Source organism: Pseudophaeobacter sp. EL27 (assembly GCF_900313025.1).
GTDB lineage: Bacteria > Pseudomonadota > Alphaproteobacteria > Rhodobacterales > Rhodobacteraceae > Pseudophaeobacter.
On the sequence record NZ_OMPQ01000016.1, the window covers coordinates 1 to 95842 of the forward strand.

A 95842-nucleotide genomic window follows, 5' to 3' on the forward strand; every position below is an offset into this window, starting at 1 on the left:
CGTCAGACCCTCTACGTCGTCTTGCGACTTCGCAGAGCCCTGTGTTTTTAATAAACAGTCGCCACCCCCTGGTTTGTGCCCCCGGATTCCACTTGCGTAGGACCCGGGCCTCCTTCTCGCGAACTTACGGAGGTATTTTGCCGAGTTCCTTCAACATCGTTCTCTCAAGCGCCTTGGTATTCTCTACCAGTCCACCTGTGTCGGTTTAGGGTACGATCTTATAGAGGGGCTATTTCCAGGAACCTCTCAGCAGCCCATTCAATCCAATAAGGATGAACTACCTTCGAGATCCGTCACCACCTCATGGCCCAGGAATATTAACCTGGTTCCCATCGACTACGCCTTTCGGCCTCGCCTTAGGGGTCGGCTTACCCTGCTCAGATTAGCTTTAAGCAGGAACCCTTGGACTTTCGGCGAGAGTGTCTCTCACACTCTTTGTCGCTACTCATGTCATCATTCTCGCTAGTGATCTCTCCACGGGATCGCTCACGCGCCCGCTTCATCGAAAGCTCCGTGTCTCCAATCCTACCGAAGTAGGTAAGGAGACATGGAACTATGTCACACTACGCTCTGCTACCATGCACTATGTGCATCCTCAGCTTCGGCTCATGGCTTGAGCCCCGTTACATCTTCGCCGCAGGACGTCTTAATTAGACCAGTGAGCTGTTACGCTATCTTTAAAAGATGGCTGCTTCTAAGCCAACTTCCTGGTTGTTTTGGACATCCCACCTGCTTTCCCACTTAGCCATGAATTAGGGGCCTTAGCTGGAGGTCAGGGTTGTTTCCCTCTCCACTACGGACGTTAGCATCCGCAGTGTGTCTGCCGTATAGTACTCCCGGGTATTCGGAGTTTGGTTAGGATCAGTAAGACGGTGAGTCCCCATTACCCATCCAGTGCTCTACCCCCCGGGGTATTCGTACGACGCTCTACCTAAATAGATTTCGCAGAGAACCAGCTATCTCCGAGTTTGATTGGCCTTTCACCCCTAGGCACAGCTCATCCCGATCTTTTTCAACAGATGTGGGTTCGGTCCTCCAGTGCATGTTACTGCACCTTCAACCTGGCCATGCCTAGATCACTCGGTTTCGGGTCTGATCCCACGAACTCATTCGCCCTATTAAGACTCGCTTTCGCTGCGCCTACACCTAACGGTTTAAGCTTGCTCGTGAGACCAAGTCGATGACCCATTATACAAAAGGTACGCTGTCAGGCCGCAAGGGCCCTCCAACTGATTGTAGGCGTTCGGTTTCAGGTACTGTTTCACTCCCCTCGTCGGGGTGCTTTTCACCTTTCCCTCACGGTACTGGTTCACTATCGGTCAGTAAGGAGTACTTAGCCTTCGAAGGTGGTCCTCCGATCTTCAGACAGAATTTCACGTGTTCCGCCCTACTTAATACGTCCCATCATGTTTCGAATACGGGGCTATCACCCGCTATGGCCATGCTTCCCAACATGTTCTTCTCACACTCAAGGCTCGGCTGGTCCCCGTTCGCTCGCCGCTACTAGGGGAGTATCAATTGATTTCCTTTCCTCCGGGTACTTAGATGTTTCAGTTCCCCGGGTTTGCTCTTTTAAACCTATGTATTCAGTCTAAAAGTACCTGGTTCAGCAAGATATAAGCAGCTAGATCGCTATTATATCAAACTGTCAGGTGGGTTGCCCCATTCAGAAATTCATGGATCAAAGCTTATTCTCAGCTCCCCATGACTTATCGCAGAGTATCACGTCTTTCATCGCCTCTTACTGCCAAGGCATTCACCAAACGCCCTTCTCGCGCTTGATCTGATCCAGAAATAGATAGCCTAAACCATCAGGATCCAGCCGCTGGTAAGTAGCCGGACCACAATCTCTGAACCAAAAAGCATACTTTCCCGCGCTTCCTTCGATACGGTCTGTGATGTCGGTCGCAGACCCGAAGAAAGCACAATTGGCTCTAAAACCTTTTCGGAATTAGAACCGGGTTAGTGTACTTGACTTGGACAACTCTGTCGTTTCAAACCGGCAGACCCATGGACGTCCGAGGAAACAGACGTGTTCATAGGCTCGCTTCATACACCCGAAGGCATAATCAGCTCCAATCTGAGATCATCCCCACACTCGGGGCGATCAACAGTGTTGTTGATTGTTTCTCTCTTTACGATATCAATTCGTCCAATTGGACGGTTAAGAACTGCGCACAGTGCTTAACGATCTAATTGCGTGTAATGGTGGAGCCTAGGAGGATCGAACTCCTGACCTCCTGAATGCAAATCAGGCGCTCTCCCAGCTGAGCTAAGGCCCCATCTTAATCCCGAAGGATGAGTGGTGGGTCGAGGAGGACTTGAACCTCCGACCTCACGCTTATCAGGCGTGCGCTCTAACCACCTGAGCTACCGACCCGGTTTTCGATTTACGAAAGCAAATCAAAACCCGTGTGCGACAGGGTATTGCAAAGCAATGCCCGAGAGCAGCACTCAGTGGTTATGTCACCAGGCAGCGCCAGATAACGGCTGCTGCCGCGACTTGTCTGAAGAGATATGAGGACGGCTCGGTCCAAAGGACATCCTGTGGATGTCCCGATGTTGAACAGTTTTGATTACTGTTCATTGCTAAGTGTATCACGAGGAAGAACAAGTTCTTCTTGCTAGATACATCCTTAGAAAGGAGGTGATCCAGCCGCAGGTTCCCCTACGGCTACCTTGTTACGACTTCACCCCAGTCGCTGAACCCACCGTGGTCCGCTGCCTCAAAAGTTAGCGCACGGCCTTCGGGTAGATCCAACTCCCATGGTGTGACGGGCGGTGTGTACAAGGCCCGGGAACGTATTCACCGCGTCATGCTGTTACGCGATTACTAGCGATTCCGACTTCATGGGGTCGAGTTGCAGACCCCAATCCGAACTGAGACATCTTTTAGGGATTAACCCATTGATGATGCCATTGTAGCACGTGTGTAGCCCAACCCGTAAGGGCCATGAGGACTTGACGTCATCCACACCTTCCTCCCGCTTATCACGGGCAGTTTCCCTAGAGTGCCCAGCCGAACTGCTGGCAACTAAGGATGTGGGTTGCGCTCGTTGCCGGACTTAACCGAACATCTCACGACACGAGCTGACGACAGCCATGCAGCACCTGTCACTTGGTCTCTTGCGAGAAAGCTAGATCTCTCTAGCGGTCCAAGGATGTCAAGGGTTGGTAAGGTTCTGCGCGTTGCTTCGAATTAAACCACATGCTCCACCGCTTGTGCGGGCCCCCGTCAATTCCTTTGAGTTTTAATCTTGCGACCGTACTCCCCAGGCGGAATGCTTAATCCGTTAGGTGTGACACCAACAAGCATGCTTGCTGACGTCTGGCATTCATCGTTTACGGTGTGGACTACCAGGGTATCTAATCCTGTTTGCTCCCCACACTTTCGCACCTCAGCGTCAGTATCGAGCCAGTGAGCCGCCTTCGCCACTGGTGTTCCTCCGAATATCTACGAATTTCACCTCTACACTCGGAATTCCACTCACCTCTCTCGAACTCAAGACCAGGAGTTTACAAGGCAGTTCCAGGGTTGAGCCCTGGGATTTCACCCTATACTTTCTGATCCGCCTACGTGCGCTTTACGCCCAGTAATTCCGAACAACGCTAACCCCCTCCGTATTACCGCGGCTGCTGGCACGGAGTTAGCCGGGGTTTCTTTACCAGATACTGTCATTATCATCTCTGGCGAAAGAGCTTTACGACCCTAAGGCCTTCATCACTCACGCGGCATGGCTGGATCAGGCTTGCGCCCATTGTCCAAGATTCCCCACTGCTGCCTCCCGTAGGAGTCTGGGCCGTGTCTCAGTCCCAGTGTTGCTGATCATCCTCTAAAACCAGCTATAGATCGTAGACTTGGTAGGCCGTTACCCCACCAACTATCTAATCTAACGCGGGCCGATCCTTCTCCGATAAATCTTTCCCCCGAAGGGCGTATAAGGTATTACTCTCCGTTTCCAGAGGCTATTCCTTAGAGAAGGGCACGTTCCCACGCGTTACTAACCCGTCCGCCGCTCACTCCGAAGAGTGCGCTCGACTTGCATGTGTTAAGCCTGCCGCCAGCGTTCGTTCTGAGCCAGGATCAAACTCTCAAGTTGAAAGCGTCTCGCGACGCTATCCTTGACGTTCGAACCTCTGCACATCTCCAATACTCAGGACCGCTTTTGGGGGCAGATCCCTATGTCCACCCGGCTAAGGATTGGACACGTATCGGAAGTCATCTGTTTGATTGTGCTTCAGTTTACCAAAGTAAACAAAAGTCCGTTCAAACAGTGAAGCTGACACTCTATCATCGCGCTACCGCTTCGCTACTTGAGCGCCGCAGTATTACTAAGAGCGTTGATATACAGACGTTGATCCATCGAAACGAACCAAACCGCCCACATATCTCTTCAGTTATCATCAATGTCAAAGAGCAACACCAAAAGGCCAAAAACAAGACCACTACGCCAATTCCTTAGCGCAACCGCCTCACATCATGCCATCAGATGCCCCAGTCTCTCCTGAGCGTCCAACCGTCTTTCCGATCCGTCAGCACTGTCTTCCCAGTGTGTCAGCAGCGTCTCCGCCGCCCACCGTGCCGCGTCGCCGCTGCCGGTAGAGGGGGTTCTAAGTATAACCCCGGGAACCCGCAAGCCAAAAACCAGTCAAATTCCACTTTTCTGTTAAAGAAATACGATAAGTGAACAAAATCAACGCTCTAACAGGAAACAAAGTCACCTCAACTGACCCTTTTTACAGCACCCCCTCATCCAAAATGGCGCCAATTCCACGAGTCACCAACTCAAACCCAACTTACCCACAGACTTAATCACAGACTCACAACAAGGAATCAAAAACCAAAACCCAAATCCACACGACTCAAAGCGAAAGTGCACAGGCCCGACCCTCGTGCACAGCCTGCGCCGCCAAACGAGGAGCATTCGCATCCCCAATCAATTGTGGCGCCACTCCCAGAGACAGAAGCTCATCGCGCAGGGACATCTCGGCCTGGTTCACGGTCGCCATGACCAGATCAGAGGCCATGATCTGGTCGCGGACGCCTGTCAAAAGAGAGAGCACTTCAGCCCCCTGCCCGCCCCAGTGGGCAATTACAGCATCGGTGATGAACCGTACCCCTGCAGTGGCCAGCGCCTTACGCAGGGCAAAGTCCGTGGAGGAGCGCTGCAGCTCCTTACCGACCAGAGCATCCGGCGTCACCAAGGTCACCTGATACCCGGCCTCGGCCAAATACCAAGCCGTGCCGCAGCCACGCCAATTGCCGCCTTCGTCCAGAACAACCACATGATTGCCCAGTTTGGCGCGGTTTGAGAGCACGTCCTCGGCTGACCAGACATGACCATGCGCGAGGCCTGGCAATTCGGACAGATGAGGCAGGGCTTTTTGGAAGCCCGTTTCCGGCGGCAACGAGCCAGTGGCCAGCACCACCTCGTCGGCGCCCTGGGCCTGAATGTCCTCAGCGTCCATGTAGCTGTTGAACATAACCTCAACGCCCAGCTGGTCGAGTTGTCGCTCATACCAGTCTATCAGATCGGTGATCTGGGCGCGACGCGGTTGCAAGCCGGCAAGGCGAAACTGGCCGCCAAGTACAGGGCTGGCCTCCGCCAGGGTCACACGGTGGCCGCGCTCAGCTGCAACCCGGGCAGCCTCCAACCCTGCGGGGCCGCCGCCGACCACCAGAACCTGTTTGGGCGCTGTTGCCGGAGAAAAGCGATCACCACCCCAATCGGCCTCTCGGCCAACCGAGGGGTTCACCAGGCAGGAGATCGAGTAGTCCCGCCCGCGCCGCCCCCAGCACTGCTGATTACAGGAGAGGCAGCCACGAATGTCAGCGCTGCGATCCTCTGCCGCCTTGTTGGTCAGATGCGGGTCGGCAATTTGCCCGCGCACGATGGAGACCAGATCTGCCTGCCCTGCCCCAAGCAGAGTATTGGCGTTATCAGGTGTGCGAACATGGCTTTCGGCGATCACCAGCGCCTTGCGGGTGACAGGCTTCAGGACCTCGGCAAGGTCAGCCCCCAGCATCTCGGCCTCCTGGAAACTGGGGATGAGCCGGGAGAAATCAAAGTAGGAGCCGGAGCCGACCGTGACATAGTCCATCAGCCCCTGTGCATCATGCAGCGCGACAATGTCTTTCATACTCTCGCGGCTGAGCGCCACCTCGACGCCGGGCTCATCATTCACTGCAAGCCCGATGATGAAGTCCTCCCCGCAGGCGCGGCGAATGCGGGAGAGGATCTCGCGCGAGAACCGGGTGCGGTTCTCCAGCGATCCGCCCCATTTGTCGTCACGGGTGTTGGAGAATGGCGTCCAGAACTGATCCAGCAGGCAATGATAGGCGGCCCAGACTTCGACTCCGTCAAAGCCCGCCTGCTGACAACGGCGCGCCGCCTGTACAAACCCCTCAATCACCTCTTCGATCTCGGCCTCGGACATGGCGTGGCTGCCGTCGCTGTCATGATAGCTGGGCCCGCCCGAGGGCGACCAGGCAGCATGCCAGGAATTGTCCTGATCCCCGTGCGCGCCTACATGGTAGAGCTGTTGGATCATCACCGCCCCGGCTTTTTGGCAGGGCTCCACCAGTTTGCGGAAATGTGGAATTACCACATCAGAGGAATGCAGGAAATTGCCACGGGTCAGCACCGCAGAGGCATGCACCGGCATCGGCTCCACCACGATCATCGCGGCACCACCCAAAGCGCGTTCCAGATAATAGGCAGCGTGAGCAGCCCCCGGCAGGCCACCCCTGGCCATATTGGTGGTATGAGCGCCAAAAACCACACGGTTGCGCAGGTTTTTGTGCCGCAGAGGGAGGGGTTGAAACAGATGAGGGTAGGCTTGCATCGTCAACTCTCCAAAGCGTCCAGGCCGGCGGCAAGGTCCGTGCCCAAGCCTGCCCCTTCCATATGTTGGCGCAGTCGTTGGTTATAGCCACCCGGAGTGTTCAGGGCTGCGATCAGATCAGCAGCTGGGCCACCCGCCAGAGAGCTGGAAATCAACATCCGCAGGAAGGCCTCCCCCTGCGCCGGGTCCGAAACACGCGCGCTCAGCCAATTGCCTGCATCCAATGTCAGCTGCGCCACCGGTGACAGGACCGCCTGGGCACAGAGGTATGCGTCCAGCTCGCCGGCATCACGCAGCATGAACAGGGTGTTTTGTGGCGCAAAGATCCGGTCCAGCAGATCGCCATCTCCAAGCGCCATAATGGCGGAACCTCCCTGAGCGATGCCGGGAAAGGGCATCATCACCGCGGAAGCATGGGCTGGGGCGACCAGATCCGCGACCTCGTCGAGACCTGCACCTGCCATAAAGGAGACCACGCGCAGATCCCGCGGGAAGGGCAACGCCTCTAAGATGGCAGGTGCCGCCTCCAACATCAGGCCGAGGAAAACCACGTCGCTATGATCCAGGATCTCTTGCAGCTCAGCGATTTGCACCTCCGGAATGTCAGATGCAAGGGCATCAGCCCGCGCCTTGCTGCGGGCGCTGATGCGGATCTCATGGCCGCGCCCGGCCAGCCCCTGCACGACTGCAGAGGCGATGGTGCCGGTTCCGATAAAGCCGAGGCGCATATCAGATGTCCTTCAGCAGGCGCAGGGCATCATAGATGGCAGCATGGGTATTGCGCGCCGAAACCGCATCGCCAATGCGAAACAGCTGGAAGGCCCCTTCGGGATTGGTGTTGATTGCCTGCGGACGGCCCTCGATCAGGGCGCCTTGATCCACTTCGCCCCGGTTTGAAGACAGCTCTTTGAGATCAAAATACAGCTCATCCAGCGGCAGGGTGCCATAGTTGACCACCACCTGATCATACTGTGCCTCAGATGTGTGACTGCTGTAGTCAGTGCCAATGGTGGCCGTCAGCTGGTTGCCACTCGGCGCGACCGAGAGCAGGCGGCGGGTGACGGTAAAAGTCACATCCTTGTCCTGCAACGCGCGCATATAGGGCACCAGATTCATCGCCATGATATCCGGGGCAAAGCTGCGGTCCGGTGTCATCACTTCAACCTTGGCGCCGGCATTGGCCGCGACTTCCGCTGCCATAACGCCGGGGTGATCGCCGCTTTCGTCGTAGATCAGCACATTTGCCCCCGGCTTCACATCGCCCGAAATAATGTCCCAACTGGTCACCACATTGGCCGCCTCTTCAGAGGTTTCATGCAGCATGGTATTGGGCATGCCGCCAGTGGCCACGATCACCACATCCGGATCCAGCGCCGTGACATCTGCCGCCTCGGCCCAGCTGTTGAAGCGGAACTCCACATCACGTGCCGCACATTGCGCCATGCGCCAATCGATGATCGAGATCATCTCGGCGCGGCGCGGGTTCTGGACCGTCAGGCGGATCTGCCCACCTGGATCGGCAGCGGCTTCAAACACGGTCACCGCATGGCCACGTTCTGCTGCGACCCGCGCTGCCTCCAACCCGGCAGGGCCGGCCCCGATGACCACAACTTTCTTCTTTTGCTCTGCTAGCGGGATATCATGCGGCATGGTCATTTCACGCCCGGTTGCCGGGTTATGAATGCACAGGGCCTCACCGGCCTGATAGATCCGATCCAGACAATAGGTGGCGCCAACACAGGGGCGAATGTCATCCTCGCGCCCCTCGATGATTTTGCGCACCACATGCGGATCCGCCATATGCGCCCGCGTCATGCCCACCATATCAACCAACCCGGCCGAGACCGCATGGCGCGCGGTGGCCACATCCGGGATCTTTGAGCCGTGAAAAATCGGCAAACCAATCGACGCCTGCACCTCGCCGGCAGCATGGAGATGCGGCGCACCGCGCATCCCCTGCACCGGGATCATGTCTGTCATGGCCGGATCAGTATGGATGCGGCCCCTGTTGATGTTAAGGAAATCAACCTGACCTGTCCCCTCCAGTATCCGGGCGATGTCCAACCCCATTTCCGGGGTAATTCCCCCCTCCTGCACCTCATCCGGTGCAAAGCGGACACCGACGATAAAATCGTCACCCACCCGCGCTCGCACCGAGGCAATGATGTCGGTGGTCAGTCGCATGCGGCTTTCCAGATGCTCGCGCCCATAGGGCCCGTCCAGATCATTGGTCAGCGGCGAGATGAACTGGTCCAGCAAATGACCGTGGGTCATGATCTCGACCCCATCCATGCCGCCCTCTTTCATTCGCTCCGCCGCATCGGCAAAATCCGAGATCACCCGAGTGATATCCCAGTCCTCGGCCAGTTTTGGAAAGGCGTGGTGGGCCGGCTCGCGGTGCCGTGTGGCCGAGATCGCCGGCAGCCAGTCGCCCTTGTTCCAATGGGTACGGCGTCCCAGATGGGTCAGCTGGATCATCACCGCCGCGCCATGTTCATGCACCTGATCGGTCATATTGCGGATCCAAGGTACCACCTCGTCCTTATAGGCGAGGATATTATTGAACACCGGTGGGCTGTTGCGCGACACCGCCGCCGAACCCGCCGTCATGGTCAGCGCCACGCCAGCCTTGGCCCGTTCCGCATGATAGGCGGCATAGCGCTGTTTTGGCATACCATCTTCGGGATAGGCCGGTTCATGGCTAGTGGTCATGATCCGATTGCGCAGGGTCAGATGCTTCAGTTTATAGGGCTGCAGAAGGGGATCGTTGGACATCGGGTTTTCTTTCCTGGGAAAAGGCCTTGGGGTTCTTAGTCGGGATCACCATCAGTGAAGCGGCACCCGGCGGCTAAGTACAGCCCCCGGATGTCAATTCCTGTGATTAGTACCAGGCGTCTGGCATTGCGGTTTTGGTCTTGGTGATGAACTCCTGCAGCGCCTCATCGGTGCCGGGATCCATGTAGGGGGCTTGATAGCTGGCAAGCTGGGCCTTCCAGCGGCTATTGGCGCGGGTGGCGGCATCAATGCCGCCCTGCTCATCCCAGGTTTCCCAGGGCTGATGATCATCCAGGGCGCTGTCCCAATAGGCGCTTTGATAATGGCGCAGGGTGTGTTGGGTGGCAAAGAGATGCTGCCCTGGCCCGCCTTCCGCCAGCGCCTCAAATCCCAATGTGTCCTCGTTGACGTCAAAGCCTTTGAGGTAGGAGTGCAAAGCGCCACAGAGATCCGCATCCAGCATGAATTTCTCGTAGGACATCGACAGCAGCCCGTCGAGAAACCCTGCGGAGTGCAGGATGAAATTGGCGCCACATTGCACCGCTGACATCATCGACATCATCGCCTGCTGCATCGCCTGTGCATCCGGCAGTTTTGAAGTCGAGAAATTGCCGGCACAGCGCAGCGGCAGCTTCAGCCGACGCGCCAATTGCCCCATGGCAAGCGAGCCAAGTGCAGGTTCCGGCGTGCCAAAAGTGGGCGAGCCTGTACGCAGCGACATTGAGCTGATGAAAGAGCCCAGCACCGCAGGAGATCCCGGGCGCACCAACTGGGTAATCGCGCAGGAGACCATGCTTTCCGCCAGACATTGCGCCACTGATCCCGCAATGGTGAGCGGCGAAACGGCGCCGCCCAGCAGGAAGGGCAGATGGATCGAACCCTGCCCGGCCGCCGCATAGGCCCGGATACCCTGGGTCGTCACCCCATCCAGCACCATCGGCGAGGTGGTGTTGAAGTTCCCCATGATCACGCAGTTCTGGTCAACAAAATCGGCACCAAACAGAATGCGGCACATCTCGATACTGTCTTCGGCCCGTTCCGGCGCGGTAATCGAACCAAGGAAGGCGCGATCAGAATAGCGCATATGGGCATAGACCATATCCAGGTGACGTTTGTTCACCGCAATATCCGTGGGCTCGCAGATGGTGCCGCCCGAGTGGTGCAAATTGGGGCTCATCTGCGCCAGTTTCACGAAGTTCTCAAAATCCGCGATAGTTCCGTAGCGGCGCCCCTTGTCGAGATCCATCACAAAGGGAGAGCCATATGAGGGGGCAAAGACCATGGCGTCGCCACCAATCTCAACCGTATTGGCAGGATTGCGCGCCACCTGGGTAAAGCGTTCTGGTGCCGTGGACAGAATCTGGCGGATCATGCCCGGCGCAAACTTCAGGTTCCAGCTGTCGGCGGTCAGATCGGTGACCTTTGCTCCGGCAGCGCGAAACAGCTCCACCACCTCCGGGTCTTCGCGAAACTCGATGCCGATCTCTGCCATGATCCGCTCTGCGGTGGTCTCGATCCGATTCAGGCTTTCCTCGGACAGGATATCGTAGGTCGGGATATTGCGAGTGATGAAGGCCGTCTTCAAATGCGCATTCTGACCCGGCTCAGCACTGCGACCCTCACCGCGGCGGGATCGGCGTCCCCGTGTTTTCAACTGCACTTCACTCATGTCATTGGCCTCCCCGGGGAAAATCCTTCTCGACACATATGTCAATCAAACAATCACACCCGTCAACTCCATTGCGACAGCGGGATGTCGGTGTTAGGACATTGGCATGAATATTCAGGACCCTTCCCGCCCGCCGACCTCAGAAGAGGCCTGGCTGACAGCCGCCTATGAGGAGCTGACAAACACTGGCGTAGAGGCGGTGAAAATCATGACGCTTGCCAAGCGGCTCGGAGTCTCACGCACCAGTTTCTACTGGCACTTCAAAGATCGCGACGCGCTGCTGGAAGCGATGATCCGTCATTGGGAAGACAAGAACACCGGCAATCTGGTTGCCCGCACCGAGGCCTATGCTGCCAATATTTCGGAGGCGATTTTCAACCTGTTTGACTGCTGGCTGGATGCGGAGCTGTTTGATTCGGCCCTGGATCTGGCGATCCGCAATTGGGCCCGCAACGACGCCGCGCTGCAACTGCGCCTGGACCGGGCAGATGCGCGCCGCGAGGCGGCGATGGCTGCGATGCTGGAACGGTTTGGCTATAGCAAAGACACCGCCCTGGTGCGGGCCCGGACCATGATCTACACCCAGATCGGCTATATCTCGATGCAGATCCAACAGCCCGAGGACCGACGTTTGGCGCGTATGCCCGACTATATCGAAGTCTTCACCGGTCAACGCCCGGAACAGGTGGATATCGATCGCTTTATGGCACGTCACCAAACTCGAGAGACAGCAGTTACAACTGAGTGAAGTCATCCCGACGCCCACGAAAGTACCGCTTCAGAGCCGCCTTCAGGGCGCGAACCTTGGCGGATTGCAGCAGGTCCTGATGGCTTAGCACCCAGATCGGCGCGTAGTCCTGCGGCTCCAGACCCGGCAAGACCTGCAACTCTGGGTCACTGCGCCCCAGATAGACCGGCATGCGCACCAGCCCCATACCCGCCTTGGCCGCTGCGATCAGCGATGTCATATCGTCAAACCGCGCCGTAATGCGATAGTTCGGGTAAAGCGCCAAAGCCGCTTTGGGCGGGGCATCATGGCCACTGTAAATCACCCAGTCCAGAACTGCCCGTGGATCCGCAGCAGCCTGAGCAATGATGTCAGGCAGCGCAACACAGGTGGTTTTTTGATCTGCCAGATGCAACCCGACCAGACTATCTCCCGGAGATTTGCTGATACGGATGGCCAGATCCGCCTCGCGGCGGGTCAGATCCAGCACCTCGTTGGTGGCGCGGACGGTCAATTCGATCTCGGGGTTCTGCCGGCAGAACTCAGCCAGAAAAGGCGCCAGATGGGATTGGATCAAAAGCTGCGGCGCCGTCAGCACCAGCGGACCGGCAAGCCCCTGGTCTCGGCCTGACAGGCTGCGGAGTGCGGCCTGCTCCTGCTGCTCCATCCGGGCCGCTGCCCTGGCAAGCTCTTTGGCTTCCGGACTCGCCAGATAGCCTTCGGGGCGACGTTCAAACAGGGCCCGTCCCAGCATATCCTCCGCCCGCTGCACCCGGCGCGACACGGTGGTGTAGCTCACCGAAAGCGCCTGAGCCGCCCCAGCCAGCGTTCCGGCCCGCACCAGGGCCAGGATTGTGCGCATGTCATCCCAATTGATCTGCATACATGCAATTTCGCACGGCCCGCACACGAATGCATGTGTTTTCTAATGGACGGCCGATCACCATCTGTTGCGCATCACAAGAAAGGACAAAAGATGGCTTATGTATATGTGAACCTGGTGTTGGAAGACCCCGATAAGATGGCGGCCTACCGCGAAAAAGCGGGCGCTGCGCTGCAAAAACACGGCGCCAAACCCCTGGTTTCGACGCCGAACCAGACCGTGATCGAGGGCAGTCGCGATGAAACCGGCATTGGGGTAATCTTGCAGTTCCCTGACGTGGAGGCCGCCAAGGCCTGGATCAATGACCCCGAGCTGCAAGAGACTCACGCCCTACGTCGTGCCGCTGGCAAATCGGCGATCACCCTGCTGGCCTAGTATCGTTAGTCGGAAAAAGAAAAGGAGGCGGCATCCTGTAGATGTCGCCTCCTTTAGATTATTATGGTCAGAAGGCTACTCTGCGGCCATCTGGCTATCGGCCTTCTCGACTTTGACGGCAGCAAATTTGAACTCTGGGATTTTCCCGTAAGGATCCAGCGCCGGGTTGGTCAGGATATTGGCTGCAGCTTCGACATAGGCGAAGGGGACAAAGACCATATCTTCGGCGATCGCGCGATCCGCACGGGCCATGATCTCGATTGAGCCACGTCGGGTCGACAGACGCACCATCTCGCCCGGCTCGACGCCCATTGCCCGCAGGGTCTTGGGGTGCATTGAGCAGTTTGCCTCGGGTTCAACCGCATCCAAGACCAACGACCGCCGTGTCATTGACCCGGTGTGCCAGTGCTCCAACTGACGGCCCGTGGTCATGATCATCGGATATTCCGCATCCGGTGCCTCATCCGGGGCGATCACACTTGCCGGGGTGAACCGGGCACGCCCCTCGGCCCGTGGGAAGCCATCGCCGAACACGATCGCCTGACCGGGATCGGTCTCGTGCAGCGACGGATAGGTGATGGTTTCGGTTTCCAGACGATCCCAGGTGATGTTATTCAACGACTTCATGTTGAGCTTCATCTCGGCAAAGACCTCAGAGACATCCTTGTAGTCCCAGGGCAGGCCGATGCGCTGTGCCAGCTCGACAGTGACCTGCCAATCTTCGCGCGCCTCGCCGGGAGGGGCGACAGCAGGACGGACCCGCTGAACCTGACGGTTGGTATTGGAAACTGTGCCGTTCTTTTCATAAAGCGCAGAGGCCGGCAGGATGATATCGGCAAAGTTCGCCGTTTCCGTCAAGAAGATATCCTGCACGATCATCAGATCCAGCTTGGCAAAGGCTTCGCGGGCGTGGTCAGCATCGGGGTCGGACATCGCCGGGTTTTCACCCTGGATATACATGCCCTTGATGTTGCCCGCATAGGCCTGATCGACGATCTCGGTGACGGTGAGGCCCTTCTCGTTAGAGAAGTCACCACCGCCCCAGACATCCACAAAGGACCGACGCACATCGTCCGAGGTCACTGTCTGATAGTCAGGCAGGAACATCGGCACCAGACCGGCATCCGAAGCGCCCTGGACGTTGTTCTGACCGCGCAGCGGGTGCAGACCAGCGCCGGGTTTGCCGACATTACCAGTCATCAGCGCCAGGCTGATCAGACAGCGCGAGTTATCCGTACCGTGAATGTGTTGTGACACCCCCATGCCCCAGAAGATCAGGCCGGCATTTGCCTTAGCAAAGAGACGCGCAACACGGCGCAGCTGCTCAGGCTCGATGCCGCAGATCTCGGACATCTTTTCAGGGGTAAAGTCCTTCAGATGCGCCTTCTCTGCTTCCCAGTTCTCGGTGCGCAGCTTGATGTATTCGGCGTCATAAAGCTCTTCTTCGACGATCACATGCATGATCGCGTTCAACATCGAGACATCGGCGCCGGGGCGGAACTGCAGCATTTCGGTCGCGTAGCGACGCATGCCAACACCGCGCGGATCCATCACGATCAGCTTGCCACCACGTTTGGTGAACTGCTTGAAATAGGTCGCCGCAACCGGGTGGTTCTCGATCGGGTTGGAACCGATGATGATCGCCACATCAGCGTTTTCGATCTCGTTGAAGGTCGCGGTCACTGCCCCAGAGCCTACGTTTTCGATCAGTGCCGTCACCGATGAAGCGTGACACAGACGAGTACAGTGGTCGACGTTATTGTGTTTGAACCCCTGACGAATGAACTTCTGGAAGAGATAGGCCTCTTCATTGGTGCATTTAGCCGAACCAAAACCAGCAACCGAACGTGGATCTTCGTCGCGCAGCTTTTTCAGACCATTGCCCGCCAGTTCCATCGCCTCTTCCCAGGTCGCCTCGCGGAAGTGGGTGGCCAGATCGCCGGGATCAACGTTCAGCCCTTTGGCTGGGGCGTCATCACGACGGATCAGTGGTTTGGTCAGGCGGTGGGGGTGGTGGATGTAGTCAAACCCGAAGCGGCCTTTGACACAAAGACGGCCCTCATTGGCGGGGCCATTGATGCCCTCGACATGTTTGACCTTGCCGTCCTTGACCTTGAGGCTGACCTTGCAGCCCACACCGCAGAAGGGGCAGACGCTTTCGGTCTCGGAATCATAGTCCTTCAGATCGCCAACACCTTGATCGTCCAGCACAGCAGCAGGCATCAAGGCGCCAGTTGGGCAGGCCTGCACACATTCACCACACGCAACACAGGAGGACGCACCCATGTCATCAGCGATATCAAACACCGGATAGGCATCGTGACCACGACCGGCCATGCCGATCACGTCATTGACCTGAACTTCACGGCAGGCCCGCACGCAAAGCCCACAGGAGATGCAGGCGTCCAGGTTGACGGACATCGCCACATGGCTGTCATCGAGCAGCGGAATACGGCCCTCTTCTAGCTTGGGGAAACGCGACTCTGAAACCCCGTTCAGCTCCGCCATATCCCACAGATGCGAGGACTTATCATGCGCCTCTTCCTGTTTGGGCTGGTCCGCAACCAGCAGTTCCATCACCATTTTGCGCGCGTTCTCGGCACGGGCGTTGTTGGTCACGACCACCATGCCCTCGCTGGGTTCGCGAATGCAGGAGGCCGCCAGGGTGCGCTCGCCTTCGATCTCGACCATGCAGGCGCGGCAGTTGCCATCGGGGCGATAACCCGGCTGTGGCTTGTGGCACAGATGCGGGATCTTGAGGCCCCGACCATTGGCGACTTCCCAGATGGTCAGTCCTGCCTCGGCAGTGACGGTTTCGCCATCAAGGGTAAAGGTTACTTCAGTGCTCATGGCTCACACCTCATCCGGGAAATGTTTGATGGTCAGACGGATCGGGTTTGGCGCCGCCTGCCCCAGACCACAGATTGATGTGTCAATCATGGCGGCACTCAGCTCTTCCAGCAGATCCTGGTCCCACTTTTTCTCACCCATCAGCTTGACGGCTTTCTCGCAGCCAACCCGGCAAGGGGTACACTGACCACAGCTCTCGTCCTCAAAGAAGCGCAGCATGTTGAGCGCCGCATCACGAGCAGAGTCCTGATCCGACAGAACCACCACAGCCGCGGAACCGATAAAGGTGCCATGCGGTTGCAGCGTGTCAAAATCCAAAGGCACGTCATGCATCGAGGCAGGCAGCAGACCCGAAGACGGGCCACCGGGCTGGTAGGCCTTGAAGCTGTGACCTTCCAACATACCACCGCAGGCCTCGATGATGTCGGTGATGGTGGAGCCGGCAGGCAACAGATGCACACCGGGATTGTTGACGCGACCAGACACGGAATAACTGCGCAGGCCTTTACGGCCGTTTTTCTCAACCGAGTTCAGGCATTCAGGGCCTTCGCGGTTGATCTTGCAGACCCAATACAGCGTCTCAACGTTATGCACCAATGTCGGGCGGCCAAAGATACCCACCTGCGCCACAAAAGGCGGACGGTGACGCGGCTCGCCACGTTTGCCCTCGATGGATTCAATCATCGCGCTTTCTTCACCGCAGATATAGGCGCCGGCGCCGCGACGCAGGTCGATATAGCCAGGCTCAACAATGCCCGCCTGTTCCAGCGCAGTGATCTCAGTGGCGAGGATCTTCAGCACGGCGGGGTATTCGTCGCGCATGTAGATGAAGCATTTTTCAGCCTCAACCGCCCAGGCCGCCATCAGCATACCTTCAAGGAAGATATGTGGGGTACGCTCCAGGTAGTAGCGGTCCTTGAAGGTGCCGGGCTCACCTTCATCTCCGTTGACAGCGAGATATCGCGTGCCTTCATTGGCGCGTACAAAACCCCATTTGGTGCCAGAGGGGAAGCCAGCGCCACCAAGGCCGCGCAGACCGGCCTCTTTGATCTTGGCCTGTACCGCTTCCCAGTCGCCACCCACACGCAGATCTTTCAGAACGGCATAGCCACCCTCGGCCTCGTAGGCTGCAAAGGTCTCATAGTCGGGGACATGGGCATGGGTATCATCAGCTGCAATCGCCGCTTCGACCTTTTCGACCGTGGCGTGGTCAATGTGGTTGTGGCCGATCTCCAGCACCGGAGCGGTATCGCAACGGCCCATGCAGGGCGCGCGCAGCACACGCACTTGTGAAGCATCCAGCCCGTCTTCCAGCGCCTTTTGCAACTGCTCAGCACCAGCCAACTCGCAGGACAGGGAATCACAAACCCGGATAGTCAGCGCCGGTGGCGGCGTGTCATCTTCTCTGACCACATCAAAATGGGCGTAGAATGACGCGACCTCAAAGATCTCAGCCTGGCCCGTGCGCATCTCTTCGGCCAGAGCACGAATATGCGCGGCACTCAGATGGCCATAGGCATCCTGAATCAGATGCAGGAATTCAATCAGCATATCCCGATTGCGGGGCTGATCACCGATAAGTGCCAGAACCTCGCTATGCGCCTGATCGTCCAGCTGACGGCCTTTGGGGGTTTTACGCCCCTTGCCTTTGCCGGATTTCCAGACGCCCTTGCTATTGTCCAATGGTGCCACGCTGACCTCCAAAATTTCGCACGTGCCTTTTCTCGGCTCATGTCATCAGGAAATCATATCGTCAAATCGTTTATTCGGAATGCGCAATAACGAAAACTTATTGCACAAAGGCGGCAACTACCCGCCTTAATGAGGCAACTGTGGTCAGTTCAGGGTTACGTTGCAGGCAGGCGAGACAGATTGGACGGGCCTGCGATTCCATTTCTCCGGCGCTCACCAGGTTAAGTGCGCGGGTTCCCGCGATCTCCCCCAGGGCATCGGCCAGGGCGCGCGGCAGGATAGTCGCAACCGCCCCTTCGCGCGCCATAATGATTGCCGACATAAAGCCGCTGGATTCGGACATCACTTCGGGTTTGAGCTCCAGACCCGCAAAAATACGGTCCAGAATACGCCGGTTCTGCATCCCCGGCTCCAGCAGGCTGAGCGGTAGATCGGCAGCCCCCTGCCAGCTGATGCTATCTTTAAGATGTGCCACCATGGCCTCAGGCGCCAGCAGCACATAGCTTTCTTCATAGAGATCGGTAATCGTCACCAATCCCGGCGGGACACTGTCGCTATAGGTTACGCCGGCATCGATAGTCCCATCGAGAATACGCTGCTGGATCGCCATGGAGGTGGTCACATCAATATGTACCAATATGCGCGGATGGGCCTCGTGCAGGCGGTTCACAACCTGGGCTGCAAACGCTGTTGCTGTCGGCACCACCCCCATCATCAGTGTTCCGGTGACTTCCCCACGCGAGGCTGCCACCTCCTGCTCCAGCGCTTTAGCATCATCCAAAATGCCACGCGCACGGCGCACGATCATCTCGCCCTCGCCGGTCAACCCCTGAAACCGGTTGCCGCGCCTGACAATGGAGACACCCAGTTTTTCCTCGAGGTTGCGAATGCGCATTGAGAAGGCCGGCTGCGACATTCCGCAATCCTTGGCCGCCTTGGCAAAATGCTGATGCCGGGCAAGGGCCGTCAACAATTGGAGATCTCTGAGCTCTATCATTTGGCGACCATAGGGCGGAGAGCAAACAAGAGGCAATCAACGTGATGCAACTTCCTCGTTAGGTCACAGAGGTTCAGAGCGATTCTACTCCAAAAGGGTGGATCTCTTGAATTGATTCAATCTGTAGTTGTCACCTGTCACATCCGATCTACGAGTTTTTGCCCACGGAGCACCCTAGTTACAGACAAATGTCTCTAATTTCTGTGCGAATCCCGCACCTTACTCAACGCTGCAGGAAAAAGAAATCTACCTTCCATACATAGAAAAATTACTTTTTATCAGAAGCTTAATGGCAGGCTTCACATCTGAATTTGCAACAACCACCTGTTGAGAACGGCACCCCAGCCCCCGGGGCTCCCCCACCTCGGCCCCGTCCTGATTTTCGCAACTTGGGCCGGTTAAGATCTCGGTAAACCTCACCCCATAGGCTTTGATGGCCTGTTTTTAACGGGCCGATCTAAACGACCAGAAATGTGCAGCCATTGAGTTGCAGTTTAATTTCCATCGGCAGCCCTGCCCCTCGGCAGTGATGCCGTAGCCCTGAAGTAGAAGACCTGAACCCAAAAGCAGCCCTGTGCTCCCAAGCTATGAAAGAACACAAATGAAAGCTCGCATTCCCTCGATTCCCCTATTCAAAGGCATGTCAGTCTTCATGAAGTGCTGCTTGCTGATTGCTGCAACCACCCTGGTTGTGGCTGGCTCTCTGACGCTCAGAAGTGACATGACGTTTGAAGCTGCCGTTGAAAAAGGCGTTCAGACCCTCGGTAATGGCGTCACAATCACCGTGGCAGCCCGAAGTGGCGGCTCAATTCGCTTTGGTGACGCAAATCGCCTCTCGGCCGACATCTCCAAGATTCTGGAACTCTCCGAAGGGCGCGCCCTCTTTGGTGTTGCAGTGAACAGCAAAGGCAAAGTGGTCGCCTCCGCCGGGGAAGCCAGTGAAGCGGATATCGAAGCACTTACCCAATTGGGCTCAACCTCTGCTGAATCTGGCCTGTTGGAAACCAGCCCAGACGGCTACTTCATTGCCGCACCTGCAATGGCTGGTGCCAATGCAGACGTACTTGTTGGCTCGATTGCCATGATCTGGTCCCCCGAACGCGCCTTTGCCGAAGCAGCACCAGGCCTGATGATGACGCATATCTTTGCAGGCGCCGCCTTTGTCATTATGTGCCTGCTGTCCGTCATCGCCCTGCGCAGAATTCTGTCACGGCCGCTGAAAACCGTTGGTGAATCCATCGATGTGATCGCAGATGGTGACTATACGCAGCCCGTACCCCTGGTAGATCGTCGCGACGAAATGGGCGCAATTGCCCGCACCATCGACCATCTGAAAACCCAGCTGACTGCCGCTCAAGCCGTAGAAGACGAACGCAAGAAAGCACAAGAAGCCCAAAAACAAGTGGTCGAACGCCTGAACCGCGCGCTGCAGAGCATGTCCGAAGGCGATCTGACACAGGTGATCAATACCCCCTTCAAGGGCGAATACGAAAGCCTGCGCACCAACTACAACACCACACTGAACACTCTGGTTGGGATCATGAATGCGGTTGTGGAAAGCACCACACGGATCCGCGCCAATGCAGAAGAGATCAGCCAGTCCTCCAACGACCTGTCACAACGGACCGAAAGCCAGGCGGCGACCCTGGAAGAAACCGCTGCCGCAATGGAGCAGCTTACCGTGAGCGTGAAATCCGCAGCAGATGGCGCCAAACAGGTGGAAGTCATCGTGGAGCAAGCCCAAAGCGGCGCCAAGCAAAGCGGCCAGGTGGTGACCGATGCGGTCAATGCCATGTCTGAGATCGAGACCTCTTCAAACCAGATTTCGCAAATCATCTCGGTGATTGACGACATCGCCTTTCAGACCAATCTTCTGGCGCTCAACGCCGGGGTCGAGGCCGCCCGTGCAGGCGAAGCGGGACGTGGCTTTGCCGTGGTCGCTTCCGAAGTTCGGGCCTTGGCCCAGCGGTCTTCCGATGCGGCACAGGAAATCAAGCAACTGATCTCCGAAAGCTCGCAGCACGTGGCCAAAGGTGTGGATCTGGTCGACAAAGCCGGCAGCGAGTTGGAAAGCATCATCAGCCGCGTTGGAACCATCTCCAATCATGTGGCCGAAATTGCCCTGGGCGCCAGTGAACAATCCACCACTCTGCTTGAGATCAACACCGGCGTCTCGCAACTGGATCACGTGACCCAGCACAATGCCGCCATGGTTGAAGAAAGCACTGCAGCCAGCCAGGTTCTGCGCAACGATGCAAGCGAACTGGCCAATCAGGTTGCTGTCTTCAAGACTGGTGAAGACCAGGGTGGCTTAGCAGCGCCCGCATCTTCTCCGGCGCCTGCCCCGGCGGCTCATGCCGAGTTCCATGAACCTGAAGACGACTTCTTTGCCGACGAGCCCAGCTCATCCGCCCTTCCAAAGGCTGTCGGCTGGGACGACTTCTAAACCGCTCCATAGGACCACTGCTTCAGAACCGCGCTGCCATAGGGTGGCGCGGTTTTGCGTTTGAACCACAGACAGGCAAGGCTTCAAATTGAAGTGATCCTGCGCAACTGCTCTGGAATGTCTGGCGCGCGCTACATATCTAGATCATGGAATAACGCCCCGCATAGACCACCGGATGCGCGGGTATCGTATAACGGTGCCAAGAATTGATCCTCTGGTGCCGCACAAAAGGATCTCTCCGCATGAGCACCAAAGACCCATCCCCCCTACGTATCGACGTGGTTTCTGACGTTATGTGCCCCTGGTGCATCATCGGCTATCGCCAGCTCGCCACAGCCCTGGAGGCCACTGAAACGGCCTATGAGCTACACTGGCACCCTTTTGAGCTGAATCCCGAGATGCCAGCCGAGGGGCAAAACCTGCGCGAACACATCATCGAGAAATACGGCGCCACCCCAGAGCAATCAGAACAGAACCGCGCACAGATGACCAAACTGGGCACAGATCTGGGCTTTGACTTCCGGTTTGACCCCGAAATGCGCATGCACAACACCTTTGACGCCCATCAATTGCTACACTGGGCCGAGACCCAGAACCGCAAGCATGAGCTGAAGCAGGCGCTTTTCTCGGCCCATTTCACCCACCACCGCGATCTGTCAGATACCACCGTTCTGGCAGATATTGCCGCTGAGATCGGATTGGACCGGGACGAGGCTCTCGCGGTTTTGCAGGACCAGCGCTTTGCCGGCCCGGTGCGGGAAGTTCAAGGCTTTTGGCGCAGCCAGGGCATTCAGGGCGTACCCGCAGTGATCTTTGATCAGAAACATCTGGTCAGCGGCGCGCAAGGCATAGAGAATTTCACCAGTATTCTGGGGCAGCTGGCAGAGATGCGTCAGGCCTGACCTGACAGCCCATCAAACTTTTGTGGCGCGCCTGGCAATCTGGCGCGCCTATTTGCGGTCGATGTCTGGCTGATCGGACATATCGACCAGCCAATGGCGGACCTGCTCCACCGCCTTGCCGCGCTTCTTGCGCGGCTCTGTCAGCAGATAAAACCCCTTATCCCCCTCAAGGACCTGATCTGTGACCTGCAAGAGTGTCCCGGCCTCCAGATCCCGCGCCACAAGGAACCGGGGCACCAGGGCAACCCCCTGACCAGAAATGGCTGCATCAATGGCCAGTGCGACCTGGTTAAGCCGCAGCCCTCGCCCGCTCTGTTCTTCGACCCCAATCTGTGCCAGAAACTGCGGCCACAAATCATGACCATCGTGCAGCTTGGACAGCTTTGCCAAAGCCGACGCCGATAGCGGCAAAGTCCCCGCAGCAGTCAAATTCGGCGAGGCCACCGCAATCACCTCCTGCCGAAACAGGCAGACCGCCTCCAGTGCGGCGCCAAAGGGAGGCGCCCCCTGCCGGATCGCCAGATTGATCCCTTCGCTATGAAAGCTGGAGAGCTTCTCCGTGGCCATGATCCTCAGATCGATCTCAGGATGACGCTCGGAAAAACTGGGGAGATTGGGGATCAGCCATTTTGCCGCAAAGGCCGGCGTGACGCTGATCAGCACTTTCTCCGGCTCTGGACGCAGCACCCCTGTGGCCGCGCGCAGCCCGTCAAAGCTGGTCGCCACCGCTGCATGGTAGCCACGGCCTGCACTGGTAAAGGCCAGCCCCTTGGCATGGCGCTCAAACAGCGGCATGCCCAAATGCGCCTCCAGCAGGCGCACCTGCTGCGCCACCGCACCCTGCGTTAGCCCCATCTCCTGGGCCGCCAGGCGAAAGTTCAAATATCGTCCCGCGACCTCAAAGGCCCGCAGCGCATTCAAAGGAGGGAGTGCTTCCATAAGCCGATAATATTTCTCCTGCCATTGAAGATCAATTCTGAATCGGAACCAACCATATAGGCGGGTAAAGTGAAATCAGCAAAAGATGGAGATCAAAATGTCTGTAGAAAAAGTAGCACTTATCACTGCAGGTGGCAGCGGCATGGGCGCCGATGCAGCCCGTCGCCTTGCTGCGGATGGGTTCAAGGTTGGCATTCTGTCCTCTTCGGGCAAGGGCAAAGCTTTGGGGGAAGAATTGGGCGGCTTTGGCATCACAGGCTCCAACCTCGACCCTGCAGCCCTGAAGGAGCTGGTGGATGGCGCCATGTCCCGCTGGGGGCGCATCGATGTCTTGGTGAATTCCGCAGGACACGGCCCCAAAGGCCCGGTGCTGGAAATCTCGGACGACGACTGGCACATGGGTATGGAGGTCTACCTGATGAATGTGATCCGCCCGACCCGGCTGGTGGCGCCAATCATGCAGGCCCAGGGCGGCGGCACCATCCTCAACATCTCAACCTTTGCCGCCTTTGAACCCGACCCGCTGTTCCCCACCTCCGCAATTTTCCGCGCCGGGCTGGCCGGGTTCACCAAACTCTTTGCCGATAAATACGGGGCCGAGAACCTGCGCATGAACAACATTCTGCCCGGCTTTATCGACAGCCTGCCCGAGACCGAAGACCGCAAGGCACGCATTCCGATGGGCCGTTATGGCCGCACCGAAGAGGTCTCCTCGTTGATCTCCTGGCTGGCCTCGGAGCAGGGAGGATACATGACCGCACAGAACCTGCGAGTGGATGGTGGCTTGACCCGCTCGGTCTGAATCCGTCTGACAACAGCCGCATCGATCTGGCGCGGTCCCACATGTTGGGCGGGACGGGGTGCTGTCCCGCCCTGCCCTTCGGGTGACGGGGCCTGCGTGTCGCACCCATTGGCACCAAGTTCCGCTTGTCCTCTCCCTAAGTTTCCTCAAAACTCACCCTATATTTTACAGGAGGATTTTGTGATGAAACTGGCAAAAACGCTCGCTGGAGCCGTTGCGGCACTCGCCCTTTCCGCTCCCTTGGCTGTGGCCGATGAATTGCTCGCCGATTACGTGGCCTTTATCGGGCGCGATGATCTGTACAACTCCAAAGGGGCGCGACTCAGCGAGCCATGGCAGATCCTGCGCCAGGATCGGGCGAATTTCCATCGTTTTGGCATTTCGCAGCCCGGCGATGAATGGGACCCCATTTTCAAGGATATGGGCAACCGTGCGATTATGGAGCGCATGGTGCAACGCGGAAACATCGAAGGATCCGCCGGACGTGGTATCGTGCAAGGCGGAGTCATGGTGCGGGTCAAGGTCTATGACAACGGCAGCCGCGACTATGTGCGTGTCACCGTCACCCGCTAGGGCTTTAGCTCCGGCGTCTGAAGCGCCACCAGTAGTAGATCAAGGCAGGCACCTCCCGCAGCCAGGATTTTATAACCCTGAACGCAGAAGTGCCGCTTTGGACTGGGCAGGACGCCTGAGCCAGAAACCCCAAATGGCGCGCCACCAGCAAGGCGCGCCATTTGTGGTAGCGATCTGTCACGATAACTATGAAAGGCTGCTCCAGCTTTGCCAGCAGCGGCTGGATATTTGCAAGGTTTTCATGAGTGGTGTGGGATTTATCCTCCAGCAGAATCGCCCCCGCAGGCACCCCGGCCTCACGGCAAATCTGCTGCATGACCTCTGCCTCGCTGGGAGGATGTTGCCCCAGCCCGCCGCAACAGATCACATGGCTGACTCTGCCCTGACGAAACAGTTCCGCCGCATGCAGGCTGCGCCGCCTCAGCGTCGGTGAGGGCTGCCCCCCTGGCCAGACAGCTGCCCCCAAAACAACGGCAACGCTCACCCGCCAAACTTCTTTTGCGACTTGCCCCGGTATGCCCGCGTACCCGCCTTGCCCGCGCTGGAGCGACCCCGCGATTTCACTGCCGCCTCAGAGGCTTTTTCCACTGCATATTGCCGCGCCATCGGATCGTCCGAGACTGCCAGATCCACCGCTTCCAAGCGCTTGACCTCATCACGCAGACGGGCGGCCTCTTCGAACTCCAGGTTCTCGGCTGCCTTGCGCATCTCGTCGCGCAGCCCGTTCAGATGGGCCTCCAGATTGGCCCCATGCATCGGTTTGTCGATATTGGCGGTGACGCGGTTCATATCCACATCGCCTTGATAAAGCCCGGCCAGAACATCCTCGACGTTCTTTTTCACCGTGGCGGGTGTAATGTCATGCTCCAGGTTATAGGCGATCTGTTTCTCACGGCGCCGGTTGGTTTCCCCCAAGGCGCGCTCCATCGAGCCGGTGATCTTGTCAGCATACATGATCACCCGGCCCTCGGCATTCCGCGCGGCGCGGCCAATGGTCTGCACCAATGACGTCTCCGAGCGCAGGAAGCCCTCTTTATCGGCGTCCAGAATGGCCACCAACCCGCATTCGGGGATATCCAGACCCTCGCGCAGCAAGTTGATGCCAATCAGCACATCAAAGGCACCAAGGCGCAGGTCGCGCAGGATCTCGATCCGTTCCAGCGTGTCGATGTCCGAGTGCATATAGCGCACCTTGATGCCCTGTTCGTGCAGGTATTCGGTCAGATCCTCCGCCATACGTTTGGTCAGCGTGGTAACCAGCGTACGCATGCCGTTTTCAGTGACTTTGCGCACCTCATCCAGCAGATCATCCACCTGCATTTTGACCGGGCGGATCTCGATCTCGGGCTCCAGCAGGCCTGTGGGGCGGATCACCTGTTCGGTGAACACACCGCCCGCCTGATCCATCTCCCAGGCGGCAGGGGTTGCCGAAACAAAGACCGATTGCGGCCGCATGGCATCCCATTCCTCGAATTTGAGCGGCCGGTTGTCCATACAGGAGGGCAGACGGAAACCATGTTCTGCCAGGGTCGATTTGCGCCGAAAGTCACCTTTGTACATGCCGCCAATCTGCGGCACCGAGACATGGCTTTCATCGGCAAAGACAATGGCATTGTCGGGGATGAATTCAAACAGGGTTGGCGGCGGCTCGCCGGGGCCGCGCCCGGTCAGATAGCGTGAATAGTTCTCGATGCCGTTGCAATGGCCGGTGGCCTCCAGCATCTCGATATCAAAGTTGCAACGCTGCTCCAAGCGCTGCGCCTCCAGCAGTTTACCCTCGCCATTGAATTGATCCAGGCGCCGCTTCAGCTCCTGCTTGATCGAGATAACCGCCTGATTGAGTGTCGGTTTTGGCGTCACATAGTGAGAGTTTGCATAGACCCGGATCTGCTCAAAAGCGCCGGTGCGCTCACCTGTCAGCGGGTCAAACTCGGTGATGGCTTCCAGTTCCTCGCCAAAGAAGGACAGCTTCCAAGCGCGATCTTCCAAGTGGGCCGGAAAGATCTCCAGCGTGTCACCGCGTACCCGAAACGAGCCACGCTGAAAGGCCTGATCGTTGCGCTTGTACTGCTGCGCCACCAGATCCGCCATCACCTGACGCTGGTCGTATTCTTCGCCGACTTTCAAATCCTGGGTCATCGCCGAATAGGTCTCAACAGACCCAATACCGTAAATACAGCTCACCGAGGCGATGATAATCACATCGTCACGTTCCAGCAGAGCCCGCGTCGCCGAGTGGCGCATCCGGTCGATCTGCTCGTTGATCTGGCTTTCCTTCTCGATGAAGGTATCCGAGCGCGCCACATAGGCCTCTGGCTGGTAATAGTCATAGAAGGAGACAAAATACTCGACCGCATTGTCCGGAAAGAAGCCTTTGAACTCCCCATAGAGCTGCGCGGCCAGGGTCTTGTTTGGCGCCAGAATAATCGCCGGACGCTGGGTTTCGGCAATCACCTTGGCCATGGTGAATGTCTTGCCGGTGCCGGTGGCGCCCAACAGCACCTGATTGCGCTCCCCTTCCTTCACGCCCGCGCTCAGTTCCGCAATTGCCGTGGGCTGATCGCCAGCTGGCGAAAACTCCGTATGCATGACAAATTCCTTGCCGCCCTCCAGCTTAGGGCGCTGCACGGCGTCGCGCTCAACCATGTGCTCAGACTGCTGTTCTGGCATCTTGGCGGCGGATTTGTCTGAATGGGCGTAGGGCATCCGGCTCTCCTGTGAGTCGTGCTGATTTTGGTCTGTTTTTGTTCTTGTTCAAGGGGCATTCGACGCAATTCTTGGACCCGGCCTGTTGCAGTGCTGCAAAACCTGTTGAATACGCCGGATTTGTCACCTTGTGGCAAAGGGCTATTCAGCGCATATATGACCCAAGTCGAGTCACGAGGAGAGCCCCCATGCGAGCGCGGATTTACCGGCCAGCCCGAAACGCCATGACATCCGGAATGGCCAAGACCCGAAAATGGGTTCTGGACTATGCGCAGGCAAGCGCTCGTGAAGTTGATCCTCTGATGGGCTGGACCTCCTCTTCCGATACCCAAAGTCAGGTGCGTCTGCGGTTTGACAGCAAAGAGGCAGCGCTGGAATATGCGCAGGACCATGGTATCGAGGCCGAAGTGGTCGAGCCAAAGGCGCGCAAGGCCAATATCCGCAATGGTGGCTATGGTGAAAACTTCGCCACCAACCGCCGCGTGCCCTGGACCCATTGAACCAAGTCTCTGCGATAGAGATCCGCCGCGCTGACCCCACCTGCCCCTCAGTCGCGCCGCTGATTGAGGGCAATCAAAGCCACGGCGCCGCCGAAACTGCTGCGGAAAGCGATCATACCTTTGGGGCTGCGGAGCTCGCCCAAAAGGATGTGCGTTTTTATGCGGCTTACCGGACAGGTAACTCTTCACAAGATGTCCCTTTGGGCTGCGGCGCTATCAAAACGCTGAGTGATGGCAGCGCCGAAGTAAAATCCGTGTTTGTCAGCGAGCAGGCGCGCGGTCAGGGCCTCGCCCGGCATCTGATGGATCATCTCGCCAACACGGCCAGAGCAGATGGTTTTACTGCCCTGGTGCTGGAAACCGGGTCACCGCTTTGCCCCGGCTATGACGCAGCCCGCGCTCTTTATGAGCGCCTCGGCTATAGCTATTGCGCCCCTTTTGATGGTTACAAAGAAGATCCGCTGAGCGTCTTCATGCGACTCCCGCTGACATCCGCCTCTTGACCGCCATAGGGTGCTCGCTGACCGCAGCGCCCTCTCCACTTGGATCTGTCACTTTCGTGCCGCCGCTAATGCTTGTTTAAGCCGTCTTCCGCTTGAAAGACAGGACTTTCCCAGACCAGTGCTGAGTGACGGCAGCGCGGATTGTAGACGCCGTTGATATACTCAAAGATCGCCATTTCAGCTTGCCATCTCGTTTCCCGTGACCGCCGCCCGGTCCGTTCGACCTTGATGACCTTGATGACCTTGATGAACCTGTCGACGGCAACGTTTCCGCAACAACTCACTTTGCCGCACATGGATGCTTTGACCCCATGTTGACACAGGGTTTCCCGGTAGCCATGAATGCAGCATTGTGACCCGCGATAGCCATCTTCGATGCCCGCATTGCAAGATCGCGCTTCTATAGCCGCTGCAGCATTGGTGATCTCAAACTGGAAAGGATCAAGATCAACAACTTCCGAGAAGCGGACATACCGTAGTTTTTGGAATTAACACTACGACTTATGTAGCGATTGAGGCGCGAACCTGGATCCCTGAAGCCTGTATTTATATGCGTTATCTATTAGTTAAATGAAACGATCAGAACACGTTCTCTCAAGGAGAAACGGCGCATAGACTTTGGATGTGCAACGAAGCACGTGACATCTTCAAGCATTGTAGCTGAACATTCGTTCTTCTGTGTATGCTCGTGTCAAAATCGACCCCTCTTAAATTCGGATGTTTTGCCTGCTTCTTGAATAAGGGAGGACGTCCAAGTGAATAAAGTTCTGAAAGCCAGCTCCATCGCGATTGCCGCTGCCCTTGCAGCTGGCGGAGTCAGCGCCGAAGTTAAGATCGGCGCGATTTTTGACCTAACTGGCGGGTTGAAAATTTACGGTATACAGCAAGGGAATGCGCTGGAACTTGCAGTTGAGAACATCAATGCGGCTGGTGGCGTGCTCGGCCAGGAGATCGAGATCGTCAGTTATGACTCCCAGTCAGAGCTGAGCAAATATACTCAATACGCCAATACGGCCGTACTGCGGGACGGCATTTCCGCCATGTTTGCAGGTCTGACCAGCTCATCGCGCGAAGCTATTCGGCCGATCTTTCGAAAAGCCAATATCCCCTACTTTTATTCGTCTCTCTACGGAATGTCATAAAACAATCTCCAACAAAAACTTTGTCCCTTTCTACCACGTCTAGCAACGAGAGAGAACATGACAAATCACCTCGGGCGGCAGGTCATTTCAGGTAAATCGGCCAAAACCCGCTACCCAAATTTCAAAAATGGAGAGATTTACATCCCTGCAACAATCCGCCCCTCGCCTCTGGCGCTAAGGGATTCGCCCCCCCTACCTCGGCTTAAGGTTCTGTTCTTGAGGCGGATCTGTTTAAGTTTTCTCGGCTTGGTTGAAACTTTGACTACGCAAATACCATGCCGCGGCAGCGGGCAAGAGAAACACCCGCCTTCGTCAAAGGCCACCCCAAGCCACCGTGATCAGATGAAAGGGTCATAGGCCCATTGCAACAGTGCCTGCCGCTGACGTGGACGGCACAGGATATCTCCGGGATAGCAATTGGCACGGATCTGACCTGCATGTCGGGCAAACCCACGCCACCGTTTTATCTGGATTTGATCCACTTCGACCAGACGGCGCCCCAGGTAATAGCGGCAATACCACTGAAACCATCCCCGCGGGTCAGGCCCGTAGATCCAGCCCTTTTCTTGCCAATGGCCCAAGGGTTGGCGGCTTTTGATGCCAAAATAGTTCTTCGTCACATCAGCGGTATCTGACAGTTTGGCCTCGGAAAACCAATGGCTCGGAAACTCTCGACGACAGTCGTTGAGGTATTTGCCTTCAAAGACCCCCAGCGCCAACATCTCTGATGGCGTATAAAACGGGGTGAAGCTGACATCGAAGTCTGCCCCCTCATTCGCCGTCAAACGATAGCTGTAGCCCTGCTGCATCCGGTCCGAGACATCAATCAACCTATCGCCCATCTCCGTCACTCCTCAAATGCCCCCGGCTCCAACTCTTGCCAAAAGGCGATGATCGCGCTGGCATTTAATGCCGATCGCCAGCCATGGGCGCGAAAGTTCTCACGCTCCAGATCATCTTCAAGACCGGCCATGAACAACTGTCGATCCGCATCCCGTTGGGTGGGGTTTCGTCGCGAAACCAGCTCCTCCACCAAATCGAGCTGCCGCGCCCGCCCTACCCTCTCAGCCTGACGCGCCGCGTAATCCGCCTCCTCTTTGGCACGATCAAGATTTCGCAACCGTGCCGCCTCAATCGCCTCGGGGCTGGGTTCCGCTTTCGCTGCGGGTTTCTGCGGTTGATAGTCATCCCGCAAAGCCGCTGACAGATAGCCAACCGAACTTTTGACCTGGGCCTGTTCTTCCATCAGCGACAGTTTTTGCTTCACATAGTCCTCGCCGTGTTCGGTGATCCATTGCCGCGCCAGGCGGTCAGAGACCCCCTGCCCCCGCAGCGCCTTATAAGTGGCCAGGTTGCGCATCCCGTCACTGTCATCAATTTGGAACATCGCCATCTGCGGATTGGATTTGATCAGGAATCGGATCTCGGTGACCGCCCTGCCCTTTTTCTGAAACTCCGGTGTGATGATGATGTCGGAACTCTTGTTCACCTCTGCCACCGCAGGTTTGATGATCTTGGCGTTCAGGTGCTTGAAGCTTTCATAATAGCTGGAGCCATCAACGCCCATCAACTTGCGAAAGGTCTCAAGACTCCACCACCCGGTCGAACGGGTGCGCACAAATCGGTAGCAATTCTCATAGAGCGCCAGCCCATGGCCTGAACTGAAATTGCGTTGGATGTGAACATTGATCAATGCGTAGATTTTGGGATCATGCAGCTTCTGCGCCAAGGCCGGTGAATAGGCATATTCGCAAACACCGTTCTTCAGCTTGGCAAAGGACAACAGGGAGGAGACCCCCCATTCCTGTCGCCCCTTTTCATCCAGCATATCCCATTCCGCCACGGTTTCCGCCAAGGCCCGCAGACTGGCGCGCAGAGTGTCAAAATCATTGGAATTGTAGCCAACGATCGTTGCAAGTGTGCGCGCGTCTATCGTGTGGCTCTGCGCGGTGGTCAGTGCGTCATAGGCATTGAGCAGCAGCACATTGGACAGCTTGCGCTGCAACAGGCTGAGCTTGCCGCTGATATGAATCGCCGCCACATTCTTTTTTACCGTTTCGCGCCGCAACGCGCCGGATAGGGAATCCATGTCGATCTGGGAATCACTCATGCCATTTGCCCGCTCGATTTTTTTGACATCATGTCATATAAGGTACCCAACGATCAATCGCTGTTAGGTTCCTGAACAAATTCCCAAAGGTACCCGTATACAGGAGAGGCTTGGAAAAATCATATCCACCGCGGATCAAGGCGCGACTCGCAGGTCTCAGAGTTTCGCCATATAGGACCAATCAACTCTGGCCCGCAACTGAGTCAGTTTAGGGCCTAACATGCCACTGAAGAGCCTAATATAGGCTCTAGCGCCATCCTGAGAATCGGTTCCCTTAATCCCGAAACAGGCACCCCTAAAACCCGCTTCTTGGTGCCCTGAAACCCGTATATTGGTACCTTTCATCCTGCTTTCCGGCACCCATCATCATCTAACTAGATGAAATTAAATCGTTTATCTGAAGCAAATACTTTAAATATACTAAAATACCTAAACCTATGTTGTGCCTAAGATTCTGATTTCATAGGGTTTCGTCGCGAAACTTGCCGAATTTGTTACGATTCAACAAATGCCAACTATCCATCCTGGAATGATTGCAAGATGTCCGCTAGTTTGCCAGACATACGCCAAACAGGCATACATGATATGAGGCAACGATATGAGCAAACCCACCTCACCTCCCCTGCCCCCCTATCTCAATCTGGACCCCAAGGCCGCCGCTAAGAAGCTGCCCGATCCTATAGGGACTGCGCGTTTTGCCAAGGCGGCAGCCTTTTGTGCAAAGGGACGGGAAGATCTTGCGCGGCGTGGCTATGCGCCGGATGGACAGAAACGGCTTCGCAAGTTTTCCACTTGGGAGATCACCAAGTACCTGATCCCCGTTGCACCCGCCCATTTGCGACGTGTTCTAAAAGCCAACCCTGATCTGCCTCAAGGCGAAGGCGAAGGGGGTTCAAAGTGGTTTACTCTGGAAGAGGTCCTCGCTCTACGGCAACACTTTGACAGCGAGGGAGTCAGCACCAAGGAATATGTCCCCTACCGACCAAAGGGTCTACCAGCCAAAGTGGTCTCGGTGGCCAATTTCAAAGGCGGCGTCGGCAAGACCTCGACGGCGGCACATCTGGCCATGTCGGCGGCGCTAGATGGTTACAAGGTACTGGTGATTGATCTCGACAGCCAGGGCTCGATGACCTCGATCATGGGGGGGAAGGTTGCGGATGAATGGCAGACCGTTTTCCCATTGGTGGCGAAAGATTACGCCAAGGCGGTGACGGCTGAGAACCAGGTTCGCGCAGCTGCTGGCCAGCCAGAGATCCCCCTTGATGAAACACTGCAAGAGGCGCTGAAGACAACACCAGAAGACGTCATTCAGAAAACCCACTGGCCCAATATCGATATCATCGGGGCGCAGCTCAATCTCTACTGGGCAGAGTTTCAGATCCCGGTTTGGCGCATGGGGCTGCGTAGCTGGCCGTTGTGGGACGGGCTGACCAACTTTCTGGAGGATGAGAACATCCTCGATCAATATGATGTGGTCTTTCTCGATACCCCCCCGGCGCTTGGCTATCTGACCATCAATGCGCTGGCTGCCGCCGATATTCTTTTGGTGCCTTTGGGGGCATCCTATTTGGAATTCGACTCTACAGGGCGCTTTTTTGACATGCTCTACACCACTTTCGCCTCCATTGAGGATGGTGAAAACGCTGCACAGCGCGCGGCGGGTTTACCGGAAATCAAGTTTGAATGGGATGTAGTGCGGGCCATCGTCACGCGGTTTGACGCCAGCCAGCAGACCGATATGGCCAATGTGATCCAGGCCTATTTTGGCGATTTCATGAACGCCTATCGGCAGGACTATACCGCCTTGGTTGGCCAGGCCGGCGAGCAGGTCAATGGCATCTATGAAGCCGATTACCGCGACTTCAACCGCGACACCTATGTGCGGGGGCGGGAGACCTTTGATCGCACCTATGCGGAATTCAAGGAACTACTGATCGGCTGCTGGTGGCGCGACGCAAATATGGGAGATGAAGACAATGGCTAAACGCAGAAGATTGATCGCCCCGGATGTCAGCGCGCTCGAGGAGCTGGAGGAAGGTTTCGCCGCGAAACCCTCGGCCAATCCGTTTGAGACCAAATCAGTGGTTCCGCCCATCGCTCAGGTCGCGGGTGAGACGGCCAGCCTGAACAGTATGACGGGGGTAACGGATCGCGTGGCTTTGGCCCGTGATCAGGGTGACGCTGCCCGCTGGCGTGAAGCCGAGCAGGACGGCCTGGTTGTTCAGATGCTGGCAATTGCTGATATCGATCAGGACTTCATCCGCCGCGACCGTCTGATTGAGGACGCCGAGGCCATGGCGGAGTTGCAGGCCTCGATCACGCAGAACGGGCTACGCGCGCCCATTGAGGTTGCCAGGACGGACGCGGGCTACGGGTTGATTTCGGGCTTTCGCCGCCTGCAAGCCTACCGCGCGTTGGTGGCTGAGTCAGAAAGCTTTGCTCAGATCCCTGCCTTTGTGCGCGAGGCTGGTGCGGGTCAGGCGGCCTATGTCTCGATGGTTGAAGAAAACGAGGTGCGCGCCAACCTGAGCCATTATGAGCGTGGCCGTATCGCAGTATTGGCCGCAGGGCAGGGGGTTTTTCCCACGGTTGAAGCTGCGGTTGATGCGCTTTTTGGAGCGGCCTCCAAGGCCAAACGCTCCAAAGTACGCAGCTTTGCCAAGGTGCACGAAGCCCTGGGGGATTTGCTTCAGTTTCCGACCGGGCTGACCGAGAAAGCCGGGCTGGCGCTGGCAACGGCGCTCCGCGATGGTTATCAAGGTCAGCTGCGTGAGGCTCTCGCCGGGGCCACGCCGGAGGATGCCAAATCAGAATGGGGCCTGCTGCAAAAAGCAGTGATGGGGGCCAGCACCGTCACGCGTGACAAATCACGTGGGGGACGCCCGCAGGAGATCACCCGAATTGCGAGCCGGGATCTGCCCAAGGGTGGCGCATTGAGCGCCGAAGTGTCCTCAGATGGACTGCGGATCGAGCTGAAGGGCAGGGTGATCAATGCTGATACTGCTGAGCAGATCCTGAAGATGATCGCCCGCCAAATCGGTTAAGCCCTTGGGCCGGGGCTGCTATTTCTGGTAGTAGTCCCGGAACCAGGTGACAAAACGGTCAATTCCATCGCGGAAATTTGTCTGTGGCTGATAGCCGGTCAATTTCTTCAACAGTGTTGCATCGGCCCAGGTGGCGGGCACATCGCCGATCTGCATCTCCATGTAGTTGCGGATCGCTTTCTTGCCGATGCTTGTTTCAATTGCGTCTATGAAATCCAGCAGGCGGACTTTCTCTGAATTGCCGATATTGACCACTCGGTAAGGCGCAACAGGGGAGAGGCTGTCGCCTTCCTCGATCTCATCCTTGCTCGCGGGGCGCTCAGGCACCACGCCGATCAGCAGGCGGATGCCGCGCACCAGATCATCGACATAGGTGAAATCGCGATACATCTCACCATGGTTATAGATATCGATGGGGCGCTCTTCCAGGATGGCATCGGCAAATTTGTAAAAGGCCAGGTCCGGGCGGCCCCAGGGGCCATAAACGGTAAAGAACCGGAACATGGTTGTCGGCAGATCCCAGAGATGCGCGTAGGAATGGCCCATGCTCTCGTTTGCCTTTTTGCTGGCGGCATAGATGGTGAGTGGCGCATCGGTGCGGTCCAGCTCGGTAAAGGGCATCACATCATTGCCGCCATAGACAGAGGAGGAAGAGGCCATCAGCAGGTGTTCGACCTTCAAACGCTTAGCAGCCTCCATCACATTGAAGGTGCCCATCACATTTGTTTCCAGATATGATCTAGGATTTTCAAGGCTGTAGCGCACACCAGCCTGACCCGCGAGATGGATGATCACCTCGGGTGCAAATGCGTCGGCCATAGCGTCAAAGGCCTGCGTATCCTCCAGCATGGCTTCGGTGGCGGTGAAATTGCCATGCTGCAACAGCATGGCGTGGCGGCGCTGTTTCAGGGCGACATCGTAGTATTCGGTCATGCCGTCAAAGCCATGTACACGAAAACCCTCATCCAGCAGCAGTTTTGCGAGGTGAAAGCCGATGAATCCGGCACTGCCGGTAACCAGAACGCGTTTCATGTGATGTCTTTGTCCTGCGTTCGTGATGCCAAAGGGGGTCTTTGGGGCATCAAGGCCTGACAGCCAGTCTGGGCTGCCCTATTGATATTTGCGTCCCTATAGCATGGCTTGAAACCCTGCGCGAGGGGGCAGGTATGGCTGATCACGCTACTTTGAAGTCAATGATTTTATTGAACTATCTGGAAAACAGAGAGCCTCTTTGCCATTGCTCTCCTGCCACCGACCGATCGAGCGGCGGGTTTTGAAGCCCACCAGCCCATCGGCGCCGCCAACATCATGACCAAGTGCTTCCAGCCCACGCTGCATGGCGGCCACGTCTGAACGGTAGAGCTTGTCCAATCCCTGCCAGGGCGCGGTGAAATCACCAACGCCATATTGGATACGGTCGCCGACATGGCCGACAAACAATGCGTAGAGATCGCTTTTGTTGTAATCTTTCAGCACGTAGAAATTGGGGGTGACGATAAAGGCGGGTCCATATCGCCCGGCGGGCATCATCAAAAACCCCTGCCCCCCACGTTCTGCTGCTGGAAAGGGACGCCCAGAGACGCGGGTAATGCCCAAGGCTTCCCAGTCTGCAATACTGCGGCCCTGATCCGGGCCTTCCAGGCTGCAGGAAACCGCGGCGGGCACCACAACCTCAAAGCCCCAGTCACGTCCTTTTTGCCAACCATGTTCGGCGAGGAAATGCCCGATGGACATCAATGTGTCGGCTTCTGATCCCCAGATATCCGCGCGATCGTCGCCATTGCCATCAACCGCATATTTCAGGAAATTGCTTGGCATGAATTGGGGTTGCCCCAGGGCACCGGCCCAGCTGCTTTTCATGGTTGCGGCTTTGACATGACCCGCCTGGGCAATTTGTAGCGCGGCAATCAACTCGTCACCGAAGTAATCCGCGCGGGTGCTCATAAATGCCTTGGTGCCCAGCACCCGGAACACATTATGCGGGATTTTGGCGCGACCATGGGCACTTTCCCGCCCCCAGATTGCAATTGCGATACGTCCCGGAACACCGGTTTTTGCTTCAACACGGGCCAGGGTGCTGGCATGGCGTTGCAGCATCTTGCGGCCCATGGTGGCCGCCCCGTCCAGCCCGCCACGATTGAAGTACTTAGCGGGCACACCAAACTCCGCCTGGCGTTGCTGTCTTGGTACCTGAGGTGCCGTGCCGGGGGGCACCAGATCGGGTAGGTCCCAGTTCAGTGTCACGCCGGAAAAGGCAGCTTTGAAGGTCTTGCGGGTCACTCCTGCAGATTTTGCATCGGGCCAGATCTCCTGTTGTAGCCAGTCCTGAAACTGGCGCTCGACCTTGACGCGGTTCAGGGCCGAAGCGGGCAGGGGCAGCAGCCATAGCGCAGCTAGCAGAACGAGAAAACGAGTGAACATGAGGCGGGCTCCGGCGGGCAAAGGGATGCTGTGTGGTCAGCCTAGCGGGGTTTGTCGGAAATGCCAGTCAAGGCTCGGCGGGTTTCAGCGCGATGGGGCCGCAGCAAAGGAGATGACAAAGCAGGCGCCGCGCTTGCTGGGGTGCAATGAGATGTCGCCGCCATGGACGCTGAGCATATTTCGCAGGATGGTGAGGCCCATGCCCGTGCCACCCTTGGCGCGTTTGGTGGTGAAAAACGGATCAAAAATCTGCGCAGCATTCCCGGGGGAGATGCCTGGGCCATCGTCTGAAACCCGTAGCTCTAGCCCAGTGGGCTGCAACCGCGCGGTAATGTCGACTCGTTGCGCGCCTTGATCACGGGCATTGTTCAATAGATGGGCCAGGATGATTTTCAGCCCGCTTTCCCCGATAGGGAACAGCAAATCGGTGCCGGAAAGAGACAGACCCAAATCGGCAAACTCCTGGCGCAGCCAGTTGCTGAGGGCGTCAATCTTGCTGCTGCCCTGATGGCTCATCTCGCGGGCGCGGGCGACCTCGCGCAGGGCCGTGAGCTGTTCTTCGATCTGCCGTGCCGCCCCATCAATCTGGGTGAGCAGTTTCTGGTCGTCAGCGGACAGGGCGCCGCCATCCTCTATTAGTTCAGCTGCGGCACGAATGGCGGAGACCGGGGTCTTGATCTCGTGGCTGACATGGTCGGTAAAGCTGCGGATGGTCATTTCCCGGTTGCGCAGATGTTCGGCCATATCGACGACGTTCCGCGCCATATTGTGCAATTCGACCGTTCCGGATTGTTCAGGTGGGTCAATGGTTTGACCCGGATGACTGCGCGTTTGGGCCGCATAGGCGTTGAGGGCGCGAATGGGCGAGAGCAGTAGCCGTACCAGCAGCCAGCCCAAAAAGGAGGTCGCCAGAAGGATCAATGTGCCCAGCAAAAGAGCGGCGTTGCGAAAACCAATTTCCGGACCCAGATAGCGCAGGGCCACCAGCCCGATCAGTGACAGGATCAGGGTGCCTGCCAAGCCCCCACCAAGCACCAGCGCCAGCGTTGGGCGCCATTTTTGAACCAGCTGCGCCCGCATCAGGTCACCGCCCTGAGACGAATCCCAACGGCATGCACGGTTTCAATCAAATCATGGCCGCCAGCCCGCTCCAGCTTGGCGCGCAGATTGCGCAGATGGCTGTCCAGGGTTCGGTCCGAGACCTGACTGCCCGCCCCCCAGATCTGGGTGATCAGCTCGGCCCGGCTGCGAATGCGGGCGGGATCTTGCAGCAGCAGGGTCAGGATGCCCTGTTCACGGGCGGTCAGTGCGATTTCTTGGCCATTGATCTGGCAACGATGCGCCAGCGGATCGAGGCTAAGGGCGCCGTGGCGCAACGCGCTCGGGACATGTGTTTTTTGACTGCGTTTCAGGATGGTACGGATGCGGGCCACCAGCTCACGCGGGCTAAAGGGCTTGGTGACATAGTCATCAGCGCCCAGCTCCAACCCCAGTATGCAGTCAACCTCATCGTCGCGGGCGGTGAGAAACAGGATCGGCACCTCTGATCGTTGTCGGATGCGGCGGCAGACCTCAAACCCGTCCAGTTCCGGCAGGCCAATGTCCAGCACGATGAAATCCGGTGCCTCGCGGCTGGCGTGCAGCAGCGCCTCCTGGCCGTCGGCTGCGGTGACCACCTGCCAGTCTGCGCGCTCCAGGGCGATGCGCACTAGGTCGCGCAGGCGGGGATCGTCATCGACCAATAGGATCTTCATCGCTCTTTGCCTTACCTGTATCTGTGCCGTCAAAATCCAACCCAGCATAAGAACTTACCCGCCAGGAGCGAAAGCCCCATTCGCGCCAGTTTCTTTGATCTTCCGCGCGTTGCCAGCAGAAGGCATAATCGGGAGGGATTGCGAAATCGGCATCTGCACGCTGTGCCGCTTGGATACCGCTTGCTGCATTTGGCCCAAGGGTGCAGAGGTAATACCAATCGGGCGATTGGGCAGAGTTCATGCTGAGGTTCTGGGCTGCTATCACACTGGCAAAATTGACAAAGGCACAGAGGTAGAGCACCCCAAGCCCCAAGCTGGTACAGCGCAGCAGCAGCCAGCGATTGGAGCGCGCCTTGAGGATCTGCCATGCGGTCTGCAGCAATCCTGCCACCACCAGGCCAATCCAGATCATTGCGTAAAGCCGGAGATAGGTGAGGCCAAAGCTGGCGACATAGAGATCAAGCCGCAGAACCGAGGTGAGGCCGAGCAGGGCGTTCTGACCGAGCCAGAGCATCATCAGGGGCTTGAGGCTGGCATGGCTGCTCAGATAGGGGCGCGCCGCAAGGGCAAATCCTCCGGCCAACATGGCAGTCGCCAGCAATGGATAGGCTCCACGATGGGCATATCTCGCCAGCGTCATGCCTTCGGGCAGTTCAGCCCCGCCAATCAGGATGGAGAGGTCCATCAGGCTCTGCACCCCGAGGATCAGGTTGAACATCACCAGGGCCCGCAAAACCGACCCGGCATTGAGACCAAAGCTCAGTCTTTTTTGGTTCTGCGGTGTTGTTGTTTTGGCTTGGGGTGATTTTTGGATCCGAGTCGGCACAAGAAAGGGCCAGATCATCAGCGCGGTGCCGCCCCAGAACAGCACACGCTGCAGCAGGACCATGAGATCCAGATCAAAACTCAGGATATCCACAAGGCTTTGCTCCAGTAGCGGATTGGCTTGCAGCAGCAGGGTGATCAGCACCAGCGCACCACCCAAGGGAAAGCTCCAATTGCGGAAATGTTTCGACAGGGAGGAGGGACGCTTATCGGTTTTCTGCGGGGTTTCAGACTTGGGCACGGACGGTTTTGGGAACAGAGTTTGCAGGAATTTACGCAGGCCAGTGAGGGGCAGGGCGCGCAACAGGTGCAAGGCTGCAGCGGGTAGGGCGGCGAAGTGATCTTTGACCGGCAGATGAACCCAGGCAACCGCCACAATCAAGCCAAAGAGCTGAAATCCCAAGGATAGAGCCTGATACTGCTCGATCACCGGCAGGCTGGTCAGCAGCAAGAGCAGCAAAGCAGGTTTGATCTGGCGCTTGTCAGGGGTATTCAGCAGAGCCGCAGCTCCAAACAGTGCCCAGCTGAACAGGGCGACAGATAAACCCGGCACATAGCCCCAGAACAGCCAGTCCGCCAGGGCGACCAGAACCACCAGCGCCAGCAGCGCGCCACTTCCCTTGCGGCTCAGATCGGCCCAATTGCGCTGGGGCAAAGGTTTGTCTGCAGGCAGCTCATCTGCGCTGTCACAAGAGAGCCACCAGCCATCCTGCGCAAGAGAGGCGGGCACGCCGCGAACCGTATAGTCACCTGTCATCTTCTGTTCCTCGTTTTTCGTTTTCTTTGAAAGGACAAGGCGAGGAATGCCACAGAGGCCGCGCAGCGCTTGCGCAAGAGATGTGCAGGAATTGTGCAGAAAGCCCTGGCGTATTCGGCGGGGAGGCGCCCACAGGGATGTCGCATAGATTGCAAGCGGGGAGAGATGCGCTAGGGTAAAAGAAAACAGCGAGCAGAAATCATGAGTTTTTCAAAGAGTAAGACGACCCAAGTTTCCAGACGGTGCTTTAGCCTGGGGTTTGCCGCCTTTGGGCTGGTGGCCTGCGGCAATGTCACCTCGGCCAATCAGCGCGTCAGTTCGGGGGGGAGCCCTGTGGCCAAACCCGGGCTGCCAGCGGATCTGCGGCCCACCCCCAACGCGGGCTATGACAAATGGGTCGAAGGGTTTTACACCCGCGCTCAGGCCAAGGGCATATCAGAGGCCACTCTGCGGGTAGGGTTTCGCAATGCCGGCTACCTGCCCGGAGTGGTGAAACGCGATCGCAACCAGACCGAATTCAAGCGCACACTTGAGGACTATCTGTCGATTGCCGTCTCCGATGAGCGGGTCAGCAAGGGGCGCGCTGCTTATCAGCGACATCAGAAAACCCTGCTGGCATTAGAGGCAAAATACGGCGTGAATGCCTCGATCATTGCGGCGATCTGGGGGCTGGAGAGCTTTTACGGCGAACGCCGCGGTGATGTGCCGGTGGTCTCGGCCACCTCGACCCTGGCCTATGACGGGCGGCGCGGGGCGTTTTTTGAAAAACAGCTGATTGCAGCGCTGAAAATCCTGCAAAACGGCGATATCACGGCCAATAAGATGACCGGCAGCTGGGCTGGGGCCATGGGCCATACTCAGTTTATCCCGACGTCCTATCAGGCCTTTGCGGTGGATTTCACCGGTGACGGGCGGCGCGATATCTGGTCTGAGGATCCAACGGATGCACTGGCCTCTACCGCCGCCTATCTGGCGCGCAATGGCTGGACGCGCGGGCAAAGCTGGGGGCGTGAGGTGACTGGCGCTGCGGCTGCGGGTGCGTTGCAGCCCCAAGCCGGTGGGCCGAGCTTTGCTGTTACTGGGAACTTCAGGGCAATCAAACGCTACAATAATTCAGATGCCTATGCGATTGGAGTCGGCCATCTGGCCGATCGCATCGCGGGTGGTCCACCTCTGCGTGGGAAGTTCCCGCCAGATGCCAATGGGTTGACCAAGGATGACCGGGTCGCATTGCAAAAGCGCCTGACGGCCAAGGGTTTTGATACGGGTGGTGCCGATGGGGTCCTGGGACCAAAGAGCCAGGCGGCCATCAGTGCCTATCAGGCCAGTATTGGTCAGCCTGCAACCGGCACGCCTTCGATAGAGCTGTTGCGCGCCCTGAAATAGCGGCAAATGCTTGAGGTGAGCGGGTCCGCTCACCTCAGATCCAACTTCCTAACATCCATGATCAACCTGCCCACTGTCAGGATACAGGGGGCGGTTTGGATCTGATTCTCCGATGGTTGCTCTGCCTTTGCAGGCTAGGGTTGTTTTGGGGTTGCCGGGCGGTAAAAATCGTCACGTAATTTCACTATAGCGGTATAAATTCCACATATTGAAATTACGATATCCTTACGTTATACCCGACGAGACAGCGCCTCGGTGCCGTGCAGCGACGGCGGAGCAAATCTCTGAACCACAAAAGAGGCAAGGCGCTGAGTTTCAGTAGGATTCATAGGGAGGGGACCTGCGTGCAGACCCGAATTCACGACACCTTACGCGCGGCCGTTGCCGCAAAACCGAATGCTCTGGCGATGATCGACTATGCGGATGGGAAATTCACCTGGTCCGATCTAGCTGATGCCACCGCCGAAGCAAAGGAGGTTTTGCTGGGGCAGGGGGTCAAACCCGGGGATCGGGTGGTCATGGTGTTTGAAAACTGCCTGGCCGTCTGCGCATTTGTTCTTGCCATCAGTGAACTGGATGCGATCTCGGTGCCGCTGAATGCACGGCTGACCCATGCGGAGCTGGATCGGCTGATCACCCATAGCGACCCAAGTGTTGTGGTGTTTTGCAATGATGCCTCGGATACTGCTGTCATTCACGGCAAGGCCTTTTCGGCCAAACCAGCCATGGGGCGTTATGGCACCGTTGGTCTGTTCCAGCGTAAGGGCAGCCAGCCCGAGCCCTGTTTTGAAGACGGCGCTGAACAGGTGGCACTGCTGCTCTATACCTCGGGGACAACCGGCGTGCCAAAGGCGGCGATGTTGACTCACCACAACCTGCTCTGTGCCGCTGCGGCCTCGGCCAAGGTGCGTGGCATGCAGGATGACGACATGACCTATCTGGCCCTGCCGCTGTCGCATATCTTTGGCTTTGTCACCTTCCTGTCGATCTGCGGTGCCCAAGGGTCGATGCGGCTGGAGGCGCGTTTTTCGGTTGAGCGGTTGTATAAGGCGCTGCAAACGGATGTGACCCTGCTGCCGGCCGTACCGCAGATGCATGCACTTTTGTTTCACTACGCGCGCGCGCAGAAAAAACCGCGGTATGATGCGGGGCTGTTGCGCTTTGTCTCCTCTGGCGGTGCTCCACTGGACCCCACCTGGAAGCGCGAGGCCGAGGCCTTTTACGGCATTCCGCTGCAAAACGGCTATGGGCTGACCGAAGGAACCGCCGGGGTCTGTGCCACTGCCAGCCCCTTGGGCGATCCGGATGTAAGCGTCGGCCATCCCATGCAGGACAGTACCTTCCGGCTGGATTTTGAGGCCGAAGGTGCCACGCCCACTGAGGGAATCGGTGAAATCCTGGTGGGGGGGCCGCAGATCATGAAGGGCTATTTCCGTGATCCCGAGCAAAGCGCCAAGGTGCTGACCGAAGACGGATTTTTCCGTACCGGGGATCTGGGCTGTTTTGACGACGAAGGGCGCCTGCATATTGCCGGACGCTCAAAAGAGCTGATCATCCGCTCCGGGTTCAATGTCTACCCGGTCGAGGTCGAAGGCGCGCTGACCGACCACCCGGAGGTCATCATGGCAGGGGTTGTTGGTAGGCAGGTTGCTGGCAATGAAGAGGTCCTGGCCTTTGTCAAAGTTGCCGCTGACTGCACCCTGAGCGAGGCCGATCTCTCGGCCTTTGTGAAGGACAGACTGGCGCCCTACAAGCGGCCCACCCGGATCATTCTGGCGCAGGAGTTACCTGCGGCCCCAACGGGAAAAATCCTCAAGGCCAAACTGATCAGCAGCTTTGCGGAGGAGCTGAATGGAGAAACCGTTAGCTGAACGTAAATTCTACTATACGGAATGACATTCTGTATGCTAGCCATTTGGAAACGTAATCTCGGGGAGGAGATTTTGACTATGAGTTTTGTGAAAACCACATTGGGTGCGGCGGCTGTTGCCCTGTCTTTTGGCACCGTTGCTGCGGCGCAGACCACCATCTTTTATGGCCATAGCGGCCCGGCGCGTGGCACGGTTCCGGCTGCACTGAAATGGTTTGACGGCCGCATCGGTGAACTGTCCGAAGGGGATCTGAAGCTCGACGTGCAATGGGGCGGCGCCCTGTTCAAAGCTTCGGCCTCGGTGCAGTCGATCGGCGATGGCGTGGCCGATGCCGGGTCGATCATCTCGGCCTATTTCCAGAAAGAAATGGCGGCTTATTCCCTGGCGGATCTGCCGCTGGGCGGTCCCAACCCCTGGGTTGGTCTGCGTGCAACCGATCATCTGATGCGCACAATGCCCGAAATCACCGAAAATCTGGCTCGCCAGAATCTGGTCTATATCGGCACCTTCACCGCCTCTGATGTGAATGTGGCCTGCAAGGGCGCCGAGATCAATTCGATCAAGGACATTGCGGGCATGAAGGTGCGCGGTGCCGGCGTCTATGGCAAGGTCTTTGGTGAGCTGGGTGCGACCATGGTCAATCTGAGTGTCTATGAGGCCTATCAGGGTCTAGATACCGGGTTGATCGATTGTACCCAGGGCTATTCCTACATCATCCCGGCGCTGAAATGGCACGAGGTCATCGACAGCTACACTGTGCTGAACTGGGGTCAGATCGGCGGCTATGGCATGTTCATGAACAAGCAAAGCTATGACGCGCTGAGTGAGGCGCAGAAAGAGGTTCTGACTCAGGCCGGGACTGAGCTGGCGGATAAATTTGCCCAGATCGTGATCGGGGCCAATGCCAAGGCGCTGAACGCGATGCGCGAGGGTCAGTATGAGCGTCCGGTCAAGGTGATCGAAGTCTCCGCTGAAGAACAGGCTGAGCTGAATGCAGCCACTGAGCCCTTCCTGGCGGATTGGAAAGAAAACGCGGCCAGCGTTGGTCTGAACCCGGATGCGATGATCGAAGTCTATACCCAGGCGGTTGCGGATTACACCGCAGAGTTTGAGGCCGAGGGCTACCCCTGGGAGCGCAACTAAGCGGCGCTACTGATCTGAGACACCGGGGCAGGGGAGAGATTGCCCCGGTGTCGCATTAATCCAATACTTGCAGGGAGGGGGCGAGATGCTGGACCGGATCGAAAGACTTTGCATCGACGTGGCAACGGCCTCGATCATTTTGCTGGCGCTGATGATCTTTGCCGATGTGATTGCGCTTAATCTGTTCAATTCTTCAGTGCCCGATGCGGTGATCATCGTGCGCGAGCTGATGGTGCTGGCGATCATCATGCCTTTGGCTGCGGCCACCACCCAGCGGGCGCATATTTCGGTGGAGTTTCTCACCAATATGCTGCCAACCCGAGTGGTCAATCACTTTGTCATCTTTGGCACCCTGTTTGGGATCTTTGCCCTCAGCCCGCTGATCTATTCGGGCGGCAAGGAGCTGATGCATCAGATCAATACGGGCAGTGCCTTTTACGGTGATCTCAACCTGCCGCAATGGCCGGGTAGGTTGGCCTTTGTCATTGGCATTTCGCTGTGCTGGCTGCGGTTGGTGGTCATGGCCCTTGGGGATATCGCCACTGTCCTGCGCGGTGGCACCATCGAGACCTCACCACATTAAGGGCATGCGCCCTTTCTCAAGAATACTTCAATTTCGGGAATAGACTTCATGGATCCGGCAACGATTGGAATTCTGGCCTTTGGCCTGATGCTGGTACTCTTAGCGATGCGGGTGCCAATTGCCTTTGCGCTGATTGGCGTGGCAACTCTGGCGGCCTTTACCATCTTTGCCTTCAGAACCGGCACTTTCATGCCCGAACGGGCCATTCGGGCGACTTCGTCACTGGTGTTTTCGAACTCCTTTGATCTGGTGCACAGCTTTGATCTGTCGATGATCCCGCTGTTTGTGGCGCTTGGCAATATCGCCTACCGGGCCGGGATCACCACCGCTGTCTACAACTCGGCCAAGGTCTGGCTGGTGCGTCAGCGCGGTGGCTTGGCCGTGGCCTCGGTCATGGGATGTGGCGGGTTTTCCGCAATCACCGGGTCAAGCCTTGCCTGTGCTTCGACCATGGGAAAGATCTGCACGCCGGAAATGCTGCGACTGGGTTATGATCCGCGTCTGGCGACGGCCAGCGTGGCCGCAGGTGGCACATTGGGGTCGCTGATCCCGCCCAGCATTCTGTTCATCATCTATGCCATTTTCACCGAAACCTCAGTCAGCAAGCTGTTTTTGGCCGGTGTTCTGCCGGGGCTTTTGACCCTGGCGGGCTTTGTGCTGGTGATCTGGGTTTGGATTAGGGTCAATCCCAAACTGGTCCCCGAACAGGGCACCGCCGCCAACTGGGCCGAGAAGATGGCCGCCGTGCGTGAAGCCTGGCCGGCAGTTCTGATTTTTGTGATCATCGTGGTGGGCATCTATGGCGGCTTTTTCACCGCTACGGCGGCGGCGGCGGTCAGCGTGGTTGTCACCACCCTGATCGGCTTTGCCCAGAAACGCCTGACCCTGCAGGGCCTCTGGGAGGCGGTGCGCGAAACCTGTGTGCAGACCTCGGCGATCTTTGTGGTGGCGGCTGGCGCCAAGATCTTCGTTGCGGCGATTGCCCTGACTGGCATGGCGCCGGCACTGGTGCAATCGGTGGCGGATGCGCAGCTCTCGCCCATGGTGCTTCTGATCTGTATCTGTGCCGTCTATCTGATGCTGGGCATGTTTCTGGACCCCATCGGGATCATGGTTCTGACCCTGCCCCTGGTGGTGCCGCTGGTGGAATCCTATGGCATGAACCTGATCTGGTTTGGCGTTGTGGTGGTGAAGCTGCTGGAGATCGGGTTGATCACCCCGCCAGTTGGGTTGAACGTCTTTGTTCTGTCCAATGTGGTTGGCAAGGCGGCGCCAATTGGCACGGTTTTTGCCGGCATCTGGCGGTTCTTATGCGTTGATGTGGTGGTTTTGGCGCTGATTGTGGGCTTTCCGTCGATTTCCCTGCTGCTGTCGATGACGGCGAGATGAACGGGCTTTTTCATCCGTGGGAAATTCTATAAGTTGGAATTTCCTACCACAAAGGAACATGAGGCGATGCCAGATCTGAAAGACGACAAGCGATTTGCCAATACTCTGGCCCGTGGTCTCAACGTGCTGCGTGCTTTTGGCCCTAATGACGATGGGCTTGGGAATCTGGAGATTTCAGAACGCACTGGCCTGCCACGTTCCACTGTGTCGCGGCTGACCTTTACCCTGTGTGCCCTGGGCTATCTGACCCATGGCCATCACCATGACAAATACAGGCTGGGACCTGCGGCGCTGGCGCTTGGTAATATTGCCGGGGCCTCCTTTGGCTTTGTGGAAACCGCCGGACCGATCATGCAGAAGCTGGCGGATGCCACCAAGACGCTGATTGGCGTGGCGATCCAGGACGATGGCAAGATGCTGATCGTCAAAACCTGGCGGCCACGCAATTCGACCACCACCTGGCTCAACGTTGGCTATCGCATGCCGATGTTGCAGTCTTCTTCGGGTGCGGCCTTTCTGGGGGCCTTGGGGCGCAGTGAACTCGAGAAACTGACACAGGCCATGTCACCAGAGGATCAGGCTGAACATGCCGAGTTTGGAGGCAAAGCGCAGTCCAGCCTGCTGAGTGATGGCTATGCCTTTGTGCGTGGAGAGCAGCGGTTCAACGCGACCATAAACGCCATTGCCACGCCCTATCGCCCGTCAGAATTTGGCGAGCCGGTGGCTTTCCTCAGCGGTGCGCGCAAAGCGGATCTGGCGGATGAGCAGATTACCGAGAGTGTTGGTCCGGCGCTGGTGACGGCGGTGCAGGAGCTGCTGCATATCACAGGGCGCCGGTTTCCCATCATGCTCGAGGACTGATCAAGTTTTCTGCCCTCCCGCCCCTGAGGGCAAAAGGGCGGGGGCTCACTAGCCGACAATCATCTGTTTCAGTTGCAGCGCTTCGTATTCCAGTGCGTTCAGGCGATAGTTCACCACATCACCAATGGTCAGCATGCCGCAAAGCTTACCGTCATCAACCACGGGCATGTGGCGAAAACGCCCCTCGTTCATGCGGCGCAGGACTGTGACTAGGGGATCGCTGGGGGCGCAGGTCTCAACTTTGCTGGTCATGTTCTCACCCACCGTCTGTGGCAGGGTTTGCCCCGGCGTTTCCGCCAGTTTCCGCACGATATCGCGCTCTGACAGAATGCCTTCCAATGCGCCACTTTCCCCGGTGACAAGCAGCGCCCCGATGCGGCGATCCCGCAGGACGGTGACAGCGGTGCTGAGCGTGTCACTGGAAGAAATCGTATAGGTGGTGCCGCCCTTTTTGCTGATCAGCTGTTCGACCGTTGCCTGCTCCTGCGAGAGATTGCTCTGGGTGGATTGGCTCTGAGTGGTCTTTTTGGTCTGATCCCCTCGGCTGGGGGCCTGATAAGAACTTGGCATGTTGAAATGCTCCCTGTTGTTGGAGGCCTGTGGTTGTCTAATGGTCCTGTGCTGTGTCATTCAGTTTAGACAACGAAGTGCCTTAGGGTAGCTTAGACGACAAAATGCCTTAGGGGGAATAGCTTGCTTGCCTCGCAGATCACACTGACGCCGCTAATTGCTACGATTTTGATTTTTCTGGCGGTTCTGGCGGGCAATCGCTATCGCCGGGTCTGGAAGGCCGAGGGGCCGCGTTGGCAGCTCTGGCTCTTTGGCCTGATTGCGGCGGCCTCCCTGCTGACTCTAGCCTTTGTACCGATGCAGGGGCTTTAGGGAAACAGAGGCCCGCTTTTGTCCAAGGGGCCTTTGCTGGTTTTGGACGTGTTGACGCCTAGGCGTCTGCGCTGATTACAAATAGCTTGCGCATATGTTCGTGAATGGTCCATTCGCCGACCCAGCCCTGTGGTAAAACCAGCAGATCACCGGGACCGATTTCACGGGTGTTGGATCCGTCCACATTGCTGACTGATGCACGACCCGAGATGATATGGCAGTATTCACCCGCCGCGGTGCGGTCGGCGGTGAAACGTCCCGGGGTGCATTCCCATACCCCAATCGAGGTGCCGCCGCCCGGCGCTTGCCACAAAACTGTAGCTGCCTCGGTCTGGCCCTCGGTGAGGGTGGTGGGCTTTGGCTTGAATTCCCCAACGGGAGTGCCTGCCAGGTCTTTGAAACTGTCGAGTGAGATCATGGGGGTCTTTCTTTTGTCTTGTGAGTGGAGGAGTTAGCGGCTGCGCGCTGCCTGGCGCAGTTCAAACTGGTCTTGCCAGCGGTACCAAGTGACGGCGGCGGGCAGGAACCAGGGATTGCCGCGATAAAAGGGTCGGGTCGGGAACTTCAACCCGTCCAGCGCGGTTGCGCCTTCGCTGAGGCCGAGGATCTTTTGTCCGACCCGCATGCCAAAATAGCTTGCCAGGGACACGCCGGTACCGCAGTAACCGGTGGAGTAATACATGCCTTGGTGCATGCCCACATGGGGCAGCTCGTCAAAGGTATAACCGACCTGGCCCGTCCAGGAATGCGAGATGCCATAGTCGCGCAGCTGCGGGAAAATCCGGCACATATCCTTATGCAGCTTGGGGCCGCTGACGGAAGGGTCGGTTTCCTTTGCAGACACCCGCCCCCCAAACAGCACGCGGCTGCGATCGGGGGAGGGGCGGAAGTAATAGACAACCTTGCAGGTGTCATTGACGATTCTGTCAGTTGGAAACAGCTCATCCATCAGGGTGGATGGAATGGGGTCAGTGGCGATTACATAGCTGCCGATGGGGATGATGCGCCGTTGCAGCCAGGGCGACAGCGGGCCGCTATAGCCACCAGTTGCAATCATCACATCGCGCGCCCGCACCAGACCTTTGGCGGTGCGCAGGACAAAACCGCTTGAATCTTTGCTGACCTCTTGAACGGGGCAGTTCCCGGTGACATGCACCCCTGCCTCAATCGCGCGCTGCAGCAGGGCGCGGTGGTATTTTGCCGGATCAAGCGAGGCATGATGCGGAAAGACCATGCCACCAAAATAGGTGTCCGAGCCCAGCTCGGTATGTTGCTGCTGGCGAGGAACAGCATAGGCTTCGGCGCCTTCGGTCTGGTTCAGAACATCGGCAGAGCGTTGCAGCGCGTCAAAATGTTTGGGGCTATGGGCCGCGTGATAGCGGCCGCAGCGGGCAAAATTGCAATCTAGACCTTCGGTCTGGATGAATTCATCAATCCAATTCAGCGCATCTATGCCTTCTTGGCGAATGGCGCGGGCCTTTGCGGCACCATAGCGGGCGGTCAGCTTCTCCAGATTGGGCTTGATGCTGGTGCTGATCTGGCCGCCGTTTTTGGTGCTGCAGCCCCAGCCAGGATCGCCCGCATCCAAAACCATCGTGCTTCGTCCTGCCCTTGCAGTGACCAGCGCGGCGTTCAATCCGGTGTAGCCCGACCCCACAATGGCCACATCCACCTGAGGCAAGGGGTCAGACGGTGTATCAGGCGCCAAAGGCAGCCCCTCAAACCAATAGACCTCACGGCTGTCTTGTGGGCTGGGTGAGGCTGAGCGGTGGTTTGTCGTCATTTGGGCTGATCCTGGGGCTCGTCTGAATTCCATAAGACCCGGGCGATTTTGTGGCCGGGTCGCGAGGAAGAGACGAGAGAAGCTGGGGTGTTTCTAGCCCCGTTGCGACACCGAGCCAGAAAAATCCCGGGTCGGCCTAGTTTATTGACCCAGAATAGAAAAAGGCGACCCCTGGAGCCGCCTCAACAAAAACCGGATAGGGCAAAACCTGTTGTCAGGTGTCGGCGCGCATGTCTGCTTCCATCTGTTCGACCATTTTGCGGGCCCGCTTGCACTGCAGCTTGTCGCGCAGGGGGCTGTCGGGGTCGATGTCCTTGCTGCAGACCACACATTTGTCAGCGCCGGAAATGGCATTCAGCCCACCGCAGCTGCCCTTGATGGTCTTGCCCATCAGCAAAACGCCCAGCGACATGCCCAGCATGACAAGTGCCAAAAGCCCAAAGGTAAGAAGGAAGGTGGCCATAGGGTCTGCCCTTATTGCTTTGCTTGCAGCGTGGAAAACTGCGAGCTGGTGGTGGTTACAAAGCCTGTTGCACCGGAATCGGGGCTGCGTGCAATGAACAAAACCGCGAGACCCTCGGATTCGGCGATCTTAAGCCCACGTTCTTGCCCCAGGGCGAGCAGCGCCGTGGCCCAGCCATCGGCCATCATGGCATTCTCTGCCAGTACCGTAACCGAAGCCGTACCATGGGTGATTGGGCGGCCAGTGACGCCGTCGATGATATGCGAATAGCGGATGCCATCCTGTTCAAAATAGTTGCGGTAATCCCCCGAGGTCGCCATGCCCAAACCAGAGACATCGACAATTTCCTCAATCGTCTGACTGGCGGCATCGGGGCGTTCAATCCCAATGCGCCAGGCTTCGCCCTTGGGGTTCAAACCTGCGGTGACCAGATCGCCACCGATTTCGACCATGTAATCACCCACCCCGGCCTGAGCTAGAACTGCAGCAACCTGATCGACTCCGTAGCCCTTGGCGATGGCGGCCAGATAGACTGAGGTCTCCGGTAGGCTCTTTGTCAGGCTGCGCGGCTCTGAGTTCAAAACCAGCACTTTACCCTGGCCCACAACCTTGAGCGCAGCGGCAATGGCTTCATCCGTGGGAACCGGGCTGTCGGGGGTGCGGGCGCCAAAGCCCCAGATTTCGATGAGGGGGCCGAGGGTCACATCAAACAGGCCCTCGCTCTTTTGGTGGATCTCGTTTGCGGCTGCCACAACACTGGCCAATTCGGGTGAGATCGCGATCGGGTCGGTGGTGGGGGCAGAGTTGAACTGTGAGATCTCGGAGTTTGGATCCCAGTTCGACATCTGGCCGTTCACTTTTGCCAATGTGGCAGTGATTGCCGCTTGCAGCGCATCCGATGACAGATCCGCCGTTTTGTCGATAGCCACGATGTTATATGTCGTGCCCATGGTCTCGCCGCTGAACTTCAGCGTGACGGGATCTGATTTGCAGGCTGCCAAGAAAAACATCAAAGCGACAAGAAAGAGACGTGCCATTTGTTCACCTACCCTTGAAACGCCCTTGTATTGTACGCTATTCGCGGCCCTGTCAATCAAGGGCGGATTCAGTCGGAAATAGCACGGTCACGGGCTTTTTCGCATTTCCCTGTGGGAAAATGGCCCGGATCAGACTATTTGCAGGCCGAATCCGAACAACGGCCCAGACATGTTGGTTCTGACCAACAGCAGAAGAAGAAGAGATAGAGTTGCGGCATTACAAGCTACGAAAAGGACTCGAGCTTCCGGTTGCGGGCGCCCCCGCGCAGGAAATTCACGATGGTCCCGCAGTCAGGACCGTTGCCTTGCTGGGCAGCGACTACCTGGGTTTGAAACCCCGTCTTGCGGTGCAGGAAGGCGATGTCATCGCCGCCGGCGCCCCGGTCTTTGCCCATAAGGACACACCCGATGTCCAGGTGGTCTCGCCGGTGTCCGGTCGCGTCAAGGCGGTGAACCGTGGTGCCCGCCGGGTGCTGGTCAGTGTTGAGATCGAAGTGGACGCTGCTGCGGCAGAGCCGGTCGATTTCTCCTCGGTGGGTGATATCACCACCGCAGAAGGTCTGGCCGAGCGTCTTTGTGCGGCGGGTCTTTGGACCTCGTTCCGTACCCGTCCCTATTCCAAGGTGCCCGCATCTGATACGCGCCCTGCCGCGATCTATGTGACGGCGATGGACTCTGAGCCCCTGTCGGCGGATGCCAGCGTCGTCATCAACGCGGCGGCGGATGATTTTGCGGCGGGCCTCAAGGCCATCGCGGGTCTGAGCGAGGGTAAGACCTATCTTTGCCAGTCTGGCGACGCCTCCATCCCCAGCGCTGAGGGTGTTGAGGTTGCGAGCTTTGACGGGCCGCATCCTGCTGGTCTTGCTGGCACCCATATGCATTTCATCGAGCCACCCACCGCGACAAAGACGGTCTGGAGCATTGGCTATCAGGATGTGATCGCCATTGGTCGCCTGCTGACAACTGGCGTGATCAATGCGGAACGCATTGTTGCTCTGTCGGGTCCGCTGGTTGGTCAACCGCGCTTGATCCGCACACTTGCAGGCGCTTCGATGGCTGAACTGACCGCAAATGAGACCGACACCTCGGTTCCGGCGCGGATGATTTCCGGTTCGATCCTGTCGGGTCGCGCAGGTGAGGGCGCCGATGGCTACCTGGGCCGCTACGCGCGTCAGATCACTGTGATCGAAGAAGACAAGAAACAGATCCCACTGGGCTGGATCCGTCCCATGGGCAACAAATATGCAGTGCAGCCAGTGCTTGGCTCGCTGTTCTCCAAAAAGCTCCATGCGCTGACATCGAACCTCAACGGAGGCCGTCGTGCCATGGTGCCGACAGGCACTTTTGAGGAGCTGATGCCGCAGGACTTTCTGCCAACGCAGCTTTTGCGTGCCCTGTTGGTGATGGATACCGATCAGGCCCAGGCGCTGGGTGCGCTGGAACTGGACGAAGAAGATCTCGGGCTGGTCGGCTTTGCCTGCCCGGCAAAATACGAATACGGACTGGCACTGCGTGACAGTCTGACGAAGATCGAAAAGGAGGGATAGTCTCTTGGGTCTCCGTAACTTTTTTGACCGCATCGAGCCGAACTTTACCAAGGGCGGCAAGTGGGAGAAACTCTTCCCCGTCTACGAGATGGTGGAAAGCTTCCTCTACACACCTAAGACGGTCACAACCGCTGCACCACATGCGCGCTCATATGTCGATATGAAGCGGATCATGACCTATGTGGTCATCGCAACGATCCCCTGTATCCTGTTTGGCCTCTATAACACGGGCCTGCAGGTCAACACGGCCATTGGCACCTATGGGGCCTCGGGTTGGCGCGCTGCGCTGATCGAGTTCTTTGGCATTGGCTTCAACCCGGAAAATCCGCTGGGCAATATGCTGCACGGGCTTTTGTATTTTCTGCCGATCTATATCACCACACTGGTAGTGGGTGGTATTTTTGAGGTGATCTTTGCCACCGTGCGCGGCCACGAGGTCAACGAAGGCTTCCTGGTGACTTCGATGCTTTATGCGCTGATCGTACCTGTGAGCATTCCGCTATGGCAGGTTGGCCTTGGCATCGCCTTTGGCGTGGTTATCGGCAAAGAAGTCTTTGGCGGAACAGGCAAGAACTTCCTGAACCCCGCGCTGACCGGTCGTGCTTTCCTCTATTTTGCCTATCCGGCCTATATGTCTGGTGACAGTATCTGGACGCCTGTTGACGGTTTCTCCGGCGCCACGGCTCTGTCCGTTTCCGCCTCGGCTGGTTTTGATCAGCTGGCGGCCAACGGGATCGAGTGGATGGATGCCTTTATCGGCACGATCCAGGGCTCCTTTGGCGAGACTTCGACGCTGGCCTGTCTGATTGGCCTGGCCTTCCTGTTGATCACCAAGATTGCTAACTGGCGTCTGATCGTAGGCTGCATGGCGGGCATGGTGGGTTTCTCGCTGTTGCTCAACACCATCGGTTCCGACAGCAACCCAATGTTTGCGATGCCCTGGTATTGGCATCTGGTCACCGGCGGTTTTGCCTTTGGCATGGTCTTTATGGTCACCGAGCCGGTATCGGCCAGCCACACCAATCTGGGCCGCTACATCTATGGTGCGCTGATTGGCTTCATGGTGGTGATGATCCGGGTGATCAACCCGGCCTTCCCCGAAGGCATGATGCTGGCCATCCTGTTCGGTAACGTCTTTGCGCCGCTGATCGATTACTTTGTCGTGCAGGCCAATATCAAACGGAGAGCGAAGCGTCATGTCTGAGCAAACCAACAAAGGCGCACTCCAGCGCTTCCTTGAGGCCTCGCCCGATTCCACCGGCAAAACTCTCTTTGTTGCCGTCGCCCTGTGCCTCTTTGCCTCGATGATCGTATCGGCGGCAGCGGTGGCGCTGCGCCCGACGCAAGAGATCAACAAGCTGAAAGACAAGCAGATCAACATTCTGCAGGTGGCGGGTCTCTATGAACCCGGCGTCGACGTCACCGAAGCCTTCAGTGCCTCGTTTGAACCTCGGGTTCTGGAGCTGGCCACTGGCCGTTTCACTGATGAGTTTGACATTGCCACCTTTGATGATCGCGCCTCGGCGGATGATCCGGCAACCTCGATCGCTTTGGAAGATGACCCGGCCTCGATTGGCCGTCAGTCGAAATACATGACCGTTTATCTGCTCAAGGATGATGCGGGCGCGATCGACAAGGTGATCCTGCCGCTGCATGGCTATGGTCTGTGGTCGACGCTTTACGGTTTTATCGCCGTGGAAGAAAACGCCAATGACATCTTTGGCCTGCAGTTCTACAGCCATGCCGAGACCCCCGGTCTGGGTGCCGAGGTGGACAACCCACGTTGGAAGGCCCTGTGGAATGGGAAACGCCTGACAGATGACGCGGGCGCGCTGCAAATCACCGTGGCCAAGACCGCGCCTGCCGCTGGCAAAGAGTTCCATGTGGATGCGCTCTCCGGTGCAACCCTGACCTCGGTGGGTGTCGACAACCTGGTACGATTCTGGATGGGCGAAACCGGCTATGCACCTTTCCTTGCCAATCTCAAAGCAGGAGATATCTGATGTCCCAGACACGTAGGGAAATGCTGCTCGACCCATTGGTCGACAACAACCCAATCACCCTGCAGGTGCTTGGTATCTGTTCCGCCCTGGCGGTGACCTCCTCGCTCAAGGTAGCGCTGGTAATGACCATTGCGGTGACGCTGGTGACCGCGTTTTCATCGATGTTCATCTCGGTGCTGCGCAACCAGATCCCCAGCTCGATCCGGATCATTGTGCAGATGGTGATCATCGCTTCGCTGGTGATCCTGGTGGATCAGGTGCTCAAGGCCTATGCCTTTGAGATCTCTAAAACCCTGTCGGTTTTTGTTGGCCTGATCATCACCAACTGTATCGTCATGGGCCGCGCCGAAGCCTTTGCCATGAAGAACCCGCCCATGGCCTCCTTCATCGACGGCATCGGCAACGGTTTGGGCTATGGTCTGATCCTGATGCTGGTGGGTTTCTTCCGCGAACTCTTTGGCTCTGGCTCGCTGTTTGGCGTCACCATTCTGGAAACCGTGAACAACGGTGGCTGGTATGTGCCAAACGGGATGCTGTTGCTGCCGCCTTCGGCTTTTTTCATCATCGGTCTTTTGATCTGGGCTTTCCGCACCTGGAAACCCGATCAGGTGGAAGAGCGTGAACATAAAATTCAAGTTGTAGAGGCCCACTGATGGAAGCGCTCCTCTCCCTCGCGGTCAAGGCGATCTTTGTTGAGAACCTGGCCCTCTCCTTCTTCCTCGGCATGTGTACCTTCATCGCCGTTTCCAAGAAGATCTCGACCGCCATTGGTCTGGGGATTTCGGTGATGATCGTGCAGGCCATCACCGTGCCCGCCAACAACCTGATCCTGACCTACCTGCTGGCGCCCGGCGCGCTGTCCTGGGCGGGGTTCCCGGATGTGGACCTGACCTTCCTCGGTCTGATCTCCTACATTGGCGTCATCGCGGCGCTGGTGCAGATCCTCGAGATGGTTTTGGATAAATACTTCCCGCCGCTCTACAACGCGCTGGGGATCTTCCTGCCGCTGATCACCGTGAACTGCGCCATCCTGGGTGGCTCGCTGTTTATGGTGGAGCGCGACTACGGCTTTGCCGAAAGCATGACCTATGGTCTGTCCTCCGGCTTTGGTTGGGCGCTGGCGATCACCGCCATGGCCGGTGTGCGCGAAAAGCTGAAATATTCTGACATTCCGGATGGTTTGCAGGGTCTTGGCATCACCTTCATCACTGCGGGACTTATGGCGCTGGCCTTCATGTCCTTCAGTGGCGTGAAACTGTAAGGGGGCTGACACAATGGCTACTTTTGGACTTGGCATTGTCCTCTTCACCCTGATCGTTCTGGCGCTTGTCAGCATCATCATCGCGGCCCGTTCCAAGCTGGTGTCGACCGGCAATGTGAACATCACTATTAACGGCGAAAAAACCATCTCGGTTCCTGCCGGTGGTAAACTGCTGCAGACACTTGCGGCTGAAAAGCTGTTTGTGCCTTCGGCCTGTGGCGGCGGCGGCACCTGTGCCCAGTGCCGAGTCAAGGTGCACTCCGGTGGCGGCTCGATCCTGCCGACCGAGGAAGGCCATATCACCAAGCGTGAGGCCGGCTGCGGTGACCGCCTGTCCTGTCAGGTTGCGGTCAAGCAGGACATGGAAGTGGAAGTGCCCGAAGAGGTGTTTGGCGTGAAAAAGTGGGAATGCACCGTGCGTTCCAACGAAAACGTCGCCACCTTCATCAAGGCGCTGGTGCTGGACCTGCCCGAAGGCGAGGATGTGAACTTCCGCGCGGGTGGCTACATCCAGATCGAAGCCCCGGCCCATGCGCTGAAGTACACCGATTTTGATATCGAAGAAGAGTACCGCGAAGACTGGGACCGCTTTAACCTGTGGCAATATGAATCCGTGGTCAATGAGCCCGTTGAACGGGCCTATTCCATGGCGAACTACCCGGATGAAAAGGGCATGATCATGCTCAACGTTCGGGTGGCCTCACCGCCTCCCGGCTCGGAAGGCATCCCGGCTGGTCAGATGTCGAGCTACATCTTCAACTTGAAGCCTGGTGACAAGGTGACGATCTCTGGTCCGTTTGGTGAATTCTTTGCCCGCGAGACCGGCAAAGAGATGGTCTTTATCGGTGGTGGTGCCGGTATGGCGCCGATGCGCAGCCATATCTTTGACCAGCTCAAACGTCTGGAAAACCGCGATCGCAAGATCTCCTTCTGGTATGGGGCGCGCTCCAAGAAAGAGATGTTCTTTGTCGAGGATTTCGACACGCTGGCGGCAGAGTTTGATAACTTTGACTGGCACGTTGCCCTGTCCGACGCGATGCCCGAGGATGAATGGACCGGCTACACCGGCTTTATTCATAATGTGTTGTTTGAGGAGTTCCTCAAGAACCACCCGGCGCCAGAAGACTGCGAATTCTACATGTGTGGCCCGCCCATCATGAACCAGTCGGTGATCAACATGCTGCTCGATCTCGGTGTCGACCGTGAAGACATCATGCTGGATGATTTTGGCGGCTAAGCTGCTACATTACTGCAATAAAAAAGGCGGCTCCTGTCTCAGGTGCCGCCTTTTGCTTGGCTGGGTACTGCCGTGATAAGACCCGCCTTCATGTCCAGAAGGCGGGTGTTCAATCCGTTTCCTGCGGCGCGGATTTTCCCAGTGCTTTGCGGGTCAGCGCCAGGAAGACTTGGCGCTCTTCAGGCGTCAGCTCCTGCAGCATTTCATCCTGCATGCGTTCCACCTTTGGCAGGATCTCCTGAAACAGGGCTCGCCCAGTGTCGGTGAGCCGGACTTCGCGGGCGCGGCGGTCTTTTTCGCTGACGTTACGGGTGACATGCCCCTTTTGCACCAGGCGGTCGATTACGCCGCCAATGGTGGCGCGATCATAAGCGATCTTGGCGGCAACGCCGGCCTGATCAATTCCGGGGTTCGCGGCAATTGTATCCAAGGCGGCAAACTGAACAGGCGTGAGGTCAACGCCATCTTCTTGCATCTGCTTGGCAAAGATATGGGTGGATGTCTGGTTCAGTCGCCTGATCAGGTGACCCGCCATTTCCTGAACTTTCATCGGCCTCTTACTCCTGCGTTTCGGCACCCTATGTGCTGTCTATTACAGGCAGGACGACGATGATAGCAGCGGCCACATTGTTTCTTGACTCAATATAGTAAGCATAGATATTAAAATGAGATCGAGGAGATCCGCGAGGATCCGGTTGAAAAATGGGGGATGCGGTGATGCAGTTTTACAAGGACGGCTTTCGAGGGGGAGATCCTGACGTTAAGCCCGCCGAATCTGCATTTCGCAGCTATGGGGCGTTCGAGCCGCTGCCGGACCGGGTGGATGTGCTGATTGCGGGCTGTGGACCGGCGGGGCTTTGCCTTGCGGCGCAACTGGCGCAGTTTCCTGACATCAAAACCATGATCGTCGAGCCCAAACCGGGGCCAATCGAAAAAGGCCAGGCGGATGGGGTCAATACCCGTACCATGGAGATGTTCCAGGCCTTTGGCTTTGCCGAGACGGTCAAAAGGGAGAGCTACTGGGTGAACCAGACAGCATTCTGGTCACCGGATCCCAAGAACCCCGCGCATATCAGCCGCATAGGCCGGGTGCAGGATGTGCCCGAAGGCTCGTCTGAGATGCCGCATACTCTGATCAACCAGGCACGGGTGCATGAACTGTTTCTTGAGGTGATGAAAAACGCCCCGACCCGGCTGCAGCCGGATTATTCCTGGGGCGTTCGGGATCTGGTGATTGACCCCAGCACGGAGGATCACCCGGTTACTGTCACTCTGGAAAACACCGGCATCAACGCGGGCGAGACCAAAACTGTGCGAGCCAACTATGTGGTGGGGTGCGACGGGGCGCGTTCACGCGTGCGTGCCTCCATTGGTGGTGAGCTGCACGGTGATGCCGCCCATCAGGCCTGGGGGGTGATGGATATTCTGGCAAATACCGACTTTCCGGATGTGCGTCAGAAATGCCTGATCACCTCGGCCTCGGAGGGCAATATCCTGATCCTGCCGCGGGAGGGCGGCTATCTGTTCCGAATGCATGTCGAGCTGGACAAGTTGAACCCGCAAGAGCGGGTCTCCAGTCGCAATTTTACCGCAGATCACATGATCGAGGCGGCCAACCGGATCATGCGGCCCTACACAATCGACGTCAAAGAGGTTGTCTGGTGGTCCATTTACGAAATTGGCCACCGACTGACGGATCGGTTTGACAATGTGCCCGGGGATCGGGATCAAAACCCGCGGGTCTTTACTGCCGGGGACGCTTGCCACACCCATAGCCCCAAGGCCGGGCAGGGGATGAATGTCTCGATGCAGGACAGTTTTAACCTTGGGTGGAAGCTGGCGCAGGTCTTGCAGGGCCGCTCAGATCCGCGCCTGTTGCGCAGCTACTCTGCTGAGCGTTGGGTCGAGGCAAAGCGCTTGATCGAGACGGATCACCAATGGGCACGGATCATGTCGGCCCCGCCCGGAGAGTCCAAACTCGACGGCAGTGACATGCCGCGCTTCCAGAAGCAATTCATCGATAACCTGGAATTCACCGGGGGGCTGGCCGTTAAATATGATCGGTCTTTGCTGACAGGCCCGGATACATACCAGGCGCTGGCAAACGGGTTTGAGATTGGGCGGCGTTTTCATTCTGCCCCGGTTGTTCGGGCCGCAGATGCGATGCAGATGCAGCTGGGTCATGTGGCCGAGGCCGATGGCCGCTGGCGGATCTATGCCTTTGCTGGCAAGGAAAGCGGCGAGGGTTCTGATATTTATCAGCTTTGTGAGTGGTTGATGAATGATCTGGCCTCGGTCGTGCAAAGGTATCGCCGACCAGATGAGGATGTTGACGCGGTAATCGACCTGCGGGCAGTTTTTCAACAGAGTTTTGACGCGCTTTTGTATCAGGATTTTCCAGAGATCCTAAAACCATTCACCGGCCTGCTGGGGCTGCAGGATCATGAAAAGATTTTCTGTGTCGATCACAAAGGCGCCGGGGATATCTTTGAGATGCGAGGTGTGCACCGCGACCAGGGCTGCATGGTTGTGGTGCGGCCGGATCAGTATGTCGCCCATGTGTTGCCGCTTGATGCCCACGACCCACTGAGCAGATTTCTTGACGTGATTTTTCTACCCGCAAGTGGCACCTGACCCAACATATACTTGGTGAAGACGGCTACAATCCAAAGAAATCGGGTACTTCCAGGCTGTCGCCTTGATCTGTGGCCTTGGCATAGACAAAGCTGGCCAGCGCCACATCCAGGATCCCCATGCCAAAGGGGGAATAGATCACCGGTTTGCTATCCGTAAGGGTCACTGCGCCATCAATCACCTGGGTAAGAGAGCCGCTGACAAAGTCCCGCCCCCCTGACAGGATCTCGGCAAGATGCGGCGAGGTCTGTGCTTTGAGGCAATGATTCACATCGTCAAAGACGTTCTGTGCGGCCAGGATTTGCTGCGGGGCAAGATCGCGCAGGGATACATTGAGTACAGTTTGCCCAGGTGAAAACTGAAATGTTTCAGGTAGATACGGTGTTACCGCACTTGTGGCAAAGACCACAATCTCTGCGTCCAGGGCCTGTTCCAAACTGCCGGGTTGGGCAGCCACACCGCAGCTGTTAACGGCATGATTGGCCAGCGCTGCAGCGGCTTCGGAGTTTAGGTCGTGGCAGCAGACCTTGCCAATTTGCCACCCGCGCGCGCAGAACTGATTCAGGATATTGCGCGAGATCAGCCCGCCCCCGACAAAGGCGACAGATTTTGCCCGGCGCCCCAGACGCGCGCAGTGATCCGCCCCCAGGACTGCCGAGGCGGCCGTGCGCATGGCGCTGATTTGTGCGCCCTCCATTACCGCAAAGGGATAGCCGGTTTCGGCGTTATTGAGGATGATCACTGCCGAGGCTCGCTCCAAACCTTTGCTGAGGTTGGCGGGGTAGCTGGCGATCCATTTGATGCCAGAAACTTGTAGATCGTCGGTGGCAATAGCGGCGGGCAGGGCGATGATGCGATTGCGTTCACTATCGGGAAACCGCAGAAAGTAGCTGTCGGGGTTGACCGTCTGGTGCTGATGATGCGCCTGGTAGGCACGCGCGACCAGTTGCTCGATTTCCTCAGCGTTGCCCTTCAGGACCTTGCGGATCGCCTGGGCCGCAATCAGCCGTAAACCGGGCTGTTCTGTATCGGTGAGATGCCCCATGTCAGTTGACCTCATTCGCTGTGGTTTCCAATTCCCGGTGGGGCTCTGATATGTTGGCTTCAAGGCTGGGGAGTGCGCCATAAACCTCCTGTACCCAATCATCGTTATAAATCGTGTCGAGGTATTTCTCGCCACCATCCGGGGAGAGGGCGACAACCTTGCTGCCCCTTGGGAACAGATCCGCCCGTGCCTGAACCCCAGCCAGAATTGATCCGGTTGAGCCGCCCGAAAGATACCCGTGCGTGGTCGCGAGCCAACGGCACATGCGGACCGCATTGTGTTCCGACACCATGACAGTATTGCGGATTTATCTGCTTGATAGATCTCAGGGATCCGGCTGGTGCCCAGCCCGGGGAGAAAGCGTGGACCGGCTTTGCCACCAAAGGTGATGGATCCAGTTGAATCCACAGTAAGCACCTGCGCCGGATGGCGGGTGCCCTGAAAATAATCGAGAAACCCCATCAGGGTGCCGGTGGTCCCGGCGCCGACCACAACCCAATCCGCATCGGGATGCGCAGTGGCGATTTCAACCGCGGTGAGCCGGGTGTGGGCTGCCGGGTTGGCAGGGTTGGCATATTGGTTGGTCCAGTAAAGCGAGGGATCGGCCTGCTGCATCTGCTTGATCAGTTCGATGCGGGTCCCCAGATAGCCCCCCTGGGCATCGCGCGCGGTGACCTGGATCACCCTGCCGCCAAAGGCGCGGATCGTCGCCACACTCTGCGCCGAGACATTTGGGTCGACAATGCTGGTAAAGCCATATCCGCGTTTTGCACAAAGTGCTGCCAGGGAAATGCCCAAATTTCCGGAAGTAGATTCAATCACCATTGCGCCGGGTTGCAACCTACCGGAGAGCTCTGCTGCTTCAATCAGGCTCAGCGCCGTTTTATGTTTGATAGAGCCGGTGGGGTTTATGGATTCGATTTTTAAAAACAAGTGCCCGTCAATCAGCCCCTCAATTGGCATAAAGAAGGCTTCTGGAAATTCTCTCCTAATGTTCATCAGAACTCCAATCAGCTTTTGCGGGTTTAGAAATCTATCATAAAGTGTAATAATTAGAAATTGCTCAGTCAATAGGGGCGCTTATTTGAAATATTTCATGATCCGGGTTTAAAATGATGAGGCAAAATGTATCGCTATTTCTGTGTCCAGTTGTCGATCTTGATGAGGGATTGCTTGCAGCGCTGCTTGCTGAATTGACCCTGCAAGAGCGCCAGCGGGCGCGTCGTTTTTCCTGCAATCAGGCGCATCACTTGTTTGTTGTTGCCCATGCGGCTTTGCACTGGGCGTTGCGGGACGCAGGTGTGCATCGCTATGACCTTTGCTGTAACCCACAGGGGAAACCCTATCTGAAGGACCACCCGGATCTGCATTTTAATCTGTCCCACACTGAGGGCCTGATTGCGGTAGCGCTGTGTTCAGGCAGACCCATGGGCGTGGATGTTGAACGGTTGGCGGACCTGCAAACCTATCAAGAGCTCGCCGCGCGTGTGATGACTCCAGCAGAATGCAGCTACATGGCGGCACAATCGACGCCGCAGGATCGGTTCAGGGGCTACGGAAAGGGGTTGCATCAGCTGCAGATTGCCGCCGCAAGCACAGGTCAGACTGCGGGCAGTGATTTTTTGATGCAAGCCGCACTCCAAGCAGCCGCCAGTGATGCGGTGAAATTCAGATAGGTCAGATAGCTCCAATTCATCCCCCTTCTGAGGGGCAAAGCCAAGCTGGCCCGGTAGAACCTTGCTCCAAGCTTTGCGACTCCAAATTGTCTCTGGTGAAACGGTCCGGAAATTTTTGTGTTGTCCTGGTCTGTGGGGTGGAAAACGGAGGGCACCCAGCGACTGGTGCAAAGGTGCCCGACGTTTTGACGCAGGGGTCAGCCGGCCATGGCCTTTTCTTTTTCCTTTGCCTTGATCGATTTGGCAGAGGCTTTTGCGGTATCTTTACCCGCTTTTTCTTTGCCTTTCATCTCTTTGGCCTTTGCCTTTCTTTCATCTTTCTGGGCTTTGCCCTCGGCTTTTCCTTTTGCCTTATGCTTGGCTTTAAGTTCCGCTTTCATGGGGTCTTTTTGGGCTTTGGCTTCCGCTTTTTCCACGTGAGGTCTCCTCAAAAAAATGTCACTCCGGATATCGGCACAGGATGAAAGCAATCATAGGAAAGCTGAAAGCAACCTATGCAAGAACAATTCAGTATCATGATTTTTCGAACATCCACATATTGTTTCAAATCCGCAAATACAAATTAAGGTTGTGTTGATAAATGGTTTGTGGTTTCAAGTATCTGGCGAAGTCTATGCCGGTGGTTTTTCTGTAGGTTTTTGATCTGGCTCGGCTTGGCTGCCAGTCACAGAGCAGCTTGTCTGCTTGACCCGCCAATCAGGTGGGAGATTCGAAGCTTTGAAATTGGTGCGAAAGCCGCAAGGCCAATCAAAGAGCTGGTTCGTTTGAGGGGCCAAGCAGGCGATTTTATCTCTGTATTCAGGCCTTTCACAGGTTTGAAATCGACCTTTGATGGCGGGAACTGGTCACTGACTGACTGACTGAGTGATGGGCGGATGAGCGCTGCTGGGCTTGCGAAATCGACTTCAAAAAGTGAGGAAAGGATTCGAGGGATGGTTTTCGACAAAGGCTTGATCAGGACGCTGCAAGAACGCGCAGATTCTAACGACCAGAGCGCGTTTTCTTTCCTGTCGTCGCCCTCCCAGCCAGCTGAAACACTGTCCTATCGGGGGCTGGATGCGGCGGCCAGGGTGCAGGCGCTTACTTTGCAGGCTGAGGCCAAAGACCTGGGCTACAGCCTCAGGCAGGCGCCGGTGATCATCGCACTGCCCGCCGGTTTGGCGTTTTTGCAGTGTTACTTTGGTTGCCTATACGCGGGTGCCATTGCCGTTCCGATCAAATATCCCCAGCTGAACCGGCCGATGGATCACACCCAAAACGTTGCCGCAGATAGTGGCGCCCGGCTGGTGATTTCGACCCGTGAGATGCAGGCGCGGCTCAGCGAGGCGCTGCCGGGGCTGAGGATTCTTGCCATCGAAGATCTGCCGACCACTGCACAGGAGATCTGGCAAGACCCGGATCTGAGCGGTGCGGATATTGCGCATCTGCAATATACCTCAGGATCGACATCGGCGCCCAAAGGCGTGGCGATCTGCAACAGCGTCGGGCACAATGGATGGGGCAACAGCCTTCGCCGGTTTTGGAACGGCAGAGGCGCGAGGATGCCCCGGCAGATCTGGCCGCGGCACAGACCCCGACCCAGGAGATTCTGGTGGAGATCTGGCAAGACCTCTTTGCGCTGGAACCCATCGGCATTCACGAGAATTTCTTTGCGCTTGGTGGGCATTCACTGTTGGCAACCCAGCTCAATGCGAGAATTGCCAGCCGGATGGGCACGGATCTCTCTCTGGCTGCGGTGCTGAAGGCCCCCAGCATCGCTGAACTGGCCGACAAGATAGACAGCGTCGCCCTGCAAGAGGCAGATCCGCAGATCCTGGGCGGGCTGTTGAGCGAGTTGGAAGGCTTGAGCGAAGAAGAGTTACAGGCCTTGCTTGCGCAGGAGGGATCCGCATGAGCGATCTGAAACTGCGGCTGCAAGACCTGACACCAGCCCAGCGGGCGCTCTTGTTGCAACGCCTGGTCAAGCGCGAGGACGCCAAGGCCCCTCTGATCGCTGATCCTTATGATCTGTCCCTGGCGCAGGAGCGTTGGTTGTTTCAGGACCAGCTGTCACCGAAAGATCCTGCACATATCATCGTTGGTGCATTGCGGTTGCGCGGCCGCCTGAACAAGGCAGCGTTGCAGCAGGCGTTGCAACGGATCTATGACCGCCATGCACCGCTGCGGCAGAACTTTTCCAATGCAACGGGCAAGGCGCGGGTCCTGCAGCGCCAGAACCCAGTTCTGCATCTGGTTGATCTGTTTTTGGCTGATCAGGGAGGAAGCTCTGGCGATCTCTCTTTGCACCCGGCCTATGTTGCCAGTGTCCAGACTGGATTTGACCTGTCACAGGATCAATTGATCCGGATTGAACTGGGGCAGTTGGCCACGGATGATCATCTGCTGATCTTTGCCATGCACCACATCATTGGTGATGGCTGGTCACTGGATATCTTCCTGCGGGAGCTGGCAGCCGGGTATCAATCACTCAGTCAGCATATCGAACCTGATCTGCCAGAGCTGGCGATCAGTTACAGCGACTACGTGGCCTGGCAAAAACAGCGCCTCTCTGGGACAGTGCTGGACAAAAGCCTGTCTTATTGGCGTGACCAGCTGGCTGATGCGCCGCGACCAACCAATCTGGTTTCAGACCTTCCAGGCAGTCAGGAGGGGGAACGGGATCTGACCGGGGCAACGGTGGAAGCCTGTCTGCCCACGAGCCTGGTGGAGCAGCTGACGGCGCTTGGCCAATCGGTAGGCTGCTCATTGTACACCACGCTTTTGACCGGGTATTTTGTGCTCTTGTCGCGGCTGTCGGGTCAGGATGATTTGGTCATCGGCACCCCGGTCAGTGGGCGGCTACGGGAGGAAGATGAACCGCTGATTGGTCTCTTTCTCAATACGCTGGCGCTGCGGGTGCGGCTGGAACCAGAGATGGACGGTACGGCCACGCTGCGGGCGGTAAACCGCGTGGTTCTGGATGGGTTGGAGCACCATGAACTGCCCTTTGATCGCGTGGTCCAAGAGGTGGCCCCAGCCCGCAACGCGCAGGATCACCCGCTGTTTGAGATGATGTTCAACTTCACCCCCAGCCCGCCACGTGATTTTCAGATGGGGGGAGTGAACTGCAAATTTCTACCGCCGCCAAATCATAGCAGCGCCTTTTCTTCGGCGCTTTACATCAGCCAGTGGCAGGGGAGGCTGGAGCTGCGGCTGGCCTATCAATCCGCGCGGTATTCTGCGCAGCGCATGCGGGACGTCCTGCACCAATACCAAGCGGTTCTGGCTCAGATGGTTGCAGGCACGGATCTCGCCATAGCTGATTTTGATCTGCGCGGTGACCAGACAGCCCGGCAAAAGGAGATCCAAAGCCCTGTTGGAAAGCTCCCAGATCAGGTTCCAGTGACCCGTCAAATTGCCATCTGGGCTGAGCAGACACCAAAGGCAGTGGCGCTAGACTGGGAGGGCGGTTCACTCAATTACCAGGAGTTTGTGGCGCGGATGCAGGCCATCGCAGCCGACCTGGCCCAGAGCGGTGCAGCGCCTGGTGAAACGATCGCGATTTTTGCCCCTCGTGGCCCGGCGCAGGTCCTGGCAATGGCGGCGGTTCTGGAGTTTGGTGGCGTGTTGATGACACTTGACCCCGACCTGCCAGGGGAACGCCGTTTGGTGATGCTGGAACAGGGGCGAGTTGGGCGTATTCTATTTGGCGGCGGGCTGACCGCAACGCAATTAGACTGGCTAGAGGGGGTCGCGCTGCCCCGTCTTGAAATCTCCGAAGTTGGTTCTGAAGAGGGCGCGGACCTCTTTGCCGCAGACCGGTTTACGCCCCCCTGTGGTGCGCGTGACCCAGCTTATTTGGTTTTTACCTCCGGCTCTACCGGAACGCCCAAGGCCATTTTGGGCACGGCTGGCGGGCTGGCCCATTTCCTCAGCTGGCAGCGTGACAGGTTTGCGATAGGTCCCGGCGATCGGGCGGCGCAGTTCACGGGCTTGTCTTTTGATGTTCTGTTGCGTGATGTCTTTGCGTCTCTGGTGTCAGGTGCAACACTGGTGATCCCGCCGGTGGGGATCGGACCGGCGCAAGTAGGAGCGCTTGACTGGGTGGAGTACGCGGAAATCACCCTGCTACACAGCGTACCCTCGATTCTGCAAAGCTGGTTGCTGAATGATGCATCAGGGGTGCAATTGGCGCAGTTGCGCCTTGCCTTCATCGCTGGCGAGCCCTTTGACGCGACATTGCTGCACCGATGGCAGCAGCGCTTTGGTCAGGGCATAAGATTGATCAACCTCTATGGGCCAAGCGAAACAACATTGGCCAAATTTGCCTTTGAACTTGGGCCCGAAGCTTATGAAGCGGGGCAACCGGTTGGTCATGCCCTTCCGCAGACCAGGGTGATGGTTCTGACCGCAGGTGGCAAACCAGCGGCACCAGGTGAGATGGGGGAGATTGCGATCTCCACACCTTTTAGATCCTTGGGGTACTTCAACGATCCTGCACTGACAGAGGTGCGGTTTGTCTCCTGTTCCGAATTGGGCAACCCGTCGGAGGGGGAGGATAACATCGCCTATCTGACCGGTGATTTGGGCTGGCTGGATCCGAAGGGCCTGTTGCATGTGGCGGGCAGGATGGATGATCAGGTCAAAATCCGCGGCGTTCGTGTGGAGCCGGGCGAGATCGCCGCGCTGCTGGAGCAGCACCCGGCTGTTGCGGCCAGCGCGGTTGTTGCGCGGCGCACTCCCACGGGGGAGCAGGAGCTGGACGCCTATTTTGTAGCACAAGCGGGGGAAATAGCCGCTGCGCAGGCCTCCACCACTCAGATGCAGGCACAACTGCGCAGTTATCTGCGGGCGCGCCTGCCCTCTGCGTTGGTGCCAAATGGGCCTATGCAGCTGCCTGAGCTGCCGCTGACACCCAATCACAAATTGGATCGCCGCCGTCTGCCAGCAATCTCAGCACCACAGGAAGCTGAGGCTGGGCAAGCACCTCGCACAGCTGTAGAGGCACAGATGTTGCAGATCTGGGAAGAGGTCCTGGGGAAATCTGGCTTTGGCGTCACGGATGATTTCTTTGACATCGGTGGCCACTCGCTGCTGGCTTTGCGGCTGGTGTTGTTGATTGAACAGCGCACAGGCGTCAAAATCCCTCTCGCCGAATTGTTCAAATCCGCCACCGTGTCCCACTTGGCGCAGGTCGCGCAGAGCGGTAGTGCTGGTGACGGATTGGTGCCCCTTTGGCTGCGCGGTGAGGGGCCACCACTGTGGCTGGTGCATACCGGCGGTGGGATGTTGTGGAACTATCAACCCCTGGTTCAGGCGCTGGCGCCAGATTTTCCGATCTACGGGTTTGAGGCCAGAGGCCTGTTTGATGGGGCGGAGCCACAGGAGCGTATCGCTGACATGGCCGCGCTGTTCATCTCAAATATGCGCCGTCGCCAGCCCCATGGCCCCTATCGGTTGGCTGGACACTCGTTTGGTGGCCTTGTTGCCTGGGAAATGGCCTGTCAACTGCAGGCGGTGGGTGCCGAAGTGGCGGGGCTCTGTCTCTTTGACAGCAGCCTGACCCGCCCGGATGACGCTTGGTATGCGGGTCAAACCGATGCCGGTATTGCGGCGCGGGACCTGTCGCGTGCGGTCCAGATCTTTGCGCGTTTTACAGGCCAGACCCTGGCGCTCGACGAAGGTGATTTGGCGGATCTGCCCATAGCGGAGCAATTAGAGAGCGCCACAGCACTGATGGCTGCCAGTATTGGTTCGAAACAAGCGGCGCGGCAGATGGTGGAGGGTTTGTTGCGGATCTCAACCTGCCACCGGGCAGCGCGGTTGGCCTATAGGCCAAGGCCGCTGAGTGTTCCGGTGGTGTTGTTTCAGGCCACCGAGTCTGATCAGGGTGAGGCGGACCAGGATCTGGCGGCGGCTTGGCAGCACCTCGCCACTGGCGCCTTTGAGGCGCTGGTAATGCCGGGAGATCACGTTACCATGATGGCGCCGCCTCATGTGCAGACATTGGCCCAGACTCTGCATCAGGCTCTTAAGCAACAGACCTGAGGCCGTAAGTTCCATCTAGGACCGTGCCTTGTTGTACCCCGGCGCCACTTGGGTATTCCTGAACTTGCTGGATGCGCGTTTAGGGTATAGATCCAAGACTTGGTCGTGCCACGATCCCCGAGCGCTCTGGTTGGTCGGATATTTCGAAGGTTGCACAGGTTTTTACCAATCCTATGCTTGGTTTTAGCAGCAGGATGACGATGATTTGTGTAGTAAGTGATTCAAAGGACGGATTGATGATTACCCCCATTCTACTCTGCGGTGGTTCCGGCACCCGGCTTTGGCCTTTGTCGCGCAAAAGCTATCCAAAACAATTTGTGCCCCTGGTGGGAGATACGACGCTGTTTCAGGCCTCAGCGCAGCGGCTGTCTGGGGCGGAGTTTGCCGCGCCAATGGTGCTGACCAATTCTGATTTCCGCTTCATCGTTACCGAGCAGCTGACAGGTGTTGGTATTGATCCTGGCGCCATCCTGATCGAGCCTGCCGGGCGCAACACCGCACCGGCGGTGCTGGCGGCGGCGTTATATTTGGCTCAAAGCGATCCCGAAGCGCTGATGCTGGTGGCGCCTTCTGACCATGTGGTGCCCGATGATGCGGCGTTTCGCGCGGCTGTTGCCGCTGGGGCCGAGGCGGCCAACAAAGGCCAGATTGTCACCTTTGGTATCAAACCCACCCATGCTGAAACTGGCTATGGCTATCTGGAACTCACCGGGGATCCCGGCGATTTTTCTCCGCGGGCCATTGGTCTGAAACGGTTTGTCGAGAAACCTGATGCGGCGACGGCTGAGACCATGCTTGCCTCCGGCAATTTCTTGTGGAACGCCGGGATCTTTTTATTCTCGGTCAAAACCATCCTTGCGGCCTTTGCCGCCCATGCCACGGATCTGGTGGCCCCAGTAGAGGCGGCGATCGAAGCGGGTGAAATTGATCTGGGTTTCTTCCGGCTTGACCCCACAGCCTGGGAGGCGCTGGCTGATATTTCGATCGACTATGCGGTTATGGAGAAAGCGGACAACCTGACGGTGGTTCCCTTTGCTGCGGGCTGGTCTGATCTGGGCGGCTGGGACGCGGTCTGGCGCGAAAGCGAGGCAGATGCCACAGGCGTGGTCACCAGCGGCAATGCCACGGCGATCGACTGTCAGGACAGTTTGCTCCGCTCAGAAGATGACAGCCTGGCGGTTGTCGGCATTGGCCTGCAGGATGTGATCGCGGTGGCGATGCCGGATGCCGTGTTGGTGGCGGATGCGTCGCGCGCGCAGGATGTGAAACTGGCTGTGGCCGCCCTCAAGGAAAAAGAGGCCAAGCAGGCCACTGAATTCCCCATGGATCACCGTCCCTGGGGCTGGTTTGAAAGCCTGGCGGTAGGAGAGCGTTTCCAGGTGAAACGCATTCATGTTCATCCCGGTGCGGCACTGTCTTTGCAAAGCCACCATCACCGATCTGAACATTGGATTGTGGTCGAAGGCACCGCCAAGGTGACGGTGGATGATGAGGTAAAACTGGTGACTGAGAACCAGTCGGTTTATATTCCGCTTGGCGCGGTGCACCGGATGGAAAACCCTGGAAAACTGCCGATGGTTTTGATCGAAGTTCAAACCGGCAGCTACCTTGGTGAGGACGACATCATCCGCTATGAGGACGTCTATGCCCGTGGCCAGGGGGCCAAAGGCTAGCTCCGCCAAAGCAACCACATGTAGCGAATGAGGCGACTGCCCTGGCGTAGCTCTCCTTAATGTTGTTGTTTTGGCAGCTGCAACAGCTGCGGTTCCTTGGTACGGCTTTGATGGGCGGATCTCACCAGTCGAGAATCTCTGGCAACATGCGCCCGGTTGTCCCCGATGGCAGCCGGGTGCGGGCATAGGCAGCAATTGTGGGCGCCACATCAACGGTTTGGACCTTGCGTTGGATTGTCTGAGTGCGGATGCCCGGCCCCATAAAGAAGAGTGGAACATGCCGATCATAGGCATAGGGAGAGCCATGCTGTGAAGCCCCCGCCAATGGATTCGGGTCTTTCATGAACCAACCGGGAGAGAGAATTGGGTAGAGATCCCCGGATCGCGATGGCAGGAAATTGGCCGTAACGGCCCGTCCCAGATGGGTATCGGGCAGGTTGCCCAGTGCGATGCGCTGCTTTTCAAAAACCCAGGCCACCCCCAGCATGCCGCGCAGGGTGGTGGCAATCAGTGCCTCAGCCTCTGCCGGGTCCGCACCTGCAGCCTGCAAAAGGTTATGATTCAGATAAATCCAAGGTGAGGTATAGCTGCTGATGGGGGCACTGATACCATGGGCCATCTTAAAACCCTGAATGGCAGGTGTTTGTTCTACCTGGTCATAATCAAACAGCTGCAACTGGGTGCGCACCCGTGCATTCATATAGGCCGGCACCTCGGTGGCGCCGTGATCAGCAGAGAGAACCACCAGGGTGTTGTCCAATCCCACCACCTGGTCCAGATGGTGGAAAAAATCAGCCAATTGCGCATCCAGCCGCTTGAGGTTGTCTTCGGCCTCCAGCGATGAAGGGCCAAAGGTATGGCCAATATAGTCGACGGAGTTCAGGCTGATTGCCAGGTAATCGGTCACCTCATCCTGGCCAAGCTGCTCCCCGGCAATCAGCGCCTTGGTAAAACTGAGGGTCAGCTCATCCGCCGCAGGTGAGGTCTCCAGAAAGGCCTGGTAATACCCATTTGATGGATCCGGGTAGAGATGTTCGGAAAATACAATGCCCCATCCGGGATAGTCTTTTTCCCAGGCCTGGTCATCAAAATCAGCAAAACTATAGGTGGCCTCAGGGTACAAGAGCTCCCATCCTGACCCGGCATAGCTTTCGGGCAATTGTCTGGCCGTCCAATCCTGATGCCACTGCGGATAGGTCTGGAGGTAGAAGACAGAGCTGAGAAATGTGGATTTGTCGGTGTTGTACCAATAGGCCGTGCCGGCATGACCAGTCGCGCCAATGGCGGCGCGGTCTTTCATGGAGACCCCAAAGACCTTGGCCTGCGCGCCGCGGGACAGGCGAATTTCATCACCAATCGTGGTCACCAGCAGATCCCGGGGAGAGCGACCATCCTCTGGCGGTGACTGGCTGCCATCTGGGTAAAGCAGCGGCGAATTATCGTCCTGGGTGGCAAAGTGCAGCGCATCTGAGACATCCAGCACGATGCCCTCGCTCTTTGGGTTGTCCGGGTTATGTTCAGTTCTTGGAAGCTGGGCGTCGAGAAAATTGTTGCCGATCAACCCATGTACCGCCGGGTCTGCGCCTGTTGACAGCGTTGTATGCCCGACAACTGTTTCCGTATTGGCGTGGCGATGTTCTGCGTCCCTAAACCAGGTGCCATTACTCATGAGACGCTGAAATCCGCCTTCGGTGAAACCTGTGGAGAACCGCTCCAACAGGTCAGCTCTGAGTTGGTCGACAGTAATCTGGACGATCAGTTTTGGCGGTAGTTCTCGCCCCTGGGCAGACAGTTGAGTTGATGCAAACAGCAGGCCAGAGACCAAAAGTATGAGGCGCATAGTTTTTCCAATCTATAGGAATCCCAAGCAGGTATGGCCTACAATACCATTGCGCGTTTCAAATTTGCAAATACTCGTTTAGGTATAGTTGATTTTGCACGGTTTTGCCGCGCGCAAAGGGGTAAGTCGACAGATGGAAGCCTGGTCACTTTGCTAAATGACCGGGCCTTTAGGTGTTTTATCCTGCAACTGACCAGCGGCGAGGGCGCTTAGGGCGACCATGGTGGCTGCTGTGCCAAGACAGGCGGTCAAACCCCCCAGTTGATAGGTCAATCCGGACAAGACAGTGCCCATCAAACGCCCTGCCGCGTTGGCCATGTAGTAGAATCCGACGTCCATGGTCACCCGTTCGGCCTTGGTGAAGGCCAGGATCAGGTAGGAATGCAACGAGGAATTCACCGCAAAGATGGCGCCAAAAACCAGCAATCCAGCGATCAGCGTCATGGTGAGCCAAGGGGCAGGCCCATCGGAGACCAGCAATGCCAGTGCAAGGGCCGCGGGCACGGCCATCAACAACAAGGCCCATGTGCGGGCGCTGCCTATCAGCTGGACCTCGGAGCGGGAGGCGGCCTTTAGGATGCGTGGCGCGCTGGCCTGCACGATCCCGTAGAGGATCGTCCAGATGGCCATGAAGCTGCCGATCAGGAAAAATGCCGCGCGGTTGCCCTCTTCGGTGCCGTCAGAGAACACCGCGTAAAAATAGATCGGGATGCCAACCACAAACCAGATGTCGCGGGCGCCAAACAGAAAGACCCGCGCTGCCGACAGCCAGTTCACATTGCGCGACTCGGAGAACACCTCGGAGAACTTTGCGCCTTTGCGACCTCTTGGCAGGCCCGGCGGCATGGCGATGATCAGGCTGAACAGGATCAGGCCGAGGATCAGGGCCATGCCCAAGACGGCCGTCATGAAGCCAAAGCTCGCCAAGAGGCCGGCACCAAGCAGAAAGCCCATGCCCTTGATCGCGTTCTTTGACCCGGTCAGAACCGCCACCCAGCGAAACAGCCCATCACCCGTTGAAGGCGCCAGCAGTTTGACCGCCGATTTTGACGACATCTTGGCCAGATCCTTGGCCACACCGGACAGGCCCTGCACCAGCATGACAAAGACAACCGTGGTGGCGATTTGCCAGTTCGGGTCCAGTTGTGTCAGCGCCAGCAGCGCAACAATCTGTAGTGACAATCCGGCATAAAGCGTTGAGGTCAGGCCAAACCTGGCGGCAATCCAGCCTGCAGAGAGATTGGTCGCCATGCCAGCGATCTCATACAGAACAAAAAGATAGGCCAGCTGCACCGGCGAGAACCCCATGGCGTGGAAATCCAGCAGGATCAGCATCCGGAGGGCGCCATCCGTCAACATGAAGGCCCAGTAGGCGGAGGTCACAGCAAAATAGGCGGGAAGGCCCTGTGCCGGTGCTGGGGCCTGTGTCACAGCTGATTCCCAACCATGCGGGCCACATCCACTAGACGATAGGCATAGCCCATCTCATTGTCATACCAGGCGTAGATTTTCACCTGGGTGCCGTTCACAACCATGGTGGAGGGCGCATCAATGATACTGGAGCGCTGATCATTGGTGTAATCAGTTGAGACCAGCGGCCGGGTTTCATAGCCGAGGATGCCTTTGAGCGAGCCTTGCTCAGAGGCGGCTTTGAACAGGGCGTTGACCTCCTCTGCGCTGGTTTCACGCTCGACCTCAAAGACGCAATCGGTGATCGATGCATTGAGCAGGGGCACTCGTACAGCGTGGCCGTTCAGCTTGCCGGTGAGCTCGGGGTAGATCAGCGTGATCGCGGTGGCGCTGCCTGTGGTGGTGGGGATCAGATTGGTCAGGGCTGAGCGCGCCCGGCGCAGATCCTTGGCGGGGCGGTCCACGATGGTCTGGGTATTGGTCACGTCATGGATGGTGGTGATGGAGCCATGTTTGATGCCGAGGTTTTCATGGATCACCTTGACCACAGGCGCCAGGCAATTGGTGGTACAGCTGGCGGCGGTCACGATCCGATGGCGGTCAGGTTCATAGATGTCGTCATTGACGCCAACAACGATATTAGCCGCATCACCATCCTTGACCGGGGCTGAAACCACCACCTTTTTGACACCTGCTTCAAAATAGGGCGCCAGCTTGGCTTCGGTTTTGAACACACCAGTGCAGTCGATCACCACATCAACGCCCGCCAGTGGCAGATCCTCAAGGCGGCCTTCGCAATAGGTGGGTAGGCGGGTGCCATTGATGGTGATGGAGTCGTCGTCATGGCTGAATTCTGCGTCCCAGCGGCCATGCACCGAGTCAAACTCCAGCAAATGCGCGTGCATCTCAGGGGAGCCAACCGCGTCGTTGATCCAGGCGATATCTGCGCCGCTGTCGACCAGAGGTTTCAGCGCGAGCTTGCCCATTCGGCCCAGGCCGTTCAATGCATAGGTGGTCATGACTAATCCTACTCGGAAATGCGCGCGATCTCGTCGACGGCGCTTTGAAGGGAAATTTGGTCGAGCTGTTCGATCGGCAGGGCGGCAAACCCTTGCAAACGGTGGTTCAGCACGCCGTAGGCTTGATGAAAAGCGAGGCTTTTTTCGGCATCGGTGCCCGTGGCCTTGACCGGATCGGGCATCCCCCAATGGGCACTGATGGGCTGGCCATCCCAGGTCGGACATTCCTCATTCGCCGCCTGATCACAAACGGTGAAGACAAAGTCGAACTCCGGGGCGCCCTCGCCGATGAACTCCTCGACATTCTTGGACCGTAAGGCGCTGGTATCATGACCCTTGGCCTTGAGCATCTCAACCGCGATGGGGTTGAGGCTCGATTGCTGCTGCGTCCCGGCAGAAAAGACCTGAAACCGGTCTTGGCCTTTGGAACTCAGAATGGCCTCGGCAAAAATGGAGCGGGCGGAATTGCCCGTACAGATGAAGAGAACGTTGTACTTACGGTCTGCCATTTGGTGTTCCTTTGGTGCCGCAAAGGGCTGGTAGGATGTGCACAAATCCGGGCGGCCCCGACAGCAATCCAGAAACAGGGAGTCCAGCGTTTCGCGGGTGGTCGCCATGTTGATCTGGTACCGCAGCCAGGTGCCTTCCCGGGTTTTGGTCACCAGATCTGCCTGCATTAAAGCAGAAAGATATGACGATAATGTGCTGGCCTTGATGTCCAAGGCAGCGCTGATCTCCCCGGCAGGAACCTGATCGGGGTAGCGGCGCATCAGCAACCGAAACACCGCGAGGCGCTGGGGATGTCCTAGAATGGACAGGCGGAGGGGAATCATTTCTTCCATATTTCACGTATTATCGAAATAAAGAATTTCTGGCAACAGTGGTGATGGCAAAACTGTAGGGATTTTGCCCTTTGGCAGTTTTGCGGGGAGGTTATTTAGCGGGGCTCGGGGAACCTGCTGCGTGTGCGATTGGCAAAGGCCACCAGCGACAACATCACCGGGACCTCGACCAAAACACCGACAACCGTGGCCAGAGCAGCGCCGGAATGCAGGCCAAACAGGCTGATTGCCACGGCAACGGCCAGCTCAAAGAAGTTTGAGGTGGCAATCATCGCGCAGGGGGCGGCAATGCGGTGGGGCACCTTCAGTACATGGGCGGCGCCATAGGCAAGGGCAAACATGCCGTAGCTCTGGATCAGGATCGGCACCGCAATCAGGGCGATGACCATGGGCTTGGCCAGCAGAACCTCGCCCTGCAATCCAAACAGGATGACCACGGTGGCGATTAGGCCGATGACGGAGAGCGGTTTGACGCGGGCCATAAAGGCATCAATCGCCACTTGCGAGCCCAGAATGCGCCGGGTGATCAGACCCGCAATCAAGGGCAGCACCACATAGAGCAGGGTGGCCAGAACCAGGGTGGACCAAGGCACTGCGATCTCTGTCACGCCCAGCAGAAAGGCCACGATCGGGGCAAAGGCTACCACCATGATCAGGTCATTGACCGAGACCTGCACCAGCGTATAGGTGGCATCCCCACGGGTGAGCTGTGACCAGACAAACACCATGGCAGTACAGGGCGCGGCGCCCAGCAGGATCAGCCCGGCGGTGTATTGCGCCGCATCTTCCGGTGCAATCCAGGGCGCAAACACAGTGTCAAAGAACAGCACGGCGAGGAAGGCCATGGTGAACGGTTTGATCAGCCAATTGACCACCAGTGTCACCACCAGCCCTTTGGGCTGACGGGCAACGCCGGACACCGTGCCAAAATCAACACCCACCATCATCGGGTAGACCATGGCCCAGATCAGCACCGCCACAACCAGATTGATCGAATAGATCTCTGCGGCGGCGATGGCATTGACCAGACCCGGGGCAAATGACCCAAAGGCAATGCCTGCCACCATCGCCAATGCGATCCAGACGGTTAGGTACCGTTCAAAAAAGCCCATTGCACTGTCGGTGGGGGCTGGGGTGCTGGTCATGAGCGGCATCCTTTGGGGCCTTGGCCAGCTGAGGGCTGCCCGTTTCATTGCGCAGTCCGAATACAGGCATGAGAGGTCTAAACCAAGTTTGTTGTAGGCTCTGGTGCAAATTTCCTCAGCGAGGGTGTCAAATTAGTGTTCGGCCTTAAAGGGCTATATGGCTGGGGGGAGGAATGGCCTAGGGGCGGGTGCCTCTTGTATCAGTGGAGGCACCCGCGATTGTTTTCAGGCTTCAACAGGTTCAAGCAGCAGGTTCTGTAGGGTACTTTCAACGCGCGTGGCCGCAGAGCCGGCGGCGAGCGTGATCAGCCGTGTGACCTCTGTTTCCCCAAGTTCGCGCATCATCTGCGCTGGCCCTTTTGCAAAGGTAAAGGCCATCTGCGCGCCCATATCGATATCAGCGGCGGCGGCCACGCCTTCACTGATTTCGTCCAGAACCGCAAAGAAAATGGCGCCGCGCAGACGGTCTGCGATGGCGGCAGATTGGTTCGCATCCAAGGCCGGGCTTTCCTCAATCTCCCAGAGCATCTGCGCCTCGCCCACCCGGATGAATTCTGCCGCCGGGGCATAGAATTCGCCAAGCGGCGACAGATTGCGCACAGCCGCCAGATTGATACTGGGCTTGACGATATTCATCACCGCAAAGGGACCAATGGCCAGGCCAAGCGTCGCCATAGCCACCGCGTCGATCTGGGATTGGGTGCCAAGCCCCTCTTCCAAGCAGCGCACGGCTTCGTTGGTATAGGGGCAAAAGAACCGGTTCAGGGCAAAGCCGCTTTGGTCCTTGCAGGGGATGGCGCGTTTGCGACAGGCAGCCAGCATTGGCAAAATGGTGGCAACCGTTGCCTCGGAGGTCTCGGCGCCGCGAATGACCTCGATCACCGGGTTGATCTCGGCGGGGCTAAAGTAATGCAGACCACAAAAGCGAGCGCGGTTTGACAGTGCCTCGGCGATATCGCCAACCTTCAGTGCGCTGGTATTGGTGACCAGAATACAGTCAGCCGAGACCAGTCCTTCCAGCTGGGCAAAGACCTGGCGTTTGACGCTGAGGTCTTCGAACACCGCCTCGATGACCAGATCAGCGGGGGCCAGACCTTTGATGTCCTGCGACAGGTTGAAACGGGCCTGGGCTGCTTGGGCGCTGGTCTCGTCCATACGACCCTTGTCGACCTGACGGGACAGGTATTTACCCAGCTTTGCCTCTGCACGGGACAGGGCTTCAGCGGAGCTGTCAGAGAGCACCACCTTGTAGCCGCCCAACACGCCGGTGATGGCAATGCCCGCACCCATGGTGCCGGCGCCAAGCACGCCGATGGTTTGGATCGTCATGCTGCCACCTCGGGGTTTTCGATGATCACGGCAATGCCCTGACCACCGCCGATGCACATGGTCACCAGACCATAGCGGCCACCGGTGCGGCGCAGCTCGTAGATAGCCTTGATCAGGATAACAGCACCAGAGGCGCCAATTGGGTGACCAAGCGCAATCGCACCACCATTGGGGTTGGTGATCTCTGCCGGGAAACCCAGTTCCTGCGCCACGCCACAAGCCTGGGCAGCAAAGGCTTCGTTGCTTTCAATAACCGAGAGATCTTCAACGGTAAGCCCTGCGATTTCCAGCGCTTTCTGAGTGGCCGGGATCGGGCCAAAGCCCATGACTTCGGGGGCAACACCACCAACCGAAGCGGCGCGGATCACCGCCAGCGGCTTCGCATCGTTGGCATCGGCCGCTGCAAGCACCAGCGCCGCAGCACCGTCATTGATGCCAGAGGCATTGCCCGCAGTCACGCTGCCGTCCTTTTTGAAGGCCGGGCGCAGTTTGGTCATATCTTCTGGCTTCACATCCATGCGCACGTGTTCATCGGTGTCGAACACAGTCACGCCTTTGCGCGATTTCAGTTCAATCGGCAGGATCTGCTCCTTGAAGTGGCCAGCCTCGATGGCGGATGCGGCGCGACGGTGGCTTTCGACGGCCAGCGCATCCTGGGTCTCGCGGCTGATCTCCATGCGTGTGGCGATGTTTTCTGCTGTTACCCCCATATGACCATTGCCAAAGGGGTCGGTCAGCGCACCGGTCATCATGTCGACCGCAGTGACGTCGCCCATCTTGGCACCAAACCGCGCCGCGCTCATCATGTGGCCGACACGGCTCATGTTTTCGGCACCGCCTGCTAACGCGATGCTGGCATTTCCAAGGGTGATCTGCTCTGCTGCGGTGACAACCGCCTGCAAACCACTGCCGCAGAGGCGGTTCAGGGTCAGGGCGGGGGAGGTTTCGGGCACGCCCGCGCCAAATGCGGCAACCCGGCTGATGTACATATCACGCGGTTCGGTGTGGATCACATTGCCGAACACAGAGGTTTCAATCTGGTCGGGCGCAACACCCGCGCGCGCGATTGCCTCGGCGGCGACCTTGGTGGCCAGCTCGCAGGGCGCGGTGCCCGCCAGCGCGCCACCAAAGCCACCGATTGCAGTGCGCACACCTGACAGGATGGCGATATTCATGGGGGAAGGTTTCTGTGTCATGTCAATTGTCCTGAGACTGATCTGGTGTTGCGCCATAGCGCGACAACCAGGTCGAATAGCTGTTGGGGCCAAGAATGACCGGCATGTGATAGGCGCCATCGGCATCCGGCATTTCAAAGCGCAGCACGATCTGGCGGATATGGCCTGCGGTTGGAGCAATACCGGGCTGCGCCGCCCAATAGGCGGCGGTCTGCATCACCAGCTCCTAACTGGCGCTGGTGTCGACCTGATCCGCAGGGATCTCGTGGCGCAACCGGCCTCCGGCGTCGGTTTCACCGGCAAAGACCAGCTCTGGCCCGCTGTCCGTCAACCTGTGCAGGGTAACGCCGATGCCACCCGCGTGGGTGCCATCGGTGCTGTTCAGGGTATGGGAGCTGAGAACCGCCATTATTCGATCGAGGCCTTGTCGCGTTTGTCAGCGGTGGCGGCGACGATGGGGCTGATCACGCCGCGGCATTTGACGTTGACGCAGGCCGTCTTGCCGCTGGCAATCGCCCGCTGGATGGCGCCAGAGAGATCTTCGCGCTTGGTCACCAGCTCGCCAAAGCCGCCCATGCCTTCGAACAATGTGTGGAAGGGGATGTCGCGGAAATCGGTGGCATAATGCTGACCGTTTTTGAACAGTTTTTCCTGCTGCTGGCTGATGCAATCAAGGCCACCGTTGTTGTCGATGATGACCACGATGGGCGGGTTCTCCTGGAAACAGGCCTCAACCAAAAGACCACCGGACAGGAAGGCGCCATCCCCCGAAACCACAACCACGTTCTTATCGGGATGCACATTCTTGGCCGAGAGGCCAAAGGAGACACCGACACCCAGCAGGCTGTAGTTGCCCGGATGCATGATGCCGCCCAGTTTCAACCCGCGTTTGGCAGCGATATTGGTGGCAATCTCGTTCCAGAAATGCGTGTTGCCGCCGTCAAAGACCAGCCAGTCGCCGTCATTCATCTCGGCCTGAACATCGACGCCCAGCTGCAGCGGGTGCATTTTGCAGTCGCCGGCCTGGTGCTTGGCATCTTCTTCTTCCAGATGTGCGCTCCACTCCATGACCCACTCGCTGCGGCGCTGGACCTGCAGATCGAACCAGCTGTCCCAGCTCTTGTCCAGGGCGCCCATGGCATCAAGGAAGGCGCCGGGATCCGACAGCAGCGGCATATCGGCGCCGTGGTTGTAGTCCAGTTCTTCGTGGCTGCCGTTCACGCAGATCGGCTTGGTGCCTTCCAGAATGAAAGGCGGGTTGCCAAAGTTCATCTGGTTATCCAGGCGACAGCCGACCATGACCACAACGTCCGCCTCGTGGATGGCCGGTTTTGAGGGGTGGAACTGGTGGAAATCCGCAAGGCCAATGTAGCACTCGCTTTCTTCGCCCAGGTTTTTGGTGTGATAGGGCACGTTATAGACCGGCACTCGCAGCTTGTTGCAGGCCTCGGCCAGCTTGTTTTCGGTCTTGGACCACCAGACACCATGGCCGGCGATCACCACCGGGCGTTCGGCGTTTTTGATGGTTTCTAGAACCGGACCCAGTGCTGAGGGATCGGGCCAGGCGCGGGGTACTGGCGTGTCGGTGCGGTCAAACGGGCGTTCATCCAGACCGGCGTCTTCGGGGAAGGAGGAGAACATGATGTCCACCGGCAGCGCCAGATGCACCGGGCCGGGATAACCGGTGGTGGCCGCTTTCCAGGCGCGGTCGACAAATTCACTGATCCGGCTGCCGTCGACGATCTGCTCGGAATACTTGGTCAGGGGCGCGGCGATGGCGACATCGTCGATTTCTTTGAAGCCGCCAGAGCCCTGGCGTTTCAGGGTGGAGGAGCCGGTGACAAAGATCACCGGGCTGCGCTCGCCCCAGGCTTCCAGCATGGCAGGCACGGCATTGGCAAAGCCCTCGGGCCCGACCAGGCAAAGCGTTGGCTTGCGGGTGATGCGGGCATGACCGTCGGCCAGGTGACCGGCGACTTGTTCATGCGGGGTGTTGATCACCGGCATCTGGCATTCCATGAAGCCTTCCAGCGCCGGGTTGCAGAAACCACCGGCCAGTGTGAAGGCATGGTCAATGCCCTTTTCTTTGAAGGCGCGGGCCAGCAGGGCTCCGCCACGGATCATTTTCTTGGTTTCGGTTGTCATTCAAATTCTCCGCGATGCGTTGCAAGATATGCCAAGGCCGCTGACGGCTGGGGCGTTGACTGCAAGAGTGGTGGAAAGATGCCGCCTGGCACAAATCCTATTGAGCGATTGCACCGATACCGCTTTGGTATTGCCCGGTCTCTTCGGGGGGCAAAATGCTGTAAACCAGCCGTTTGACAGCTTGTTCTTAGTGAAATTGGTCCCGACCTCTTTTGCAGCCCGTAAGGCTCTGATAGCACATGAGCATGGCGGACAGTGTTTTGTTGACCTTGGAGACCCGTGAATGAAACTGATCCAACTGCGCTATTTCTGTTCGATTGTCGAAAACGGCGGCTTCATTTCCGCCTCGCGCGAACTCTATGTGGCGCAGCCAGCGCTGAGCCGTCAGATGGTGGAATTGGAAGCCGAAGTCGGGGTCGAGCTGTTGGCACGTGGCCCCAGCGGCACCCAGGTGACCGAGGCCGGACGGCGGTTTTATGGTCATGCCAAATCCATTCTTGAACAGATCCAGTTTGCCAAACAAGACACCAATAACGCGGCCGGAAAACTGGTGGGGGATATCACCGTTGCCCTGCCGGTGGGGATTTCCGGCATGCTAGCGGCCAGTATCATTCTGGAGGTCGAGCGCCGTTATCCGGAGATCAAAGTGACCATCCTCGACAGTCTCGGCTACGAGGCGGGACAGATGATCGAAACTGGCAAGGTGGATTTTGGTATCCTGCCCAACGTCGGTCGGCTGCAGGACGTGAACCTTGATCCGGTTCTGCGCGAGGATCTGTTTTTGTTTTCGCGCTGTCAGGGGGGTGAGCCGGATTACTCCGATATCAGGCTGGTAGAACTGGCCGGCCGGGCGCTGGTGATGCCCAATCGGCAGGTGCATGTGCGCCGGGCACTGGAAGAGGCGATGATCGAAAAGGGCCACGCACCCACTATCCGCTATGAACAGCAATCATTGCTGACCATTCGCAGCATGGTGCTGGCTGGGATTGGTGCCACGGTGCTCAACTGGCCCTCAATGGCGGATCTGTTGCCCGGTGGCGACATCGACGCCCGTCGCATCATTGATCCCAATCTGTCGCGCAATATCTCACTGGCGACCTCGCGGCTGCGGCCACAAACGCCGGTCGCAGCTGCCGTCTATGAGGTGGTGCGCAATGTATTGGTGAGTGAGGTGCAGAACGGCAATTGGAAGGGCGAGATTATCACCCCCGAGTAAACCAGACAGGTCATGCGGAGGGGGTCATAACAAATGTGTATCACCTCAATCGCGACAAAAAATTAGTCTGCCAAAATCCTTCTGCCTACCATCGCCGCAACACCAATGGCGGCACTTTCCGCCCTTAGACAATGGCGGCGCCCCTATGACCAACCTGCAAGTCCCAGCTTCTCCCTGGATGGATGATGAGCTTCAGATGCTCGCGGATGCCTGCACGCAGTTCTATGAAAAGGAATGCGCGCCAGACTACGATGAGTGGGAAAAGCAAGGTGCCTTTCCACGGTCACTGTGGGAAAAGGCGGGTGAAATGGGGCTTTTGGGTGCTGAGGTGCCGGAAGATTACGACGGCCCCGGTGGCAGTTTTGCCCATGATGCGGTGATCGCCTATCAGGGCAATCTGGCCGGAATCGATGGCTGGGGCGGCGGGCTGCACAACTCCATCGTGATCCCCTATATCATTCACTACGGTTCCGAGGATCAAAAACGCAGCCTGTTGCCGCGCATGGTCTCTGGTGAGCTGATCGGCGCCATCGCCATGACCGAGCCCGGGGCCGGATCTGATCTGCAAAACATCAAGACCGTGGCGCGCAAGGATGGCAATCACTATTCCATCTCCGGCTCCAAGACCTTCATTACCAATGGCCAGCTGGCCAACCTGATCGTGATTGCCGCCAAGACCGATCCCACAGCGGGTGGACGCGGAATTTCGCTCTTTGCTGTTGAAACCGATGGGTTGGAGGGCTTCCGCCGCGGTCGTAATCTCGACAAGGTGGGGATGAAGTCCAACGACACCTCCGAGCTGTTCTTTGACGAGATGCGGGTGCCCGCCTCGGCGCTGATTGGTCCGGAAGAGGGCAAGGGTTTTGCCCAGATGATGGAGCAGTTGCCACAGGAGCGCCTGTTGATCGGCGTCTATGCCGTGGCCCGGATGGAACGTGCGCTGCGCCTGACATTGGATTATGTCAAGGAGCGCCAGGCCTTTGGCAAAAAGATCGCTGATTTCCAGAATACCCAGTTTGTGCTGGCGGAATGTGCTTCGGAATTCACCATCGCCAAGGTCTTTCTGGACCATTGCATCAGCGAACATCTTGAAGGGCGACTGACCACCGAGAAGGTCTCGATGGCGAAATACTGGCTGACCGAGCTGCAGGCCAAAATCATTGATCGCTGCCTGCAGCTGTTTGGCGGCTATGGGCTGATGACTGAATACCCGCTGGAGCGGATGTATCGCGACAACCGGATTGAGCGCATCTACGCCGGCACCACCGAGATAATGAAGCTGGTGGTGGCCCGCGGATTGTTGAAGGACTAAGGCGATGACAGATGAAATTCTCCAGGTCTCGGTGACCGGCGCTGTTGCCACCCTCACCCTGAACCGCCCCAAAGCGCGCAATAGCCTGTCGCTGGCAATGCTGGCCGCCCTGCACGAAGCGCTTCAGGATTGGGGCGCGCGCAAAGATGTTAAGGTCCTCATTCTGGCGGCCAATGGCCCGGTGTTCTGTGCGGGTCATGATCTGAAAGAAATGACCGCAGCGCGGGCGCAGGAAGATGGCGGCAAGGCTTTCTTTCAGGAAACCATGCGGGCCTGTTCCGCTGTGATGCAGGCGATTGTGAATTGCCCAAAGCCCGTGATTGCAGCGGTGCAGGGTACGGCCACTGCGGCCGGCTGTCAGCTGGTGGCCAGCTGTGATCTTGCGGTTGCTGTTGAGGGCGCGCAGTTTGCGACCCCAGGTGTGAACATCGGGCTGTTTTGCTCGACGCCGATGGTGGCGCTTTCGCGCAATCTGGGGCGCAAGCAGGCGATGAAGATGCTGCTGACCGGGCAGATGACAGATGCCAGAACGGCATTGGAATGGGGCCTGATCAGCGACATCACCACGGCTGAAGACCTGATGCGTGAGACCCAGGCCATGGCAGCGCAGATCGCCAGTAAATCCGGGCGCACCCTGAAGATCGGCAAGCAGGCCTTTTATGCGCAGGTCGAAATGCCCCTGGATCAGGCCTACGCCTATGCCACCGAGGTGATGGTGGACAACATGATGATCGCGGACGCCAAGGAGGGCATCACCGCCTTCTTGGAAAAACGCGCACCGCAATGGGACGCCTCCTAGGGGCTTCTCTCACTGAATTTGCAATGCTGAAGAAAGGTTCGTGCGATGTCCGAGCTCTCAATAGACCTGTCCTGGTTCCGTTCCACCCCGACGCTTGCTGAGGGCAAGATCGATAACGGTCATGACATTACTTATAACGCGCAGTTTACCCTGCCGGGCGATGCGGCACCTGATTGGGGCGGCGATGCCGATGCCACCAATCCCGAGCAGGCGCTGGCGGCCTCTCTTTCAAGCTGCCACATGATGACCTTTCTGGCATTGGCGGCCAAGGCGGGCTGGCCGGTCTCGACCTATGCCGATCACGCCGAGGCTTCATTGGGCAAGACCGACAAGGGCCTGATGGCTGTGACCGAGCTGAAGCTGATGCCGCGCGTCTCCTTTGACACCGGGTTCCAGATGGGAGCAGAAAAGATCGAAGAAATGCACGAGCGCGCCCATCGCTATTGCTTTGTGGCCAATTCCATCTCGGCCAAGATGACCATTGCCCCAGTTGTTTAAGCACTGATTATCAGAACCTCCCCTGGGGGCTTTGGCCCCTACTTGGCGTCTCAACCCGACAGCCCGTCGTCGGCTTGAGGCACATTTTTGACGGCCCTATCTGCGCTTTGACCCAAGTTAGGGTCTTTTTACTCACATGCCTCGTTTCAGGACCAACTGCGCTCTCCCAATTCTGGAAGGGCTTAGGTTTGTGACCTATACTCCTGAGTTATACGCAGTTGACGGAAGCTGATGTGGGCCGGGTAGAGGTAAACCTGGCATTGGATGCTGATGTTGCAGAAACGGCCCGTTCGCTTGGGCTGAACAAGTCGCGTCTTGCCGAAGCGTGCCTTGGATATTCTGATCGAGGGTATTTGAGCAGCCTTTTGAGATCTGCCTCTTCCGGACCATAGACTGCCTGATGCCTGTCCTGCCTTTCATTGTAAAAACGCAGACAACAGATGGCCGCTTCTGCGCGGCCATCCTTGTTGTCTTGACGTGCCGCTTTAAGCGGTTTCTGGGATCTTGATACCCGGCCAGGGCTCTGGGGTGGCGGGAGCAGTGGTATTGATCCCGCGCACGATCTCTCCCTTGGGATCGTACATTGGCAGGCTACACAACTGACCCTGGCGCTTTTCGCCATCATCGCAGTCGACCTCGACAATGTCGCCGGGCTGCAATTTAGTGCCGTCGAGATGAGCGATACCAATGCCGCAGACCTGATAGGGTGACCAGGTGCTTGAGGTTACGCGCCCAACCGATTGGCCATCTTGGCGCAGCGTGCGACCGCGTAGTGCGGTACCACCTTCGACGCGAATGCCCCAGCTGCGACTGGTCCGATCCGCAGCCAAAAGCGCTCACGCCAGCTGGTCTTGACTGGTTCGAACGCGATATCGCCGAATACCTGAAATCCGGCTTCACGCCCAAGTTTGATACCGCAGGCGGCGAAATGGCCGATGTGATCGAGAACACCAGCAAGCTGGCCGATGGAGATCGCGCGGCCATCGCGGCCTATCTGAAAATCATCCCTTCGAGGAACTAGTTTCCTCGAAGCGCACAAGCTCGATCTAACTCAAAATCAGATTCAGATAAACGTCACGGAGAATTCGATGACTTCCAATCCGACGAGTCAACGTCGCTATCAATCCAGGCGGCAATTCATTCAGTCGACAGCAGGCCTCACCTTTACACTTTCTTTGGGCGTAAAGGGGGGGGCAGGTCGCGGCGAGTGAGACTGTTGCTGCTGGCAGCCGTACCATCAATGCCTATATCAATATTGGCTCCGAGGGCTTGATAACCATCTTTTCCTCCTCTGCCGAGATGGGTCAGGGCACATGGACATCCCTGCCATTGGTGGTTGCCGAAGAGATGGACGCCGAGTGGGCTGACGTCAGAATTGCCCCCTCGCCGGCGTTTGGAGATGAATATGGCGACCCCATGTTTGGCAACATGGTTTTCACCAGCGCCAGCCGTGCGGCGGCGGCTTATTTTGATCGTCTGCGGCGCTATGGGGCGCAGGCTCGTCAAGTTCTGATGAGAAACGCGGCCATTCAGCTAGATGTGCCAGTGACAGAGTTGACCACACGTCCAAGTCAGGTTTGTCATGAAGCAAGCGGCCGCTGTCTGAGCTACGCTGAGATTGCACAGTCGAGCGAGATGCCCGCTGATTTGCCGTCACTTGAATCCGTAGCGCTGAAAGACCCCAAAGACTTTAGGCTTATAGGGAAGACGGTCCCAAGGTACGATCCGCCATGCAAAATGAATGGGAGTACCAAATTCAGTATCGATGTGTCACTTCCCGGAATGCTCTACGCTGCGGTAACCCGTGCGCCGATCGATGGAACCACTGTTGAATCTGTTGATCATTTAGAAGCGCGCAAGTCCCCTGGTGTCGTAGAGGTTTTGACTGGAGACGGCGTTGTTGCGGTTGTCGCCCGCCAATACCATCAAGCGCTGGCGGCTCGTAAAAAGCTAAGTATTCAGTGGTCGGATGCTGGCGCTGCGCACAACCACGCGAGTGCAACAGCAATTCAAAGAAACGTAGACACAGCACGGGATCTGGAAAGACAGGGAATTCCCTGGGACACTCATGGCGACGCGCTCGCCGGCATCGCCTCTGCTGGCGAAGTCATTGAGCGTGAATACAGCTCTGATTTCATGTATCATGCTCAAATTGAGCCGCTCAACGCTGTTGTGTCAGTCTAAGACGATGGCCAGCATGCTGAAGTCTGGGCTGGTACTCAGGTGCCGGGCGCAACGATCTATGCTGTGGCCGGGACGCTTGGCATCTCTCCGGAAAAAGTCAAACTGCAGACGCCACAATGCGGGTATTGCCAGTCGGGTCAGATCATGTCGGCCGCAGCCCTGCTGGAGGCTAATCCCAAACCAACCGACAAAGATATCGATGCTGCGATGTCGGGCAACCTATGCCGGTGTGGAACCTATCCGCGCATTCGCAAGGCCATTCACCGCAGCGCTGAGTTAATGTCAAAGGAGCAGTAGTCTCGGAAAGGGATTGCGGTCTGAGCTTCGTTTCTTGGCCTTCAATATGATCCAGCTGCTCTGACAAGTTGGATTAATGGGTACCCTGTTTGTGGGCCAAGAATTTCATGCCTTTTGGTGCGTTGTAACTGTTCAGACTTCCTGCATTCCAGGTGTTGATAGCTGTGCTGCGCTTGGTAGATCATGAGGTTCTGTTCAGCTGGGCGCAGGTGTGTCTGGCCCTAATCGTCTACCCAGAACGCCACCACAGATCTGTCTTCGACGTCTTTGCTATTTTGGTGCGGCAAATGCCGATGACCAGCCTCGCCGGGAAGACCTTGGCGATAGGCGCCTGGGGTGGCGTTGGTCCAGCGCCGAAATGCCCGATGGAAATTGGCCGCTGAGGCAAAGCCGATATCCTGAGAGATTTCTTCGATGCTTTTGAGACCGCGCGACAGGTCCCGAATTGCAATATCACGGCGGAGCCCATCCTTGATCCCTTGAAACGAGGTGCCTTCGGCATCTAGCCGCCGGATCAGAGTGCGGGGGGTTAGATTAAGGTCCTTGGCAGCATCCTTGAGGTGGTAGTCCAGCCGGTCAGACAGCAACAGCAATTCACGCAGGCGCAGGGGCAGGGCATGGGTGCGATAGCTGGTGAAGATCCAGTCGCGTGGCGCGCGCAGCAAAAACTCCTGCATCTCAACCTCACTGCGGGCAACAGGCAGGTCATCAGGCTGCGCGGCAAAGACAATGCGCGACTGCGCCTGGCCAAAGAGGATAGGGGCCGGAAACAAGATGGGGTAATCCTCGGCAAAATCGGGGCGTTCAAAAGCAAAGCCAACCTGCGCCAGCGGTAATTCACGCCCCGTCAGCCAGGAGGAAACCCCATGGGCCAGTTTCAGCAGCAGCATATGACCAAACCGCTGTGGTTGATAAGCCCCGCGTGGTTTCAGTAGGACGCACATTTGCCCGGCCTCGGTCTCGAGCACCAGTTGAAAGTCATCCAGCAAGAGATTCCAAAAGGAGGTGAAGCGAAACAGCGCCGCCGAGAGCGAAGAGGCCCCCCGCATTGACGCACAGAGATGTTTCAGCGTGCCGGAGCGAATGGGGCGACTCCAGAGGCCCAACATCTCATCCCCGGTTTCTGCTGCGATCAGCTGGTATAGCCGCACGATCTGATCATGGGTGACGCGCCCCCCGGGCTGGATGGTCTCAGTCAGGCGGATCTGGTTCAGAAACCCTGCCAATTGTTGTGGCGGGCACTGTTGGCGCAACAGGCGCAGCCAGTCCTCGAGAAAGGCGCGCGATACGGTGGGTAGAATGCCGGGGGTTGGATCTGAACTCATTGGGGTGTTTTGCTCTGCTTTGTCACTTTTTGCAATGTTTTCGTCCGTTGGGGAGATTGTTCCGGTAATTCAGCCTCTTTATCTGGCATATTAAGCAAGCCAGTATTGGCCATAGACCAGATAGACACCCCAGTGGAGGGAACAGCCCGTGAGTTTTGATGCACCCGTAAAAGACATGCTTTTCAATATTGAACATCTCTCTCGCTGGTCCGAAGTCTCAGGGCTGGAGAAATACGACGGGCTGGAGCTGTCAGATGCAGCTGCCGTATTGGAAGAGCTGGGGCGCTTTTGTACGGAAGAAATTGCGCCGTTGAATGCTTCGGGGGATGAGGCCGGCTCACATGTGAAAGACGGTAAAGTGGTGCTGGCTGATGGCTTTGCCGCAGCCTATGCCAAGTTTGTAGAGATGGGTTGGCAGAGCCTGCCGCATCCCGGTGAGTTTGGCGGTCAGGATCTGCCCCGCGCCGTAGGCGCCGCGGCCACCGAGGTGCTGAATGCCGCCAACCTCAGCTTCGCGCTTTGCCCGCTGCTGACAGATGGCGCCATCGAGGCACTGCTCACGGCTGGGTCTGACGAAACCAAAGCAACCTATCTGGAGAACCTGGTCAGCGGCAAATGGACTGGCACAATGAACCTGACCGAGCCTCAGGCCGGCAGCGATCTGGCGCTGGTGCGCAGCCGTGCCGAAGCCCAGGCCGATGGCACCTATAAGGTCAGCGGCACCAAGATCTTCATCACCTATGGTGAGCATGACATGTCGGAAAACACCGTCCATCTGGTGTTGGCGCGCACGCCCGATGCGCCTGCCGGTGTCAAAGGCATCAGCCTGTTTCTGGTGCCCAAGTATATGGTCAATTCCGATGGTTCCCTCGGTGCGCGCAATTCGGTTCACTGCCAGAGCGTCGAACACAAGCTGGGGATCAAGGCCAGCCCCACCGCCGTGTTGCAGTTCGAGGAGGCCACTGGCTTTCTGATTGGCGAAGAAAACGCTGGTCTCACCTATATGTTCGAGATGATGAACTCGGCCCGCTATGCGGTGGGATTGCAGGGCATCGCCGTGGGTGAGCGCGCCTATCAGCAGGCGCTGGCCTATGCCAAGGAGCGGGTGCAGAGCGCCCCGGTTGATGGCTCCACCCGCGAGGCCGTCACCATTATTCACCACCCAGATGTACGCCGCATGTTGATGCGGATGCGGGTCCTGACCGAAGGCGCCCGTGGTATGGCAGCATTTGCGGCCGGCTGTCAGGACATGGCGCGCAACGCGTCCACGTCAGAGGCCCGGGTCGAGGCCAAGGCGCTGTCGGAATTCCTCACCCCGCTGGTCAAAGGCTTTAGCACGGAAAACGGTGTCGAGGTGGCGTCTTTGGGTGTGCAGGTGCATGGTGGCATGGGCTTTATCGAGGAAACCGGCGCCGCACAGCATTACCGCGATGCCCGCATCCTGCCGATCTATGAGGGCACCACCGCCATTCAGGCCAATGATCTGGTGGGCCGCAAAACCCTGCGCGATGGTGGCACCACGGCCCGTGCCCTGGCGGCATTGATTGCCGAAACCGAAACCGCGCTGGCCGCCGGCTCTCCCGCTGCACAGGCCATAGCGCCACGGCTGACCGCAGCACGGGCTGCCTTTGAGGAGGTGGTCGCGCATCTGCTGAGCCTGGACAAAAGCGAAATGCCCGCCGCCTTTGGCGCTGGCGTGCCCTATCTGATGCTGGCCGGCAATCTGGTCTCTGGCTGGCAGATGGCGCGTGGGCTGCTGGCTTCTGAGGCTGCCCTGGCGCGTGGTGAAGACCCTGAGTTCATGGCGGCCAAAGTGGCTTCGGCCCGGTTCTATGCGGATCACGTTCTCTGTGAAGTAGAGGTGCAGCGCAGCCGCTGCGTGTCCGGTGCCGAGAGCCTGTCAGCAGCACTGCTGTAATCGCCTAGTGATTTTCCCTTTAGGGCGAGGCCTCTGTGTCAGAGGCCCGCACCTCCCTTTGCTAACAAGGACTGTATCATGACCGTCAAAATCGACATTTCCCGCTTCAAGAACCTCGACCTTCAGCCCCATGATGATGGCGTTTGGGTTGTCACCCTGAACCGCCCAACCAAGCGCAACGCGCTGGACATTGACACCATCGAAGAGCTGGTGGATTTCTTCTCCACCGCACCGCGTGCTGGTGTGAAAGCCGTGGTTCTGGCTGGGTCTGGCGATCATTTCTGCGCTGGCCTGGATCTGATCGAACATCACGACGAAGACCGCAGCCCGGCTGACTTTATGCATGTCTGCCTGCGCTGGCACGAGGCCTTCAACAAGATGGAATATGGTGGGGTTCCCGTTATCGCCGCCCTGCAGGGCGCGGTTGTCGGCGGCGGGCTCGAGCTCGCGAGCTCGGCCCATATCCGGGTGATGGATCAGAGCACCTATTTTGCCCTGCCCGAAGGTCAGCGTGGGCTGTTCACTGGCGGCGGCGCAACCATCCGTGTGACCGATCTGGTGGGTAAGTCCCGCATGATTGACATGATGCTGACCGGCCGGGTCTACCAGGGCCAGGAAGCCTGCGATCTGGGCCTGGCACAGTATATTGTTGAGGGTTCCAGCTTTGACAAGGCGCTGGAGCTGGCGCGCCGCACGGCAGAAAACCTGCCGCTGTCCAACTTTGCCATCTGCTCCGCCGTGAGCCACATGCAGAACATGTCGGCCATGGATGCGGCCTATGCCGAGGCCGTGGTGGCCGGCGTGGTCAACACCCAGCCCGACGCCCGGGCCCGGCTTGCGGCCTTTGCCGACAAAAGCGCCGCCCGCGTGCGCCGCAACGACTAGGAACATCTCCTTTGCAAAACGTTGCCCCGCCCTTTGTGTGAAGGGCGGGTTTTTCTTTGTGGGACCACTTCTGGACCGGGTGCAAGCTGGTGAAGGGCAGGGGAATCAGATAGAGAAAAAGGGTGGCAGATCAATTGGTCTGTCACTGCCGGATCTGTATCGCTTTTGTTGCCCGCTTACGGGATGAAGGAAAGAATTGACCGCATGAAACATGTTCCCAAAGAAAACACCGATGACGCGCTTATTCAGGAGTTCCTGAATAAGGGAGGCAAAGTCAGCGTTGGCAAAACCAAACCGATGCCCGCCGAGCTGGGGCTGAGCAACAATGTTTGGAACAACAAGATGACCAAAGAAGAAAAAGCAGCCCGCGACAAGCCAAAGAAATAGGGCGGCACCCTAGGGGGCTGGCTTTCCTTCCCCTCGGGAGGGTGAGCAGGCTTTGTGCGTGATCTGGCCGGAGTGAGCCTGTGTAAAACTACCAAGGTGCAGGGCAGATTGCCTCCGATGGACTTGGTTTTTGGGCCAAGAGGACAAAGTTACGTTTGGTCCAAGCGCGGTGACGCCGGGATAAACCTCTGCAAAACGCTGGATTGCTCGTCTAGGCTCGAAGCCCTGACGGATACACGCGAACCCAGCCGGAGGCAGCCATGAGCGACCTGAAAACCCAGTTTCGAACCTGCAATATCTGCGAGGCCATGTGCGGGCTGATTGTCACCTATGACGAGGATCAGGTACATTCCATCAAGCCAAACCCAGAGGATCCGCTGTCACGCGGTCATATCTGCCCCAAGGCCATCGCCTTGCAGGATTTCCGCACCGATCCAGACCGGGTGACGACGCCGTTGAAAAAGGTTGATGGGGAGTTTGTGCCGATCAGCTGGGAGGAGGCCTATGATTTTGCTGTTGAGCGTCTGGCCGCAGTGCAACAGGCGCATGGCAAGGATGGGGTTGGCGTCTATCTCGGCAATCCCAATGCGCATAAGTTTGGCAACCTTCTGACTCTGCCAGGCCTGATCAAGGCGCTTGGGACCAGCAACCGCTATTCCTCAGCCACGGCGGACCAGATCCCGCATCACGTGGCTTCGATCCACATGCTGGGCCATCCGATGCTCATCCCGGTGCCGGATGTGGCACGTACTGATCTGATGCTGATCCTTGGTGGCAACCCGGTTGTCTCGAACGGGTCGATGATGACAGCGCCGGGTTTTGGCAAGCGCATGGATGAGATCAAGGCGCGCGGTGGCCGTGTGGTGGTGATTGACCCGCGTCGCACGGAAACCGCAACCCGCGCGGGCGAGCATCTGTTTATCCAGCCCGAAAGTGATGCCTTCCTGTTGCTGGCTTTGATACATGAGGTTTTTGCCCAGGGTCTGGAAGATCTCGGCGCACTGGCCGCGATCACTGATGGGGTTGAGATCCTGAAAGAGGCGGTTCAGCCCTTTACAGCTGACAAGGCCGCCGAGATGACCGGCATCGAGGCGTCGACCATCCGCGCGCTGGCCTTTGATTTTGCCACTGCCAAATCGGCTGTGTGTTATGCGCGTATGGGGGCATCGACCCAGAGCTTTGGTTCCCTGTGCCAATGGGCCAATAATGCGCTCAACATCATTACCGGCAATTTTGACAGCGCTGGCGGCGCGATGTTCACCACCCCGGCGCTGGATTATGTCGGCATGACCAGCCGCAAGGGCAAGACACGCAGCTACCCCGAGAAACGCTCGCGGGTGTCACAGCAGCCGCTCTATAATGGCGAGTTCCCGGTTTCGGTCATGGCTGAAGAGATGGAGATGCCGGGCGAGGGCCAGATCAAAGCGATGATTACCGTGGCCGGAAACCCGGTGTTGACGGCCCCTAATGGTCAGCGGATTGGCCGTGCGTTTGAAAACCTCGACTTCATGATGTCGATTGACCTCCATATCAACGACACCACCCGCCATGCCGATCTGATCCTGCCGGCCAGCGTGGCGCTGGAGGAAGAGGTCTATGACATGGTCTTCCACAGTTTTGCGGTTCATAATACCGCCGCCTTTGCCGCGCCTATTTTTGAGACCCCCAACGGCAACCCGCAGGAATGGGAGCTGATCTCCCGTCTGACGGCAAGGATCTCCGGCTCCAACAGCATAGGTCCGTCGCCGACCGAGGTTTTGGCAATGTTATTGCCACAGGGCTATCACAGCAATTCAGTCACCGTCGAAGCGCTGCTGACGGCGCCAACCGGCTCCATCGACCTTGGTCCCCTGGTGCCCAACTTGGCCGACCGGCTGGAAACCCCTGATGCACGGATAAATCTGGCGCCCGAGGTGTTCCTCGCGGATCTGCCACGGCTTCAGGCCTTTCAGTCGCCCGTTAGCGAAGAGTTCCCGTTGTTGATGATTGGCCGTCGTCAGGTACGTAGCCACAATAGCTGGACCCAAAACAGCCCCCGACTGGTAAAGGGACGCGATCGCTGCACCATCCAGCTCAACCCGGCAGACTCTGTGCGGTTTGGTCTGGGTGAAGTTGGTGAGGTGCAGATCGACAGTGCGGTTGGAACTGCGACCTTGCCCATTGAGATCACCGATGAGATTGCCCCAGGCGTCGTGTCGATCCCACAGGGCTGGGGGCAGCGGCAGGGGGAGCTTTCTGCGGCGACCAAGGTGCAGACTGTCTCTATCAATGATTTGACAGATGATCGCCGTATTGACCCTGTCAGTGGCAACGCGGCCTTTAACGGGGTGCCTGTGCGACTGGCTGCTGTAAATCAGGAGCCTTTGGCCCGCGCCGCCAAATAACATTCTGGATCGTTTGAAGAAGGGGCGTTTGCCTCCGGTGGGAGTATGCATGGAAAGGTGACTGGGTGCTGTCTGTGGTCCGGTGATGGAATCGGGGTCGAGTCAGCTGTGTGTACTTTTCCGGGATGAGGTTGAGATGTATTTGCGCGGAGAGATTTTGGGTAACACTATGTTTTTATAGCAATTTCCTTCCTTATCCAAAAAAGATGTGATTTTTGTAATTTAGGGCTTGCGGGTTCCCGGGGTTATACTTAGAACCCCCTCTACCGGCAGCGGAGACGCGGCACGGTGGGCGGCGGAGGTGCTGCTGACACACTGGAAAGACGGTGCTGACGGACTGGAAAGACAGTGCTGACGGACTGGAAAGACAGTGCTGACGGATCGGAAAGACGGTTGAGACGCTCAGGAGAGACTGGGGCATCTGATGGTATGATGTGAGGCGGTTGCGCTAAGGAATTGGCGTAGTGGTCTTGTTTTTGGCCTTTTGGTGTTGCTCTTTGACATTGATGATAACTGAAGAGATATGTGGGCGGTTTGGTTCGTTTCGATGGATCAACGTCTGTATATCAACGCTAGTAGGGTGGGCCATTTGGTCTGTTCGATAATCTAGTGTCAGCTTCACTGTTTGAACGGACTTTTGTTTACTTTGGTAAACTGAAGCACAATCAAACAGATGACTTCCGATACGTGTCCAATCCTTAGCCGGGTGGACATAGGGATCTGCCCCCAAAAGCGGTCCTGAGTATTGGAGATGTGCAGAGGTTCGAACGTCAAGGATAGCGTCGCGAGACGCTTTCAACTTGAGAGTTTGATCCTGGCTCAGAACGAACGCTGGCGGCAGGCTTAACACATGCAAGTCGAGCGCACTCTTCGGAGTGAGCGGCGGACGGGTTAGTAACGCGTGGGAACGTGCCCTTCTCTAAGGAATAGCCTCTGGAAACGGAGAGTAATACCTTATACGCCCTTCGGGGGAAAGATTTATCGGAGAAGGAT

General features: G+C 57.6%; 77 protein-coding genes, 2 tRNA genes, 3 rRNA genes and 4 pseudogenes. 43 read left to right on the plus strand and 43 right to left on the minus strand.

The features are described 5' to 3' along the window. The 8 genes from ED661_RS21325 to ED661_RS21360 all read right to left on the minus strand — a co-directional run. Positions 1–1784, minus strand: a 23S ribosomal RNA gene (locus ED661_RS21325); the annotation flags it as partial. Between the two features lie 422 nt (positions 1785–2206). Then, positions 2207–2282 (minus strand) — tRNA-Ala (locus ED661_RS21330). Positions 2283–2303: 21 nt separating this feature from the next. Then, positions 2304–2380, minus strand: a tRNA-Ile gene (locus tag ED661_RS21335). A 260-nt stretch (positions 2381–2640) separates the two neighbouring features. Further along, positions 2641–4100: ribosomal RNA gene (locus tag ED661_RS21340) — 16S ribosomal RNA — on the minus strand. A gap of 763 nt (positions 4101–4863) precedes the next feature. Beyond that, complete coding sequence (locus ED661_RS21345; protein ID WP_122077148.1) at positions 4864–6846, minus strand: FAD-dependent oxidoreductase; 1983 nt, start codon at positions 6844–6846, stop codon at positions 4864–4866. 2 nt (positions 6847–6848) lie between these two features. Next, positions 6849–7574 (minus strand): NAD(P)-binding domain-containing protein, encoded by a 726-nt coding sequence (locus ED661_RS21350; RefSeq protein ID WP_122077150.1) that lies wholly within the window; start codon positions 7572–7574, stop codon positions 6849–6851. A gap of 1 nt (position 7575) precedes the next feature. Then, on the minus strand, positions 7576–9621 hold the full coding sequence (locus tag ED661_RS21355) for an NADH:flavin oxidoreductase (RefSeq protein WP_122077153.1): 2046 nt from the start codon (positions 9619–9621) through the stop codon (positions 7576–7578). Positions 9622–9727: 106 nt separating this feature from the next. Continuing rightward, positions 9728–11290 (minus strand): trimethylamine methyltransferase family protein, encoded by a 1563-nt coding sequence (locus tag ED661_RS21360; protein WP_122077156.1) that lies wholly within the window; start codon positions 11288–11290, stop codon positions 9728–9730. A 106-nt stretch (positions 11291–11396) separates the two neighbouring features. On the opposite strand from ED661_RS21360, the gene ED661_RS21365 reads away from it, so the two are divergent. Continuing rightward, positions 11397–12038 carry a TetR/AcrR family transcriptional regulator gene (locus ED661_RS21365; protein ID WP_122077158.1) on the plus strand — a complete coding sequence of 214 codons (642 nt, stop codon included), beginning with the start codon at positions 11397–11399 and terminating at the stop codon, positions 12036–12038. Here the strand turns inward: ED661_RS21365 and ED661_RS21370 are convergent. Next, positions 12025–12900 carry a LysR family transcriptional regulator gene (locus ED661_RS21370; protein ID WP_162930220.1) on the minus strand — a complete coding sequence of 292 codons (876 nt, stop codon included), beginning with the start codon at positions 12898–12900 and terminating at the stop codon, positions 12025–12027. The two genes, ED661_RS21365 and ED661_RS21370, sit on opposite strands and share 14 nt — an antisense overlap. A 93-nt stretch (positions 12901–12993) precedes the next feature. Here ED661_RS21370 and ED661_RS21375 point away from each other — a divergent pair, with 93 nt between their 5' ends. Continuing rightward, positions 12994–13275, plus strand: coding sequence for a DUF1330 domain-containing protein (locus tag ED661_RS21375; protein ID WP_122077161.1), 282 nt, complete (start codon positions 12994–12996; stop codon positions 13273–13275). A gap of 75 nt (positions 13276–13350) precedes the next feature. Here the strand turns inward: ED661_RS21375 and fdhF are convergent, their stop codons facing one another. The 3 genes from fdhF to ED661_RS21390 form a co-directional block, all read right to left on the minus strand. After that, positions 13351–16125: a formate dehydrogenase subunit alpha gene (fdhF, locus tag ED661_RS21380; RefSeq protein ID WP_122077164.1), complete on the minus strand. Its 2775-nt coding sequence runs from the start codon at positions 16123–16125 to the stop codon at positions 13351–13353. A gap of 3 nt (positions 16126–16128) precedes the next feature. Beyond that, entirely contained in the window at positions 16129–17817 is a 1689-nt protein-coding gene (locus tag ED661_RS21385; protein ID WP_122077348.1) for an NAD(P)H-dependent oxidoreductase subunit E, read from the minus strand. 97 nt (positions 17818–17914) lie between these two features. After that, on the minus strand, positions 17915–18814 hold the full coding sequence (locus ED661_RS21390) for a LysR family transcriptional regulator (RefSeq protein ID WP_122077166.1): 900 nt from the start codon (positions 18812–18814) through the stop codon (positions 17915–17917). A 601-nt stretch (positions 18815–19415) separates the two neighbouring features. Between ED661_RS21390 and ED661_RS21395 the strand changes: the two genes are divergently transcribed. Then, positions 19416–21260 carry a methyl-accepting chemotaxis protein gene (locus ED661_RS21395; protein ID WP_162930221.1) on the plus strand — a complete coding sequence of 615 codons (1845 nt, stop codon included), beginning with the start codon at positions 19416–19418 and terminating at the stop codon, positions 21258–21260. A gap of 242 nt (positions 21261–21502) precedes the next feature. Further along, complete coding sequence (locus ED661_RS21400; protein WP_122077169.1) at positions 21503–22162, plus strand: DsbA family protein; 660 nt, start codon at positions 21503–21505, stop codon at positions 22160–22162. 48 nt (positions 22163–22210) lie between these two features. Here ED661_RS21400 and ED661_RS21405 read toward each other — a convergent pair whose 3' ends face one another. Further along, positions 22211–23101, minus strand: a complete 891-nt coding sequence (locus ED661_RS21405; RefSeq protein WP_122077172.1) for a LysR substrate-binding domain-containing protein — start codon at positions 23099–23101, stop codon at positions 22211–22213. A 97-nt stretch (positions 23102–23198) separates the two neighbouring features. Here ED661_RS21405 and ED661_RS21410 point away from each other — a divergent pair, with 97 nt between their 5' ends. After that, a complete protein-coding gene (locus tag ED661_RS21410) occupies positions 23199–23903 on the plus strand; it encodes an SDR family oxidoreductase (protein WP_122077354.1) in 705 nt (234 codons plus the stop codon). 183 nt (positions 23904–24086) lie between these two features. Beyond that, positions 24087–24476 carry a hypothetical protein gene (locus ED661_RS21415; RefSeq protein WP_122077175.1) on the plus strand — a complete coding sequence of 130 codons (390 nt, stop codon included), beginning with the start codon at positions 24087–24089 and terminating at the stop codon, positions 24474–24476. 4 nt (positions 24477–24480) lie between these two features. Here ED661_RS21415 and ED661_RS21420 read toward each other — a convergent pair whose 3' ends face one another. Next, positions 24481–24960 (minus strand): YdcF family protein, encoded by a 480-nt coding sequence (locus ED661_RS21420; RefSeq protein WP_122077177.1) that lies wholly within the window; start codon positions 24958–24960, stop codon positions 24481–24483. After that, positions 24957–27182, minus strand: a complete 2226-nt coding sequence (uvrB, locus tag ED661_RS21425; protein ID WP_122077180.1) for an excinuclease ABC subunit UvrB — start codon at positions 27180–27182, stop codon at positions 24957–24959. Before uvrB ends, ED661_RS21420 begins: the two co-directional genes overlap by 4 nt. Before the next feature lie 188 nt (positions 27183–27370). Between uvrB and ED661_RS21430 the strand changes: the two genes are divergently transcribed. Then, on the plus strand, positions 27371–27682 hold the full coding sequence (locus tag ED661_RS21430) for an ETC complex I subunit (RefSeq protein WP_122077183.1): 312 nt from the start codon (positions 27371–27373) through the stop codon (positions 27680–27682). Then, the gene (locus ED661_RS21435) at positions 27679–28185 is read left to right on the plus strand and encodes a GNAT family N-acetyltransferase (RefSeq protein ID WP_122077186.1); all 507 of its coding nucleotides are present in this window, start codon (positions 27679–27681) and stop codon (positions 28183–28185) included. The genes ED661_RS21430 and ED661_RS21435 overlap by 4 nt, the downstream gene beginning before the upstream one ends. A 76-nt stretch (positions 28186–28261) precedes the next feature. Here ED661_RS21435 and ED661_RS22310 read toward each other — a convergent pair. After that, positions 28262–28547: pseudogene (locus tag ED661_RS22310) on the minus strand (IS3 family transposase); the annotation flags it as partial. A 393-nt stretch (positions 28548–28940) separates the two neighbouring features. Here ED661_RS22310 and ED661_RS21445 point away from each other — a divergent pair. Continuing rightward, positions 28941–29327: an ABC transporter substrate-binding protein gene (locus ED661_RS21445; RefSeq protein ID WP_254054917.1), complete on the plus strand. Its 387-nt coding sequence runs from the start codon at positions 28941–28943 to the stop codon at positions 29325–29327. A 338-nt stretch (positions 29328–29665) separates the two neighbouring features. On the opposite strand, the gene ED661_RS21450 is transcribed toward ED661_RS21445, so the two are convergent. Next, a complete protein-coding gene (locus ED661_RS21450) occupies positions 29666–30169 on the minus strand; it encodes a hypothetical protein (protein WP_122077191.1) in 504 nt (167 codons plus the stop codon). 5 nt (positions 30170–30174) lie between these two features. Then, positions 30175–31437, minus strand: a complete 1263-nt coding sequence (locus tag ED661_RS21455; protein ID WP_122077193.1) for a replication initiation protein — start codon at positions 31435–31437, stop codon at positions 30175–30177. A gap of 598 nt (positions 31438–32035) precedes the next feature. Here ED661_RS21455 and ED661_RS21465 point away from each other — a divergent pair. Next, complete coding sequence (locus ED661_RS21465) at positions 32036–33421, plus strand: AAA family ATPase (protein ID WP_122077198.1); 1386 nt, start codon at positions 32036–32038, stop codon at positions 33419–33421. Next, positions 33414–34481 carry a ParB N-terminal domain-containing protein gene (locus tag ED661_RS21470; protein ID WP_122077200.1) on the plus strand — a complete coding sequence of 356 codons (1068 nt, stop codon included), beginning with the start codon at positions 33414–33416 and terminating at the stop codon, positions 34479–34481. Before ED661_RS21465 ends, ED661_RS21470 begins: the two co-directional genes overlap by 8 nt. An 18-nt stretch (positions 34482–34499) precedes the next feature. Here ED661_RS21470 and ED661_RS21475 read toward each other — a convergent pair whose 3' ends face one another. From ED661_RS21475 to ED661_RS21495, 5 genes are all read right to left on the minus strand, one after another. Next, positions 34500–35513 (minus strand): NAD-dependent epimerase/dehydratase family protein, encoded by a 1014-nt coding sequence (locus ED661_RS21475; RefSeq protein ID WP_122077203.1) that lies wholly within the window; start codon positions 35511–35513, stop codon positions 34500–34502. Positions 35514–35660: 147 nt separating this feature from the next. Beyond that, entirely contained in the window at positions 35661–36902 is a 1242-nt protein-coding gene (locus tag ED661_RS21480) for a lytic murein transglycosylase (protein WP_122077206.1), read from the minus strand. 84 nt (positions 36903–36986) lie between these two features. Further along, positions 36987–37982, minus strand: coding sequence for a sensor histidine kinase KdpD (locus tag ED661_RS21485; RefSeq protein ID WP_122077209.1), 996 nt, complete (start codon positions 37980–37982; stop codon positions 36987–36989). Next, positions 37982–38656: a response regulator transcription factor gene (locus ED661_RS21490; RefSeq protein ID WP_122077212.1), complete on the minus strand. Its 675-nt coding sequence runs from the start codon at positions 38654–38656 to the stop codon at positions 37982–37984. Before ED661_RS21490 ends, ED661_RS21485 begins: the two co-directional genes overlap by 1 nt. Continuing rightward, a complete protein-coding gene (locus ED661_RS21495; RefSeq protein ID WP_122077215.1) occupies positions 38634–40238 on the minus strand; it encodes a DUF4173 domain-containing protein in 1605 nt (534 codons plus the stop codon). Before ED661_RS21495 ends, ED661_RS21490 begins: the two co-directional genes overlap by 23 nt. A 201-nt stretch (positions 40239–40439) precedes the next feature. Between ED661_RS21495 and ED661_RS21500 the strand changes: the two genes are divergently transcribed. The 6 genes from ED661_RS21500 (at position 40440) to ED661_RS21525 (ending at position 47471) form a co-directional block, all read left to right on the plus strand. Continuing rightward, entirely contained in the window at positions 40440–41624 is a 1185-nt protein-coding gene (locus tag ED661_RS21500) for a lytic murein transglycosylase (protein WP_122077218.1), read from the plus strand. A 344-nt stretch (positions 41625–41968) separates the two neighbouring features. Beyond that, a complete protein-coding gene (locus ED661_RS21505) occupies positions 41969–43495 on the plus strand; it encodes a class I adenylate-forming enzyme family protein (protein ID WP_122077222.1) in 1527 nt (508 codons plus the stop codon). A gap of 78 nt (positions 43496–43573) precedes the next feature. Further along, entirely contained in the window at positions 43574–44638 is a 1065-nt protein-coding gene (locus tag ED661_RS21510) for a C4-dicarboxylate TRAP transporter substrate-binding protein (RefSeq protein ID WP_122077225.1), read from the plus strand. 85 nt (positions 44639–44723) lie between these two features. Then, positions 44724–45221: a TRAP transporter small permease gene (locus ED661_RS21515; protein WP_122077228.1), complete on the plus strand. Its 498-nt coding sequence runs from the start codon at positions 44724–44726 to the stop codon at positions 45219–45221. A 48-nt stretch (positions 45222–45269) separates the two neighbouring features. Further along, positions 45270–46610, plus strand: a complete 1341-nt coding sequence (locus ED661_RS21520) for a TRAP transporter large permease (RefSeq protein WP_122077231.1) — start codon at positions 45270–45272, stop codon at positions 46608–46610. A gap of 66 nt (positions 46611–46676) precedes the next feature. Then, a complete protein-coding gene (locus ED661_RS21525) occupies positions 46677–47471 on the plus strand; it encodes an IclR family transcriptional regulator (RefSeq protein ID WP_122077356.1) in 795 nt (264 codons plus the stop codon). 48 nt (positions 47472–47519) lie between these two features. Here the strand turns inward: ED661_RS21525 and ED661_RS21530 are convergent, their stop codons facing one another. Continuing rightward, a complete protein-coding gene (locus ED661_RS21530; protein WP_122077234.1) occupies positions 47520–48041 on the minus strand; it encodes a CBS domain-containing protein in 522 nt (173 codons plus the stop codon). A gap of 123 nt (positions 48042–48164) precedes the next feature. Here ED661_RS21530 and ED661_RS21535 point away from each other — a divergent pair, with 123 nt between their 5' ends. After that, on the plus strand, positions 48165–48353 hold the full coding sequence (locus tag ED661_RS21535; protein ID WP_122077236.1) for a hypothetical protein: 189 nt from the start codon (positions 48165–48167) through the stop codon (positions 48351–48353). 58 nt (positions 48354–48411) lie between these two features. Here ED661_RS21535 and ED661_RS21540 read toward each other — a convergent pair whose 3' ends face one another. The 4 genes from ED661_RS21540 to ED661_RS21555 form a co-directional block, all read right to left on the minus strand. After that, positions 48412–48771 (minus strand): cupin domain-containing protein, encoded by a 360-nt coding sequence (locus ED661_RS21540; protein ID WP_122077239.1) that lies wholly within the window; start codon positions 48769–48771, stop codon positions 48412–48414. A 33-nt stretch (positions 48772–48804) separates the two neighbouring features. Then, positions 48805–50136 carry an FAD-binding oxidoreductase gene (locus ED661_RS21545; RefSeq protein WP_122077242.1) on the minus strand — a complete coding sequence of 444 codons (1332 nt, stop codon included), beginning with the start codon at positions 50134–50136 and terminating at the stop codon, positions 48805–48807. 214 nt (positions 50137–50350) lie between these two features. Further along, positions 50351–50599 carry a (Na+)-NQR maturation NqrM gene (gene nqrM / locus ED661_RS21550; protein WP_122077245.1) on the minus strand — a complete coding sequence of 83 codons (249 nt, stop codon included), beginning with the start codon at positions 50597–50599 and terminating at the stop codon, positions 50351–50353. Between the two features lie 11 nt (positions 50600–50610). Beyond that, on the minus strand, positions 50611–51636 hold the full coding sequence (locus tag ED661_RS21555) for an FAD:protein FMN transferase (protein WP_122077248.1): 1026 nt from the start codon (positions 51634–51636) through the stop codon (positions 50611–50613). A 209-nt stretch (positions 51637–51845) separates the two neighbouring features. Between ED661_RS21555 and ED661_RS21560 the strand changes: the two genes are divergently transcribed. The 6 genes from ED661_RS21560 to nqrF are packed head-to-tail and all read left to right on the plus strand — an operon-like array spanning position 51846 to position 57684. After that, a complete protein-coding gene (locus ED661_RS21560) occupies positions 51846–53183 on the plus strand; it encodes a Na(+)-translocating NADH-quinone reductase subunit A (protein WP_122077250.1) in 1338 nt (445 codons plus the stop codon). Positions 53184–53187: 4 nt separating this feature from the next. Continuing rightward, complete coding sequence (locus ED661_RS21565; RefSeq protein WP_122077253.1) at positions 53188–54387, plus strand: NADH:ubiquinone reductase (Na(+)-transporting) subunit B; 1200 nt, start codon at positions 53188–53190, stop codon at positions 54385–54387. Next, a complete protein-coding gene (locus tag ED661_RS21570; RefSeq protein WP_122077256.1) occupies positions 54380–55186 on the plus strand; it encodes a Na(+)-translocating NADH-quinone reductase subunit C in 807 nt (268 codons plus the stop codon). The genes ED661_RS21565 and ED661_RS21570 overlap by 8 nt, the downstream gene beginning before the upstream one ends. Continuing rightward, positions 55186–55839, plus strand: coding sequence for an NADH:ubiquinone reductase (Na(+)-transporting) subunit D (locus ED661_RS21575; RefSeq protein ID WP_122077259.1), 654 nt, complete (start codon positions 55186–55188; stop codon positions 55837–55839). Before ED661_RS21570 ends, ED661_RS21575 begins: the two co-directional genes overlap by 1 nt. Then, complete coding sequence (gene nqrE, locus ED661_RS21580; protein ID WP_122077262.1) at positions 55839–56447, plus strand: NADH:ubiquinone reductase (Na(+)-transporting) subunit E; 609 nt, start codon at positions 55839–55841, stop codon at positions 56445–56447. The genes ED661_RS21575 and nqrE overlap by 1 nt, the downstream gene beginning before the upstream one ends. A gap of 13 nt (positions 56448–56460) precedes the next feature. Next, positions 56461–57684 (plus strand): NADH:ubiquinone reductase (Na(+)-transporting) subunit F, encoded by a 1224-nt coding sequence (nqrF, locus tag ED661_RS21585; protein ID WP_122077264.1) that lies wholly within the window; start codon positions 56461–56463, stop codon positions 57682–57684. 109 nt (positions 57685–57793) lie between these two features. Here the strand turns inward: nqrF and ED661_RS21590 are convergent, their stop codons facing one another. After that, on the minus strand, positions 57794–58234 hold the full coding sequence (locus ED661_RS21590) for a MarR family winged helix-turn-helix transcriptional regulator (protein WP_122077266.1): 441 nt from the start codon (positions 58232–58234) through the stop codon (positions 57794–57796). 167 nt (positions 58235–58401) lie between these two features. Between ED661_RS21590 and ED661_RS21595 the strand changes: the two genes are divergently transcribed. Further along, positions 58402–60318, plus strand: coding sequence for an FAD-dependent monooxygenase (locus ED661_RS21595; RefSeq protein ID WP_122077359.1), 1917 nt, complete (start codon positions 58402–58404; stop codon positions 60316–60318). A 25-nt stretch (positions 60319–60343) separates the two neighbouring features. Here ED661_RS21595 and sbnB read toward each other — a convergent pair whose 3' ends face one another. After that, entirely contained in the window at positions 60344–62362 is a 2019-nt protein-coding gene (gene sbnB, locus ED661_RS22120) for a 2,3-diaminopropionate biosynthesis protein SbnB (protein ID WP_216822478.1), read from the minus strand. Positions 62363–62475: 113 nt separating this feature from the next. Here sbnB and ED661_RS22125 point away from each other — a divergent pair, with 113 nt between their 5' ends. Then, positions 62476–63039: a 4'-phosphopantetheinyl transferase superfamily protein gene (locus ED661_RS22125; RefSeq protein ID WP_122077271.1), complete on the plus strand. Its 564-nt coding sequence runs from the start codon at positions 62476–62478 to the stop codon at positions 63037–63039. 197 nt (positions 63040–63236) lie between these two features. Here ED661_RS22125 and ED661_RS21615 read toward each other — a convergent pair whose 3' ends face one another. Beyond that, positions 63237–63455 carry a hypothetical protein gene (locus ED661_RS21615; protein WP_122077274.1) on the minus strand — a complete coding sequence of 73 codons (219 nt, stop codon included), beginning with the start codon at positions 63453–63455 and terminating at the stop codon, positions 63237–63239. 516 nt (positions 63456–63971) lie between these two features. On the opposite strand from ED661_RS21615, the pseudogene ED661_RS22460 reads away from it, so the two are divergent. From ED661_RS22460 to ED661_RS21635, 4 genes and pseudogenes are all read left to right on the plus strand, one after another. Continuing rightward, positions 63972–64499 (plus strand): annotated as a pseudogene (locus tag ED661_RS22460) (AMP-binding protein); the annotation flags it as partial. 35 nt (positions 64500–64534) lie between these two features. After that, positions 64535–64933 carry a phosphopantetheine-binding protein gene (locus tag ED661_RS22315; protein WP_122077279.1) on the plus strand — a complete coding sequence of 133 codons (399 nt, stop codon included), beginning with the start codon at positions 64535–64537 and terminating at the stop codon, positions 64931–64933. After that, positions 64930–69066, plus strand: a complete 4137-nt coding sequence (locus tag ED661_RS21630) for an alpha/beta fold hydrolase (protein WP_122077281.1) — start codon at positions 64930–64932, stop codon at positions 69064–69066. Before ED661_RS22315 ends, ED661_RS21630 begins: the two co-directional genes overlap by 4 nt. Before the next feature lie 236 nt (positions 69067–69302). Then, the gene (locus ED661_RS21635; RefSeq protein WP_122077283.1) at positions 69303–70739 is read left to right on the plus strand and encodes a mannose-1-phosphate guanylyltransferase/mannose-6-phosphate isomerase; all 1437 of its coding nucleotides are present in this window, start codon (positions 69303–69305) and stop codon (positions 70737–70739) included. Between the two features lie 121 nt (positions 70740–70860). Here the strand turns inward: ED661_RS21635 and ED661_RS21640 are convergent, their stop codons facing one another. The 10 genes from ED661_RS21640 to ED661_RS21685 form a co-directional block, all read right to left on the minus strand. Further along, positions 70861–72579, minus strand: coding sequence for an alkaline phosphatase family protein (locus ED661_RS21640; RefSeq protein WP_122077286.1), 1719 nt, complete (start codon positions 72577–72579; stop codon positions 70861–70863). Positions 72580–72732: 153 nt separating this feature from the next. Further along, the gene (gene arsJ / locus ED661_RS21645) at positions 72733–74010 is read right to left on the minus strand and encodes an organoarsenical effux MFS transporter ArsJ (RefSeq protein ID WP_122077289.1); all 1278 of its coding nucleotides are present in this window, start codon (positions 74008–74010) and stop codon (positions 72733–72735) included. Further along, positions 74007–75008 (minus strand): ArsJ-associated glyceraldehyde-3-phosphate dehydrogenase, encoded by a 1002-nt coding sequence (locus ED661_RS21650; protein WP_122077291.1) that lies wholly within the window; start codon positions 75006–75008, stop codon positions 74007–74009. The genes arsJ and ED661_RS21650 overlap by 4 nt, the downstream gene beginning before the upstream one ends. 8 nt (positions 75009–75016) lie before the next feature. Then, positions 75017–75850, minus strand: coding sequence for a helix-turn-helix domain-containing protein (locus ED661_RS21655; protein ID WP_122077293.1), 834 nt, complete (start codon positions 75848–75850; stop codon positions 75017–75019). Positions 75851–75945: 95 nt separating this feature from the next. Next, the gene (gene arsB, locus ED661_RS21660; RefSeq protein ID WP_122077362.1) at positions 75946–76962 is read right to left on the minus strand and encodes an ACR3 family arsenite efflux transporter; all 1017 of its coding nucleotides are present in this window, start codon (positions 76960–76962) and stop codon (positions 75946–75948) included. Between the two features lie 258 nt (positions 76963–77220). Beyond that, positions 77221–78324 carry a 3-hydroxyacyl-CoA dehydrogenase family protein gene (locus ED661_RS21665; protein ID WP_122077296.1) on the minus strand — a complete coding sequence of 368 codons (1104 nt, stop codon included), beginning with the start codon at positions 78322–78324 and terminating at the stop codon, positions 77221–77223. Then, complete coding sequence (bktB, locus tag ED661_RS21670; RefSeq protein WP_122077299.1) at positions 78321–79520, minus strand: beta-ketothiolase BktB; 1200 nt, start codon at positions 79518–79520, stop codon at positions 78321–78323. Before bktB ends, ED661_RS21665 begins: the two co-directional genes overlap by 4 nt. A gap of 1 nt (position 79521) precedes the next feature. Continuing rightward, positions 79522–79716: a hypothetical protein gene (locus tag ED661_RS21675; protein WP_122077301.1), complete on the minus strand. Its 195-nt coding sequence runs from the start codon at positions 79714–79716 to the stop codon at positions 79522–79524. Between the two features lie 9 nt (positions 79717–79725). Further along, positions 79726–79908, minus strand: coding sequence for a hypothetical protein (locus ED661_RS21680; RefSeq protein ID WP_122077304.1), 183 nt, complete (start codon positions 79906–79908; stop codon positions 79726–79728). After that, positions 79908–81644, minus strand: a complete 1737-nt coding sequence (locus ED661_RS21685; RefSeq protein ID WP_122077307.1) for a thiamine pyrophosphate-binding protein — start codon at positions 81642–81644, stop codon at positions 79908–79910. The genes ED661_RS21680 and ED661_RS21685 overlap by 1 nt, the downstream gene beginning before the upstream one ends. Positions 81645–81927: 283 nt before the next feature. Between ED661_RS21685 and ED661_RS21695 the strand changes: the two genes are divergently transcribed. The 5 genes from ED661_RS21695 to ED661_RS21715 all read left to right on the plus strand — a co-directional run bounded on the left by ED661_RS21695 (position 81928) and on the right by ED661_RS21715 (position 85861). Next, the gene (locus tag ED661_RS21695) at positions 81928–82860 is read left to right on the plus strand and encodes a LysR family transcriptional regulator (RefSeq protein WP_122077313.1); all 933 of its coding nucleotides are present in this window, start codon (positions 81928–81930) and stop codon (positions 82858–82860) included. A 145-nt stretch (positions 82861–83005) separates the two neighbouring features. After that, on the plus strand, positions 83006–84172 hold the full coding sequence (locus ED661_RS21700; protein WP_122077315.1) for an acyl-CoA dehydrogenase family protein: 1167 nt from the start codon (positions 83006–83008) through the stop codon (positions 84170–84172). Between the two features lie 4 nt (positions 84173–84176). Next, positions 84177–84971 (plus strand): enoyl-CoA hydratase, encoded by a 795-nt coding sequence (locus ED661_RS21705; RefSeq protein WP_122077317.1) that lies wholly within the window; start codon positions 84177–84179, stop codon positions 84969–84971. Between the two features lie 45 nt (positions 84972–85016). Then, on the plus strand, positions 85017–85469 hold the full coding sequence (locus ED661_RS21710; protein WP_122077319.1) for an OsmC family protein: 453 nt from the start codon (positions 85017–85019) through the stop codon (positions 85467–85469). A 233-nt stretch (positions 85470–85702) separates the two neighbouring features. Beyond that, positions 85703–85861 carry a type II toxin-antitoxin system CcdA family antitoxin gene (locus tag ED661_RS21715; RefSeq protein WP_122077321.1) on the plus strand — a complete coding sequence of 53 codons (159 nt, stop codon included), beginning with the start codon at positions 85703–85705 and terminating at the stop codon, positions 85859–85861. A 93-nt stretch (positions 85862–85954) separates the two neighbouring features. Here ED661_RS21715 and ED661_RS21720 read toward each other — a convergent pair whose 3' ends face one another. Further along, positions 85955–86299: a glycine cleavage T C-terminal barrel domain-containing protein gene (locus ED661_RS21720; protein ID WP_122077325.1), complete on the minus strand. Its 345-nt coding sequence runs from the start codon at positions 86297–86299 to the stop codon at positions 85955–85957. Positions 86300–86304: 5 nt separating this feature from the next. On the opposite strand from ED661_RS21720, the pseudogene ED661_RS21725 reads away from it, so the two are divergent. The 3 genes and pseudogenes from ED661_RS21725 to ED661_RS21735 form a co-directional block, all read left to right on the plus strand. Continuing rightward, positions 86305–86490, plus strand: a pseudogene (locus ED661_RS21725) (diacylglycerol kinase); the annotation flags it as partial. A 215-nt stretch (positions 86491–86705) separates the two neighbouring features. After that, complete coding sequence (locus ED661_RS21730) at positions 86706–87653, plus strand: molybdopterin cofactor-binding domain-containing protein (RefSeq protein ID WP_371412475.1); 948 nt, start codon at positions 86706–86708, stop codon at positions 87651–87653. 105 nt (positions 87654–87758) lie between these two features. Continuing rightward, positions 87759–87950, plus strand: a pseudogene (locus ED661_RS21735) ((2Fe-2S)-binding protein); the annotation flags it as partial. 221 nt (positions 87951–88171) lie between these two features. Here the strand turns inward: ED661_RS21735 and ED661_RS21740 are convergent. After that, positions 88172–89275, minus strand: a complete 1104-nt coding sequence (locus ED661_RS21740) for an AraC family transcriptional regulator (protein ID WP_122077330.1) — start codon at positions 89273–89275, stop codon at positions 88172–88174. 148 nt (positions 89276–89423) lie between these two features. Here ED661_RS21740 and ED661_RS21745 point away from each other — a divergent pair, with 148 nt between their 5' ends. The 5 genes from ED661_RS21745 to ED661_RS21770 form a co-directional block, all read left to right on the plus strand. Beyond that, positions 89424–91193: an acyl-CoA dehydrogenase gene (locus ED661_RS21745; RefSeq protein ID WP_162930225.1), complete on the plus strand. Its 1770-nt coding sequence runs from the start codon at positions 89424–89426 to the stop codon at positions 91191–91193. A gap of 78 nt (positions 91194–91271) precedes the next feature. After that, positions 91272–92078: a crotonase/enoyl-CoA hydratase family protein gene (locus tag ED661_RS21750; protein WP_122077336.1), complete on the plus strand. Its 807-nt coding sequence runs from the start codon at positions 91272–91274 to the stop codon at positions 92076–92078. Between the two features lie 204 nt (positions 92079–92282). Further along, complete coding sequence (locus ED661_RS21755; RefSeq protein WP_122077338.1) at positions 92283–92465, plus strand: hypothetical protein; 183 nt, start codon at positions 92283–92285, stop codon at positions 92463–92465. 260 nt (positions 92466–92725) lie between these two features. After that, positions 92726–94849 carry a molybdopterin oxidoreductase family protein gene (locus ED661_RS21760; protein WP_122077340.1) on the plus strand — a complete coding sequence of 708 codons (2124 nt, stop codon included), beginning with the start codon at positions 92726–92728 and terminating at the stop codon, positions 94847–94849. 796 nt (positions 94850–95645) lie between these two features. Beyond that, positions 95646–95842 (plus strand): 16S ribosomal RNA (locus tag ED661_RS21770); the annotation flags it as partial.

Excerpts from the sequence above, each read along its gene's own strand:
- ED661_RS21570 (WP_122077256.1), top strand. The coding sequence starts at position 54,380 with ATGTCTGAGCAAACCAACAAAGGCGCACTCCAGCGCTTCCTTGAGGCC.
- ED661_RS21515 (WP_122077228.1), top strand. The coding sequence starts at position 44,724 with ATGCTGGACCGGATCGAAAGACTTTGCATCGACGTGGCAACGGCCTCG.
- ED661_RS21345 (WP_122077148.1), bottom strand. The coding sequence starts at position 6,846 with ATGCAAGCCTACCCTCATCTGTTTCAACCCCTCCCTCTGCGGCACAAA.
- ED661_RS21695 (WP_122077313.1), top strand. The coding sequence starts at position 81,928 with ATGAAACTGATCCAACTGCGCTATTTCTGTTCGATTGTCGAAAACGGC.
- ED661_RS21395 (WP_162930221.1), top strand. The coding sequence starts at position 19,416 with ATGAAAGCTCGCATTCCCTCGATTCCCCTATTCAAAGGCATGTCAGTC.
- bktB (WP_122077299.1), bottom strand. The coding sequence starts at position 79,520 with ATGACACAGAAACCTTCCCCCATGAATATCGCCATCCTGTCAGGTGTG.
- ED661_RS21430 (WP_122077183.1), top strand. The coding sequence starts at position 27,371 with ATGCGAGCGCGGATTTACCGGCCAGCCCGAAACGCCATGACATCCGGA.
- ED661_RS21675 (WP_122077301.1), bottom strand. The coding sequence starts at position 79,716 with ATGCAGACCGCCGCCTATTGGGCGGCGCAGCCCGGTATTGCTCCAACC.
- ED661_RS21465 (WP_122077198.1), top strand. The coding sequence starts at position 32,036 with ATGAGCAAACCCACCTCACCTCCCCTGCCCCCCTATCTCAATCTGGAC.
- nqrM (WP_122077245.1), bottom strand. The coding sequence starts at position 50,599 with ATGGCCACCTTCCTTCTTACCTTTGGGCTTTTGGCACTTGTCATGCTG.
- ED661_RS21520 (WP_122077231.1), top strand. The coding sequence starts at position 45,270 with ATGGATCCGGCAACGATTGGAATTCTGGCCTTTGGCCTGATGCTGGTA.
- ED661_RS21355 (WP_122077153.1), bottom strand. The coding sequence starts at position 9,621 with ATGTCCAACGATCCCCTTCTGCAGCCCTATAAACTGAAGCATCTGACC.
- ED661_RS21575 (WP_122077259.1), top strand. The coding sequence starts at position 55,186 with ATGTCCCAGACACGTAGGGAAATGCTGCTCGACCCATTGGTCGACAAC.
- ED661_RS21455 (WP_122077193.1), bottom strand. The coding sequence starts at position 31,437 with ATGAGTGATTCCCAGATCGACATGGATTCCCTATCCGGCGCGTTGCGG.
- ED661_RS21650 (WP_122077291.1), bottom strand. The coding sequence starts at position 75,008 with ATGACCACCTATGCATTGAACGGCCTGGGCCGAATGGGCAAGCTCGCG.
- ED661_RS21555 (WP_122077248.1), bottom strand. The coding sequence starts at position 51,636 with ATGGCACGTCTCTTTCTTGTCGCTTTGATGTTTTTCTTGGCAGCCTGC.
- ED661_RS21590 (WP_122077266.1), bottom strand. The coding sequence starts at position 58,234 with ATGAAAGTTCAGGAAATGGCGGGTCACCTGATCAGGCGACTGAACCAG.
- ED661_RS21485 (WP_122077209.1), bottom strand. The coding sequence starts at position 37,982 with ATGCGGGCGCAGCTGGTTCAAAAATGGCGCCCAACGCTGGCGCTGGTG.
- ED661_RS21510 (WP_122077225.1), top strand. The coding sequence starts at position 43,574 with ATGAGTTTTGTGAAAACCACATTGGGTGCGGCGGCTGTTGCCCTGTCT.
- ED661_RS21595 (WP_122077359.1), top strand. The coding sequence starts at position 58,402 with ATGCAGTTTTACAAGGACGGCTTTCGAGGGGGAGATCCTGACGTTAAG.
- ED661_RS21470 (WP_122077200.1), top strand. The coding sequence starts at position 33,414 with ATGGCTAAACGCAGAAGATTGATCGCCCCGGATGTCAGCGCGCTCGAG.
- ED661_RS21490 (WP_122077212.1), bottom strand. The coding sequence starts at position 38,656 with ATGAAGATCCTATTGGTCGATGACGATCCCCGCCTGCGCGACCTAGTG.
- nqrE (WP_122077262.1), top strand. The coding sequence starts at position 55,839 with ATGGAAGCGCTCCTCTCCCTCGCGGTCAAGGCGATCTTTGTTGAGAAC.
- ED661_RS21755 (WP_122077338.1), top strand. The coding sequence starts at position 92,283 with ATGAAACATGTTCCCAAAGAAAACACCGATGACGCGCTTATTCAGGAG.
- ED661_RS21375 (WP_122077161.1), top strand. The coding sequence starts at position 12,994 with ATGGCTTATGTATATGTGAACCTGGTGTTGGAAGACCCCGATAAGATG.
- ED661_RS21640 (WP_122077286.1), bottom strand. The coding sequence starts at position 72,579 with ATGCGCCTCATACTTTTGGTCTCTGGCCTGCTGTTTGCATCAACTCAA.
- ED661_RS22125 (WP_122077271.1), top strand. The coding sequence starts at position 62,476 with ATGATGAGGCAAAATGTATCGCTATTTCTGTGTCCAGTTGTCGATCTT.
- ED661_RS21415 (WP_122077175.1), top strand. The coding sequence starts at position 24,087 with ATGAAACTGGCAAAAACGCTCGCTGGAGCCGTTGCGGCACTCGCCCTT.
- ED661_RS21350 (WP_122077150.1), bottom strand. The coding sequence starts at position 7,574 with ATGCGCCTCGGCTTTATCGGAACCGGCACCATCGCCTCTGCAGTCGTG.
- ED661_RS21365 (WP_122077158.1), top strand. The coding sequence starts at position 11,397 with ATGAATATTCAGGACCCTTCCCGCCCGCCGACCTCAGAAGAGGCCTGG.
- fdhF (WP_122077164.1), bottom strand. The coding sequence starts at position 16,125 with ATGAGCACTGAAGTAACCTTTACCCTTGATGGCGAAACCGTCACTGCC.
- ED661_RS21480 (WP_122077206.1), bottom strand. The coding sequence starts at position 36,902 with ATGTTCACTCGTTTTCTCGTTCTGCTAGCTGCGCTATGGCTGCTGCCC.
- ED661_RS21530 (WP_122077234.1), bottom strand. The coding sequence starts at position 48,041 with ATGCCAAGTTCTTATCAGGCCCCCAGCCGAGGGGATCAGACCAAAAAG.
- ED661_RS21700 (WP_122077315.1), top strand. The coding sequence starts at position 83,006 with ATGACCAACCTGCAAGTCCCAGCTTCTCCCTGGATGGATGATGAGCTT.
- ED661_RS21500 (WP_122077218.1), top strand. The coding sequence starts at position 40,440 with ATGAGTTTTTCAAAGAGTAAGACGACCCAAGTTTCCAGACGGTGCTTT.
- uvrB (WP_122077180.1), bottom strand. The coding sequence starts at position 27,182 with ATGCCCTACGCCCATTCAGACAAATCCGCCGCCAAGATGCCAGAACAG.
- ED661_RS21545 (WP_122077242.1), bottom strand. The coding sequence starts at position 50,136 with ATGACGACAAACCACCGCTCAGCCTCACCCAGCCCACAAGACAGCCGT.
- ED661_RS21400 (WP_122077169.1), top strand. The coding sequence starts at position 21,503 with ATGAGCACCAAAGACCCATCCCCCCTACGTATCGACGTGGTTTCTGAC.
- ED661_RS21405 (WP_122077172.1), bottom strand. The coding sequence starts at position 23,101 with ATGGAAGCACTCCCTCCTTTGAATGCGCTGCGGGCCTTTGAGGTCGCG.
- ED661_RS21525 (WP_122077356.1), top strand. The coding sequence starts at position 46,677 with ATGCCAGATCTGAAAGACGACAAGCGATTTGCCAATACTCTGGCCCGT.
- nqrF (WP_122077264.1), top strand. The coding sequence starts at position 56,461 with ATGGCTACTTTTGGACTTGGCATTGTCCTCTTCACCCTGATCGTTCTG.
- ED661_RS21750 (WP_122077336.1), top strand. The coding sequence starts at position 91,272 with ATGACCGTCAAAATCGACATTTCCCGCTTCAAGAACCTCGACCTTCAG.
- ED661_RS21390 (WP_122077166.1), bottom strand. The coding sequence starts at position 18,814 with ATGATAGAGCTCAGAGATCTCCAATTGTTGACGGCCCTTGCCCGGCAT.
- ED661_RS21635 (WP_122077283.1), top strand. The coding sequence starts at position 69,303 with ATGATTACCCCCATTCTACTCTGCGGTGGTTCCGGCACCCGGCTTTGG.
- ED661_RS21740 (WP_122077330.1), bottom strand. The coding sequence starts at position 89,275 with ATGAGTTCAGATCCAACCCCCGGCATTCTACCCACCGTATCGCGCGCC.
- ED661_RS21705 (WP_122077317.1), top strand. The coding sequence starts at position 84,177 with ATGACAGATGAAATTCTCCAGGTCTCGGTGACCGGCGCTGTTGCCACC.
- ED661_RS21685 (WP_122077307.1), bottom strand. The coding sequence starts at position 81,644 with ATGACAACCGAAACCAAGAAAATGATCCGTGGCGGAGCCCTGCTGGCC.
- ED661_RS21760 (WP_122077340.1), top strand. The coding sequence starts at position 92,726 with ATGAGCGACCTGAAAACCCAGTTTCGAACCTGCAATATCTGCGAGGCC.
- ED661_RS21710 (WP_122077319.1), top strand. The coding sequence starts at position 85,017 with ATGTCCGAGCTCTCAATAGACCTGTCCTGGTTCCGTTCCACCCCGACG.
- sbnB (WP_216822478.1), bottom strand. The coding sequence starts at position 62,362 with ATGAACATTAGGAGAGAATTTCCAGAAGCCTTCTTTATGCCAATTGAG.
- ED661_RS21630 (WP_122077281.1), top strand. The coding sequence starts at position 64,930 with ATGAGCGATCTGAAACTGCGGCTGCAAGACCTGACACCAGCCCAGCGG.
- ED661_RS21450 (WP_122077191.1), bottom strand. The coding sequence starts at position 30,169 with ATGGGCGATAGGTTGATTGATGTCTCGGACCGGATGCAGCAGGGCTAC.
- ED661_RS21680 (WP_122077304.1), bottom strand. The coding sequence starts at position 79,908 with ATGGCGGTTCTCAGCTCCCATACCCTGAACAGCACCGATGGCACCCAC.
- ED661_RS21475 (WP_122077203.1), bottom strand. The coding sequence starts at position 35,513 with ATGAAACGCGTTCTGGTTACCGGCAGTGCCGGATTCATCGGCTTTCAC.
- ED661_RS21360 (WP_122077156.1), bottom strand. The coding sequence starts at position 11,290 with ATGAGTGAAGTGCAGTTGAAAACACGGGGACGCCGATCCCGCCGCGGT.
- ED661_RS21495 (WP_122077215.1), bottom strand. The coding sequence starts at position 40,238 with ATGACAGGTGACTATACGGTTCGCGGCGTGCCCGCCTCTCTTGCGCAG.
- ED661_RS21370 (WP_162930220.1), bottom strand. The coding sequence starts at position 12,900 with ATGCAGATCAATTGGGATGACATGCGCACAATCCTGGCCCTGGTGCGG.
- ED661_RS22315 (WP_122077279.1), top strand. The coding sequence starts at position 64,535 with ATGGGGCAACAGCCTTCGCCGGTTTTGGAACGGCAGAGGCGCGAGGAT.
- ED661_RS21665 (WP_122077296.1), bottom strand. The coding sequence starts at position 78,324 with ATGACGATCCAAACCATCGGCGTGCTTGGCGCCGGCACCATGGGTGCG.
- ED661_RS21410 (WP_122077354.1), top strand. The coding sequence starts at position 23,199 with ATGTCTGTAGAAAAAGTAGCACTTATCACTGCAGGTGGCAGCGGCATG.
- ED661_RS21540 (WP_122077239.1), bottom strand. The coding sequence starts at position 48,771 with ATGATCTCACTCGACAGTTTCAAAGACCTGGCAGGCACTCCCGTTGGG.
- arsB (WP_122077362.1), bottom strand. The coding sequence starts at position 76,962 with ATGGGCTTTTTTGAACGGTACCTAACCGTCTGGATCGCATTGGCGATG.
- ED661_RS21655 (WP_122077293.1), bottom strand. The coding sequence starts at position 75,850 with ATGGAAGAAATGATTCCCCTCCGCCTGTCCATTCTAGGACATCCCCAG.